The sequence below is a fragment of the Ensifer sp. ENS07 genome (genome assembly GCF_014852185.1).
GTDB lineage: Bacteria > Pseudomonadota > Alphaproteobacteria > Rhizobiales > Rhizobiaceae > Ensifer > Ensifer adhaerens.
Window position 1 is genome coordinate 1 of the sequence record NZ_JACVBE010000002.1, and the last position, 111,406, is coordinate 111,406.

117 protein-coding genes, 1 tRNA gene, 2 pseudogenes and 1 riboswitch are annotated in these 111,406 nt (G+C 60.9%); of the genes and pseudogenes, 47 read left to right on the plus strand and 73 right to left on the minus strand.

Features of this window, described 5'->3' with window-relative positions; genetic code table 11:
* Positions 1–286 precede the first annotated feature (286 nt).
* Entirely contained in the window at positions 287–1,234 is a 948-nt protein-coding gene (locus IB277_RS07040; protein WP_090301558.1) for a phosphoribosylaminoimidazolesuccinocarboxamide synthase, read from the plus strand.
* Between the two features lie 32 nt (positions 1,235–1,266).
* Here the strand turns inward: IB277_RS07040 and IB277_RS07045 are convergent, their stop codons facing one another.
* From IB277_RS07045 to metG, 3 genes are read right to left on the minus strand one after another with little or no spacing between them, the layout of a single operon-like run.
* Complete coding sequence (locus IB277_RS07045) at positions 1,267–2,100, minus strand: MBL fold metallo-hydrolase (protein WP_060517160.1); 834 nt, start codon at positions 2,098–2,100, stop codon at positions 1,267–1,269.
* A gap of 1 nt (position 2,101) precedes the next feature.
* The gene (locus IB277_RS07050; RefSeq protein WP_192370883.1) at positions 2,102–2,881 is read right to left on the minus strand and encodes a TatD family hydrolase; all 780 of its coding nucleotides are present in this window, start codon (positions 2,879–2,881) and stop codon (positions 2,102–2,104) included.
* Positions 2,882–2,893: 12 nt separating this feature from the next.
* Positions 2,894–4,447, minus strand: a complete 1,554-nt coding sequence (gene metG / locus IB277_RS07055) for a methionine--tRNA ligase (protein WP_192370884.1) — start codon at positions 4,445–4,447, stop codon at positions 2,894–2,896.
* A gap of 176 nt (positions 4,448–4,623) precedes the next feature.
* On the opposite strand from metG, the gene IB277_RS07060 reads away from it, so the two are divergent.
* Positions 4,624–4,929 (plus strand): hypothetical protein, encoded by a 306-nt coding sequence (locus IB277_RS07060; protein WP_060610969.1) that lies wholly within the window; start codon positions 4,624–4,626, stop codon positions 4,927–4,929.
* On the opposite strand, the gene IB277_RS07065 is transcribed toward IB277_RS07060, so the two are convergent.
* The 4 genes from IB277_RS07065 to IB277_RS07080 all read right to left on the minus strand — a co-directional run bounded on the left by IB277_RS07065 (position 4,924) and on the right by IB277_RS07080 (position 8,992).
* Positions 4,924–5,952, minus strand: coding sequence for a DNA polymerase III subunit delta' (locus IB277_RS07065; protein WP_192370885.1), 1,029 nt, complete (start codon positions 5,950–5,952; stop codon positions 4,924–4,926). The genes IB277_RS07060 and IB277_RS07065 overlap by 6 nt on opposite strands.
* Positions 5,949–6,632 (minus strand): dTMP kinase, encoded by a 684-nt coding sequence (gene tmk / locus IB277_RS07070; RefSeq protein WP_244497364.1) that lies wholly within the window; start codon positions 6,630–6,632, stop codon positions 5,949–5,951. Before tmk ends, IB277_RS07065 begins: the two co-directional genes overlap by 4 nt.
* Positions 6,633–6,733: 101 nt before the next feature.
* On the minus strand, positions 6,734–7,894 hold the full coding sequence (locus IB277_RS07075) for a D-alanyl-D-alanine carboxypeptidase family protein (protein ID WP_060517170.1): 1,161 nt from the start codon (positions 7,892–7,894) through the stop codon (positions 6,734–6,736).
* A gap of 63 nt (positions 7,895–7,957) precedes the next feature.
* Positions 7,958–8,992 (minus strand): septal ring lytic transglycosylase RlpA family protein, encoded by a 1,035-nt coding sequence (locus tag IB277_RS07080; protein ID WP_060517172.1) that lies wholly within the window; start codon positions 8,990–8,992, stop codon positions 7,958–7,960.
* Between the two features lie 311 nt (positions 8,993–9,303).
* On the opposite strand from IB277_RS07080, the gene IB277_RS07085 reads away from it, so the two are divergent.
* The 3 genes from IB277_RS07085 to IB277_RS07095 all read left to right on the plus strand — a co-directional run bounded on the left by IB277_RS07085 (position 9,304) and on the right by IB277_RS07095 (position 9,952).
* Positions 9,304–9,393: transfer RNA gene (locus tag IB277_RS07085), tRNA-Ser, on the plus strand.
* A gap of 129 nt (positions 9,394–9,522) precedes the next feature.
* Positions 9,523–9,714, plus strand: a complete 192-nt coding sequence (locus IB277_RS07090) for a hypothetical protein (RefSeq protein ID WP_192370886.1) — start codon at positions 9,523–9,525, stop codon at positions 9,712–9,714.
* A 49-nt stretch (positions 9,715–9,763) separates the two neighbouring features.
* Positions 9,764–9,952 (plus strand): hypothetical protein, encoded by a 189-nt coding sequence (locus tag IB277_RS07095; RefSeq protein WP_192370887.1) that lies wholly within the window; start codon positions 9,764–9,766, stop codon positions 9,950–9,952.
* An 18-nt stretch (positions 9,953–9,970) separates the two neighbouring features.
* Here the strand turns inward: IB277_RS07095 and IB277_RS07100 are convergent, their stop codons facing one another.
* Positions 9,971–10,306 carry a hypothetical protein gene (locus IB277_RS07100; RefSeq protein ID WP_192370888.1) on the minus strand — a complete coding sequence of 112 codons (336 nt, stop codon included), beginning with the start codon at positions 10,304–10,306 and terminating at the stop codon, positions 9,971–9,973.
* A gap of 193 nt (positions 10,307–10,499) precedes the next feature.
* Entirely contained in the window at positions 10,500–10,829 is a 330-nt protein-coding gene (locus tag IB277_RS07105) for a hypothetical protein (protein WP_192370889.1), read from the minus strand.
* 116 nt (positions 10,830–10,945) lie between these two features.
* On the opposite strand from IB277_RS07105, the gene IB277_RS07110 reads away from it, so the two are divergent.
* The 4 genes from IB277_RS07110 to IB277_RS07125 all read left to right on the plus strand — a co-directional run bounded on the left by IB277_RS07110 (position 10,946) and on the right by IB277_RS07125 (position 13,386).
* Complete coding sequence (locus IB277_RS07110; protein ID WP_192370890.1) at positions 10,946–11,182, plus strand: helix-turn-helix domain-containing protein; 237 nt, start codon at positions 10,946–10,948, stop codon at positions 11,180–11,182.
* 12 nt (positions 11,183–11,194) lie between these two features.
* Positions 11,195–11,965, plus strand: a complete 771-nt coding sequence (locus tag IB277_RS07115) for a hypothetical protein (RefSeq protein WP_192370891.1) — start codon at positions 11,195–11,197, stop codon at positions 11,963–11,965.
* A 129-nt stretch (positions 11,966–12,094) separates the two neighbouring features.
* Positions 12,095–13,162, plus strand: coding sequence for a tyrosine-type recombinase/integrase (locus tag IB277_RS07120; protein ID WP_371813569.1), 1,068 nt, complete (start codon positions 12,095–12,097; stop codon positions 13,160–13,162).
* Positions 13,159–13,386 (plus strand): helix-turn-helix transcriptional regulator, encoded by a 228-nt coding sequence (locus tag IB277_RS07125; protein WP_371813570.1) that lies wholly within the window; start codon positions 13,159–13,161, stop codon positions 13,384–13,386. Before IB277_RS07120 ends, IB277_RS07125 begins: the two co-directional genes overlap by 4 nt.
* Before the next feature lie 370 nt (positions 13,387–13,756).
* On the opposite strand, the gene IB277_RS07130 is transcribed toward IB277_RS07125, so the two are convergent.
* Positions 13,757–14,413: a hypothetical protein gene (locus IB277_RS07130; protein WP_192370893.1), complete on the minus strand. Its 657-nt coding sequence runs from the start codon at positions 14,411–14,413 to the stop codon at positions 13,757–13,759.
* 248 nt (positions 14,414–14,661) lie between these two features.
* Here IB277_RS07130 and IB277_RS07135 point away from each other — a divergent pair, with 248 nt between their 5' ends.
* Together IB277_RS07135 and IB277_RS07140 are read left to right on the plus strand one after the other, a co-directional pair.
* Complete coding sequence (locus tag IB277_RS07135) at positions 14,662–14,994, plus strand: hypothetical protein (RefSeq protein ID WP_192370894.1); 333 nt, start codon at positions 14,662–14,664, stop codon at positions 14,992–14,994.
* 22 nt (positions 14,995–15,016) lie between these two features.
* On the plus strand, positions 15,017–15,364 hold the full coding sequence (locus tag IB277_RS07140; protein WP_192370895.1) for a hypothetical protein: 348 nt from the start codon (positions 15,017–15,019) through the stop codon (positions 15,362–15,364).
* An 8-nt stretch (positions 15,365–15,372) separates the two neighbouring features.
* On the opposite strand, the gene ligD is transcribed toward IB277_RS07140, so the two are convergent.
* A complete protein-coding gene (ligD, locus tag IB277_RS07145) occupies positions 15,373–16,356 on the minus strand; it encodes a non-homologous end-joining DNA ligase (protein WP_246812715.1) in 984 nt (327 codons plus the stop codon).
* A gap of 56 nt (positions 16,357–16,412) precedes the next feature.
* Here ligD and IB277_RS07150 point away from each other — a divergent pair, with 56 nt between their 5' ends.
* Positions 16,413–16,676 carry a hypothetical protein gene (locus tag IB277_RS07150; RefSeq protein WP_192370896.1) on the plus strand — a complete coding sequence of 88 codons (264 nt, stop codon included), beginning with the start codon at positions 16,413–16,415 and terminating at the stop codon, positions 16,674–16,676.
* Position 16,677: 1 nt separating this feature from the next.
* Here IB277_RS07150 and IB277_RS07155 read toward each other — a convergent pair whose 3' ends face one another.
* Both IB277_RS07155 and IB277_RS07160 read right to left on the minus strand, forming a co-directional pair.
* Positions 16,678–16,971: a hypothetical protein gene (locus tag IB277_RS07155; RefSeq protein WP_192370897.1), complete on the minus strand. Its 294-nt coding sequence runs from the start codon at positions 16,969–16,971 to the stop codon at positions 16,678–16,680.
* Positions 16,972–16,981: 10 nt separating this feature from the next.
* A complete protein-coding gene (locus tag IB277_RS07160) occupies positions 16,982–17,173 on the minus strand; it encodes a helix-hairpin-helix domain-containing protein (protein WP_192370898.1) in 192 nt (63 codons plus the stop codon).
* A 548-nt stretch (positions 17,174–17,721) separates the two neighbouring features.
* Between IB277_RS07160 and IB277_RS07165 the strand changes: the two genes are divergently transcribed.
* The gene (locus IB277_RS07165; protein ID WP_192370899.1) at positions 17,722–19,479 is read left to right on the plus strand and encodes a hypothetical protein; all 1,758 of its coding nucleotides are present in this window, start codon (positions 17,722–17,724) and stop codon (positions 19,477–19,479) included.
* A gap of 648 nt (positions 19,480–20,127) precedes the next feature.
* Here the strand turns inward: IB277_RS07165 and IB277_RS07170 are convergent.
* From IB277_RS07170 to IB277_RS07295, 26 genes and pseudogenes are all read right to left on the minus strand, one after another.
* The gene (locus tag IB277_RS07170) at positions 20,128–20,436 is read right to left on the minus strand and encodes a hypothetical protein (protein WP_210339588.1); all 309 of its coding nucleotides are present in this window, start codon (positions 20,434–20,436) and stop codon (positions 20,128–20,130) included.
* A gap of 135 nt (positions 20,437–20,571) precedes the next feature.
* Complete coding sequence (locus tag IB277_RS07175) at positions 20,572–20,826, minus strand: hypothetical protein (protein ID WP_192370901.1); 255 nt, start codon at positions 20,824–20,826, stop codon at positions 20,572–20,574.
* Complete coding sequence (locus tag IB277_RS07180; RefSeq protein WP_192370902.1) at positions 20,823–21,023, minus strand: hypothetical protein; 201 nt, start codon at positions 21,021–21,023, stop codon at positions 20,823–20,825. The genes IB277_RS07175 and IB277_RS07180 overlap by 4 nt, the downstream gene beginning before the upstream one ends.
* Complete coding sequence (locus IB277_RS07185) at positions 21,020–21,742, minus strand: hypothetical protein (RefSeq protein ID WP_192370903.1); 723 nt, start codon at positions 21,740–21,742, stop codon at positions 21,020–21,022. The genes IB277_RS07180 and IB277_RS07185 overlap by 4 nt, the downstream gene beginning before the upstream one ends.
* Before the next feature lie 227 nt (positions 21,743–21,969).
* A complete protein-coding gene (locus IB277_RS07190) occupies positions 21,970–22,752 on the minus strand; it encodes a hypothetical protein (RefSeq protein WP_192370904.1) in 783 nt (260 codons plus the stop codon).
* Positions 22,753–22,763: 11 nt separating this feature from the next.
* On the minus strand, positions 22,764–24,965 hold the full coding sequence (locus IB277_RS07195; RefSeq protein WP_192370905.1) for a hypothetical protein: 2,202 nt from the start codon (positions 24,963–24,965) through the stop codon (positions 22,764–22,766).
* 21 nt (positions 24,966–24,986) lie between these two features.
* Entirely contained in the window at positions 24,987–27,578 is a 2,592-nt protein-coding gene (locus IB277_RS07200; protein ID WP_192370906.1) for a hypothetical protein, read from the minus strand.
* Positions 27,575–27,982: a hypothetical protein gene (locus IB277_RS07205; RefSeq protein WP_192370907.1), complete on the minus strand. Its 408-nt coding sequence runs from the start codon at positions 27,980–27,982 to the stop codon at positions 27,575–27,577. The genes IB277_RS07200 and IB277_RS07205 overlap by 4 nt, the downstream gene beginning before the upstream one ends.
* Positions 27,983–27,995: 13 nt before the next feature.
* The gene (locus IB277_RS07210; RefSeq protein WP_192370908.1) at positions 27,996–28,595 is read right to left on the minus strand and encodes a hypothetical protein; all 600 of its coding nucleotides are present in this window, start codon (positions 28,593–28,595) and stop codon (positions 27,996–27,998) included.
* A complete protein-coding gene (locus IB277_RS07215; protein ID WP_192370909.1) occupies positions 28,595–29,326 on the minus strand; it encodes a hypothetical protein in 732 nt (243 codons plus the stop codon). The genes IB277_RS07210 and IB277_RS07215 overlap by 1 nt, the downstream gene beginning before the upstream one ends.
* A 2-nt stretch (positions 29,327–29,328) precedes the next feature.
* Complete coding sequence (locus tag IB277_RS07220) at positions 29,329–32,469, minus strand: M15 family metallopeptidase (RefSeq protein WP_192370910.1); 3,141 nt, start codon at positions 32,467–32,469, stop codon at positions 29,329–29,331.
* 423 nt (positions 32,470–32,892) lie between these two features.
* Positions 32,893–33,069: pseudogene (locus IB277_RS38605) on the minus strand (phage tail assembly chaperone); the annotation flags it as partial.
* Positions 33,070–33,095: 26 nt separating this feature from the next.
* A complete protein-coding gene (locus IB277_RS07230; RefSeq protein WP_192370912.1) occupies positions 33,096–33,470 on the minus strand; it encodes a hypothetical protein in 375 nt (124 codons plus the stop codon).
* A gap of 3 nt (positions 33,471–33,473) precedes the next feature.
* Positions 33,474–33,911, minus strand: coding sequence for a phage tail tube protein (locus tag IB277_RS07235; protein ID WP_192370913.1), 438 nt, complete (start codon positions 33,909–33,911; stop codon positions 33,474–33,476).
* A gap of 67 nt (positions 33,912–33,978) precedes the next feature.
* Positions 33,979–34,395, minus strand: a complete 417-nt coding sequence (locus IB277_RS07240; RefSeq protein WP_210339590.1) for a DUF3168 domain-containing protein — start codon at positions 34,393–34,395, stop codon at positions 33,979–33,981.
* 9 nt (positions 34,396–34,404) lie between these two features.
* Positions 34,405–34,896 (minus strand): HK97 gp10 family phage protein, encoded by a 492-nt coding sequence (locus tag IB277_RS07245; RefSeq protein WP_192370915.1) that lies wholly within the window; start codon positions 34,894–34,896, stop codon positions 34,405–34,407.
* A gap of 2 nt (positions 34,897–34,898) precedes the next feature.
* On the minus strand, positions 34,899–35,255 hold the full coding sequence (locus IB277_RS07250; protein WP_192370916.1) for a head-tail adaptor protein: 357 nt from the start codon (positions 35,253–35,255) through the stop codon (positions 34,899–34,901).
* On the minus strand, positions 35,239–35,415 hold the full coding sequence (locus IB277_RS07255; RefSeq protein WP_192370917.1) for a hypothetical protein: 177 nt from the start codon (positions 35,413–35,415) through the stop codon (positions 35,239–35,241). Before IB277_RS07255 ends, IB277_RS07250 begins: the two co-directional genes overlap by 17 nt.
* Before the next feature lie 6 nt (positions 35,416–35,421).
* Positions 35,422–35,967 (minus strand): head-tail connector protein, encoded by a 546-nt coding sequence (locus tag IB277_RS07260; RefSeq protein ID WP_192370918.1) that lies wholly within the window; start codon positions 35,965–35,967, stop codon positions 35,422–35,424.
* A complete protein-coding gene (locus IB277_RS07265) occupies positions 35,927–36,157 on the minus strand; it encodes a hypothetical protein (RefSeq protein ID WP_192370919.1) in 231 nt (76 codons plus the stop codon). Before IB277_RS07265 ends, IB277_RS07260 begins: the two co-directional genes overlap by 41 nt.
* A 44-nt stretch (positions 36,158–36,201) precedes the next feature.
* Positions 36,202–37,482 (minus strand): phage major capsid protein, encoded by a 1,281-nt coding sequence (locus tag IB277_RS07270; protein WP_192370920.1) that lies wholly within the window; start codon positions 37,480–37,482, stop codon positions 36,202–36,204.
* Positions 37,483–37,575: 93 nt separating this feature from the next.
* Positions 37,576–38,175 (minus strand): HK97 family phage prohead protease, encoded by a 600-nt coding sequence (locus tag IB277_RS07275; RefSeq protein WP_192370921.1) that lies wholly within the window; start codon positions 38,173–38,175, stop codon positions 37,576–37,578.
* A complete protein-coding gene (locus IB277_RS07280) occupies positions 38,172–39,350 on the minus strand; it encodes a phage portal protein (RefSeq protein ID WP_246812716.1) in 1,179 nt (392 codons plus the stop codon). Before IB277_RS07280 ends, IB277_RS07275 begins: the two co-directional genes overlap by 4 nt.
* A gap of 102 nt (positions 39,351–39,452) precedes the next feature.
* Complete coding sequence (locus IB277_RS07285) at positions 39,453–40,967, minus strand: terminase large subunit (RefSeq protein WP_371813571.1); 1,515 nt, start codon at positions 40,965–40,967, stop codon at positions 39,453–39,455.
* 75 nt (positions 40,968–41,042) lie between these two features.
* On the minus strand, positions 41,043–41,507 hold the full coding sequence (locus IB277_RS07290; protein ID WP_192370924.1) for a terminase small subunit: 465 nt from the start codon (positions 41,505–41,507) through the stop codon (positions 41,043–41,045).
* A 91-nt stretch (positions 41,508–41,598) separates the two neighbouring features.
* Positions 41,599–41,934 carry an HNH endonuclease gene (locus tag IB277_RS07295; RefSeq protein WP_192370925.1) on the minus strand — a complete coding sequence of 112 codons (336 nt, stop codon included), beginning with the start codon at positions 41,932–41,934 and terminating at the stop codon, positions 41,599–41,601.
* Positions 41,935–41,950: 16 nt separating this feature from the next.
* On the opposite strand from IB277_RS07295, the gene IB277_RS07300 reads away from it, so the two are divergent.
* The gene (locus tag IB277_RS07300; RefSeq protein WP_192370926.1) at positions 41,951–42,133 is read left to right on the plus strand and encodes a DUF3606 domain-containing protein; all 183 of its coding nucleotides are present in this window, start codon (positions 41,951–41,953) and stop codon (positions 42,131–42,133) included.
* A 658-nt stretch (positions 42,134–42,791) separates the two neighbouring features.
* Here IB277_RS07300 and IB277_RS07305 read toward each other — a convergent pair.
* The 7 genes from IB277_RS07305 to IB277_RS07335 form a co-directional block, all read right to left on the minus strand.
* Entirely contained in the window at positions 42,792–43,967 is a 1,176-nt protein-coding gene (locus tag IB277_RS07305) for a hypothetical protein (RefSeq protein WP_192370927.1), read from the minus strand.
* On the minus strand, positions 43,967–44,377 hold the full coding sequence (locus tag IB277_RS07310; RefSeq protein WP_210339591.1) for a hypothetical protein: 411 nt from the start codon (positions 44,375–44,377) through the stop codon (positions 43,967–43,969). Before IB277_RS07310 ends, IB277_RS07305 begins: the two co-directional genes overlap by 1 nt.
* Positions 44,378–44,602: 225 nt before the next feature.
* On the minus strand, positions 44,603–46,951 hold the full coding sequence (locus IB277_RS07315) for a DUF3987 domain-containing protein (RefSeq protein WP_192370929.1): 2,349 nt from the start codon (positions 46,949–46,951) through the stop codon (positions 44,603–44,605).
* A complete protein-coding gene (locus IB277_RS07320; protein ID WP_192370930.1) occupies positions 46,929–47,204 on the minus strand; it encodes a hypothetical protein in 276 nt (91 codons plus the stop codon). The genes IB277_RS07315 and IB277_RS07320 overlap by 23 nt, the downstream gene beginning before the upstream one ends.
* Positions 47,205–47,207: 3 nt before the next feature.
* Entirely contained in the window at positions 47,208–47,777 is a 570-nt protein-coding gene (locus IB277_RS07325; RefSeq protein WP_192370931.1) for a hypothetical protein, read from the minus strand.
* A gap of 219 nt (positions 47,778–47,996) precedes the next feature.
* Positions 47,997–48,200 carry an AlpA family transcriptional regulator gene (locus IB277_RS38610; RefSeq protein ID WP_192370932.1) on the minus strand — a complete coding sequence of 68 codons (204 nt, stop codon included), beginning with the start codon at positions 48,198–48,200 and terminating at the stop codon, positions 47,997–47,999.
* Between the two features lie 319 nt (positions 48,201–48,519).
* Entirely contained in the window at positions 48,520–49,689 is a 1,170-nt protein-coding gene (locus IB277_RS07335) for a site-specific integrase (RefSeq protein ID WP_192370933.1), read from the minus strand.
* A 238-nt stretch (positions 49,690–49,927) separates the two neighbouring features.
* Here IB277_RS07335 and IB277_RS07340 point away from each other — a divergent pair, with 238 nt between their 5' ends.
* The 4 genes from IB277_RS07340 (at position 49,928) to IB277_RS07355 (ending at position 56,398) form a co-directional block, all read left to right on the plus strand.
* Positions 49,928–50,593 carry a CBS domain-containing protein gene (locus IB277_RS07340; RefSeq protein ID WP_060600651.1) on the plus strand — a complete coding sequence of 222 codons (666 nt, stop codon included), beginning with the start codon at positions 49,928–49,930 and terminating at the stop codon, positions 50,591–50,593.
* 205 nt (positions 50,594–50,798) lie between these two features.
* Positions 50,799–53,255, plus strand: a complete 2,457-nt coding sequence (locus IB277_RS07345; protein ID WP_192370934.1) for a phosphoketolase — start codon at positions 50,799–50,801, stop codon at positions 53,253–53,255.
* 124 nt (positions 53,256–53,379) lie between these two features.
* Positions 53,380–54,699 (plus strand): glucoamylase family protein, encoded by a 1,320-nt coding sequence (locus IB277_RS07350; RefSeq protein WP_110819177.1) that lies wholly within the window; start codon positions 53,380–53,382, stop codon positions 54,697–54,699.
* 25 nt (positions 54,700–54,724) lie between these two features.
* Entirely contained in the window at positions 54,725–56,398 is a 1,674-nt protein-coding gene (locus tag IB277_RS07355; protein WP_090293828.1) for an ABC transporter ATP-binding protein/permease, read from the plus strand.
* Between the two features lie 91 nt (positions 56,399–56,489).
* On the opposite strand, the gene IB277_RS38615 is transcribed toward IB277_RS07355, so the two are convergent.
* Together IB277_RS38615 and IB277_RS07360 are read right to left on the minus strand one after the other, a co-directional pair.
* Positions 56,490–56,615, minus strand: coding sequence for a hypothetical protein (locus tag IB277_RS38615; protein WP_255380881.1), 126 nt, complete (start codon positions 56,613–56,615; stop codon positions 56,490–56,492).
* Positions 56,616–56,808: 193 nt separating this feature from the next.
* Positions 56,809–57,051 carry a hypothetical protein gene (locus tag IB277_RS07360; RefSeq protein ID WP_060520773.1) on the minus strand — a complete coding sequence of 81 codons (243 nt, stop codon included), beginning with the start codon at positions 57,049–57,051 and terminating at the stop codon, positions 56,809–56,811.
* A gap of 227 nt (positions 57,052–57,278) precedes the next feature.
* Between IB277_RS07360 and IB277_RS07365 the strand changes: the two genes are divergently transcribed.
* Together IB277_RS07365 and IB277_RS07370 are read left to right on the plus strand one after the other, a co-directional pair.
* The gene (locus tag IB277_RS07365; RefSeq protein ID WP_090293829.1) at positions 57,279–58,193 is read left to right on the plus strand and encodes a DnaJ C-terminal domain-containing protein; all 915 of its coding nucleotides are present in this window, start codon (positions 57,279–57,281) and stop codon (positions 58,191–58,193) included.
* 3 nt (positions 58,194–58,196) lie between these two features.
* Positions 58,197–58,511, plus strand: a complete 315-nt coding sequence (locus IB277_RS07370) for a chaperone modulator CbpM (protein ID WP_060520771.1) — start codon at positions 58,197–58,199, stop codon at positions 58,509–58,511.
* Here IB277_RS07370 and IB277_RS07375 read toward each other — a convergent pair.
* A complete protein-coding gene (locus tag IB277_RS07375) occupies positions 58,508–58,936 on the minus strand; it encodes a nuclear transport factor 2 family protein (RefSeq protein ID WP_060585136.1) in 429 nt (142 codons plus the stop codon). The two genes, IB277_RS07370 and IB277_RS07375, sit on opposite strands and share 4 nt — an antisense overlap.
* A 199-nt stretch (positions 58,937–59,135) precedes the next feature.
* Here IB277_RS07375 and IB277_RS07380 point away from each other — a divergent pair, with 199 nt between their 5' ends.
* On the plus strand, positions 59,136–59,492 hold the full coding sequence (locus IB277_RS07380; RefSeq protein ID WP_034794298.1) for a hypothetical protein: 357 nt from the start codon (positions 59,136–59,138) through the stop codon (positions 59,490–59,492).
* 22 nt (positions 59,493–59,514) lie between these two features.
* Here IB277_RS07380 and IB277_RS07385 read toward each other — a convergent pair whose 3' ends face one another.
* Positions 59,515–60,501: a copper chaperone PCu(A)C gene (locus IB277_RS07385; protein ID WP_034794300.1), complete on the minus strand. Its 987-nt coding sequence runs from the start codon at positions 60,499–60,501 to the stop codon at positions 59,515–59,517.
* A gap of 95 nt (positions 60,502–60,596) precedes the next feature.
* Complete coding sequence (locus tag IB277_RS07390) at positions 60,597–60,986, minus strand: hypothetical protein (RefSeq protein ID WP_090293831.1); 390 nt, start codon at positions 60,984–60,986, stop codon at positions 60,597–60,599.
* A 162-nt stretch (positions 60,987–61,148) separates the two neighbouring features.
* A riboswitch (glycine riboswitch) is annotated at positions 61,149–61,236 on the plus strand.
* 141 nt (positions 61,237–61,377) lie between these two features.
* Between IB277_RS07390 and gcvT the strand changes: the two genes are divergently transcribed.
* From gcvT to gcvP, 3 genes are read left to right on the plus strand one after another with little or no spacing between them, the layout of a single operon-like run.
* Complete coding sequence (gcvT, locus tag IB277_RS07395; RefSeq protein ID WP_060520768.1) at positions 61,378–62,517, plus strand: glycine cleavage system aminomethyltransferase GcvT; 1,140 nt, start codon at positions 61,378–61,380, stop codon at positions 62,515–62,517.
* 16 nt (positions 62,518–62,533) lie between these two features.
* The gene (gene gcvH, locus IB277_RS07400; protein ID WP_034794310.1) at positions 62,534–62,896 is read left to right on the plus strand and encodes a glycine cleavage system protein GcvH; all 363 of its coding nucleotides are present in this window, start codon (positions 62,534–62,536) and stop codon (positions 62,894–62,896) included.
* Positions 62,896–65,760: an aminomethyl-transferring glycine dehydrogenase gene (gcvP, locus tag IB277_RS07405; RefSeq protein WP_090293832.1), complete on the plus strand. Its 2,865-nt coding sequence runs from the start codon at positions 62,896–62,898 to the stop codon at positions 65,758–65,760. Before gcvH ends, gcvP begins: the two co-directional genes overlap by 1 nt.
* A 142-nt stretch (positions 65,761–65,902) precedes the next feature.
* Here gcvP and IB277_RS07410 read toward each other — a convergent pair whose 3' ends face one another.
* The 9 genes from IB277_RS07410 to IB277_RS07450 all read right to left on the minus strand — a co-directional run bounded on the left by IB277_RS07410 (position 65,903) and on the right by IB277_RS07450 (position 75,172).
* A complete protein-coding gene (locus IB277_RS07410; RefSeq protein WP_127889067.1) occupies positions 65,903–66,331 on the minus strand; it encodes a response regulator in 429 nt (142 codons plus the stop codon).
* 11 nt (positions 66,332–66,342) lie between these two features.
* Positions 66,343–67,848, minus strand: coding sequence for an ATP-binding protein (locus IB277_RS07415; RefSeq protein ID WP_090293834.1), 1,506 nt, complete (start codon positions 67,846–67,848; stop codon positions 66,343–66,345).
* A gap of 92 nt (positions 67,849–67,940) precedes the next feature.
* Positions 67,941–68,333 carry a Fe-S cluster assembly scaffold SufA gene (gene sufA / locus IB277_RS07420; RefSeq protein ID WP_034794319.1) on the minus strand — a complete coding sequence of 131 codons (393 nt, stop codon included), beginning with the start codon at positions 68,331–68,333 and terminating at the stop codon, positions 67,941–67,943.
* A 93-nt stretch (positions 68,334–68,426) separates the two neighbouring features.
* Complete coding sequence (locus IB277_RS07425; protein ID WP_034794321.1) at positions 68,427–68,807, minus strand: SUF system Fe-S cluster assembly protein; 381 nt, start codon at positions 68,805–68,807, stop codon at positions 68,427–68,429.
* Positions 68,808–68,876: 69 nt separating this feature from the next.
* Positions 68,877–70,118, minus strand: a complete 1,242-nt coding sequence (locus IB277_RS07430) for a cysteine desulfurase (protein ID WP_090293835.1) — start codon at positions 70,116–70,118, stop codon at positions 68,877–68,879.
* Between the two features lie 129 nt (positions 70,119–70,247).
* Positions 70,248–71,528 (minus strand): Fe-S cluster assembly protein SufD, encoded by a 1,281-nt coding sequence (gene sufD, locus IB277_RS07435; protein WP_034794325.1) that lies wholly within the window; start codon positions 71,526–71,528, stop codon positions 70,248–70,250.
* 22 nt (positions 71,529–71,550) lie between these two features.
* Entirely contained in the window at positions 71,551–72,306 is a 756-nt protein-coding gene (gene sufC / locus IB277_RS07440; protein ID WP_034794631.1) for a Fe-S cluster assembly ATPase SufC, read from the minus strand.
* A gap of 80 nt (positions 72,307–72,386) precedes the next feature.
* Positions 72,387–73,856, minus strand: coding sequence for a Fe-S cluster assembly protein SufB (gene sufB / locus IB277_RS07445; RefSeq protein ID WP_060520765.1), 1,470 nt, complete (start codon positions 73,854–73,856; stop codon positions 72,387–72,389).
* A gap of 149 nt (positions 73,857–74,005) precedes the next feature.
* Entirely contained in the window at positions 74,006–75,172 is a 1,167-nt protein-coding gene (locus tag IB277_RS07450) for a cysteine desulfurase family protein (protein ID WP_060520764.1), read from the minus strand.
* Between the two features lie 224 nt (positions 75,173–75,396).
* Between IB277_RS07450 and IB277_RS07455 the strand changes: the two genes are divergently transcribed.
* Positions 75,397–76,074 carry an alpha/beta hydrolase gene (locus IB277_RS07455; protein ID WP_034794344.1) on the plus strand — a complete coding sequence of 226 codons (678 nt, stop codon included), beginning with the start codon at positions 75,397–75,399 and terminating at the stop codon, positions 76,072–76,074.
* Between the two features lie 205 nt (positions 76,075–76,279).
* Entirely contained in the window at positions 76,280–77,098 is an 819-nt protein-coding gene (locus tag IB277_RS07460) for an alpha/beta fold hydrolase (protein WP_110819180.1), read from the plus strand.
* Between the two features lie 11 nt (positions 77,099–77,109).
* Here IB277_RS07460 and IB277_RS07465 read toward each other — a convergent pair whose 3' ends face one another.
* Positions 77,110–78,309 (minus strand): diguanylate cyclase, encoded by a 1,200-nt coding sequence (locus IB277_RS07465; protein ID WP_060585115.1) that lies wholly within the window; start codon positions 78,307–78,309, stop codon positions 77,110–77,112.
* A 94-nt stretch (positions 78,310–78,403) separates the two neighbouring features.
* Positions 78,404–79,567, minus strand: a complete 1,164-nt coding sequence (locus IB277_RS07470) for an anhydro-N-acetylmuramic acid kinase (RefSeq protein ID WP_090293838.1) — start codon at positions 79,565–79,567, stop codon at positions 78,404–78,406.
* A gap of 100 nt (positions 79,568–79,667) precedes the next feature.
* Between IB277_RS07470 and tyrS the strand changes: the two genes are divergently transcribed.
* Positions 79,668–80,921, plus strand: coding sequence for a tyrosine--tRNA ligase (gene tyrS / locus IB277_RS07475; RefSeq protein WP_034794357.1), 1,254 nt, complete (start codon positions 79,668–79,670; stop codon positions 80,919–80,921).
* A gap of 150 nt (positions 80,922–81,071) precedes the next feature.
* On the opposite strand, the gene IB277_RS07480 is transcribed toward tyrS, so the two are convergent.
* Positions 81,072–84,464: a DUF3971 domain-containing protein gene (locus tag IB277_RS07480; protein WP_090294410.1), complete on the minus strand. Its 3,393-nt coding sequence runs from the start codon at positions 84,462–84,464 to the stop codon at positions 81,072–81,074.
* Between the two features lie 128 nt (positions 84,465–84,592).
* Here IB277_RS07480 and IB277_RS07485 point away from each other — a divergent pair, with 128 nt between their 5' ends.
* The 6 genes from IB277_RS07485 (at position 84,593) to IB277_RS07510 (ending at position 89,753) form a co-directional block, all read left to right on the plus strand.
* The gene (locus tag IB277_RS07485) at positions 84,593–84,820 is read left to right on the plus strand and encodes a hypothetical protein (protein ID WP_143034188.1); all 228 of its coding nucleotides are present in this window, start codon (positions 84,593–84,595) and stop codon (positions 84,818–84,820) included.
* A gap of 55 nt (positions 84,821–84,875) precedes the next feature.
* Complete coding sequence (locus tag IB277_RS07490) at positions 84,876–85,343, plus strand: peroxiredoxin (RefSeq protein WP_090293840.1); 468 nt, start codon at positions 84,876–84,878, stop codon at positions 85,341–85,343.
* Positions 85,344–85,351: 8 nt separating this feature from the next.
* Complete coding sequence (locus tag IB277_RS07495) at positions 85,352–86,179, plus strand: ferritin-like domain-containing protein (RefSeq protein ID WP_034794364.1); 828 nt, start codon at positions 85,352–85,354, stop codon at positions 86,177–86,179.
* Positions 86,180–86,283: 104 nt separating this feature from the next.
* A complete protein-coding gene (locus tag IB277_RS07500; RefSeq protein ID WP_244546684.1) occupies positions 86,284–87,618 on the plus strand; it encodes a M23 family metallopeptidase in 1,335 nt (444 codons plus the stop codon).
* A gap of 185 nt (positions 87,619–87,803) precedes the next feature.
* A complete protein-coding gene (locus IB277_RS07505) occupies positions 87,804–89,312 on the plus strand; it encodes a DEAD/DEAH box helicase (RefSeq protein ID WP_034794369.1) in 1,509 nt (502 codons plus the stop codon).
* Between the two features lie 9 nt (positions 89,313–89,321).
* Positions 89,322–89,753: an NUDIX domain-containing protein gene (locus tag IB277_RS07510; RefSeq protein WP_090293841.1), complete on the plus strand. Its 432-nt coding sequence runs from the start codon at positions 89,322–89,324 to the stop codon at positions 89,751–89,753.
* 187 nt (positions 89,754–89,940) lie between these two features.
* Here the strand turns inward: IB277_RS07510 and IB277_RS07515 are convergent, their stop codons facing one another.
* The 7 genes and pseudogenes from IB277_RS07515 to IB277_RS07545 all read right to left on the minus strand — a co-directional run bounded on the left by IB277_RS07515 (position 89,941) and on the right by IB277_RS07545 (position 95,784).
* Positions 89,941–90,258: a TfoX/Sxy family protein gene (locus IB277_RS07515; RefSeq protein WP_034794374.1), complete on the minus strand. Its 318-nt coding sequence runs from the start codon at positions 90,256–90,258 to the stop codon at positions 89,941–89,943.
* Entirely contained in the window at positions 90,251–91,879 is a 1,629-nt protein-coding gene (locus IB277_RS07520) for an NTP transferase domain-containing protein (protein ID WP_090293842.1), read from the minus strand. Before IB277_RS07520 ends, IB277_RS07515 begins: the two co-directional genes overlap by 8 nt.
* Positions 91,876–92,577: an XdhC family protein gene (locus IB277_RS07525; protein WP_192370935.1), complete on the minus strand. Its 702-nt coding sequence runs from the start codon at positions 92,575–92,577 to the stop codon at positions 91,876–91,878. The genes IB277_RS07520 and IB277_RS07525 overlap by 4 nt, the downstream gene beginning before the upstream one ends.
* A gap of 2 nt (positions 92,578–92,579) precedes the next feature.
* The gene (locus IB277_RS07530; protein ID WP_034794382.1) at positions 92,580–92,912 is read right to left on the minus strand and encodes an XdhC family protein; all 333 of its coding nucleotides are present in this window, start codon (positions 92,910–92,912) and stop codon (positions 92,580–92,582) included.
* Complete coding sequence (locus IB277_RS07535) at positions 92,909–94,204, minus strand: VWA domain-containing protein (RefSeq protein ID WP_090293846.1); 1,296 nt, start codon at positions 94,202–94,204, stop codon at positions 92,909–92,911. Before IB277_RS07535 ends, IB277_RS07530 begins: the two co-directional genes overlap by 4 nt.
* The gene (locus IB277_RS07540; RefSeq protein WP_060520752.1) at positions 94,204–95,133 is read right to left on the minus strand and encodes a MoxR family ATPase; all 930 of its coding nucleotides are present in this window, start codon (positions 95,131–95,133) and stop codon (positions 94,204–94,206) included. Before IB277_RS07540 ends, IB277_RS07535 begins: the two co-directional genes overlap by 1 nt.
* 124 nt (positions 95,134–95,257) lie before the next feature.
* Positions 95,258–95,784 (minus strand): annotated as a pseudogene (locus tag IB277_RS07545) (flavin reductase family protein).
* Between the two features lie 261 nt (positions 95,785–96,045).
* Here IB277_RS07545 and IB277_RS07550 point away from each other — a divergent pair.
* The 7 genes from IB277_RS07550 to IB277_RS07580 all read left to right on the plus strand — a co-directional run bounded on the left by IB277_RS07550 (position 96,046) and on the right by IB277_RS07580 (position 102,017).
* The gene (locus tag IB277_RS07550; RefSeq protein WP_060520750.1) at positions 96,046–97,137 is read left to right on the plus strand and encodes a branched-chain amino acid ABC transporter substrate-binding protein; all 1,092 of its coding nucleotides are present in this window, start codon (positions 96,046–96,048) and stop codon (positions 97,135–97,137) included.
* On the plus strand, positions 97,134–98,141 hold the full coding sequence (locus IB277_RS07555) for a P1 family peptidase (RefSeq protein WP_192370936.1): 1,008 nt from the start codon (positions 97,134–97,136) through the stop codon (positions 98,139–98,141). The genes IB277_RS07550 and IB277_RS07555 overlap by 4 nt, the downstream gene beginning before the upstream one ends.
* 76 nt (positions 98,142–98,217) lie before the next feature.
* On the plus strand, positions 98,218–98,895 hold the full coding sequence (gene rpe, locus IB277_RS07560; RefSeq protein ID WP_034794395.1) for a ribulose-phosphate 3-epimerase: 678 nt from the start codon (positions 98,218–98,220) through the stop codon (positions 98,893–98,895).
* Positions 98,892–99,635: a DUF2259 domain-containing protein gene (locus tag IB277_RS07565; protein WP_090293847.1), complete on the plus strand. Its 744-nt coding sequence runs from the start codon at positions 98,892–98,894 to the stop codon at positions 99,633–99,635. Before rpe ends, IB277_RS07565 begins: the two co-directional genes overlap by 4 nt.
* Positions 99,632–100,192, plus strand: coding sequence for a hypothetical protein (locus tag IB277_RS07570; protein WP_110819181.1), 561 nt, complete (start codon positions 99,632–99,634; stop codon positions 100,190–100,192). The genes IB277_RS07565 and IB277_RS07570 overlap by 4 nt, the downstream gene beginning before the upstream one ends.
* A 63-nt stretch (positions 100,193–100,255) precedes the next feature.
* Entirely contained in the window at positions 100,256–101,557 is a 1,302-nt protein-coding gene (gene purB / locus IB277_RS07575; RefSeq protein ID WP_060585098.1) for an adenylosuccinate lyase, read from the plus strand.
* 154 nt (positions 101,558–101,711) lie between these two features.
* Positions 101,712–102,017 carry a PilZ domain-containing protein gene (locus IB277_RS07580; protein ID WP_034794416.1) on the plus strand — a complete coding sequence of 102 codons (306 nt, stop codon included), beginning with the start codon at positions 101,712–101,714 and terminating at the stop codon, positions 102,015–102,017.
* 98 nt (positions 102,018–102,115) lie between these two features.
* On the opposite strand, the gene IB277_RS07585 is transcribed toward IB277_RS07580, so the two are convergent.
* Positions 102,116–102,931, minus strand: coding sequence for a DUF2189 domain-containing protein (locus IB277_RS07585; protein WP_034794419.1), 816 nt, complete (start codon positions 102,929–102,931; stop codon positions 102,116–102,118).
* Between the two features lie 260 nt (positions 102,932–103,191).
* Between IB277_RS07585 and IB277_RS07590 the strand changes: the two genes are divergently transcribed.
* Positions 103,192–103,746 (plus strand): alpha/beta hydrolase, encoded by a 555-nt coding sequence (locus IB277_RS07590; RefSeq protein WP_034794640.1) that lies wholly within the window; start codon positions 103,192–103,194, stop codon positions 103,744–103,746.
* Between the two features lie 178 nt (positions 103,747–103,924).
* Entirely contained in the window at positions 103,925–106,447 is a 2,523-nt protein-coding gene (locus IB277_RS07595) for an EAL domain-containing protein (RefSeq protein WP_090293851.1), read from the plus strand.
* A gap of 59 nt (positions 106,448–106,506) precedes the next feature.
* On the opposite strand, the gene IB277_RS07600 is transcribed toward IB277_RS07595, so the two are convergent.
* Entirely contained in the window at positions 106,507–106,821 is a 315-nt protein-coding gene (locus tag IB277_RS07600; RefSeq protein WP_034794424.1) for an ATPase inhibitor subunit zeta, read from the minus strand.
* 332 nt (positions 106,822–107,153) lie between these two features.
* Here IB277_RS07600 and purC point away from each other — a divergent pair, with 332 nt between their 5' ends.
* The 4 genes from purC to IB277_RS07620 all read left to right on the plus strand — a co-directional run bounded on the left by purC (position 107,154) and on the right by IB277_RS07620 (position 109,480).
* Entirely contained in the window at positions 107,154–107,918 is a 765-nt protein-coding gene (gene purC / locus IB277_RS07605; protein WP_034794646.1) for a phosphoribosylaminoimidazolesuccinocarboxamide synthase, read from the plus strand.
* A 17-nt stretch (positions 107,919–107,935) separates the two neighbouring features.
* The gene (gene purS / locus IB277_RS07610; protein WP_034794427.1) at positions 107,936–108,178 is read left to right on the plus strand and encodes a phosphoribosylformylglycinamidine synthase subunit PurS; all 243 of its coding nucleotides are present in this window, start codon (positions 107,936–107,938) and stop codon (positions 108,176–108,178) included.
* Positions 108,179–108,346: 168 nt separating this feature from the next.
* Entirely contained in the window at positions 108,347–109,018 is a 672-nt protein-coding gene (purQ, locus tag IB277_RS07615) for a phosphoribosylformylglycinamidine synthase subunit PurQ (protein ID WP_060600734.1), read from the plus strand.
* Between the two features lie 54 nt (positions 109,019–109,072).
* Positions 109,073–109,480, plus strand: a complete 408-nt coding sequence (locus IB277_RS07620) for a hypothetical protein (protein WP_090293853.1) — start codon at positions 109,073–109,075, stop codon at positions 109,478–109,480.
* 94 nt (positions 109,481–109,574) lie between these two features.
* Here the strand turns inward: IB277_RS07620 and IB277_RS07625 are convergent, their stop codons facing one another.
* Positions 109,575–109,781 carry a DUF1127 domain-containing protein gene (locus IB277_RS07625; RefSeq protein WP_034794438.1) on the minus strand — a complete coding sequence of 69 codons (207 nt, stop codon included), beginning with the start codon at positions 109,779–109,781 and terminating at the stop codon, positions 109,575–109,577.
* A gap of 130 nt (positions 109,782–109,911) precedes the next feature.
* Here IB277_RS07625 and IB277_RS07630 point away from each other — a divergent pair, with 130 nt between their 5' ends.
* Positions 109,912–111,330: a PLP-dependent aminotransferase family protein gene (locus tag IB277_RS07630; protein WP_060600737.1), complete on the plus strand. Its 1,419-nt coding sequence runs from the start codon at positions 109,912–109,914 to the stop codon at positions 111,328–111,330.
* Positions 111,331–111,406 lie beyond the last annotated feature (76 nt).

Here is a 111,406-nt window from a genome sequence, read left to right on the forward strand (position 1 = left end):
TCATGGTCTCGACCAGGCTGAAGGTCGTCATCCTTGCTCCCAACGTTGGCTTTGACCAGTGCGTCGAGAGGCGAGACTGTCGCATCTCTAACTGGCCCAACTGTCGCATTACTAAATAGCCACTACATGCAAAGATCACATAAGATAGATTATGGAACTAACGTATATGCCGGAAAGCATGGATTGCGGCTGAACGTTGCCTTGGCGAGCTTGACCGGGCCTTTCCAGCCTGCTTAGCGTTCCCGAACCGAACACCTCATTTTCAAGGCCAGATGTGATGAGCGAATTGCGCGTTCTTTCAGATGCTTTCATTCCGGAACTGCCAAACCGCTACAAAGGCAAAGTTCGCGAAAACTACGACTTGCCCGATGGCAACCGCATCATCATCGCGACGGACCGCCTCAGCGCCTTCGACGTCATCCTGACGTCGATCCCGAACAAGGGTCACGTGCTGACGCAGACGGCGCGCTACTGGTTCGAGGAAACCGCCGACATCTGCCCGAACCATGTGGTCAGCTATCCGGACCCCAATGTCGTCATCGGCAAGCGGCTCGACATCCTGCCGGTCGAGGTCGTCGTGCGCGGTTATCTCGCCGGAACGACCAGTACCTCGATCCTGACGAAATACCGCAACGGCGAGCGCGAGATGTACGGCATCACCCTGCCGGACGGAATGCGCGACAATGAGAAGCTTCCCCAGGCAATTATCACGCCCACCAGCAAGGCTTTCGACGGCGGCCATGACGAGCCGCTTTCGGTCGAAGCGATCATCGAGCAAGGACTGCTGACGAAGGAACAGCTCGATACCGTCTGGCAATATGCGCTTGCGCTGTTTGCCCGCGGTCAAGAGCGCGCCGCCGAGCGCGGCCTGATCCTCGTCGACACCAAATACGAGTTTGGAACCGACGAAAACGGCACGATCATTCTCGCCGACGAGATCCACACACCCGACAGCAGCCGCTACTGGATCGCCGACAGCTACCAGGAAAGCTTCGAGCGCGGCGAACGTCCCAGGAGTTTCGACAAGGATTTCGTCCGTGCCTGGGTCACTGCGCGCTGCGATCCCTACAAGGATCCGATCCCGGAAATTCCACTTGATCTCATCGAGCAGACCTCGGCGGTCTATATCGAAGCCTTCGAAAAGATCACCGGCCAGCGCTTCGTTCCGGACCTGTCGGGTGCGACGGTTCTGGATCGCATTCGCGCCAACCTGACGCCATATTTCTCGAAATAAATCAGTATATTATAGATTTATTCTAATCTGATTTAGGCGCCGGGCGTAGGATCATCGACATCGAATTCGAGCCGCATCAGGTCGTATGCCGGCTCGATATGATCAGGCGTCTCGCCTTGCACCGTGTCGTAATCCAGCGGCACATGCATGTGTGTTAGCACCGCCCGCTTCGGCTTGAGGCGCTCGATCCAGCCGAGCGATTGCACCAGTGACAGATGGCTCGGGTGGAACTTGTACTGCAGCGTATCGATCACCAGCAGATCGAGGTCGCCGAGCTTGGCAATGGTCTCGGCCGGAAAATCGCTGACATCGCTGCAATAGGCAAAGTCGCCGATGCGGAAGCCCAGAGAATGAATATTGCCGTGAAACTGCATCAGCGGCCGGAACGCGATCGGCCCGCCGGCGCCTGATATCACCACCGGCGACAGATCATCGGCAATGATGTGCGGCTCGACGATCGGTGGATAGCCGCTGCCTGGCGGTGATTCCAGGCAATAGCCAAACCCCTCGCGAATACGGCCCATCGTATAGGCATCGGCCCAGATCGGCACCCGCCTGCGGTTTTCGATGACGTAACCGCGCAAGTCGTCGATCCCGTGTAGATGGTCGGCATGGGAATGGGTATAGATCACCGCATCGATGTGGCGCACGTTCGTTGCGACCATCTGCGCACGAAAATCCGGCCCGGTGTCGATGACGACGGTCGTCTTGCCGCCGTCGGGCGCGATTTGCTCGACGAGCAAGGCCGCGCGCATGCGCCGGTTTTTCGGATTGTCAGGATTGCAGGCGCCCCAGTCACCGGTAATACGCGGCACGCCTGGTGACGAGCCGCAGCCGAGAATGGTGAAAGTGCGCCGGAACGCCACGTCAGAGCCTCGGCATCTTGGAGAAGACGCGGAAGGCATTCTCCGTGGTGATCCTTGCAATCTCCTCAGTGGTCACGCCGATCGTCTCGGCAAGCACGGCTGCGGTATGGGCAACGTAAGCCGGCTCGTTGCGCTTGCCGCGGAACGGCTTCGGCGCGAGGTACGGCGCGTCGGTTTCGACGATCATCCGGTCATGCGGCACGGTCTTGGCGATTTCACGCAGCTCTTCGGATTTCGGGAAAGTCAGGATGCCCGAAAAGGACACGTAGCCGCCGAGCTCCACGCCGACACGGGCGAGCTCCGGACCGGAAGAGAAGCAGTGCAGAAGGAAAGAGAAGGCCCCCTTCCCGGTTTCCTCGGTCAGGATCGCCGCCATGTCCTCATCGGCCGAGCGGCTGTGAATGACGAGCGGCAGGCCGGTCTCGCGGGCAGCCGCAATGTGACGACGCAGGCCCTCGACCTGGGCCCCGCGCGGCGCATTGTCATAGAAGTAATCAAGACCCGCCTCGCCGATCGCCACCACCTTCGGATGGGCCGAAAGCCGCACGAGATCCTCGGTGGTGATATCAAGCTCCTCGTCCGCATTGTGCGGATGAGTGCCGACGGAACAGAAGATGTTCGGATAGGCCTCGGCGATCGCAAGGATCGTCTCGAACCGCTTCACGCGGGTCGAGATCGTGATCATCTGCTCGACACCGGCCTCGCGCGCCCGCGCGACGATTGCGTCGCGCTCCGCTTCGAAATCGGGGAAGTCCAGATGGCAATGGGTATCGATCAGCATGCTCAAGATGCCTTACTGCGCTTCGGGTGCCACATAGCGCGGGAAGACCGGCTTCGGCGCCTCGAGCGGCGTGCCCGAGGCGAGACGTCCGGCCTCGCCGAGCGCTGCGAAGTCACGCTTGTCGGCGGGTGCAGCCACCAGGTCGAGCAGCTTCGCCGAGGATTCCGGCATGAACGGCTGAAGCAGGATTGCGATCTGGCGCACGACTTCGGCCGTCACGTAAAGCACTGTGCCCATGCGCGCTGGATCGGTCTTTTTCAGCGCCCAGGGCTCCTGGCCGGCGAAGTAGCGGTCGGTCTCGGAGACGACGGCGATGATCGCCGCCAGCGCCCGGTGGATCATCTGCTTACCCATCTCGTCGCGCGTGATCTCGTGCAGCGCGTCGGCGGCGGCCAGCATCGCTTTGTCTTCGTCGGTCAGGGGGCCGCACACGGGCACCTGGCCGTCGCAGTTCTTGACGATCATCGACAGCGAGCGGCTCGCCAGGTTGCCGATGCCGTTGGCAAGGTCGGAATTGATGCGGGTCGCGATCCCTTCCTCGCTATAGCTGCCGTCCTGGCCGAACGACACCTCGCGCAGGAAGAAATAGCGGATCTGGTCGAGACCGAAATGTTCGACGAGGTTGAACGGGTCGACGACGTTGCCGAGCGACTTCGACATCTTCTCGCCCTTGTTGAGCAGGAAGCCGTGCGCGAAGACGCGCTTGGGCAGCGGCAGGCCGGCCGACATCAAGAACGCCGGCCAATAGACCGCGTGGAAGCGGATAATGTCCTTGCCGATCACATGGATGTTCGCTGGCCAGAACTTGGCGCGCGGGCCCTTGGGATCGTCGAGATAACCGGTCGCGGTGATGTAGTTCGTCAGCGCGTCGACCCAGACATACATGACATGCGCCGGATCGTTCGGCACCTTGATGCCCCAGTCGAAGGTGGTGCGCGAAACCGAGAGGTCCTTGAGGCCGGACTTCACGAAGGAGATCACTTCGTTGCGGCGCTCGGCCGGGCCGATGAAATCCGGATTCTCTTCGTAGTGCTTCAGCAGCTTGTCCTGGTATTCGGACAGCTTGAAGAAGTAGCTCTGCTCCTCGACCCACTCGACCGACGTCCCCTGCGGGCCGTAGCGCACGCCGTCGGCGCGCAGCTCGGTCTCGTTCTCCTGATAATAGGCTTCGTCGCGCACCGAATACCAGCCGGCGTAGGAGTCCTTGTAGAGGTCGCCCGCCTCGCCCATGCGGATCCAGATGTCCTGCGACGCCTGATGGTGGCGCTGCTCGGTCGTGCGGATGAAATCGTCGTTGGACGCGTTCAGGGCCACGGCCATCTTCTGGAATTCGGCCGAATTGCGGTCGGCAAGTTCCTGCGGCGTCACGCCTTCCTTGCGCGCCGTCTGCTGCATCTTCTGCCCGTGCTCGTCCGTGCCGGTCAGGAAGAAAACCTCACGTCCGTCGAGGCGCTGGTAGCGCGCCATGGCATCCGTCGCGATCAGTTCATAGGCATGGCCGATGTGCGGCTTGCCGTTCGGGTAGGAAATCGCTGTCGTGATGTAGAAGGGGGACGTGTCTCTCATAGGCGGATTCGATCTATCTCGGATTAAGCTACGCACGCTCTTAGCGCATACGCTGTTAGGAAGAAACATGCGATCCATGAAAAGCCCGCCCGAAGCGGCCGCCGCCACCGCCCTCCTCCTTGCGCGCCCCGCGTGCAAGATTTAGAACAAACAGGAAACAAATGAAGGGGTGAGTCGTGCTGGATCAACTTGGCAGCCAATTTGAAACCGCGTCGGCCGGCTATGCCGCCGCGCACGGGATCGAGCGCGACCCCGACTGGTTCATCTTGAAGATGCAGGAGGAAATGGGGGAACTGACCCAGGCCTGGAACAAGCTGAGCGGTCGCGGGCGGTCCCAGGGGAAATCGCCGGACGACCTCCGGACACAGATGGCCGACGAGACCGCAGACCTTCTTGGGCACGTCCTGCTCTTCGCGCAGCACCACAAGCTGGACCTCCAGGCGGCGATCGAGCGAAAATGGCGTTTTCAGCCGGCGCTATAGCGCCGCTTTCATATCGTCGAGCAGCGACAGAATGGTCTGCTTTCGGTCGAGATTATAGGCATCGCTGACCGTCAGTCGCTCGGTCACGGAGGCTGACAGCCGGGCGAAGCGTTCGGCGCGCATGATATCGCCCGAAACGGCCGCCTCCCGCGCCTCCCGCATGATGCGATCGCTGGCAAGGGCCCGGAAGAAATCGAAGATCGTTTCGCTGTCCTTGCCGGCGAGGGCATCGGCGAGCTTGTGCATGTCTTTCCGGACAGACGGTCCCTGCCCTGCAAGGATGCCCTCGAAGGTTGCCGCGATTTCCAGTCCGCCATAGTTGATCAGCTTCAGCGCCTCGGCGACGCTGCCGCTGGCGGCAGCGATGATGCGCCCGGCATTCTCGCCCTCGAGATCGAAACCGAGATGCGCCAATGCCTGGCCGAGCGGTGCTGCGTCGAGCGGCTTCAGTCGCAGCGGCAGGCAGCGCGAGCGGATCGTCGGCAGCAGTTTTCCGGGTGCATGCGTCAGCACTAGGAACAGCGAGCGGCGCGGCGGTTCCTCGAGGATCTTCAAGATGGCGTTGGCCGCATTGCGATTGAGATCGTCGGCCGGATCGATGATGACGATGCGCCAATTGCCCGTGCCGGAGGTCTGGCTGAAGAACTTGCCCGCGCGCCGGACCTCGTCGACGGTGATCGCCCCCTTCGCCCTGCCCGTCTTTTCATCGATCGGGCGGGCCAGGTGCAGGAGATTGTGTGAGGCGCCGGAGGCAAGCTGCCTGCCGATCGCAGAGGTCGGGTCCGGGTCGGCAAGCGTTTCAGGCGCATCGGCCGGTTCAGGATTTTTTAGGATGTGATGGGCAAAGCGGAAGGCAAGCGTCGCCTTGCCGATCCCTTCCGGCCCTTCGATCAGGATCGCGTGGTGCCCCTTGCCGGAGCGATAGCTCTGCGCCAGGAAGGCTTCCGCCTGCTCATGGCCGAACAGACGATTGTTCTCCGCGGGCGCAATGGCGCCATCAAGGACCCCGGCTCTTTCGCTCATGACACGGCTTCCTCGGCGGACGTGTCCGTGCCGTCGCCATGCGGCAGAAGCGCTTCGACAAGCGAAAGCACCTCGGCGGCGATGGCCTCAACCGGCTGCGTCGCATCCACCACCCGGCACCGCTCGGAATCGCGTCTGGCAATGTCGAGAAAGGCGTCGCGCCGCTTCTCGTGGGTCTCTAGCTGTTCCTTTTCGAAACGATCGGGATTGTCGTCTCCGGCGCGGCGTTGCGCCCGCTCGAGGCCGACGCTGGCGGGCAGGTCGAAGATCACCGTGCGGTCCGGTACGACACCGTTGATTGCTACGCGCTCCAGGCTTTCGACGAAGCTTTGTTCGAGATTGCCGGTGATGCCTTGGTAGACGCGCGAAGAATCCATGAAGCGATCGCAAAGCACGATGATGCCCTTGTCGAGCGATGGCCGGATGACCTCCTCGACATGGTCGCTGCGGGCTGCGGCAAAGAGAATCGCCTCCATCCGCACTCCGAAGGATTCCGCAGCCCCCGAAAGCAGCACGTGACGCACCGCCTCGGCGCCGGGAGAACCACCCGGCTCGCGCGTCGTCAGCACCTCGTAGCCGCGGGCGCGCAGGGAATCGGCTAGCAGGCGGAGCTGCGTCGACTTGCCGGCACCTTCCCCGCCTTCGAATGTTACGAATAGACCTTTTTTCAGCGACACCATGCTTTCCCGTATCGGCATGCGGTTTGGCCCTGTTTAGCCGATTGGTCCTCCGGGCGAAACCGTCAGGTGACGATTTGAAGAGGCATTCGAGTGAGCGCGGCTCAGAGCCAGAAGAAAAGCAGTTCCTGCAGGGCGTCGACCGCGCGGCTCGTCAGGGTTCCCTGCCCCACCGCGCCGGCCGTCTTGACCGGGACCTCGCGCAACAGTTTTTCGCCGTTCCACAGCTTGACGACGCCGACTTCCGTGCCGGCCGTCACCGGCGCCCGCAAGGGCCACTTGTAGACGATGCGCGCCGTCAGCCGCTCGGGATTGTTGACCGGCAGCAGCACGTCGACCGGACCGCCGGCCACCAACGCGACGTGAGACGCGTCGCCGCCATAGACGGCTGCCTCGCCGATCGCTTCTCCATCGGCGAAGATCCGCTTCTTCTCGAAGGCGGTCATCGCCCAGTCGAGAACCTTGCGGCTTTCTTCGATACGTTCCTTGTCGGTTTCAAGGCCGCCCATCGCGAGATAAACGCGGCGGTCACCGCGTTGCAGCGACGCGGCGAGCGAAAAGCCGAAACCTTCGGCAAAGCCCGTTGCCAGGCCGTCCACGCCGATATTGGCGGAGATCAGCGGGTTCTTGTTGCGTTGGAGGATCTTGTTCCATTCGAATTCCGGCTGCGAATAGAGCCGGTAGAGATCGGGATGCGCTTCGTGCAGGTGGCGGACGAGCGTCACGAGCTCGCTCATCGTGATCTTGTTGCCGGGATCGGGCAGACCGGTGGCGTTGCGGAAGGTCGCAACCGGCATGCCGAGTTCGCGCGCGCGCGCCGTCATGCGCTCAGCGAACGCACCTTCGCTGCCGGTCATGCCCTCGGCGAGAATGATGCAGGCATCGTTGGCCAGCTGAACGGCTACGCCCTGCAGGAGATCGGCGACCCGGATGCGCGACTTCAGAGCGGCAAACATCGTCGAGGTGCCGGCCGGCGCGCCGCCGGTCCGCCACGCATGCTCCGATACGTCGTAGAGGGTTTCGGGCGAGACTTCGCCCTTGCCGAGCGCTTCGGCGACGACCTCCATGGTCATCAGCTTGGCAAGCGAAGCGGGTGGGATCGGGTCGTTTTCGGCTCGCGAGAAAAGCACCGTGCCGGTTTCTGCGTCGACCAGCAGGATCTGCTTTGCCTTGGTGTCGAAGGCGGGTGCCGGCGTTTGCGCGAATGCGGCGCCGGCAAACAACGCAAGGCCAAGGAAAGCGGCCGAAAGCATCTTCATGCGCATGGGAAACTCCGGTTTCCCCTCGGGCATAGCAGCGTGGTCATTTTGGCACAACGCCGAGAACTGTTAACGGGCCGAACCGTTCGTTTTCTGGCGCTTGGCGTAGTCGACGATGACTTGCGGCGTTAGCTGCTTCTTGTCGACCATGATCGCTTCGAAGGGCGATTCGGCGTCGCTGACGCGAACTTCGTAATAGGCAGCCGCATAGGCCATGTTGCCGTCGGGCATCGGAATGTACTCCGGCCGCTCGCGCGGGATCGGGCCGATTTCCGGCAGCATGACGAATTCGTTGAACGACGCCGGCTGCTGGGCAAACTGCGGCACGGGCGCGGCCATCGCGGTGACCGGTTCGCTGACGTCGAGCGACGCCTTGGCCGGCACGGTGATGGTGCCGAGGCTTTGCTTGCGGAACGGTTCGTTCGAGGCAACCATCACGCCGGTTGCGATCTGCCCTTCGGGCATGATGCTCGGGCCGCGCTGGCCCTTCTCGACATAGGACGCCATCAGGTAAGGCATGTCGTTACCTTCGAGCGGTGCGCGGCCAACATATTGCACCTTCACCTGTGCGCTGCCCTTGCGCTTGATGTCGAGCAGGTCTGCCGTTTTCGAGGAAACGTCGATGATGCGGCCGTATTCGTAGGGGCCGCGGTCGTTGACGCGCACGATGACCGAGGTGCCATTTTCCATGTTGGTGACGCGGGCGTAGCTCGGCAGCGGAAACGTCGGATGGGCGGCCGACAGATGCGCCTTGTCGTAGACTTCGCCGTTGGCGGTCAGGCGTCCGTGGAAGGCGGAGCCGTACCAGGATGCCATACCCGTCTTGTTATAGCCGAAGTCTTCCTTGGGCTGGTACCACTTGCCCTTGACCTGATAGGCCTTGCCGACCTGAAAGCGTCCGCCGCCCTTCGGGATGTTGTTGCCGGTGGCAACGCGCGGGCTCGCCTTTACGCCATAGACGGATTCAGGAAAGTACTCCTTGCTCCGCGCAGTTTTCTTGACATTCGACGTGGAGCCGCAGGCGGCAAGCGTTACGCACAGTGCCGGGATCGCCGCAAGGCGCAGTCCCTTGACCAGATATGCCGCATTTTTATTGGAGGTCATCTGTCCCACAACATCGATCGATAAAGCCGTACTCGAAACCTTCCGCTTACCCCCAGCGGAAATCTCGACGTCCCGAAACGGAACAGGTGTGTATTCATGACATCATCAAGGCAAAAATGCGAACTCATCCACAGGTCGGCTCCGCATTTCGTGAGTTATGGTTTACGGCTGGTTAACGTGATCGGGCCCGGCGCCTGCTCTTCAAAGCGGTCGAGAAAATCTTGCAGCGACGCATGTTAATTCTTGCAAAGCGCCAAGGCTTCGCGCAATAACGCCGTGCCCGGCACGCAGTCGCGCGGTGCTTCAGGCAAGGACAGGTGGCCGAGTGGTTTAAGGCTCTGGTCTTGAAAACCAGCGTACGGGAAACCGTACCGTGGGTTCGAATCCCACCCTGTCCGCCATTTCTCTTTGTTTTTATTGTACTTTTCTCTATTTTTGACGACAAATCCGCCGGTTATCATAACCAGGACCAGAAGTGATCTCCCGCACCTCCGGTTGGAACATGCGAGCAATTTCGACGTTGCTCATGGATGGAAACCCAGCGCCACATAACGACACCCTCCCCGCAAGCCCGCGATACCTACAGCCTCGACGAATTCATTGCGGTTTATGATCTCGGCGCCAAGCGCGCCGCGGAGTTATACGATCGCTTCGGGCCATCGCGTTCGAAGCTGGACACGCTGATGGTGGCGATCCGACACTCAACCAACCGGAAATCGTGACTCGCGCTGCCCCTGTGCTAAACTGCCTCCATCCCCAGTGAGACAGCCCATGACAGAGAATCGCTACGATCTTCGCAAAGAACCTGATGACACGTGGACTGTATTCGACATCTTCACCGGAATGCCTGCGCAGGTGAACGACGTCGAGCAGATTGGCCTAGAACTCGAGCAAGCCGACGACCTCGTCGACCTGCTAAACCTATTGTATATCCGCCGGCGATCCGGATCAGCGCACTGATGTGCCGACCTTCTTCCGCTAGAAATCGAAGTAGACTGTAACGCCTGATCGACGATAGTAGCGGCCGTAATCGCGATAGCCATAGTAGCCTCGGTCACGGTAGCCGCCGTAGTAACCGTAGTGTCGGGGGTAACATCCGCCGTAATAGCGGCAGTCGCGTCGGGCGTGTCGCCTATCCCAACGCCTATCCCAGCGACGATCTGCGCGCCAATGTCGATGACTCCGGTGTTTGACCAGTTCGACGCTGTTGGTCTGCACTTGCTCGGGCTGCGGAACAAAAATGGGCGCGGCATTTACCGGCAGCGCGAAGGTTGCGAAGCCAATCGCTGCAAAGGCGGACAAGAGCTTCTTCATAGCAAACTCCTCCTATCTGATAATCACTTTGGGCGATCTGGGCTGAACCTCGGATGAACGACCGCGCACCGCTTGCAAACACAAAAAACCGCCGGCTGGTGAGACCGGCGGATCGCTGTGGTGGCGTAGTGGAAAACAAGGCCCGCGCAGCCAGAGGCGCGCTGGGCACGTCTGCGGAGGTAGCCGCAGGAAACTATTGAGGCTGCAACGCCTCGGCGGCGTGTCGAAGCGCGTGGACTTGGAAGCATAGTTCGTCAAATCCAATCTGCTCGTGAAGCGCGATCTCGTGAAGATCCTCCATCGCTCGAACGTTGGTGAAGACTTCGTTGATCAGGGTGACCGCGACCCTGGCCATCATCTGGACGTTGTAGATGTCTTCAGACCAAGGTTGGCGCGGGCGGCCTTGCTCGGCGCCCTGCGCTTTTTCTAAACCGGCTTCCCCGGTTGCGCGTCTTAATCTTGAACCTTCATCGAGTTCGACTGCGATGGCAGGCACCGGTCTTAATCTGCGAACGTTTGTCATGTTGGTCTCCTCGTGTTGCGATGTTACCGTAAAAGCGGTATGTCATTAAAAAACACCAACATCAGACCAATGTCAACACTAAATAATGACATTGGTGTTTTTTAATGAGGTCGAACATGACGCCCGCTCAATGCCGCGCAGCACGTGCACTTGTAAATTGGACACAGCCGTATCTTGCCGAAGCGGCCGGCGTGTCACCCTCGACGCTTCGTGATTTCGAGTCCGGCAAGCGGGTACCGATCGCCAACAACCTGGCCGCCATCCGCGCTGCGCTTGAGTCGGTTGGCGTCACATTCTTGGAGGATGGCGACGTTGCTGCAGGGCCGGGTGTTGCTATGCATCCTACGAACTAGATGGCGTCCACGATGTACTTCGCAGAGAATGCTCTCAACGAATTGGCGACAGGCTTCAAAGAAATTGAGCCCAAATATCTGGCGTTGCGAGAGGCATTTGTCCGCCACCCCTATAAGACTGAACGCGGTCGTGAGTATGGGACACACGGTTTCGGCAGAAGGATTGGCACCTTAGCGCGATGCATTCAAAGGGTGTTTTCCGATTTACCGCCTGATCAAGCAGGCTTGCCCCAGCGAGAAACGCTGTTGGACGTTTCCATCTCTCTTCAGGCGATGGTCACAAACGTATCCGGTTGCCTAGACAACCTCACTTGGACTTGGGTTCTTGAGAGGAGCGTCGTTCAAGCGGATGGTTCAGCATTAGAACAAAAGATGGTTGGCCTCGGGCGCAGGTACAAGCACGTATGGAAATCCTTTCCGCCACCTTTCCGGGACTACCTTAAGAGCCGAGATCCTTGGTTCGCGCACGTGAAGGGATTCCGCGATTCCCTTGCCCACCGCATACCTCTTTACATCCCGCCTTATTCGGTAGATCCCAAAAATCAGGAACAATACTATGAGTTGGAGCGGCTATCGTGGACCGAGTTATGCGCTGGGAACATTGAGAACCATGAATCTCTAAAGAAAGAACTGGAAAAGCTAAAGTTCTTTCGCCCGATCATCGCGCATTCTCTAGTCGAGGGCTCCCCTCTGGCAGTTTTTCACGCTCAAGTACTGGCCGACTTCAAGACAGTGGAGGAACTCGGTTGGCATTTTCTTGACGAGATGAAAGCCGTCGGTTGACCGCTTCATTCCCAACCAATACCTTCCAATAGCGCCCACCAAGCGCACACCACCACATCGAGGAGACGTAGCTAATGCGACCGGCATCCGTGCCGGCGGCAATGTTTTTGCTCGAACATGGAGGTGGCAGTGGCCTCGATCGTTCACGGATTGAAAGGTCTCGCGAAGGTCAAGAAGACGTTGGCCGACGGCAAGACGATCTACTATTGCTACGCTTGGCGTGGCGGGCCGCTCCTGAAGCACAAGGATGGCTCGCCTATTCAGCCGGGTAACCCGTGCCTTCAGGTCGAATTCGACCACGCTCATGAAGATCGACGAAATCCCAATCCCGGGACTCTTTCAGGGCTGATCACAAAGTTTCTGGCTTCGACAGATTATAGGCTGAAGAGCGCAGACACTCGCCGTGAATACGCTCGATATCTTGACGACATAAGAGCCGCGTTTGGCCACCTAACATTTGAAGAACTTGAGACGACCTCCGCCCGCGGCAAGTTCAAGGAGTGGCGAGACGGCATCTCCTCTCACCCTCGTTCCGCGGACTATGCTTGGGCTACACTAACCCGCGTTCTGTCGTTTGGTGTGGACCGCGGAGAGCTTTCAACGAACGTCGCCAGGCGCGGCGGCCGCCTCTATCGAGTCGATCGGCGCGAGGCAATCTGGACTTCAAGCGACATATCAACGTTCAACGCATTTGCCACGAAAGAGCTCAAGCTAGCCCTGCTCCTGGGCCTATGGACGGGCCAGCGAAAGGGAGACTTACTCTCCCTTCCATGGAGCGCCTATGATGGTCGCGCTTTCCGGTTGAGACAGGGCAAGACGGGCCGGCGTGTCTACATACCGGCCGCAAGGGCTGTGCGCGAGGCGTTGGCAAACTCTGCTCGCCAATCCCCGACAATCCTCACCAATACGCGTGGCAAGCCGTGGACCTCAGCGGGCTTTGATTCGAGCTGGCGAAAGGCATGTGCCGCCGCAGGCGTTAGTGGTCTAACGTTCCACGATCTTCGAGGTACGGCGGTCACTAGGTTGGCTCTCGCAGGATGCTCAATAGCGGAAATTGGAGCCGTAACAGGTCATTCGCCAAAGGATATCGACGCAATTCTCCACGTACATTATCTTGGTGGACAGCGGGAGCTCGCTCAGCAGGCGATTGCAAAATGGGAAATCGGCGGCGCCGAGGGTCCCTGGACGGAAGCGTGAGGCGAACCATGGTCAACGCCATTCTCATTTCCATGAGAGACGTCTGCACGCTGACCAGTCTCTCTCGCACGATGGTCAACCGTTTGCGCGTCGCCGGCCGATTTCCTGGTGCGGTCGAGCTTGGCGAGCGCCGGGTGGCGTTCGTGCGGTCGGAAGTGCTGGCGTGGATCGAGGAGAGGATTGCGGGGCGGGCGGAAAAGGAGATGGACGACTTTGCGTCGTGAAGTTTAACGCCCTGCAGGGGGGATACCGCCTCAAACTAGAACATTTAGCGAACAAAAAGCCCATAAATCGGCTAAAACTGTTGTGGATTATGTGCGAGGCGGGGCGTCTTGGGTGGGTGATCACGCGTATGATACGTCCGTCGCCGAGGAAAACGACTGTGCCTGGAAAACACAACGATGTCGTCCCTCAGCGACTGGAGCTGTACCCGCAAAGGGGAGATTGGTTGCAGCCAGTCTCCCCGGATCCGGTAGCCTAGGGTGCAACAACTTGTTGTCTGTCGCAACGACAAACAGTCGCCAGACACATTTAGTCAACAACTCGTAGAGCAGAGTCTTGGCATTTGGTCGAAATTCCGATGAGCAGGCCGCCCTACTCGTTCACTTGAATGACTGGTGCTGGGAGAAACAGGTCCCCTGCGCCCTGAAGGAATATCTGCAGGGTGATTCCCACAATGACGGCGGAAAAGGCGTTCGCGATCGCTGCATGTCTCGCCTTCGGCGTCAGTTCGAGAAAGCCCTTTTTAAAGACCAACAGCGTGATGATCATGGCGACCAAACTAATAAGGAGGCCCACCAACCTGCCGCCGGTCCAAGGCGAGAAGACCCAGGCGACATGAAAACCACCATGTTCCTTAGGCAATTTTTGTCCGGTCGCCTGCTCGAAACATTGCTCTAGGGATAGCACGAAGCTACTCGATTGCGCGGATGGCCCCTCGAAAAGCAGCACTTTCAGTTGCCGGCCAATGTCGCCGTATTCCTGGATGACACAAGCTGTCAGTTGTTCATCAAGCTCTTTAGAAAGACTCTTAGTATCGATGTAGGCTGCGATCGGCCAAGGCATAGTCGCGACCACGATCGCAACTAGCACCACCAGTAGCCCCAAGAGCGACCACGTGAGTCTTTTTACGAGCGCAGCCCTCACCGTATGTTTATCGTCATCGGTGAGCGTATAGAAAGCGATGAGCAGCCCCCCAAATCCGAGCGCTAGATTTGACGCCGCCTGCAGCACAACCCCGATCCAGAACATCGCAAGCCCCCATCCCGCCGTCTTCTAGCGAAGATCCCGCTAGAGATGCCGCCTTTAAATATTAGCAATCACTACATTCGGACGTCAATCTGTGGTGGTGCGCTCGCCCTAGGGCCGATAACTTCCACCCCTAAAATAACCGGGGATTGTGCAGCCAAAATCTCAACCCTGCATAGAGCGCCCTTCCCTCAGCCGGCGCGGCGTGCTTACCTGCACTCGGGCTGATTTAGTTAAGACTGAGGGAAATAATGAAAGTTCGTTACGCCGTGCTGGCCGTTGCGCTGGCTGCTTCTTCGTGCGCCAAGCGTCCGGACGCGATCGTGCCTGTCGACATTCCGATGGCCGCCTATTCAAATCAGAGCTGCCAGGGCCTCGCGCAAGAGCTCGTTAAAGAGCAAGCGACGCTCTCGAGCCTTTCGAAGCAGCAGCACGACGCCGCAACCGGCGACGCAATGGGCGTTTTCCTGATCGGCGTACCGATGTCGAGCACGTTCGGCGGCGATAAAGAAGGCCAGGTTGCCGTGTCGAAGGGTAAGGTGACGGCTATCGAATCTTCGCTGAAGGCGAAGGGGTGTAAGTAGGCGAATCGCCGGCGGGATAGATATGAAGAAGGACTTCCTTTTGCGGCTTGGCAACACGGTTGACGCCATCTGCGCGTCGCCGCGCGTCACTGGATACCTGATAGGCTACTCGTCTAAGGGTTCATCGCGTTTTGCCGCATACCGTCCTCACGGCTTTCAGCATTTCGTAATTCTAGCGGACGGATTGGACCAGAAAGATGCCCTCGATCTGGAAGAGCATTTGCACATGCGGATTGAGAGCGACCAATCTGCGTTCTCATACCAAAAATATCGCGAGAAAAGCCGCGGTAAACACCATCGAAGCTCGGGCGGGGTGACTTCCGAGGAGGGCAACAACCACTCCGTCTACATGGCATGGTGGGAGGAGTGATTTAGGGGCTAACCATCCGGCGGAATCTCATACACCTTCGATGGCCCCTCCATCTCACGCACGCCCTTGAACGACGGATGCCGCAGCTTTCCATCTTGCGTCCAGGCTCGATACTCCACCTCGGCGACGAGTATTGGCTCGGCGAAGACGGCGCCCTTCCGCTTCAGCGCCACCGGCGGCCGACTGGCCGGGATCGCGTCGAGTAGTTCGCGCAGCTGCGTCGATTCCTTGTTGCTCCATCCAGTACCGCACCCTCCGACATAGACGAGGCTATCGCCCTTCCTTGCTTCCAACAGCAACCTGCCGATTGCGCCAGGCGCGGTCGACGGCTCGTAGCCCACGATTACAAAGGTGTCTCGCCGAACGCATTTTATCTTCAGCCATTCGGGCCGGCGTCCCGATCGATACGGCGCGTCCCGCCGCTTGGCGATGATCCCTTCGAGCCCCATGTCGCAAGCGATCTTGAAGAACTCGGCGCCGTCGGCGTGCACCTCCTCGGAGAAGCGGATCGCGCCAGTCCTGCCGGCGACGATAGGCTCGAGCAGTTGCCGGCGTTCGGCAAGCAGCATCATCCGGAGGTCTTGCCCGTCAAGATAGAGAAGATCGAAGGCGAAGAAGATGATCTCGGCGGCATCGTGCGAGATCGGACGCCTGCCGACCGCGCGCTGCAGGAGACCGAAATCGGAGCGGCCCTGCTCGTCGAGAACAACCGCCTCGCCATCAATGATCATTGTCGCATGGCCGAGCTCGCGCGCCTCGGCGACGATCGAGCCAAACTTCTTGGACCAGTCGTAGCCGCCGCGGGTAATCGCCCTCACCTCGACTGGCTCGACATGCACCGCCAGTCGGTAACCGTCCCACTTCACTTCGAAGGCCCACTGCGGGCCTTTCGGAGGCTTGTCGCCGAGCGTTGCAACGCAGGGATCGACGCGGCGGGGCATCGGTTCGGGAAGCGCCGCGGGAACTCTTTTCTTCCTGAGTGTTTTAGCCATTACGTATTAACGCCTGAAAAGCGAAAACGTCTCAGCTGCAGCACCGGAGGAAGAAAATGCCGAAGTCATCGATTTTTGCGTCGCCGAAGCGTCAGGGCTCATACCCAGATCGGGATTTGGATTGCCAGTTAGCGCTTGAGGAAATCTTCCGCGCGGTGGTCGAGGAAGCTGAGGACGCCGGCTGGTCTGAGAGAGAAGTCTGCGACGCCCTAATCGAACTAGCGCATAACCACTGGCTCGCGCTCGACGCCAAAGATACGATGTTCGAAGATGCCGTCGGCGTGATCCTTCGAAAGCCCAAGGCACCCCTGCTGAATTGACCTATTCGCCCCTCATCCGCGCGAGGCACCAATCCCAATAGGTCTCGACCATCTCCGTCGCCTCTCGCGCAGTGTCGCAATAGCCCTGGTTCGGCATCGGCGGAGACCCTTTGAAGGTCCGGGGGACGGACCCCGCCCATTGCCAGCGGCCAGCCGTTGGACCGCCGGTCTCTTTCCGGATGCGACCTATGTAGCCGATGCCGTCGAAGCCGAGCCAATCAAACTCCGTCGGCGGGTCGTGGGCGTCCAGTTCGGTGCGGCGCCACTGGTGGCGGGGCTGATAGCGCTCGTTCATGGCTTTCGACTCACGTCCGCGCTGGGTCTCTGCCCAAGGCATCACAGATTTTCTGCCACGATTTGGAGCCCATTCCCTTCATCCGCAACGCGTCTGTCGTGGGAACCTGCTTCATGTCGTCGACGGTCTCGAACCCTCGTCGTTTGAGCTCGCCGAGGAGCTTTGGGTTTCTCAACCTCAAGTCTGAAAGCTTCGTGGTCATGCCCGCATCAGATCAGGCTTTCACGTCTCGCAATTTGTAGAATTCTACGTATGAGAACCTGTCACCACGATAGCGGTTCACAATACGAGCCCGAGTGTTCCCCTTCCCCCAGCTAGGGTTCATTGGAACACACCTCTCTCTTGGGCCCCTCGTGACGGGGCCATTTATTTTTCCTGGACGGAAAGATTGATTAAGGTCATTGTCGAATCGAGAGGCGCCTGCCATTGCTAGTTGAGCGTCAACCATCGGCGCTTGTGACCCCGGAGCGCGCCCCAGCCCCAAGCGACGTTGCGCTCCGGGGTCCGCTCAATGGTGATTACTAAACAGGTCGACTCAAAGAAACCTGCGGTGATCGCGCACGCCATCGCGGCCGCTTTGATAACTCATGCACAAGTTTGATAGACATAACGAAGTCGCTGATCTTTGGCACGGCGCATCAAAGGATAGTGGTGCCGGTCTGTTCAGTACATCATTGATATGATATATGTCGATTTTCTAAAATTATATGCCTCTGGACTTGCTCCATAGCGTGTCAACGGGAGGGCCACATGACGTTTAGATTCAATTACACGCAATCGAAAGTCGGCATCACTCACACGCCACAATTCGCAGCATCGCTTCAGACCGACTACGTCAGCCCTGCTGATCGTGTAGGCAACCCCCACACGCACATAAGTACTTCTTTTGTCGACGTTAACGGTGACGTTCAGACAATCTCCTATGATTGGGAGGGCGAGTTCTACGGGCAGAACGTCGGAGCCTATCAACCCGGGAGTGGTTACTTCTATAGCGCCAACCCAGGGAGCGGCTTCGCTTTTAAGATGTTCGGAAGCGCACCGCTTTTTCCTGACGCTAGAGACTATGTAAAACCGTCCTATTCAACCCAAACGGCCGCTCTGAATGCAATAGACGCGTACGACAAGGCAGCATTGGACTGGTATGATCAGGTCGATGCTACAACGATCTCCAAAGTGGTTTTCACTGGCCCTGACGGCCAATATGGGCACTTCAGCTCAACCTCGCCGGTCTCAGCAAGCATGTTCTCTAGTTACATGCAAGCATTTGAAGGGAATGACACAGTCATAGGAAGCAATTTCGACGACCAAATATTTGGAGGCAAGGGTAATGATACATTAAACTGTGGACTTGGTAATGACACACTTTTTTTTGACGTGCCTAGACCAATATTTGGACTCAATGACCCGCAGAATAAAGACAAGGATTCAACTGTAGTATTAAAAACCAATGAAGGAAGGGATTTAATAACTGATAGTGAATTGGGAAAATTCTCCGACGGCGAACATTCTTTGCAGAAACTTTATTTTGACATTGAGAGAAAGGCTAATGGAACCGGAACGCTCGACGTGTTCGAAAACGGCTCGCTTCTCTATTCAGATGTGAAAATCAAGTGGGACAACGCCACCCCGATCCCGACAGGAGAATATTACGCATATTACAGATATTCGACAACGGGATCTTTGGGACAACTAATAGAGCTTGGTTCAACACCCAGTACCAACACCCTAAACGACGACGGAATCGAGAGAACGGCCATCGATATTCATATCGGAACGGCGATCGGAAATTCAGAAGGTTGTTTCATTGCCGGCAGCCGCGCCACCTTTCTTTCGAAGTTCTTTACGCACCTTTCCGACCAAGCAAGCGGCTTCGACCTACCCTCCGGCGAAACCTACTTTCCCGTAATACCCGCGACTGTGAACGTCCGGAACTACAATCAATCGACAATTAAGGATCCAGTACTACGCGGAGTCGACTTAGACGGCGCCAAGATCGTTTCCGACGCGGTGGCAAAGACAGTTAATGCCACTTTCGACCTCTTGAATGACGGCGGCGGTCTACCTGACAAGAAGTTCAGCCTATTCTTTGAGACAGGAGGTAGTGCAAAGCTCGGCACCGATTGGGACTTCGTCAATAAGCCCACGATACTCACCGATCCCGCAACGGGGAACATTTTTTACAAAGTGAATATTAACGCGGATCAAAATCATGTGGCGGGTTCAAAAGTATCTATACCAATCAAAATTCTAGCGGATTCTGGAGCCGAAAGCTTAGAGCGCATTGCTCTGAAGCTGGTGGATATCGACATTTTCAGGTTTGCAGTAACCACGACCTCAAGTAGTTGGAAAAAGTACAGCGTCTCGCTCGACTCAGATACCGATGGTGTTGCCAATTTAGTTGAGAACCAGTTTCTCAAAGGATCGATCGACGACATCTCGATAAATATCAACATAGCCGCTGACCCGTCTGCGGCTGCCGCGGCTATGTCGAATGATTTCTGGCTTTAAAATGCCATCTCGTACGGACCAACGCATTGTTTGTTTGTAGATCAAAAAAGCCCCGCTCACCGGTTAAGGCAAGCGGGGCTTTGCAGTTGTGGAAACGTCGAATAATGGGTGGCTGTCCACAGAATGCGCGAGAGTTAGCTAAACTGTCGGCTTTAGAGAATGACGAAGCAACCTTTGGTGTGGCATATCTGTTCATGCAACAAACGGCCTGTCGGGAAGGAGTGCCGATGGCAAAGCACGGGGAATGCCAAAGGAGCCGATAGCTGTGTGCTTCCGCTAGTCACGGAAAATCATGCACACGTTGCTGAAAGGAGGTCGAATGACCGTAGAAGCACTACTGATCGTGATGGCAATACCGGGAACGGCTGTAGCTATCATCGCCCTGTCTGACCGCTTCCTCAAGAAGCGCTAAGCTGAGCCAGCTGAGCCTCACCCGTCGTGAGGCTCACGCCTGCACAAAATAAAGAGCCCGTGGATTAGTCAGGCCCACGAGCTCTTCATATTCTGCCGTGTTTTCGGAGGTCTCGGCTAACCATAGAAGCAGTTCTTATATGTTGCGTTTCTCACAACAAGTCAACGTCTAAACGTCGCTTCGTATATCACTTGTATGTCACTGCGTACGTACCAGCGTATATAGGGCGTCTCATGCTAACTTGCACGTCTACCCGCCGTTCTCTGCTCGAAGGCGCGGTCAAGCCGCTCGTGCACGCCGTCGATGCGGTTGCCGATGCCCTCAATGGCTCGAAGCAGTTGCGCGGTCTGTTCCTGAAGGCCGGCTTTGGTGGCGAATGTTTCTGCGGAGTGGATGCGGAAAGAAGCCAAATCAGCCGCGACCTTATCAGACCGCTCCTGCACCCTTTCCGCCTTATCCTCTGCCACCTTCACCTTCGCCTCGACGCGCGCCCACACGCGCCAGCCAGCACCGGCCAGCATCAACATGAAGCCGACCACCGCCATGATCTCGGCGCCACTCACGGCTTCACCCCGCAAAGCTTCGCCAGCTTTTCATTCTCGGCCAGGATCTGCCGCTTGGTGCCTTCCGTCATCTTGTCTTCGACTGACGGCCTAACGGGGCGCGCAACATCGCAGTAGCTACCGGCCGTCACGCAGCCACTTAGAAAGAGCATCGTCAACCCGACTAGCCCCCATGTTCTGAATCCCATCTTCGATGCCCCTCGCCTGTTTTATGGCTTTCGCGTTTGCCTTAGCCTGCTCCGCCTTGGCATCGGCCTTGCCGCTGGAGCGTCCATAGAAAAAGGCACCCGCGACGATCGCGAGCGCTACGCCGGCCGGAGCCAGCCAACTTGAGATGTGGGACCAGATTGCCGCCGCCAGCGCGCCAATCATGTGGGATGCCCCGCCTTGCGCGCCCACTGCCACCAGCTTAGAGGGACAGCAGCAATGAGCGCGGCAATGCCGGCCTCGAGCGAGGCAGCGACGGCGGGGTCGTCTGTGATCATCGACCTGACTTCCTCGCCGATGTAGCCGGAGCCGTATAGCCAGCCAGCAATCATGTAGAGGGCGATGCGAATCCAGACCGTCATTTCTTGCCTCCCTTGAGGATCGCCAACAGGAAGCGGCCGACAGCGGCCCAGAAGCCACCGGTGGCGGGCTTGCCGCCGCCAGAGGCGTCATAGCCAGCGGTGCGCAGCGCTGCCTCGAAGGCGCGGCCATATTTTTCAATGCGCGCGCCGTTCGTCCTCACGTCACCATTGATGATCGCTCGAGATGCCGCGTAGCGGTAACCGTCGGCGGCGTCGTAATCCTTCAACTTGCGGCCTGTGAAGATGCCGTCGGTCATGCCGCCGAAGAGGATTTTTACGGCCACGCCCATCTCCGCAGCCTTATCCGGCGTGCCAGCGAGCCCGAACTTGGCATAGTTCGCCTTGCCGGTGATCTGGGCCAGGCCCCGACCGCGGTAGAGCCAGCCATCGTCAGAGCCGGTATTGCCGAGACGGCCGCCATAGACTTTGTTCGCCAAGCGGCGAGGGTTGCCAGCATATGGCGTCGCCGCGGCGAGCGTCGGGAATCGGCTGGGCCAGACTTCCGTCAGCCGTTTTGCCGAGTAGTTGAGATTCTCCGCGACTGGCTGGAACTGGCCGCCGGTCTCGTGGTGCGCCTCGGCTAGGATTGCGGCCAGGTGCGGCAACGGCGTGCCTTGCCGCTCGGCTTCGTCGAGAATGGCGTCGATGCCCTGCACTTGTGCTTTCTTGTTGATGGACAAGGGCGAGCGCACCGCCGCGAAGAATTTCGCGCGGTCCATGATGGTCTCCTGTGGTGGTGAGTGGTTAGTTCGGCAGCATCAGGCGGATGCTCCACGCATAGCGAAGCACCGCCCGCCAGTTGGCGATCGGGGTCATTGAGGGGTGTCCTGTAAAGAAAAACCCGCTCGATGGGCGGGTTCAGTGCGCTGTTAGCCGGAGCCAATAAGCAGGAGACGACCCAAAGGGTACTTAAAGGGTATGATCCCTATACGAGGCCTTCCTGCAGTCAGCTCAATGCATAATGTTGCTTGAGCAGGCTAACTGCGCTCTGGAAGGACGGCAACATTGTCGGCAGATGCATAGCCCTGTCAAAAATCAGCGCCATCCCCAGTTTGCCAATCCAGCCGAACGAGCTGGCGCTACCGCCATACGTCCAGCGCAAATCGGCGGTGATATCCGGCGATAGAGTGTGCGTGACCAGGTTAAGGACTTCCGCATTCTGCCACAGCACGGCCGATTGTTTCGTCTCTGCATCAAACGAAAAGCCGTAAACCGCCGCAACGTCAGCCGGAGGAGAGTTCGCGGCGCTGATTCCGTTCGAGACAGAATCTCCGTTCTTACCGTAGAAAAACAGCGACCCCGCGGATGCCGACCGGAAAGACTGCTGAAACACCCCCGCCCCGTCGAAAGCCGCGAGCAGGTTCTTGGATGTCGTCGTCGCTCTGGCGGCTGCGGCAATCGAGGCGACACAAATAAAACTGCAGCTTGCCGTTACAGTACCCGGGGCAAGATGCAGACCGCCGGTATTTTCCGTTAGTTGAATGACGGGAAGGTTGTTGAACCCGGCATCCGTATCGATCTTCGTGGCAGCCGCCCCATTCTTCGACGTAATGGTCGCACCCGAGAACCGGTCGCGCCCATTGCCGTCGGCATCGAGTTTTGCAGGGTCGATCACGTGGCGCAGACCAGCGATGCTGGCAATCTGCCGCTCCCAATCGCTCATCGTGATCTTCGGTGCACCAGGAATACTGATCGCCGCCGTGCCTGGAATGATGCTCATACGTCCCATGTGAAAGTCTCCTAGATGGTTACAAGCTGATGGCAGGCCCAGTTGTGCATGGGGGCCCCATAAGCGGTCGTGTCGGCCGAATTGTCGCGAACGTTACCGCGCACGCCTGTGATCGGTCCGCCGTTGGTGCCTGACATTCCCGTGCGGGCGTAGCCGATCTGCTGGGAGCTTGGGCTGCCCGGATCGCCGGAGAGCGCAACCGTGATCTGGCGGGTGCCTGTCTTGGTGACACTCGAAATCGTTCGCGGCACACCTCCCGTCTGGAACCACTCGAAGCCATTGTTGCCGGGATTGCTCACGAGCGTCGTGTCGATCGAAATGTCAGTTGCTCCATCGCCACCGGCATAGGTCAGGACGATGTTGGCTCCCGTCCTCACGGCGCTTGCTATGTGCAGCGGCACCCATGGTGCGCCGGCGAGCGTCTGCCGGATCGCTCGGCCGTGATAGGCGCCGAGCCGCGCCGATGATGCGGCGGTCAGATGCACGCCATCCGCCACCGTCTCGAGGAAGTATTTGGGGCCGACGCACAGGATGATGCCAGGATTGTCGAGTGCTGCCTGCAGCTGCGCCAGCGGCACATCGCTGGTGGCTGGCATCGCGCCGTATGCCGTCCAGTTGCTAATCTGGTCGACAAACAGGAGCACTACACCGGCGGCGCCGGTGTAGACGGAAATGTCGACGGTCAGGTCCGTCTGCAGCTCTTCCAGGTAGCCCTTGTAGGTAGCAACGCTGTCAGAGAGATTGTTTTCGCCATGGATGAACGACACCGTCGAGGCGGCAAAGTCGAGCCCATTCAGCCCCGCCATGATCCGCGCGCGGCGGATCGAAGTGATGATGTTGGCGTAAGGCTGCGTCCCCTTCCTCAGCCCGGAATATGGGGTACCGCCGCGGCCATGTGCGACCACGAGCGCGGCCTCATCGACCGCAATCCCCCCGACCTTGGTCAGCTCGTATCCGAGCTGCGAGGCAGGTGTCTCACGGCTGCTCTCCTTCAGATCGACAAGCGAGAGCCGGTTTTCTGCTGGCGTGGGCTGATCGGCATTCAGTGTGCCGCGCACGGCCGGGCCGACATTGAACATCACAGCGCGCCCCGGACGCACCGCCGTCGTCGATACTGGTGGCGTCGACGACGAGCCGTCGCTGAGCGACTGACCGTAGAGCACGTGATAGATCAATCCCGACACGCTGGAGAGCAGCGACGTTCTGGCCGTTACGTCCTCAATCTTTGCTGTCAAGACGCCCGCGACGTCTTCAACGTAGCGGGCCTCGGTTCCGACGACGCCGACCGCCGACGCGTTATTTTCGCCGAAGGTGATCGGCGTGACGTCAGTGCCATTCGAAAGCGCGTACACCCGAGAAATGGTAGCAACGAGCCGATCGAAGATCTGAACGTCGACAGCCCCAAAGGAGTCAACCCAGCCCAGTTCGAAGTGATAGCCAAATACGAGGTCGCCGTTCTCCGTAACGACAGACCAGAGATAGTCATCGAGAAGCGCCGGCACGCCGGTGGTTTCCAGCATTGCAGCGACGCGCAGAACACCATCTCGGTCGATGCCTGCCGTAACACTTCCGTCCGCAGCTCCGAGCAAGACGGTTTGCCAGTAATCGTCCATCATCCCTTCGCTTGTAGCGGCAGGCAGGAGGTTCTCCCTGCTCTGACGAAGAAGGTCGGCAAACGGAACCTCATCGGCCTTTTCCGCCAATGTGGCGTTCAGGTCTGACTGATCGGAAATCTCCTGAAACGTCAGCGACGTAGTGCCTGTCACGATAGGCGCCGGCGTCGTGCAGATGAACTGCTTTCCGCCGTTTGCAATTCCCGCGCGCACGAAACACGCCATGCCTACGATTTCAGTCTCTTCGTTCGCGTCTGCTGCCCGTAAGGCAGATCCAGAAGCCGGAACAACATAGATTCCGTTCTGGCTGGCCACGGCCTGGTTTTTCAGCAATACACGGTCGCCGGTTGCCAGCGTCACGCCGTCGAGGGCGTCTCCATTTTCCATGCCGGTGGCAATGGCGACGTCTGCCGTCGACGCAGCAAGGACTGGAGCCTTCCACTGCGTCGAAACCGCAGCCAGCGACAGCGCACGATCGAACTGGTCTTGGATGGTGCCGCCAACGATGTTTCGAATATCGGGCTTAGGCGGCATGTATGGCGAGGTCGACGACCCATCCGCGAACACGGCGTCGAAGGCGGTTTTTATTTCATTTGCCATTCGGCACTCCAAAACAGATGGTTAGATGATGGTGATTGTCAGCGGCCCGGAAACGGGCCCTTCGACGTCCGAACCGTTGAAGGGGACGGCGTAGTAGTCCCAGACGCCCTGGGGTGCGCAGGAACCGGTCTCCACAAACATGATGAGGTCGTCGTATGAGCCGGCGAACGTGGTGTCGGCGATTACGACGAAGGTGTTGTTCCCGGTCGCCGCCGTTAGCTTTTCAAGGAAGCTGCCGTCGCCGGTTCTCAATACACCATTGACGGTCGTACCACCGGTAAAGCGGACACGTGCCGAACCGCCTCCGTAGCCGGAAAGGCTCGACGCCACGCGATATATCGTTCCTGCGGCCAAGGTCTGCGCCTGTCCGAGGCTAGAGGTTGCGCCTGCTGCCTTGTTGGCCTTGCCCCCGCTGATCGTCCAGCCGGTGCCTTTTGCCCAGTCTGTGTCACCGGCGAATCCGCCATTGACGATCGTATTCGTTCGCGTGGTGTCACCGTCGGTATGGGTGTAGGTCGAGGACGAACCTACCGACAAGGTTGCGAACGGTGCATCCACGGCAGTATTCAGACCGGAACCTGCCGCCTTTCGATACAGTTTCACGGTCTTAACGTGGCTGTCATTCGGCGTCGTAACGCTGAAGACTGCATTCCCGAGACGGGGAGCCGCCGACGTCTGGGTAAACGCTGTCAGCGCCGCGGGGGCTACCGGATCGGACGTCGAAAACACATCAGCCGTAATTGACCAATCCGAGTACTTCCCGTTGGAGGACTTAAAGGCAACCTCAACCTCAAGCAGCTGGTCGACGGGTACCGTATTCGTGTTGAGGTTGATATATCCTCCGGATGGTTCAGCATCTGGGAAGGGTTGCTCCACCCACGCACCAGGAACACCAGCGCCTATGTCAGCGACACGATAGCGAACGACTGGAATGAGGCTCCCGTTTTCCGGGTCAATAATGACGACACGAATGTAAACCGAGCCGTTGTTGGACTTCGCCTGCACCAGGTTGATGACAGGTGTATCGAGATTCGCCGCATTCAATGCCGGCGGGACCGGAGGCTGCTGACCTTCGTCGGTTGCTGGGTTCCAGTCATCAATTCCCGCAGGATTCTCAACGATGTCCATCGTGAAGCCGCCCTTGGTAAGGGCTAGGACCGACCTTCTGTTTTCAACGGTCTTGCCGGTGAGCCTCGGTAGCCGGGTAGGCGTTTCCAAGCGCACCCACCGCGAATATACGGAGTTGATGCCGCTCAAGCGGACATCGATGCTGCCCTTGACCTTCTGCCGCACCCGCTGCCAATCGCGTTTGCCAAGCCTTCGTGCCTGCCGCCATTGCGTCACCCAACGGTAGTCAGCCTCATCCGCAAGAACTCGGCCGGCCTTCAGTTGCGCAGCCGCATCCTCGAAAAAGTCCGTATCTGTCGTGGTGTACTCGGTCTCCGGATAGGTAAACTTGGGAACGAGGCGATTGCACTCCTCATCGAACAGCACGTCATACTGTATCTGGTGACCGACAATGTCGGCGTCTGTCAGAACGGCGGTGCGGCTCTCTCTAAACTTCCCGACCGTGAGTATACGAGCGCCATCGCCGCGCGCGACCAAGTGGCCGTCGCATGTGGAGAGCATCGCGTTAAGCCCTGACTTTGGGCCGTTCTCCGTCGTATCCCAGCCACTGCATTGGTAGCGTCTTTCAACGCCACCGCCTGCAAGCGGCACGTCCTCGTCGCAGATATCAGCCTCCTCTTCCCAGAGGTCGATGACCGGGAGAAGGGCTTTCGTGTAATCGAGACCAAAGCCAAATTCGTTGAAGCAGAGGTGCCAGGCAATGATGATCGCTGCGTTGCGTGTCCACTGCCATGTGGACGGATCCTCTGGATCCTGCGCAGGATCGCGAAAATCCCAGCAAAGAGCGCCGTCCAGTTCGACCGAAGGCGACGGCGCCCCGTAAGGGAAGGCCTCTTGCTGGTCTTGGGCGTCCGCGTTGTGTGCGAGCATCGCCAGGGATGCCTGCCCGTCTCCTCGATGATCTGCTGTCCAGACGCCAGTAGAGGAGAGGTCAGTAACAAACTGCTCATAGGCAGTTTCGGTCGGCAATCCTAGCCTGGTGTACAGCCTGACATATGCTGAGCCTGCGCCATACCTGCCGCCCGTCGTGAGCGGCGTTACGACATTGCCGACTACCGTTACCTCGTCGTCATTCAAGAAGTAACGATTGATCGACTTGATTTTGTGCCCTGCGAGAGCCTGGACTGAATATAGCTTCGACCCCCTGGCCTCCCATAGCATTCGAGCGCCGGAGAGCCGCGTGCGCCCTACGGCATAAATCCGATAGGGTATCGACTGATTAAGTGGCGACCTGCCGTCCTCAGGCTTTGGCGGCTTGGGCGTCTGCGCCATAATGGCCTGCAGGCCAATCGATAGAGCTGTGGTCGCGATCGCTGTGGCGATCGAAGCGTAGGAAATGGTCGCGGCGCCGATTGCAATGCCACCCGTACCGAGCACTGCGGTAAATATCGGCGTGAAGATCGGGTCGAAAAGAACTTGGCTGTAAAGCGACGTCGTATGACCAAGGCCATACCGCTGCAGCATCATGCGATGGTGTAGACTCACCCCGTAAACCTCCATGCCGCAACGTGATTTAGCTTCTTGGCTACAACGCCAGACGGCCCAAGAACGAGCCAAAGCGGCCCAAATTTGATGGCGCAAACCTCGACGAGACCGCCGCCGATGCCGGTCGGTGCCTGAACGACGCCAACGTCACCGTCTTGCGGATGCTGGATGCGCTTGAAGCCGAGCGGCTCAAGGGTCTTGGCGGCGAAAGCGATCAGGCCTCCGGCGCGAGTCAGGATGTCATGGGCGCCGGCCTCAGAGGCGTACGTGCCGCGGTAAGAGGCGGCCGGGTCTAAGCCGATGCTCTCCTGTATCCACGTGGCGCAGAACGTCGTGCAGTCGTCACCGCCCATCCCGCCCCACCGAAAGCGGTGCGGCAGAGCCACAAACTCTTGCAATGTCATGAGGTGTCCCGGCTTAGAAGTTTGGCCAGACCGGATTGGCCCCGCGAGCAAGGCGCGCGGTGCCATCACAGAACTTGTCCGTCGGCGAAAATGCTTTCTGATGCGGGGATGACCACAGCGAACGAGCACCGCGGGATCGGGTAGAATCCCCAGCGACTACCGCCAGCGATAGCGTCAACGTCACGGACTGGCCGCTGGGCACTGCCGGCGATTGCTCGCCAACATGGGAGGCCGTGCCCACCCATACCGGGATGACGTCGCTCATCGGCTGGAAATACTGGTCCAGCGTTGTGATGCCCATATGCACGGACGCACCGCGCACGGCCGGCAGGCTGTCAATCGTCCGCGCGGCGGTGGCGGGATCGATACCTGAGAGCGTGAACTCGACGCTGTCTGCCGTGCCGTTGACCAACACCTCGAGCGTGGGGACGCCGACTAGCCTGCCGCCACCCAGATAGACGGTTCCGTCCGGATCTATGCTGTCAAAGTTTGCCGGAATGTCATTGATTCCGAACCACATATGCAGCGCCGGGTCTGTGTCGATGCGCAGGAAGATACCGAGTTGGTGGCTCCCCCGAAGCTCTTCGATGACGTTTGCGGGAATCCAGTCCATCAGAATGCCTCAACGAACTGGATTGCCTGCTGTGTCACAAAGAACGCCTCGACCACTGACGGCAGCGTGAAATCCGATTTGAACTTCGCGACGAACCTCGGCCGAGCGAACTCAACCCGCGCGCCGACGGTCACCGCCTCGCGAAGCGGCGGGGCGATCGCCAATGTGTAATCGGAGTAGCCGCTGCCATCGGTGCGCGCGAGCACGTCCCAATAGCGGTATGCCCGCCAGCCCTTCGTCGGATGGTAGATCGAGAACCAATCGGACCAACGTAGCGGCCTGGAGAGGCCGTGGACGCGCATCTTGATGATGCCGGCATTCAGTGCTGCAGCCTCGGTTATCTCGCCGTAGACGGTAGCTTGGCTGTAGCCAGAGCCATCGTCGAAGTAAGATCCATCGGAGTGCGGAATACCGGAAATGATCGGAGTAGGTAGCCTGCCTATCTTCGGGAACGGCCCAAACCAATCGGTTATTATAGGTACGTTGATAAACCGGAAACCGCCATTCAATCTGGCCCCGAGCCAGTTGACGTATTCGTAGTGCTCCGGATCCTTAATCATGCAGTCTTCGTAGACGGCGGTGACGATACCGCCACCGCTCATCTCGATTGACTGCCCCTCACCTAGACCGTTTCGGCCGCCATCTATCGACGATCCGGTGACGTCAAAAGTGGTCCGAACCGGCGCCAGAAAGTTGGCTTCCAGCGTCGGCTGGTTAGTATAGACAGCCATTGTCACCCCTTCTGGGAGTTGTACCGCATCTGTAGGGTGCCGAAGCCGCCGCGCTCTTGGCTCTTGTTGTATTGGCTAAGCCCCTCGCCGACGCCCTGCTTTACAAGCGTGCGGATATGGTCGTCGCCGCTAGCGCCGCTGACGTTGACGAGCAACATGCCAGGCTGGTTGTTGTTTGCAGCCGCAGAAGAGCGACTGTTCAGCCGTGGAGCGCGCGGTGCGCCGACGTAGCCGCCATTGGCGTAACCTCGGAGGCGCTCGAGCGTCGGAACGCCGATGCGCCTCGTCGCTGCGGCATCAAACACATACTCCCCTTTGTGAACGATGCCGGCAGGCGTCAACTTCCCGCCAGGGCCGGTGAACCCGCCCTTGTCGAATAGACCGATGCCTCCGCTAGCCGCAAGCTGCTTGGAACCCGAAAAGATCGTGCCCGACAGGAACGAGAGCCAACCTCCACCGCCGCCGCCAGACCCAGCAGATGACAGGCTGGTTGCAAGGTTGCTTAGACCCTTGGTGGATTCAGTCGATGCGCCCGCCAACTTCTCAAGTGCCGCGCCGGCCGACTTGGCCTGCGATATCTCGAAGTGCATGGCGTCCTTCTTGGACTTCCAGTCACCGCCCCAATCAAAGCCGTTGCGAGCAGCGATCGCGCTAATGCCTGTCGGCATGTCAGTGACAAGGTTGCGCCCCATCGGGTTGGCTTGCGAATTGATGTCAATCGCGTTGCCAAAGGCATGGTTCGAAAGCTTGCTCGTGCCGGCGATGTTGCGATAGTTGTAGCCGCCGATGGACTTGATCTGGTAGCCGGTGGCCTCCAGGTCGTCGACAAGCGACTGAAACTGCGATGCGAACTTAGCGTTCACGTCCGCAGTAAGCCCGCTTGCCGTGGTGATGGTCGACAGACCGATGCCGGTTCTGGTCGCCCCTGCGGCTGGCAAAGCACCGCGCGTCACGGCGCCAACGGGCGCAGCGAAGGCCGACGCCAGCGAAGATGGCGCAGCCGGGAAAGCCGATAGGGTCGAGCTCGCCGCCCCGCCTCCGCTCGAACCAAACACCGCCGACGCGAAAGCGTTGCCAATCTGCGTAAACAGACTGTCCAGCGACTTCTGCATCGCGTTGGCAGCGGCATTCTTGATCGCGTCGGCAAACGCTTCGCCAATGCTCTTGCCGCCCGACACAACGCCGGTAGTGAATTCAGAGAGGAACGAATGCGTTAGATCCGACAGTTCTTCGCGGTTGAATTGGTCGCGGATCATCGCGGCATTCTTGCCGCCGAGATCCTCCGGCAACCCGTAGGAGCGAAGACGCTGTTTTACCGCCTGTTCCTGCTTCGGCAGGCTCGCGAAAACCGCGTCGTCGAGCAAATCCTGCTGCAACTTCGCCTGAGAAAGCGCCTGCGAGTACTTTTCGTAGAGCGCGACCTTCTGCTCGATCTCAGCGCGCTGAGCCTCGGAAAGGGATCGCCCCTTGTCCTCTGCCTGCTGAAGCAGTTCCAAACGGAAGCGTGCGGCGTCCGTCTGGATCCCGTACTGGCCGGTAAGTTCTGTCTCCAATCGAAGCTGTGCAATGCGGTCGTCAGCGCTTTTGACGAGATCGCGGTAGGCGTTTGCGGCTCGGCTGGCGGCCGTCTCAGCCTTCTTGTCCGGCTCCTCGCCCAATTGAATGGGCTTAGCGCCAGGCGTAGGCACTGCGACCGTGCGGCCGTCGCCATTGACTACAGTTGGATTCGCGTTGCCTATACGCAGAACAGCATTTCGATACGCTGTGTCGGCGTCGTCACGCTCTTCCCGATTGGCGGCATTGCGCCGAGCGTCTTGCCATAGCCTCTCCGCTTCCTGAAGATCAGTGAGAGGAGCAACCCCAATCTTGTTGAGATCACGAAGAGCGCCAGCGAGCTTATTGATCGCCTGGGTCTGCCGGTCCGCGCTTCCTTCGATAAGGTCAAGCGACTTGACCATCTCCGGAATGCTCTTGGCGACCTTCAGGGTGTCTTCGTCGAACTGACGATACTCCTGCGCCAGCTTCCTTATCGAATCCGGAACACTTTCGTCATTTGCGATCCGAGAAAGAGCCTCGCGGAAGCGCAGTATGTCTGGTTCGCCTCTCTGGATGGAAAGGTTTAGGTCCGCGAACGCCGTTCGCAAGTCGCGAACAACGTCAGGGTTCATGTCCTTCAGAATCGATGCGTTTTCGGTCAGCAGTGCCGGACCGAAAGACGCCGTGATCTTGGCTTGCTCAGCCACAAGCTCACGCGCTGCCTTTAGGCGGTCTTCGAGATCGGCTTTGGCAACCTGTGCGCTCTCTAGCGCGTACTCCCTCAATCCCTTAGCGGCCTCGCCATATCTCTCTTTGAGTAGAGCGATGGTCTCAGCGTGGCCTTTTAGAACGTCATCTGCGCTTTTGACGTCTTTTGAACTCGATATGTATTGGATCAGCGCGGCGCCAGCCGCGATAACACCGATGGTCACCAGCGAAATCGGGTTTACTAACTGCAGGAACGCGCCTGCCACGGCAGGGCCGATTTTCTGCCCGCTTGCCCTGATGTCGTTGAAGACCTGCGCGACCTGCGGACCCTGCTGCAGGGCAACCGTCTGCCATGGCATGAATGCCGCGGTTGTCGCGATGTCAAAGCCCTGAGCGGCCAGGTTCGAGGTGTTGAAGGCACCTGCGCCGCCCCTGCTGGCTGCCGGGGTATCTTTTAGTGCCGCGTTGCGCCCTTTAATCGCCGCCGTCGACGCCAAGGCCGCCTGGCGCTCGCGCTGAATGGCAGCGGTCATCTCGTTGGCCGAGATCGCGCCAACCGCGTGCGCGCGGCGAATGTCGGCAACGGCCGACTTGTAATTGTTTATGGTCGCGAATAGCGGGCTGTACTTAGCCCGCAGGCGTTCAAGCTCCTTGCCCTGATCAGCGAGTGCGCCGGTCCACTCCTTGGCGCCCTTCGAGCCGATCCCGACCATCTTGTCGACGCGGGCCTGCAGCGCAGTCGTCATCGAGTTGTCGATGCCCTTGCCCAAGCCGTCGAACTGCTTCTGAACCTTGCCGGTGGTCGCCGAAATGTCTTGCTCGAGCCGCTTCAGGCTCCTTTTCACCGTAGCAAGCTCGGTGCTGATGGAAATTACTAGATCGTCGGTCTTTTCAACCATCAGGCGAATATCCTAAGAAGTATAGGGCTCGCGCGGTGGCGGGCGGGCTGAGGGGTGGCAAATGGGTGGATGGCTGAAGACGCTGGTCGTGACAGCGTGCATCGGAGTAGCGGGCTGCAACACGATTGAGAATCAATACGTCGATACAAATGGTAGGCGAGGAAGCGGTCAGACGACTTTTGGCGTGACCATGGAAAATGGCCAGTTCTCTGTCACCGACGCTGGGGTCGCATGCTCAGGCACGTTCCCGCACTGGCGTAATGCCACCATCGTGTTTCCAATCACCTGCACAGATGGAACGTCTGGCACGGTAACCATGACGCGCCCGACAGCGAACGCGTCAATGGTAGCTGGCGAAGGTACAATGAGCCTCAAGAATGGAGAAACTCGGCGATTTGTGTTCGGTCGCAAGGACATGTTGGGCTAACCATACTTGGCCAGCAAGGCATCCATCTCGCCGCTCGTCGGCGCGCTCGTGTCAGCATCGACGCCATTGGCCTCGTTGCGACCATGTATCGCTTCGAAGAACTCGGTCATAGTGGCGGCCCAGAAATCAGCAGGCCGCCACCCAAGACCACCGAGCGCCACTCGCATCCAGTCCCGCCACGGGAACTGGCTTTCTTGCTCTAGGCTGCCGCCTCGGCGACGGCTTCGTCGTTTCCCTCTTCACCATCGAAGTGATGCGACAACGCTTCGCTGATCGCGGCCGCGCAGGCCGAGAAGTGCTTCAGCTTGAGCTTGCTGATCGCAGAAAGACGATCGCCGCGAACCGTGAGCAGTTCAAGACCGGCCAGCGTCGCGGCCGCCTCGACGCCGGAAAGGCGCACGAACAGTTCCTGGAACGACTTACACTCAAGCCGTGTCGATACAGCAGCGAGGCCGCTCATGGTGGCGGCGATGACCAGAGGAACATCGCCGACCCACAAGGCAACTTCACCGCGGGCGCCGTTCACCTCAAGCGGGAACGGCTTGACCGTGGGCTTCTTTTCCTCTTCAGCCATGGATTACACCTCGGCCGTGAATTCAAGTTCAGCGGCAGCTTCGAACGTGGCGTCGAACTGCAGGTCATTTTCCATGTCGCCGCTTGCCGTGAAGCTCGTGACAAAGAACGGGCCTTCAAAGGTGCCCAGGCCCGGAACGACAACCTGCGCGTTGAAGATCTGGGTGTTGATCACCTTGCCCATGAAAGTTTTCATGATCGTGCTGGATACGAAGGTGCCGGAGCCCTGGAACGTCCGATTGGTGACGCCCGGACGGCCAGTCTTTTGAACCGGGCCGCCAGGGTTGGTGCAGCTTGGCTTGGTCGTATCGACCGAATTTGCCGAAAGATCGAAGCTTCGATCCTTCAGACCGCAGAGGTTGTTGAAAACCTCTGGGCCAGGGGTAGCTCCGTCCCCTACTTTGATAAGCAGCAGTCTACCGAGCTGTTCGCCGTCGGCCATAGTGGTCTCCTTCGCCGGCGTCGCCGGTCGTCATAATGGTTGGAATGGGGGTTGGGTGAAGCCGCAGCTACGCCAACGGCTTGTGCACAGAAGCCACGAACTCGATGACTGAGTGCGAGGACAGCCCGTCAGGATCGCGGAAAGTCCGCGTTTGCCGGTGCATGATCGAAACAAGGCGCCAAGAGGTCAGTGCCAACGGCGCAAGGTGCAAGGATTGGGCAACCGCGTCGGCGATCTTTTTGCATTCTGGGAAGCCAACCTTGCGGGACCAGGCGTGCAGCGTCAGGTAAACGACACCGCCAGTGATACATGTCGCGTCATCGCGGATGAACTGCGATTCACCGATCGTGACGTAGCCTTCTTTCGGCGTCGCCCACGCCGTTTCGGGCGGCTGGTCGTAGACGCCGTTGATGAGAGAGGTCAGCGGGGCGTCAACCTTCAAGCGCGCGACAATAGCGCCCTGCAGTTCAAGTTCTGCGCTCATCACATGGTCCTACTTTAGCATGGCCTCGCGAACCCCTTTGTTCACGGCGGCTTGAATGCGCTTCTTTGCCTTCGCACGCATCTCGCGCCACGAAGGAAAAATGTGGGGCTGCGCGGCCGTGCCTGGATGCTGCGTGCCGCCGCCTTCAGTGTGCGTCGCCTGCCCCAAGGCAGTCCCGCCACCAGCCGCCGTGTTGTGAGGCGCAGTGCCGAATTCGAGCCACCTCCAAAGAAACGACGCAAACACGCCGGCGGCCGATGGATCCTTCGAAGGATTGGTGCCGACGGGCTTTTTGTCCGGATGATCGGCGAGCCGCGCGCCTTCGAAACTATGCATGTATTCAAGCGTGGCACCGGTCGGAGCCCTCGTCGAAATGCGTTCGGCCACCTCTTCGGCGATCTTCAGCTTTTCAGCAGCGGCATACTTCTCTACGTTCGGCGCGATCTCATTAAGCCGCTTCGATAGCGCCTCGCGGCCGATGATCTTCGTTTTCAGCGCCATAGTTACGTTGCCACCCCGTCGTCGACCAGCAACTCGAGCCATGCGCTCTTTTGGTCAGGATTGGTGACCGTGCGGATGTTCAGTACCCGCTTGTCATTGCGAGCGTCCACCGCCCTCCATGCTGGCGTGATTTCGCGACTGGCTGCGTAGGAGCGAATGCGAGCCGTGTACGGCTGTACGCCCGTCAGTCTAGCGGCCTGAACAGGCTCACTGCCTCGGAGCGGCACCAGCTCGGCAACGTCCGTAAAAACGGTGGTGAAGTCGCCGCCGACCTCATTGCCCATGCCGTCGTCGATCATTTCACGACGCTGGAAGTGCAGCTTCTCGCGCATCCGACCGGCGCTAGGTCTTTTTGCCATCCGCCCTCTCCCGCTTCGGTGCAGTCGCCTTCACGGCTTTGCCCGCGGCCTGCGCCTCGTCAGCGCACGCTCGCGTCACATTTACGTGGTGGCCCGCTTTGTAGGCCACGGTGAAGCCAGGCTGCACCCAGTTGAAGTTTTCGGTGAAGACTACGTGCATGGGTTCCTATGCTCCCCTCCTGAAATTACAGAGAAGTGCGTCAAAGGCAGTCCAGTCATCGAGCTCCGCGTTCTCGCGGTTCTCATAGGCGTCGCCAAGGAACAGCAGAATTGCCTGCTTCACGGCAGGAGGAGCGTCGGCATAGCCAACGACCGCAATTACAGTAATGCGGGATCCAGACTGGATCGCCGGCCACTGCTGGCCGTACGTCGTGACGATCGAAACCTCGAAGCCATCGTTGCGAAGCTCATATACGGTGTCTGGCAGCGTCTGCGGCGCGCCGGTTGTATCGATGTAGGCGATCGACGTCACCGAGCTCATCGGCGCCTCTGGCAGCCTGACGAAATCGCAGAAGCCATCACACTTCATCTCAACGGTCTGGCTAGCGAAACGCACGTTGCTGTACTTCTCTGCATGGTCGCGAGCTGACTTGATCATCAGATCGATGTCAGCGTCGTCGTCATCAAACGTAATGTGCAGCCTGCGCTTGGCTTCTTCGGCTGTTACAGGCTCAGTCGTCGCCGCCGTGGTCACTTTCGTCGGATACCACATAAGCCTTGCCTTTCTTGCCACGGCGTTCAGACGACACAGGCTGCGGGTGCGGGACCGCTCCATCTGCGACCAGTTTGGCAAAGCCAGCATCGATCAGCCTGACTGCTTCCGCCTGAGGGAATTCTCGCTCGTCGCCTGGCGCCAGTGAATATTCGTTGCCGGCGAGACCGACTAACATCTGAATTTTCATGATCTCTCCAAGGAAGGAGGCGGGCCGAAGCCCGCCAACCCCGATTAGGAAGCAGCAGTGATCAGGTGCTTCACGGCTGCTACGTCGCCGAGCTCTCCGTCGAAGCGGATGAGACCAGCAATCCCCAAATCCGGCCAAAAGCGCTCGCGCAGCACGCCGATGACCGGCGAGCCGACCTTGCGAACGAAGTACTTCGAGAAGTCGCCGAACAGCACGACCTTCTTGGCCGCGGCAAGCGCGTCCATGTCATCGTTGATGCTGTAACGGTAGCCGAGTAGCGTTCCGGGCTGGGCGGTCGTGACATCCCCCATTTGCCACAGAAAATTCCCCTGCCCGTCCTTCAATTTTCTGATGGCAGCCAGGGTAGTGTCCGCGAACATGAACCTGGTCTTCGGCGAACGGCGATATGCGGCATTTACAGAGTGCAGGAGATCGATGATTTCATCGGCGGTGATTGCAGCAGCCGCTGCGGCAGTCTTACCGAGCGAAGAAGCCGTGACGACGCCGTTCGGGTCATCGGTACCGTCGCCGATGGTCAGTTCGCGGTTGGCAATACGGCCGAGTCGTTCGCCAAGCAGCGAGCCGAGCAACGATTCCATATTGAAAATGGAATCCTTCGCCAGTTCCATCGAGAACTTTACGAACTCGGTGTCATAGACGTAGGCGTCGAGCCGCTTCTGCCCGAAGACTGCGTCCTGGGAGCCGTCGTCGGCAATAGCAGCGCCTTCGGTGTGCTTCGCGCCGGTCTTCGAGGTGTCATCGACAGTGGGCAGGTTGATTTGGTTGCCGCCCGCGGTAGAGATGACCGTCGCGATGTCCTCGTCGTACATCGGACCCCAATCTTTCATGGAGCGGACAAGAATGTTGGCAAGCTCGACGGGAACGGTGTAGCCGCCTGGACCGCCGGAGGTAGTAACCTGCGTACGGAATTCCTTGGCAGACTGAACGCCAGCCTTAAGGACCGAGCGCTCTTCCGAGGACAGTTCGCTGATGTCGGCGCCGCCAGCCAGGAACTTGTAGAAAACCTCACGATATTCGGACGCCTCGCCAGCGTCCTGGCCGCGGGCTTCGGAATCGCCGCCGTTCGGGCGCTGACGCGCCCGCTCTTCAGCCTGCCGATCGGCAAAACGCTTCTCGACCGCAGCCATGCGCTCTTCGCGCTCGATATTCTTCTCGATCTTGTCGAAGTCGGCCATGATCGCGTCGTGACGAGCTTCGAGCTCGGCGGAGCGGGCTTCATCGGTGTTGTCGTTGATTTCGTTCAGCGCCTCGCGGGCCTGCGTCATCAGGCGGCCGCGCTTTTCCTGCAGTTCAGTAAGGGACATGCTCTTCTCCAATAAAAAAGCCCGCATGAAGCGAGCTCGTGTTGTGGTGCGAAATGGCAGGACGTTCCTGCCCTCCGGCTCGCGCCGGGTGGACTACGGTGCGTCCTGCCGGATGCCCCGAAACTTGTTTTCCATGGCGGCCTTCTTGCCGGCTACACGGCGTGCGGCGGCTCGAGCGTTGTGCCGGCCGACAGATCGGAACTCTTCAAGCGAACGCTTGCCGAGCGTTGTATCGTCGTAGGCTGGGAACGCGACTGCGCTAACCTCGAATAGGTCGACAGCCTGAATGGTGCGTACCGGCATGTCGCCAGTCTCGTCCCATTCCTGCTTCGTCACCCGGAAGCCGAATGACATGCCGCTGATGTCGCCGCGCTCAACCAGCGTCCAGAGATCGTTACCGTCAGTGGTGTTCGGAACGTCGATCTCAACCCGCAGGCCGTGAGCGTCCTCCTTGAGCCGCAGCGTGCCGCTCTTGGTTCGTCCGATGACGCGCCCCATGTTGTGATCCACCAGCGCGCGGATGTCCCCGCCGATCGTCCCAGCAAAAGCGCCAGGCGCGATGCGCTCGATCCACCAATCGCCGATGCTGGTATCGCTGTTAAAGACAGCAGCGTAGCCGGCAAGCGTGCGTTTCTCATCTTCAGCGCGGGCCTCAACGCCGTGAAGCCCGCCACGTTTCTCGAATTCACTCATGCGGCTTCCGCCTCGTTCTCATTATTGTCGTTGGCAGGTGCTTGGCCTTCCGCTGGCTGCTCCCCAGATGCGGAGAGCGGCACAGTCGCCCCTTGGATGAACAACTTGTCTCCGTCGTCGAGCGGCGGAAGGTTCTCAAGCGCACGAACCTCGTTTGGTGTGCGGATGGCGTTCTGGATAGACGTTCCGTAACCGTCCATGCGCGTCTTGAAATCGCCCCTGAGCAATCCATCAAGGTTGTGCTCGACGTAGCGGCCGCGGTTCTCACGGCCGAATATCTTCAGGTTCATCTCGCCTTCGAGCGCCTCGGCCCACTGGCCAATGAGGTGCTTCACCAGATGCAAATCCTGCTGCTCGGCGTTCGTGAACGTCGCCCTTGTCAGATCCTGCAAAAACACCGGCGGAATCTGGTAGGTGCGCGCGATCTCCTCGACCTGGAACCGGCGAGCGTCGATCATCTGTCCCTTGGCGGGATCGATGCCGACGGGCTTCAACTCGTAGCCAGGCGGAATCGGAAAGACCTGCTCGTTGGCGTTTTTCGCCGCGTCGACAGACCGCTTGATGTCTGCCTGTGCACGCTTCATCGCATCGGCGCCCGCCGGCAGAGGGCCGGTCAGTGCCAACGGTGGCACGCCGCCGCCTGCAAAGAAATTGCTGCCGTAATCGTTCATCGCCAGCGCAAGCTGGATGGCCTTGGCAGCCATCACGATCGGACCGTAGTGATGCAGGCCGTTCGATCTCAGCATGAACGGCACGTCGATAACGTCGGCGGCAGGATATTCCTTCGTACCGCTCTCATCGCTGTACTGATAGGTGACCTTGAGCCCAGTGCGTTTGATAACCGTTTTCGCCGGATCCATCGGCCAGAGCGCCTCAATCCCCTGCGGGGTGCGCTCAATCCACGCCAGACCGCGGCCGCCGGTGAATACCTGCTGCCAGAAGTACTGACGGAACTTGAAGCTATCCATGCCGTCGTTCGGCGCGTCATGCACCACGACTTCGATCTTGCCGCTCAGCTTCTTCGGCCCCTCCTTCGTCGACCGATAGGCGTGCAGCGGCAACGACGCGAGCGTGCGCGACAGAAATGCCACCGCAGCCCAGACGGCAGGCACGGTCAACGCACTGTCGATCGACACCGATTGCAGATTTGCCGACTGCACGCCGAAGAATGCCAAGAAGTTCTCCGAACTCACCGGCACTGTAGGATTTTCGATGGTTGCACGCGCTTCCGCGGCGATTTGAGCCGTTCGGCGGACAAACCAGTCTTTTATAGCCATTTATGCCGCCTTATTGAGTGAGAATTCTGGATCGTCCCATGGGCTGTGCGTCGATGCGGCCCCCTCGTATGTGCCGGCCATTGCAGCCGCCATGGTGAGGGCTACGGCGCCGTCGATGCGCCCGCGAGATTTCTGCTTGTCGAGTTTGCGATTGCCGCTCGGGTCTGGCCTAACCGTCGCATTCATGATGCACATGTTGAGCACCGGGTGCTCGCCGTGGGCCAGACGCTTGTTCAGCACGAGGCTTTCAAGGTCACGGAGCGCCGGCGACATCGAGGCATAGCCCTGGCCGAACGGTTCAAATACCGCATCGTCGCCGTCAAGCTGCTCTTCTGTGAAGCCAGACTTCTGCAGCCAAGGCTTCAGGTGCCGCCAGTTCCATCGGTCGAACGCAATCTTGCGGATGTCGAGAGTATCGAACAGTCCGCGCAGGTAATGCGCAACGAACTCATAGTCGACGGTCGGGCCAGGCGTTGCTTCTAGCAGCCCCTGCGTATGCCAAACGTCGTATGGCACGCGGTCGGCTTTGGCTTTGTCTCGCAGACTGTCACCGGGAAGCCAGAACGTAGGCTTCACGTACCAGATCGTGCCTGTGTCGGTCTCCTTCGGCGCCATAAGCACCAATGAGGTCAAGTCGGACACTTCCGACAAGTCGAGCCCGCCAAAAACAGGCAGGCCGTCGAAGGCCGAAACCTCACTGCCACATGCCCGCCAGACGCTAGGCGAGAACAGCGGCGCCGATGCATCAATGCGCTGATTCAGGAACAACCAGCGAAAACTGGCTTCCTTCGTCGGCATGCGCATCGCGAGTTGCGAGAAGTCCTCGATGTCCTTGGTCGAGCGGAAGATGCCAAGCGCCGGATTCGCCGCCGCCCATGCAGACCGGTCGTTAAGTTCGCACTCTTTCGGCGCGCTGTGGATGTGGCTAACGATGCGCGGATCCTTCGACGTCTCAGCGTCATCGATCCAGCGGGAGAAAAGATCGTTGTCCGTTGCCGCCTGCGTCGAGATCGCAAACAGCATCGCGCGCCCTTCATAGGCGCCCTGCGACGTTTCGATCGCCTCGACGAAATCGTCGGTCGGTCCCTTGATCTGACCTACCTCGTCGAGGATTGCCAGGATAGGCGAGCCACCGTGTGCGCTCTTCGCTTCTGCGGAGCTCGCCTGATACTCAACGTTCTTCGCCAGGCCAACGATCATCTTGGCAGACGGCACGATACGCGCGAGCTTCGTGAGCTCCGGCGACATCATGATCATCTTGGCGGCGTAGTTGAAAACCTCAGCGGCCTGCTTTCGCGACCTGGCGCCGGAGACAATGCGGCCGTTCTGATATGCTTCCGGGCCGACGATGTGCGCCAGCAGTAGACATGCAATCAGACCGGTCTTGCCGTTCTTTCGCGCAATCGAGAGATACGCGCGCGAAGTGCCGGCCGGGTTGTCGTATACGGCGAGAATGAAGCGCTTCTGGAAATCCAGAAGCTTGACTGGCTTGCCGAGCAGCGTGCCTTCCGGCACGAGGCAATATTTCTCAATGAAGGCTATGACGCGTTCACCGCGCGTACGCTGCTTTGGCTTCTTGGCCATTCACCTTCAGCCCGGTCGCGCCAGCAAATCGTCCTCTAGTGGGTTGTCGCCCTCAATGTCCTTCGCGGCGGATCTACGCTTTGCCGCGTCTCTTGCCTCGCCCGCTTGCGCGCGCGCGTGAAGCGACAGAGATCGACGGAAGGAAAGAATGCTGCTGGCGTGCATCTGCACAATTGACTTTCGAGGGTTAGCCACCGGCGTCCCCTTGTCGGAATATGCAACGCCACCCTCCTCGCGGAGCAACTTCTGCTCACGCACAAGATCGGCCATCGTTCTGGCCAGCATCGCTGCAAGCTCAAGCTGATGAGCCGACCATTCCGAACGAGCAAATTCCGCAATGACGTTTTGAAAGAATGGTTGGTCGCCTTCATCGAGCGGCACATTATCTGGCGGCTCAATTTCCGCCGTGGCCTTGGCCATGACGCGCACCGCTTCGGCTGCGCTATCGATGCGCGCCTTTCGCTTTGCCATGGCTGAACCTCATAGAAAAATCTGTATTAGCGCTAACACTTGCTTAGGCCACCGGTAGGGCTACGGATCGGCCCAGACCTCGACCCGCCCCCTACCCCACCTCGATGGGGTAGCCGTCGACGCCTGTAATCGCGACCTTGGTGCCTCGGTCGATGCGTTGCTTCAGGCTGTCATGACATGGCTTGCAAAGTGACTGCAGATTGGCTGGGTCACTGAAGAGCTCAATGCTGCCCTTGTGAGCTTGAACATGGTCAACGACCGTGGCTTCGGTCACATCCTCGACGAGGAGGCAGAAGCGGCACAGCGGCTCTTGCGCCAACTGATGCAGGCGCAAACGCTTCCAAAGCGCGGTGTCGTAGAGGTGATGCCACGCATCGCGCGCGCTACTCGGAACTCTGGATTCCCGTTTGCGTTGTTCTTCTGTCAATGAAAGGAGGCCTCTGATGGCAGATGACAAAAAGAAAACCGCGGCAGACCGCCGCCTGGTCGCGGGCACCCAGAAGTATGAGCTCGACTACTTCGCAAGGAAGCACGGAATTCAACCCACGGATGCACGCCGCATTATTAAACAGCATGGAAACGACCGCGACGCGGCCGACAAAGCGGCCAGTCGACTGAAGGGATAACGAGTGCCGATGCGGAAACAAGAGCGGCTGCTCAACCAGTTAAGGGAGCAGCCGCATGATCACCCGTCGCCAGAGGAGGATAGCGCCAGGAGATGGGGAATGCCCACGGAATGCCGCGTCCAAGCCGCTGGCATCTAGCCGTAGATGGGCAAAGAGCAACCAGACGGGGTGCGCTATGTGGAAGCGTGTCTGGTCTTGTTGGTGCCTGCGCCAGCTTGACAGCCAGCAGCAGGTCTTTGACGAAGACAGGAGTTACAATTTCCTGCCCCGCAGATAGTTACCCGGCACGAAGCCGGGGAGACGCATGGCCTCAAGGAAATGTCATGATCATAAAAACAGCTCCCCCGTTATAGGGGAGCTGAATGCGCACAGTGTATACGCTATCCGAATTTTCGTCGTTCTATCAAGTAGTTGGCAGCCACCTCAGCACCGAAACTGGTCAACGAGGCGATGTCGCGGGCCAAGCCTTAGAACTGCCGATAAAAGGGCAAGGAACGGCCAGCGCACGAGGGACCGCCAACCTTTTCAGAGGTTACCAAGCTCTGCCTTGCCAATAGTTACCCAAGGCTCGCACGCGGCCTCGGGTCCGTCGCAACAGTCTGTGCGCCCGGAAAGGTGTGGGACAAGGCCACTGCCCTGTCCCTTCACCTTCATAGGGTCATGACTTGCGAGAACCTTCCCTCTTCTCAGGTTCGGCTCCGTACTCGGCCAATTCCATCGCTTTCACGAAGTTGTCGTTCGCAGCTCGGAGTAGTCGTCGCCCAGCATCGATTGCGTGGCGACCACGATACCCCCGCTTCTCTCCGAGCTCAGCAAGGCTCTTAGCCGTCATAGCTTCAGTCAGCACCCGAACGTGTTCGTCCTGCATAGCGTCTAGTCCTCGCTGGAACTTCTCTCGGTTTTCCTTCTCGGTATAGATGTCCTCCCACGCCTGTGAGCCACTTTCGCCGTTCTTTCCTTTCCGCCCAGCAATAAACAACTGCCGCAGGTTTGCAGGGCTGGCCGGAAAACCGTCTGGGCACTTGAGGACTGTCGGCAGAACCGCCGTGTTGGCGTAGGCATCCGCCAGCATCTGCCGATCCTGTGATTTTGTCGTCACCTCGCGTTCTTGCTTTCGAGGGCGAAGCTTTGGAGGCTTGGCCGCGCGAGCGGCGCCTACCATCCAGCGGTAATGCGAGTTGCTGCCCGACGCATCCTCAATGCCGCCTTTGTCCCGTTTACTTTTTTCCCTCGTGCCGAGCATGGCGCCTACGGGCATATCGATCTGTGCGTCGACGACCTTGTCCATGACAAGCTTCTGGCCCTTCTCAGTTTGGGACCCGTCGCTGAAGCGAAGATTGCCAATGCGAACGATCACCTTGTGTTCACCGCCATCTTCGTCGACGTGGGTGCCGTACTCGAAATCGCCGGCTACCGGGATGGCGTGAATTTCCCGATCTGCCCGTTGGGACTCGTGGCGACCGCCCGCCAACATCATGGGCTCACGCCGATACCTGACGACGACTTTGGCGTATGAATTTTCGAGCTCCTGCTCCGATGGGACGTATTCGACCGCGCGTTCTGCGCCGTATCCGTCCTCCGGTGGGTTGTTGTCATTCGCCGGCATGAGCCGCCAGTTCGATTTGACAGGAGCTGCCGGCTCAGCAACCACCACACCCTCAAGAACGCCATCCGGACGATTGCGCATGGCCAGCAAGGCGGAAAGCTCAGAGAAGCCCCGATGGCGTGGCTTCTCTGTCTTTAATCTCCTCCCGAAGATCTCATGATCGTGTTTGGGGGCGGTAGCGCGCCAGGCTTCAACAGCGGCGCGGTGTTCGGTGGTCGTGCGTTCCATTACAACTGAATCCTTCTTTTGCTGTAGTCCGGGATGACCTTAATGCTGGGTCCGACGTCCATTTCCCTGATCGCCTCACTCTCGGGTGTCGGCTCTTCGTCTGGCCCTTCGACCATCCTGGCGCAAACTTCTTTGACGAACTCGCGTTGCCGGCACGCCGCCAGCCAGGCTTCATCCTTGTGAATGAAATCAGGACCTCCAACGTAGTCGCGGAAATGATCAAGGACTCTGCTTTCAAGGCCTAAGAACAGTTCCTCGATGGAAAGCCGAACGACATCAAATCTGTCCTTGCGGCGCGATTTCTCTAGCCAGCCCATCAAGTCAGATATCTCGCGCCGCACCCGATCGCGGTCCTTGAAGGTGTATCTTGATATGCGGGTTGGAATGTCACCGTCATCTTCGATGTTCATCATCCCTCCTTCTTTGCGCCGTTGCCGTATTGCCACGTTGCCAACATGGATTCAGAGACGGGTTAGAAGGACCCGGAATCTGGTTTGAGAAGCTTCTTGGCAATATGGCAATAGAGATATTTTTTATATATATCTGTTTGATATATATACGTTTTTTCGTTGCTAAATCGTGGCAATAGATGGCAACCGTTGCCACGGTATTGAGGGCCAACTGGCGCCCCGTTGCTACGCTGCCAATTCCGTTGCCAAATGGAGCAGTTGGAACTTGCTTCCGGCGCCTGGCTTGGGGCGACCAAGGATCCTGACCTCGCCGCTCTCCATCAGGTACTGCAGCGCGCCATCTACTTCACGAAGATCGCTCCCGCGGACCCCCTTCCGGCGTAGTAACGACGAGTAGGCGATTGTCTGGTCTGGAGCCTCTCGCAGTACCTCCACGATGCACTTGCGCAGCGCCTCTGCGGGGCTCGATGACATGTGGCGGGACACGCCTGTCGCAATCAACTCGATCGATCGGTAAACGATGGCCCAAGCCCACTCGACGTCGTCGAGCGTTATCGATGGTTTCCGAGCGTCCCTGCTGATGGCTCTGATGGTAGCAAGCCGGACTGTATTTTCTGCGGCACGAGCATCGATGTCCTTGTACGTCTCGTCGCGTCCGTCGCGATGCTGCCACAAGAAAACCTCGCCCCACCGCCGGTACGCCTCCCCCTGCTCGCCGCCCTCGAACGGGATCTTGTACTTGGATCCAGCCTTCGTCGATTTCGGAAAACCTTGGATGGCGTTCTGAAGCGACGCCACGAGAGGACTTGGCGGTTTCAAGTCGACATCAAGCCTGGGAACCTTGATGGCGCCATCGATGCGCGCGCCAGTTACGAAGACGAAGCGGTTAATGAAGCCGTCAGATATCGATGCGGTGCTTAGGCCGGCGTACAGGGTGCTTGGAGTCGTCATCGCCAGGACGGTAAGCGCCGGACCTACTAGCGGCCCGTCATCTTTCTTGGTCTCCGCGTTCGCATAGATCCGTCCGTCGAATACCGAGTTCGACTGATCGAATATGGCCAGCAGCATTTTCCTGATCGACGCGGAAGCGGAATTCTGGTGCTTCCCGTTTATGTCTTGGAGCAGGATGCCGAATTCGTCCAGAACCGCGACAGTCGATATACTCTTGCGAAGCATGCGTTCGATTGCGGCATAGCTGGTCGGGTCCCCGTTGCTGACGCATCCCTGCGCCCCGCATTGGTCAGACAGTGTCCGGATCGCCTTCGGCGGGTGCCCTTTGCCTCCGGCGGTATCCAGCAGCGTCGCGAAGTAGATGTTCACACCAGCATTCGTCGGGCCGATCGCCAACTTGCCGAAGCAGCCGCCGAGCAACGCGATAGCAGCCGCCAGGGAAAGCTCACGAACGGGCACGATGGCTGTGTCGTTCACCCACGTCGCGACGCTCTCCAGGAGGCCGCCAGCGGCTTCCGGTGTAAACGGATTGGGGTGCATCGCCGGCGTTCCCGTGGCGGGTAAATTGTCGTTGGCGGGCACCGGTGTAGTGCCAGAGGATTTGAATTTCGCAACAATGCCAGCCGATGCTTGGGCTCCACGCTCACGCTCCTCGGCGTGCGGAGTTCCGTATTTGCCCCAGAGACGCGTGAAATCCTTTCCAGCGTCCTTTGTTGCGTAGCGTGCAAACCAGTTACCGGTCGCAGCTAAGAAGACCGCGCAGGCCTGTTCAGCGGTCAGCCCGTCGAAGGCCAGTTGCTCGACGACGCGCGCGGCATGCTCACTTCTATCGCCGACGTCATCAGCTGCAAGCATAGAGGCCGCTGTTTCGGAGAGCTCAATGCCATCCGCCGACGGCAAAACGCCCAGCGACACGGCCGAAGCTGCCGTCGGTGCGGACCACCATGGCTCTAGAGCGGCGCGAAGTTCCTCTACCGACGTGAGCGAGCCATCCCAGTCAAGATCGACTTCGACAGCAACTGGGTCCGCTGGCCGCCCTCGTTCAAGCTTTTTCCGGTTTGGCCAATTCAGACACCCAGGAACGCGCCAAACGTGGCTGACGTCCATGGTGCAGTGATCGGAGCCTGCGGCCCGCTTCAATGCGGCAGCAAGCGGCTTGGCTTCAGCAGGCGCAAGTGGTTTGTCCAACAACAAAAAGCATTGGAAGTTGCCAGGCGAACTTTCCACGACGTAGTTAGGATCGATGGGCATATGGCCAGACCGCCCGGTGTCGTCATCCATGTCGGCGACGAGCGCAAGGACCGCTGCAACGTCCGCCTCGGCTCCCTTCTTACCTCGCTCGAGCGACGGCCGCATCAGGTTCGGGCAAATGTAGACGTTGGCATTCGGCGTCTCTGCATGAGCCATGACGGCGTCGAACATGCCGTCCGCATCACCGACGGGGTGGTGGCTGATGATGCCGCCCGCCTTATCCTCGCCTGTCGGATTAGCGAAGAACGTCGAGACAACGAACTTGCCGACAAGACCTGCGGCCAGCTGATGCAGCATCTCGACGTGCGCGCGGATCGCAGCCTCGTCAAACGCGGCCGCAGGCGCGGTGTCAATTTTTGGAAGTGGTGCCATTGGCTGTCGCTTGCCTCTCGAGTTCGTTGATCGCTGCGGTGGTGATTTGGGCGGCCAGTGCCGGTGAGAAGGTGGCGAGGAGCCGACCTCCATTACCGTTGGGTGCGTAAGTGAGGTATCGGCCGTCAGGTCCCCGCATCAGTCGGAGACCGTAAACGCGAACATCTTCCGACAGCGCGAGATCGAACGTAGCAATGGCTTTGACCGTCCCGCCGCCAGAGTTGGCAGCGGGTTTAATGCTCAGGACCTTCATCTGCTAAGCCGCTTTCGGCGCACGAAAATCGACGGATCCGTCCGGGAGCTCCTTAAAAGTGGCTCGGAGCCCGTGCAAAAGTTCGCAATCATTTACCTCAGTGAGCCCCACGGCCTTGCACAGGCGGGTGAATTCCCACTGCCCTTGCCGCTCTCGCGTGGGGTTGCCGCTCTGCAGAACCAAATCGAAAGTAAGCGTTTGGCTGTCTCGCGCCCTCGTGGCTGCAAGTTTCAACACTGTCTCGCCACCGACTTCGCAAATGTCCGCACCGAAGATCCGGAAGGTGTTTGCTGCGGCCTCTTCTGTTTCTCGAGCAAGCTTCTCCGCGACTGCCTCACGCACGAACGCTGCGGTATGGTGGTCCGCGCAGAACACATCTCCAATTACGCGCCGACATCTGGATGTGTCCAAACGAGCGCCTGGGTTCTCAATGAACTGGAGGCGACGGGACAGATTGTCGTTGGCAACAACCGTCTCCGGCGCCAAGACGGGCGAGCCGTCCAGAAAGTACGCACTGTCTCGGTGATGGTCGATTGCTAATGCGTATCCACGAATGCGTTTCGCAGGCGTCAAGAGTCCTCCTCGCCGGCGATGGCGCCGGTCGGCTGGTGGTTGAAAATGGAACTTAGATGCGATCTGATCCGTTCATTCTCCGAACAAAACGGAGGAGCGATCGTGAACCAGATTATTTACATTGTCGGACTTGTTGTGATCGTCATGGCAGTCTTGGCGTTCTTCGGTCTCCGGTGACGCGCCAAGTATTAACCGTTGACGCTGAAGTATCGTCAATGACTAGGCGGCGCGAGCAGCAAGTTTCTGTGCGATCCAGTCATGAACTTCTTGGCGAGAAAACGCTATGCGTTTCTCTCCAAGCTCAGCCGCGGCTGGAAACCTGCCTTCTGACCTGAGACGGTGAATCATCGTCTTCGACATGCTCGTGAGAGCGCAGGTGTCTTTCAGTGAAATCAATGCGTAGCTGTCATTGCTTGGGGACATGGTGCTCCTCTCCGGCGCGCGGACAGAATCCTTGCGTCGTTTCAAATAGGGTTGTGTCGAGAAGGTTTGGTGACCGGCGCGCCATGGCCGGGATGATGTTGCTTGACGCCTCAGGCGCCGATCCACACGGAGGACCCATTGCCGGCAGCCATGTGCTGCAACTTATTCCGGCGAAGCCGGGATCGCGGGCACCACCCCGCTACAAGTCGCATCCACCACAAATGCGCCTGTATGGACTACATAGGACCGATTTACATTTTTCCCAACGGAATTATTTGCTTGGCGGAGAAATAAACTGCTTGACGCATTTGTAAAACAACTAGGATTTCGTGAGATATAGTTCCCAATCGCTCAATAGCGCCCGTCGCTTCTCGATTGCATCAGATCTACGGTAGGCCTGTTCTGTTGCATCCCCCTCGATGTGTGCGAGTGCACCTTCGATGACCTCTCGCGCGTGGTCGGTGCAGTCCCCGGCCCAGTCACGGAACGTCGATCGCATCCCATGAAGTGTGACAGCCTTATCTTTGGAAGCGGCTCGTAGGGCCTTCGTCATCATAGAATCGCTGATCGGTGACCCGCTTTTGGCGCCCTCGAACACCAGATCACCGGTAGCCTTCTGCTTCATTTCTTCGAGGATACCGAGAGAGCGTTGGCAAAGCGGTACTCGATGAATACGCTTCTTCTTCATTCGGGCGGCCGGGATGACCCAGAGCTTCTCCTCAAAATCGAACTCTGGCCAAAGCGCGCCGCGCACCTCGGCGGTGCGATTGGCATTCAAGATCAAGAACTCAACCGCCCGAGCCGCCTTGCCCTTGGACTTGCGAAGCTTCGCGACAGACTCGGGCGCTTCTTTGACTGCCATTGCCGCATGATGCCCGCGGGTCAGCTTTTGCCGCTTGGGCATGACTTTTTCCAGCAACCCCTTCCATCGTGCCGGATTTCCAGCAGTGCGCCATTCATGCGCGATGCCGTAATCGATGACGGCTTGAATCCGGGCGCGCAACCGTTCCGCAGTTTCTGGCCGCTCAGTCCAATGCGGCATGAGGCAATCTTTGATGTCGCCTATCACAATGTCGGCGATTGGTAGATCGTGAAGAGGCTTTGCATAGTCGCGCAAAGTCATTACCCACTGATCGGCGTGCTTTTCATTTGTCCATTCAGATTCCTTCGCCTGCAGTAGATCATCCATGCAGTCCTTAAACGTCTTCGGCTTGGGGGAAATCCGATCAGCGCGCGGATCTTCCCCTCGAGCAAGTTGCCCGCGAATAACGTCCGCCTTTTCCCGAGCCAGGACTAACGAGACTGGTGCAGTACCCTGCCCATACCCACCGAGTCCAAGCTCGTTGCGTTTGTCTCCGCGGCGCCACACGAAGACCCAGTTCTTCGAACCTGACTTTTGTACTCGAATGTATAGCCCGTCGCCGTCGCCATAAATGCCGGGCTGCGTGAGTGCCTTAATTTTTGTTTCAGACAACTTGTTGCGCGCCATAAAAGCCTCCGTCGTGTCTATATTTCTATGACGGTTATCATAACGGACAGATGGAACATACGGAATTTATGATAAACCTCAGTAGGATACGGGCCAAATATCCCAAGAAAACGGCGGAGCAGCGGACACCCTGTCCGCCATTTCCCTTTTCTCCACCCATTAGTTGTCGAACCGACGAGATGGGACTACCTTACGAAGCGTAATGACGGTGCCAAGTCCTTTGGGGAGCGGGATCGACATGCGCGTTAAAGATGTGATGACGACGTCGGTCGTCAAGTTGTCCCCTGACAACAGCGTCAGGCAGGCGGCCCGGATTATGCTCGACAATCATGTCAGTGGCCTTCCCGTGGTCGACGGTGATGGAGCCCTGGTGGGCGTCATCAGCGAAGGCGACCTCATTCGCCGGAGCGAGCTTGGCGGCGGCATTCCGGTCGCCGACCCGACCGGGGCCGCGGACGAGCGGGCGAGCGCCTATGTGCGCCGATCCTCCTGGAGGGTCGGTGATGCCATGACGGCCAATCCCGTGACCATCGATGAGGATGCCTCAGTCGCGCGCGTTGCGTCTCTGATGCGGGAGCGCGGCATCAAGCGTGTACCGGTGCTTAGAAACGGCCTTGTTGTCGGTATCGTCAGTCGCGCCGATCTGCTGCAGGCGATCTTGTCTGCAAAGCAAGACGAGACGGCGGCCGGCGACGAAGCCATCCGGCGCAGTATCCTGGTGCGCATCGGCGAAAATACCGGTCTTGAAGGCCTGGACATAAAGGTCGCCGTGACCGACGGCATCGTGCACCTCTGGGGCAACGTAGATACCGCCGATTGCCGTAAGGCGGCCCGCATCCTCGCTGAGAACGTGCGCGGCGTTCGCGGCGTGGTCGAGCACTACGCCGAGCCCTATCCGCAATAAGATATGTGTCGAGACCGCCGCGGCCTGTGTCCGCGGCGCTGCAAGCGTATTCCTGCTGCTGTCGTTCGTACTTCAAGCGTTCCACCATCCTGCCCGCCGCAGAAAAAACAGCAACGACCGTAGCGAATTCGAGAGACTGCGATGGCTTGCGCGACGGCAAGCTGGAGGGAATTTCAGCATAGGTCCTTTTGACCGGGAGGCTCAGATGGTTTCGCCTGAAACAGCATCGATGAAAGAGACGGCATCCGGAAAATCAGCAGCACCGTTATCGGCCGACGAACTCCGCCTGATGGACGCCTATTGGCGCGCTTCGAACTATCTGTCGGTCGGGCAGATCTATCTGCTCGACAATCCGCTTCTGCGCGAGCCGCTGAAGCGCGAGCACATCAAGCCGCGCCTGCTCGGCCATTGGGGCACGTCGCCGGGCCTCAACATGCTCTACGTGCACCTCAATCGCGTCATCAAACGCGACGACCTCGACATGATCTATATCATCGGTCCCGGCCATGGCGGGCCGTCTCTGGTGGCGCATGCCTATCTGGAAGGGACCTACACGGAGTTTTATCCGAACATCGCCGAAGACGCCGAAGGCATGCAGCGGCTGTTCAAGCAGTTCAGCTTTCCCGGCGGCATCCCGAGCCATGTGGCGCCGGAAACGCCCGGCAGCATCCATGAGGGCGGCGAGCTTGGTTATGCGCTCAGCCACGCCTATGGCGCCGCCTTCGACAATCCCAATCTGGTCGTTGCCTGCATTGTCGGCGATGGCGAGGCCGAGACCGGGCCGCTTGCGACGGGCTGGCAGAGCAACAAGTTTCTCAACCCTGCCCGCGACGGCTGTGTTCTGCCGATCCTGCACCTGAACGGCTACAAGATCGCCAATCCGTGCTTCCTCGCCCGCATTCCGCACGACGAGCTGAAGAAGTTCTTCGAGGGCATGGGCTACAAACCCTATTTCGTCGAAGGGCATGATCCGGCAAAGGTCCACCAGCAACTGGCAGACGTGCTCGATACGGCGACGGCCGAAATCCGGCAGATTTGGGACGATGCCCGCATCAAGGGCAATCTGAAGCGCCCGGCCTGGCCGATGATCATCTTCCGCACGCCAAAGGGCTGGACCTGCCCGCCGGAAATCGACGGCAAGAAATGCGAGGACTACTGGCGCGCGCACCAGGTGCCGATGGGCGAGATGGACAAGCCCGAGCACATCCGCATCCTCGAACAATGGATGAAGAGCTATCGCCCGGAAGAACTCTTCAGTGACGAGGGCCGGCTGAAGCCCGAGATCGCGGCGCTCGCCCCATCCGGACATCGCCGCATGAGCGACAATCCGCATGCAAACGGCGGCCTGCTGTTGCGCGACCTGAAAATGCCGGGCTTCCGGGACTACGCCGTCGACGTTCCGAGCCCCGGCGCCACGACCGTGGAAGCGGCGCGCGTGATGGGCAAGTTCCTGCGTGACGTGATGAAGAACAACATGGATGCGAAGAACTTCCGGCTGTTCAGCCCGGACGAAAACAACTCCAACCGATGGCAGGATGTGCTCGAGGTCACCGACCGCTGCTACATGGCCGAGATCTATCCGGAGGACGATCACCTCTCACCGGATGGCCGCATCATGGAAGTCTTGAGCGAGCATCAATGCCAGGGTTGGCTTGAAGGCTATCTCTTGACCGGGCGCCACGGCTTCTTCTCCTGCTACGAAGCCTTCATCCACATCATCGATTCCATGTTCAACCAGCACGCCAAGTGGCTGAAGGTCTGCAATGAGATCCCCTGGCGCCGGCCGGTCGCGTCGCTCAATTATTTCCTGAGCTCCCATGTCTGGCGGCAGGATCACAACGGTTTCAGCCATCAGGATCCGGGCTTCATTGATCATGTCGTCAACAAGAAGGCTGAGGTCGTCCGCGTCTACCTGCCGCCGGATGCCAATACGCTGCTGTCGGTCACCGACCATTGCCTGCGCAGCCGCAACTACGTCAACGTCGTCGTCGCCGGCAAGCAGCCGGGCCCACAATGGCTGACGATGGAACAGGCCGTGCGCCATTGCAGCATGGGTGTGAGCATCTGGGACTGGGCCAGCAACGACGCCAACAGTGAGCCGGACGTCGTCATGGCCTGCTGCGGCGACACTCCGACGCTGGAAACCCTCGCCGCCGTCCAGCTGCTGCGCGAGCATCTGCCTGAAGTGAAGGTCCGGGTCGTCAACGTCGTCAACCTGATGAAGCTGCAGCCGGCGGAAGAACATCCGCATGGCCTTTCGGACAGCGACTTTGATGGCATCTTCACAAGGGACAAGCCGATCATCTTTGCCTTCCACGGCTACCCGTGGCTGATCCATCGCCTCACCTATCGCCGCACCAATCACGGCAACCTGCATGTTCGCGGCTACAAGGAAGAAGGGACGACCACGACACCGTTCGACATGGTGGTGCTGAACGAACTCGACCGCTTCCACCTGGCCGGCGATGCCATCGATCGCCTGCCGCAGCTCGGCGCGCGGGCGGCCTACTTCAAGCAGGCGATCCAGGCCAAGCTGATCGAGCACCGGGAGTATATCGAGAAGCATGGCGACGACATGCCCTCGATCAGCGGCTGGAAATGGGGCGTTAACGGGGTGCAGCCTGCCAAGGCTGGGACATCGACCGAAGGGGACAATGTCTAAGGCCCGCGCACGGCTGGATTGACGATCACCCTGCCCGGCTTGCCTGGGCTTGCGAGCCGCTCCGCAAGGAGCGTCTCGCGCACACGACACGAACGAACCCTCATCCTCATTGCGGCTGGCTGCCATGTCGGAATTGCTGTCGACAGATCCCGAACTGAACCGCATGCCGACCGAGCAGGATCTTGCCCGGTTGCAGTTCACGACGCTGCTCTACTATCTCCACTGCACCAACCCGGACAACGGCCTGGTCCGTGACAAGACGCAGGAAGACGCGCCCGCAAGCATCGCCGCGGTCGGCATGGCGCTCGCGACGATCCCGGTGTTGGTCGAGCGCGGCATCGTCATCCGCAAATTTGCCGCAAAGATCGCGCGTCGGCGCTTGCAGTTTCTCCTGGAGTGCCCGCAGGGACCGGAACCCGACGCCTCCGGCTACAAGGGCTTCTTCTACCACTTCCTCGATATCGAAACCGGCAGGCGCGTTTGGGAGTGCGAGCTTTCGACGATCGACTCCGCCTTTCTTTTCGCGGGTGCTCTGACAGTGGCCGCCTATTTCGACGGCGATGGCGCCGAAGAAGTTGAAATCCGCAGGGTGGCAAACGCGCTCTATGAACGAGCCGACTGGAACTGGGCCTGCGATCACGGCCTGACGCTCACCCACGGCTGGCGGCCGGAAAACGGCTTCATCCCCTATCGCTGGCGCGGCTACGACGAGGGCCTGCTCCTCTACATCCTCGGCCTCGGCTCACCGACCCACCCGCTCCCGCCGGAAGCCTATGCGGCTTATACCGCAAGCTACGACTGGCGGAACCTTTACGGGCGCGAATTGCTCTATTCGGGACCGCTCTTCACCCACCAGCTCTCGCATATGTGGGTCGATTTCCGCGGCATCCGCGACGAATTCATGCGCGAGCACAACAGCGACTATTTCCAGAACAGTCGCCACGCGACCTTCGTCCAGCAGGAATATGCCATCCGCAACCCGCTGAATTTCGTCGGCTACGGCGAGCATTGCTGGGGCTTCACCGCAAGCGATGGTCCCGGCTGGACCAAGCGCACGGTGAACGGTGTCGAGCGGGATTTCTTCGACTACATCGCCCGCGGCGCCCCCTTCGGTCCTGACGATGGGACCGTGTCGCCCTGGGCAGTCGTCGCCTCCCTGCCCTTCGCGCCGGAAATCGTCATACCGACGGTCTGGAATTGTGCCCGTATGGATCTCGGCATGACCAGGCTTTACGGCTTCAGGCCCTCCTTCAACCGCAGCTTTCCGGCGGAAGGAACCGAATCCGGCTGGTGGGTCAGCCCCTATCATTTCGGCATCGACCAAGGCCCCGTGGTGCTGATGATCGAGAACTACAGGACCGGCCTGCTGTGGAACATCATGCGCCGCTGCGAGCCGATGGTGGTGGGATTGCGACGGGCAGGCTTCTCCGGCGGCTGGCTCTGACGGCCAAAGCAACAAAGGTACTCTGATGGACAGCCAGCCAGTGCCGATCAGAACAACCGCACTTCGCTTCGCACGGGCTGTCCGGATGCTGCTGACCTCCGAGGTCGGAGGCCGTGCCAAGTTGATGTTTGCCGGGCTTATTGCGCTGCTTTTCGGTCTGAACGGCCTCAACGTCGTCAACAACTACGTCGGCCGAAACTTCATGACGGCGATCGCCGAGCGCCAGATGAGCGAGTTCATTCGGCAAGCGGTTTTCTACGTCTGCGTCTTTGCCGTTCTCACCGTGACCGGTGTTATCGCACGTTTTGTCGAAGAACGGCTGGCGCTGCTGTGGCGTGAATTCATGACGAGACGCGCCGTCGATCTCTATTTGGAGGAGGAGACCTATTATCGCGTGGAAGTCTCGGGGACGCTAAGCAATCCGGACCAGCGGATATCGGAGGACATCCAGGCGTTCACTGTCACCACGCTTTCCTACATCATCATGCTGTTCAGCAGCACGCTGACGGTGGTGACGTTCTCAGGCGTGCTCTGGTCGATCAGCCCGCTGCTGTTTGTCGTCGCTGTTTTCTATGCCGCCTGCGGCTCGTATATGACGATCGTGCTCGGTCGGCCGCTGATCGGCCTGAACTATGAGCGGCTCGACAGGGAGGCGAACTTGAGGTCGAGCCTCATGCACCTGCGCGAAAACGCAGAAGCGGTGATGGTGACCAGCGTCGAGGGGCAGCAGAAGACGCGATTGCTAGATCGCCTCGATGCCTTGGTCGTCAACATCCTGACGATTACCGCCGTCAATCGCAACCTGGCCTTTTTTACCAGCGGCTACAACTGGATGATCCAGATCATCCCGGATTTGATCATCGCTCCGGCTTTCATGCGCGGCGAAATCGAGTTTGGGGTGATTACCCAATCAGGTGCAGCCTTCGCCATGCTTGTCGGCGCATTCTCGCTGATCGTCAGGCAGTTCAATTCGATCTCGAATTTCGCCGTCGTCGTTTCTCGACTGAGCGCCTTGCTGGAGGCAATCGAGGAAAGCCGAAAAAGCAGCGTCTCGTGCATCGAACTGGTGAAGCAAGACGGCGATCTGGCCTTTGACCAGGTAACGCTGGGATCGGCAGTCACCCACCCATTGCTTCGCGATCTGTCGCTGTCGATCCCAATGGGAACGCCTGTGCTGATCTCAGGGCCGCATGCGGCCGCGGGGGCTGCCCTCTTCCGGGCCACCGCGGGAATTCCGACCGCCGGCACCGGGCGGATCGAGCGCCCGGAAAGTCTGATGTTTCTGCCGCAACGACCCTATCTGCCGCCGGGTCCTCTTCGGCAATATCTTCTGCCGCCTGGAAGTTCCGAAGGCATCTCCGATAGCCAGGTGCTCAATGTCTTGCGCAGCCTCGGTCTCGGTGGGCTCGCCGATGGCGCCGAGGGGCTGGAGAAGGAACAGGATCGGGATATGTCCTTGGGCGACCAGCAACTCCTGGCCCTCGCCAAGGTGCTTCTCGCCAGACCACGGTATGTGTTTCTCGACCGGATCGAGGCAACGCTTGGTCGTGAGGCCTTGCGCAACACCCTGAGCCTTCTCCGCCAGAGTTCGATCACCTGCATCAACAACGGCGAGGAAGGCGATACACGCGACCTTTACGGCGCCTTCCTGGATTGCCGGGAGGATGGCAGCTGGACGTGGAAAGACGATCGGACTTGATCAGCCCCATCCCGGCACGCACTCAAGGCCGAGACCTGACCGGCATGCCCCGCCTGAGCGATCGCCCAATGACCGATTCTGACGCCGGCACCTACCGCGGCGCGACGATGCCCTGGTAGTAGTCGCCATCACCGCCGACGACCCGCGGCGGACCATTGTAGGTTTGTGAACAGGCGGCCAGCGTGGTGAGCGCAAGCAACAATACGATCGTTCTCATGAAGTCCCCTTCTGGCCTGCATGCCGGCTATGTCCTTGAGACTTGGGAGAATCTGAGGCGGAGCCGGTTAGAAAACAAGTACTAAAATGGTGGTATAACAAAATCTATGATCGTTGAAGATGCAATCTTCAACGATTGCCGCCCGCTATGGGGCGGCAATCCGGACACGGTCAACAATGGATGAATAGGTCGCCTAGATCGGGCGCTGCCGGTTGGTCTGTTCGCGCTCTCTCCAGTACTGCAGCCGAAGTCGCGGCGCCATGATCCAGGCGATGAACGGCGTGACGAGGAAACAGCTGACGACCACGATCGGGATCGCATATTTGGCGTTGGCCGTGAGGGCCGGTACCGACAGAACGATCAGGATCCCGATGGCGAACAGGATGGCGTTGATCATCAGGCCGACCATGATCGCGAGTTGCAGGCGGACGGACATTTCGACCTCCCGAAGCTTCGGGGCGCTACGCCCCTTAAGCGTGCATTTGCGCGGCGGATTGTAGCAGACCGCTCTCATTCGCGAAATGGTGGAGTTCGCGCGGCGTCTCGCCCCTGTCGCGGGCGCAAATCTGCTCTATGCTTTTAGGCGAGCGATTGAAGACGCACGCGCCGGCCCGGCAAGGCTCGGGGAACGTGGTCGATCCGCGCTCGCCCAAAGGAGATCGCATGACGAGCCCATACGAAACGCTCGGTGTCAGCCGCGACGCGACGCAAAAGGACATCCAGAGCGCCTATCGCAAGCTTGCCAAGATGCTGCACCCGGATCTCAATCCGGGAGACAAGGGCGCGGAGGACCGCTTCAAGGCGGTTTCAGCGGCCTATTCCTTGCTTGGAGACGAAGACAAACGCGGAAAATACGATCGCGGAGAGATAGACGAGACCGGAGCGGAAACGCCGCCCCGGCACTACTACCGCGACTATGCCCAATCAGGCGATGCGGGGGCACGTTACGAAAGCGCGCATGGCTTTTCTGATTTCGCCGAAGCGGACGATATCTTTTCGAGCTTCTTTTCACGGCGCGCGGGCGGGCAGCAGCAGCGCCAGCGCGGTCGCGATACCCATTTCTCGATGGAGATCGCATTTCTCGACGCGGCCAATGGCACCAAGACCCAGATCACCCTGCCCGGCGGCGGACCTGCGCTCGACCTGACCATTCCGCCCGGCACGCGCGATGGCCAGACGCTGAGGCTGCGCGGCAAGGGAGAACCGGGTCGCGACGGCGCACCGGCTGGCGACGCGCTGATCGACATTCGCGTCCGCCCGCATCCGCTCTTTGCCACGGATGGTGACGACGTGCGCTACGAGGTGCCGATATCGCTGAGCGAGGCCGTGCTCGGCGGCAAGATCCGCGTTCCGACGATCGATGGTGCCGTGAACGTTTCGATCGCTCCGCACACCAACACGGGCAAGACGCTTCGGCTGAAGGGCAAGGGACTGCACAAGCCGGGCGGTGGCCATGGCGATGCCTATGTCAGCCTGAAGATCGTGCTGCCGCAGGCCCCGGACCCGGCGCTTTCCGCCTTCGTCGAAGGCTGGGCCGCCGGCAAGACGGAAGATCCGCGCAAGGGCATGGGAGGATGACCTATGAACGACCGTGAATTTTGCGAACATCTCGATATCGAGGTCAAGGTTCTGCGCATCTGGGTCGAGCAGCGCTGGCTGATGCCCCAGGAGGCTGACGCCGGCTGGCTGTTCGAGGATGCCGACCTTGCGCGCGCGCGGCTGATCCAGGATCTGACGGGCCCCATGGGGGTCAATGACAACGGCGTCGACGTGGCCATGCAACTGCTCGACCAGGTCCACAGCCTACGGGGTCGCCTAGCGGTGTTGATGAACGCCATTCGCTCCCAGGAGCCGGCGGTTCAAAAGCTCATCTTGTCGAGCGCCGAGGAGGATTAGGCAACGGCCGGCTCGTTCAGCAGCCCGATCGTTTCGGCGACAAACAGGGTATCGACGAACTCCGTAAGGTCGACGATCCGATCGTCCCGGAACGTGAACTTGTCGATGATTTCGGTTCGCTCGCGGGTCTGCGACGGGATGAAGCGAACAAAGCCGGCGCGGTGGACGATGACGGTATCGCCATCGGCATAGCAGCCGACCATCTCCATCTCGCTCAGGTCCCAGTTCTTGACGAGCGTCGAGAAACTGTCGCGCACTGTTTCCGGCGTGTTGACGGCCAGTGCCAACGTGCCGAGCCTGCCGCTTCCCACGATGCGGAAGCTGAAGTTCGGATCGAGTTGCGCCATCATGGTGTCGAGGTCGTTGACATCGCGGGCGAGATAAAGGGCCCGCACCCTGAATTCCAGCATGCTTCGCTCAGTCATGACAGCCTCCCCGTTTCTATTAGAACGAGTGTGTTTTAACTTTAGCGATCGCGCAAGTATTAGTGGTGTTCCGCCCCGCTTCGCACCGCTCGCAGTGACCATCGTTAGAGTTTTCCTAAAATGCAACCACCAGTTTTTACCCGCCTTCAGGTGAAACTGAGCGACAAGAATGGATTGCTAACGGGAAGGCAGAGAAAACGTGACACAGGTCGTCACAGTATCCGCAACGACGGCGGCTTATGCGGCGGAAGCGCTGAAGCCGTCTGCACGTGTGCGTGGCGACGGTCCGACCGATGAAGCGATCACGTTGCTCTCGGCGCGGCGCACCGAAGAGCCCAAGTTGACGCCGGTCTCGATCCCGAAGACCAAAGGCGCCCTGCCCCTCTCCTTCATGCTGGCCACGGCCGACGGCCGTCTGCCGGAGCGCTCGGAAGCCGAAGCCCTGCGCCGCTATCTCGAATTCATGCGCGATGACGACGGCGGTTCCGAGAAGCAGGAAAACGAAGGCCGGCAGGATGAACCCGCCGGCCAGGAGGATGAAAGCGACGCCGCCTGAGGCGGTATCGCGATTTCTCGGGTCAATGATGCTTTTGGCCGCCGGCTGCCTCACCGCCCTTGGCCGAGCCGACCGGGAACGTCGCATCGACCTTGCCGGCCTTTTCGAAGACGAGCGTGACGGGAACCGTATCGCCTTCCTTGAAGGGCGTCTTCACGTCCATGAACATCAGATGCAGGCCGCCGGCCTTGAGCTCCACCGTTTCGCCGGCCGGCAATGCCACGCCGTCGTCGAGCTTGCGCATCCGCATCACGTCGTTTTCCATCTTCATCTCGTGGATCTCGACACGCGCGGCCGCAGGGCTCTCGACAGCAACGAGCCGGTCTTCACCTGCCCCACCGTTCTTGATCGTCAGGAAGCCGCCGCCGACCTTGGCGCCCGGCAGCATGGCCTTCACCGAGCCACCGGAGATATCGAGATCGCCGACCTTCGCCGAGCCGCCGGCCGCAGCCATATGTCCGCCATGGCCGGCGTGCGGATCGGCGGCATCGGCCATCGTCACCGTTACGGTCGGTGCCGGGCTTTTCAGGTCATGTGCGTTCTGGCCCTCGGCAGCCACCTGGTCCCAGACGACCTTGCCTTCGGTGCCGCAAAGCTGTGTGGTCGGGAAGGCCAGCACTGTCTCCTTGTCGAAGCCCGAGACTTTGCCGCGCACGACAAAGGTGTCGTAGTATTCGTTGGGAAGATTGCCGCCCTTCCACCGGATCTCCAGTGGGCCGGACGAGACCTTCTTGCCGTGATTGTCATAGGTCTTCTGGTAATCGCCCTTGATGATCTCGATTTCCCAGCCGGGCTTCGGCTGCGGTTGGGCGAAAACGAAGCCTTCCGGCAGCTTGATCTGTACTTCCGTCGTCGGCTTGCCGTCGCAGCCATGCGGAACCTGCAGCACCGCCTTGAAGGTGGTCTCCACCGGCGCCGTGTCTTTCTCGAAGGTGGCATGGGCGTGGGCGATGCCGCTTGCGGCAAGGGTAAGGCCGAGCGAAAGCGAAACGATCCTGGTCTTTGTCATGTCGGAATCTCCTGACCACGCGCCGGGCTTTGCCCGGTGTCCGGTGGTCCAAGCCGCTTGAACGCGGCAAATTGTATTGGGATGCGAGAGGAGAGTTACGAACGCGCCGGAGGCCCGCGCGAAGGCGGCAGCAACCGCAGATGCGGATGGGGCGTCGCGTATTCAGCGACAACTGTCGAAACCTGCCAGGCGCCCGTTTCGGCGCGAACGCTCTCGGTTGGCGGAGCCGGCAGCAGGATAGAGCCCGAAAGACGGCAGGCCTCGCAGACCGGGGCCATCGCTTGGCCCTTGCCGCTTTCATGGTCGACGCCATCCATGCCGAAGCAGATTTCGGCGATCGTTCCGTCAGGCAGCTGATAGGCGGAAATTTCGGCCGGGCTGAGCGTCTTGGCGCTGAGCGGCTTGTGGGCAAAGGTCAGGAAAACGAGCGCAAAGACGGCGATCAGCCGCACTGCTATCCCGAATTTTCCGTCGCGCCCTGTCATGGTTATCCCCGGTATCTGTCTTGGGTTATCCTCAACCGGAGAAGAATGCAAAGGCAGAATTGCCGCACCCTGCCCGGCTGCGTCTTTTGGTCATGCGACAAAAATGTGTTTCAGCGCGACACCGCCCCCTTGCCAAGCTCTGGCCTTCGCCGTTATCTGGAGACGATCTTGTTGGGAGAAGCCGGTTCGCTCCGGTGCCGAAGGAGCAACCGCCCCGGAAACTCTCAGGCCAAAGGACCAGCAAGGTGCCGGTAGGACTCTGGAGAGAAGCGTTTTTACGCTCGCCGAAGGGATAACAATCTCAGGCAAAGGGACAGAGGGGGCTCGAATCGACGGCGATTGACGCCGGAAGTGTGAGCCGGCGCGGGAGCGCCAGACCTGGAGGCCGGATTTGGAAAACAATCCTCATTTGAAACAGACGCCGCTGCATGCGCTGCACCTTTCGCTGGGCGCGCGCATGGTACCCTTTGCCGGTTACGACATGCCGGTGCAGTACCCCGATGGCGTGATGAAGGAACACCAGCACACCCGTGTTGCTGCCGGTCTCTTCGATGTATCGCATATGGGCCAGGTCATCGTTCGGCCGAAGTCCGGCAAGATCGAGGACGCGGCCCTGGCGCTCGAAAAGCTGGTGCCGGTCGATGTGCTCGGCCTTGCCGAGGGCCGCCAGCGTTATGGCCTCTTCACCAATGCCGAAGGCGGCATCCTCGACGACCTGATGATCACCAACCGCGGCGACCATCTCTTCCTCGTCGTCAACGCTGCCTGCAAGGACGCCGACTTCGAGCTCCTGAAGGCCGGTCTCTCCGATACCTGCGACGTGACGATGCTCGACGATCGCGCGCTGATCGCGCTTCAGGGCCCGCACGCCGAAGCCGTGCTCGGAGAACTCTGGGCTGATGTCTCCGCCATGCGCTTCATGGACGTCGCCGAAGCCGACCTGCATGACGTCACCTGCATCATTTCCCGCTCGGGCTATACCGGCGAAGACGGTTTCGAGATCTCCATTCCCGTTGCCTCCGCCGTCGATGTTACCCAGCGCCTGCTCGAACATCCCGATGTGAAGCCGATCGGCCTTGGCGCCCGCGATTCGCTGCGCCTTGAAGCCGGTCTTTGTCTCTATGGCAACGACATCGACACCACCACGACCCCGGTCGAAGGGGCGCTCGAATGGGCACTGCAGAAGGCGCGCCGCGCCGGTGGCGCCCGCGAAGGTGGTTTCCCCGGTGCCGATCGTATCCTCGGCCAGTTCGCCGCTGGCGCCTCGCGCCGCCGCGTCGGCCTGAAGCCCGAGGGACGCGCGCCGGTTCGCGGCGGCGCTAACCTCTTTGCCGATGCCGAGGGCAAGACCCCGGTCGGCCAGGTGACCTCGGGTGGCTTCGGCCCCTCGGTCGATGGCCCGGTCGCCATGGGCTATGTCGATGCCGGCCATATCGAGAACGGCACCACCCTTTTTGCGGAAGTGCGCGGCAAGTACCTGCCGGTGGCGGTCGCCGCCCTTCCCTTCGTCAAACAAACCTACAAACGCTGATCAGGAGAGAGCGCACATGTTGAAGTTCACTGAGGAACACGAGTGGCTGAAGATCGAAGCTGGTGTCGCAACCGTCGGCATCACCGAGCATGCCGCCGGCCAGCTCGGCGATCTCGTCTTCGTTGAACTGCCGGAAACCGGCTCGAACTTTGCCAAGGGCGATAGCGCCGCCACCGTCGAATCCGTCAAGGCAGCTTCTGACGTCTATTGTCCGCTTGACGGCGAAATCGTCGAAGTGAACCAGGCGATCGTCGACGACCCGTCGCTCGTCAACAGCGACCCGCAGGGTGCTGCCTGGTTCTTCAAGCTGAAGCTTGCCAACCCCAGCGATGCCGATGCCCTCCTCGAGGAAGCGGCCTACAAGGAGCTCGTCGCCTGATGAGCATGCCCAAGGATTTCACCTTTACGGACTACAAGCCGTATGACTTCGCCAATCGGCGTCATATCGGCCCGTCGCCGGCCGAAATGGACGAGATGCTGAAGGTCGTCGGTTACCCGACGCTCGATGCGCTGATCGACGACACCGTGCCGCCTTCGATCCGCCAGAAAACGCCGCTTGCCTGGGGCGCGCCGATGACCGAGCGCGAGGCGCTCGACAAGATGCGCGAAACGGCCAACCGCAACCAGAAGCTCGTGTCGCTGATCGGCCAAGGCTACTACGGCACGATCACGCCGCCGGTCATCCAGCGCAACATCCTGGAAAACCCGGCCTGGTACACGGCCTATACGCCCTACCAGCCGGAAATCAGCCAGGGCCGCCTCGAAGCGCTGCTCAACTACCAGACCATGGTCTGCGACCTGACTGGCCTCGACGTTGCCAACGCGTCGCTTCTCGATGAAGCGACCGCAGCCGCTGAAGCGATGGCGATGGCCGAGCGCGTTTCGAAGTCGAAGGCCAAGTCCTTCTTCGTCGACGAAAATTGCCATCCGCAGACGATCGCGCTTCTGAAGACCCGCGCCGAGCCGCTCGGCTGGCAGATCGTCATCGGCAATCCCTTCACCGATCTCGATCCGGTCGACGTCTTCGGCGCGATCTTCCAGTATCCGGGCACCTACGGCCATGTGAACGACTTCACGGGCCTGATTGCCCGCCTGCACCAGACTGGCGCGATCGCGACCGTTGCCGCCGATCCGCTGGCGCTGGCGCTTCTGAAGTCGCCTGGCGAAATGGGCGCCGATATCGCCATCGGCTGCACCCAGCGCTTCGGCGTTCCGGTCGGCTATGGGGGGCCGCATGCGGCCTATATGGCCGTCAAGGATGCACACAAGCGCTCGATGCCCGGCCGTCTCGTCGGCGTCTCGGTCGACGCGCGCGGCAACCGCGCCTATCGCCTGTCGCTGCAGACCCGCGAACAGCACATCCGCCGCGAAAAGGCGACGTCGAACATCTGCACCGCGCAGGTTCTGCTCGCCGTCATGGCCTCGATGTACGCCGTCTTCCATGGACCGAAGGGCATCAAGGCGATCGCCCAGAGCGTTCACCAGAAGACCGTTCGTCTCGCCATGGGCCTCGAAAAGCTCGGCTACACGGTCGAGCCCGATGTGTTTTTCGACACGATCACCGTCGAAGTCGGCAAGCTGCAGGGCATCATCCTCAAGACCGCGGTCGCCGAGGAAGTGAACCTGCGCAAGATCGGCGAGACCAAGATCGGCATCAGCCTCGACGAGCGCTCGCGCCCCGTCACGCTCGAAGCCGTCTGGCGCGCCTTCGGTGGCGACTTCAAGGTGGAAGAGTTCGAGCCGGGTTACCGCCTGCCGCAGCCGCTGCTGCGCACCAGCGAATACCTGATGCACCCGATCTTCCACATGAACCGCGCCGAAAGCGAGATGACGCGCTACATCCGCCGTCTGTCGGACCGCGACCTGGCGCTCGATCGGGCGATGATCCCGCTCGGCTCGTGCACGATGAAGCTGAACGCGACCGCCGAGATGCTGCCGATCACCTGGCCGGAATTCTCGGAGATCCATCCCTTCGTGCCGAAGGATCAGGCGGCTGGCTACCAGCACATGATCGAAGACCTGTCGGAGAAGCTCTGCGCCGTCACCGGCTATGACGCGATCTCCATGCAGCCGAACTCCGGTGCACAGGGCGAATATGCCGGTCTCCTGACAATCCGTGCATACCACCTTGCGCAGGGCAACGCCCATCGCGACGTCTGCCTGATCCCGACCTCGGCGCACGGCACCAACCCTGCGTCGGCCCAGATGGCCGGCATGAAGGTGGTCGTCATCAAGGTCAGCGAAAACGGCGACATCGACATGGAAGATTTCCGTGCGAAAGCCGAGCAGTATGCCGAAAATCTCTCGTGCTGCATGATCACCTATCCTTCGACGCACGGTGTGTTCGAGGAGAATGTGCGCGAGGTCTGCGAAATCGTGCACAAGCACGGCGGCCAGGTCTACATGGACGGCGCCAACATGAACGCCATGGTCGGCCTTGCCCGCCCCGGCGACATCGGTTCCGACGTCAGCCATCTCAACCTGCACAAGACCTTCTGCATTCCGCATGGCGGCGGCGGTCCCGGCATGGGCCCGATCGGCGTCAAGGCGCATTTGGCGCCATACCTGCCCGGCCACCCGGAAACGGACGGCCAGGACGGCGCGGTTTCGGCTGCTCCCTTCGGTTCGGCCTCGATCCTGCCGATCTCCTGGAGCTACTGCCTGATGATGGGCGGCGAAGGCCTGACCCAGGCGACGAAGGTGGCGATCCTCAACGCCAACTACATCGCAGCAAGGCTCAAGGGCGCCTACGAGGTGCTCTACAAGTCGTCGAAGGGGCGTGTCGCGCATGAATGCATCATCGACACCCGTCCGCTGGTCGAAAGCGCCGGCGTGACTGTTGACGACGTCGCCAAGCGCCTGATCGACTGCGGTTTTCACGCCCCGACCATGAGCTGGCCGGTTGCCGGAACTTTAATGATCGAGCCGACCGAATCGGAAACCAAGGCCGAGATCGACCGATTCTGCGAGGCAATGCTTGCCATCCGCGAGGAAGCCCGTGCGATCGAGGAAGGTCGCATGGACAAGACCAATAACCCGCTGAAGAACGCTCCGCACACGGTCGAAGACCTGGTCGGCGAATGGGATCGCCCCTATTCGCGCGAGCAGGCCTGCTACCCGCCGGGCGCCTTCCGGGTCGACAAGTACTGGTCGCCGGTCAATCGTGTCGACAACGTCTTCGGTGACCGCAACCTCGTCTGCACCTGCCCGCCGCTCGAAAGCTACGCGGAAGCCGCAGAGTAACGACATCGACCGGCGGAGCAGCAATGCTCCGCCGGTTGTTTTCTCCGGCGCGGCTGCGCCCGGACGGATGCGCGCCTGTGCGCTCGACCCCATTCCCCAAAAAAACGTGGCGTGTACTATCGATCGCGTGAAGACAGCTGGCCTATCGGCGCGCGCTCATGCCCGGTGGCAGGATTGTGCTTTCGACCCAGAAGCGAATGAACGCTTCGGCGAAGCGACGATATTCGATGACCGAAGACGGCTTTGCCGCATAGGCATTGGCGCCGGCACCGTAGCAGTGAAGCACGTCGGCCGGATTGATCGAGGACGTCAGCACGATGATCGGGATGAGCGCAGTGGCACGGCTCTTGCGCACGCGCCTTAGGAGCTCGATCCCATCGCTGCCGGGCAGCTTGATATCCATCAGCATGTAGTCGAAGTGCCCGCTGGAGAGCTGTTCCACGGCCTCGTCCGCGTCGGTCACCAGGACGAGTTCGATCGATTTGTCGATCTGGGCAAAGGCGCGCATCACGAAACGCGCATCGTGCGCGTCGTCTTCCACCAAGAGCAATCGCTTTGGCGTCGAGGTCACCTTGTTCCGCCCTACTTCGCCTTCCTCAGCCACCTCGGAAGCAACACGATGAAACGTGCGCCTTCTCGGAAGCTCGTGTCAAGGCAGATCGAACCGCCATGGCTTTCGGCGATGCGTTTGGCGAGCGACAAGCCGATTCCCGTGCCGCCATAGACCGTCTCATCCTTGTGCAGCCGCTGGAACACTTCGAAGATGCGCGTCGCAAACCGCGGATCGATGCCGATTCCGTTGTCCTCTACGACCAGTTCCACCGTTTGGTGCAAAACGCTGCCGTGGATGCGGATGACCGGAGGGCGGTCGGCGTGCCGGTACTTGATCGCATTGCCGACGAGGTTCTGGACCAGGCGGCGCAGCAGCTCGGGATCCCCTTCCAGTTCCGGCAGTGGGCCTACCTCGAAGGTTGCGTTTGCGTCGTTTGCGTCACCGGCGAGAATCGTCAACGTCTCCGAGACGACGTCGCTCAGCCGCACCTGGGTCCAGTCGGTGATGCGATGCGCGATCTGCGCATAGTCGAGCAGGCTGTCGACCACGCGGTTCATCCGCCGGACGCTGTCGCGCAGGTGCCGGGCATTTTCCGCAAGTTCGGTCTGATTGCCTGCCTTGAGGTCGTCTTCGATCATCTCGGAGAACATCGAGATGTGCCGAAGCGGCGCCTTGAGATCGTGGGAAACGGTGGCGGTGAACTGAGCGAGTGCCTCGTTCTTGTGTTCCAGTTCCTGCCGTTGCCGCTCGAGCGCGAGCTCGGCGCGCTTCAGATCCGTGACATCGACACGCGCGACGACCGTGTTGCCATCCTTGGCCTTGATGTTCTCCACTCTCAGCCAGCGGTCGTCGGCATAGCGGTGGATCTTCGGCTTTCCGTCCGGATAGCGGAAATCGCGCAGACGCGAGGCGATCCATTCGTTGCCTTCGCGCGTGCCCGGCAAGGCGTCCGGGTAGTGACCGCCCTGGCGCGCCAAGAGCAGGATTTCCTCGGCGGTGATGCCGGGCTTGAGTGCCGGACCGGCAGGCCCGCAGATCGCCTGATAGGCCCTGTTATAGACGACCAGCCGTTCCTCCCTGTCGAAGATGGCAAAGCCTTCAGGCATTGCTTCGAGGGCTGCATTCAGCATCTCGGAAGCCTTCTGCCGTTCGCTCACCGCTTCGGTCAGGTCCGAAACGTCTCTGATGATACCGATAAGCGCCAGTTCCTCGCCTTGGTCGTTGATCAGGGGCGTGGTGCGCAGATGCCCGGAAAATGTCGATCCGTCACGCCTGATATAAAGATAGTTCGAAGTCCGGGGGGCGGTTTCGTCCACGCGCGCCGCCCGGTTCTGCAGGCGCTTGGCATATTCCGCATCGGTCGCGTAGATCAGGCGCACGGATCTGTCGATGAACTCCGCGGACGGATAACCGAACTGGCGAAGTGCTGCATTGTTCGCGGAACGGATGATACGCTCGGCGTCGATGATGATCACGGGATCGGGAAACGTTTCGTAGAGCGCCTTGAAGACGAGATCTTCGTTCAACGCCGCCATGTCCCTCTCCCTATTCCATAGATGTGTATCTCAGCAGAAAAAAGGCCCGGCGAAAACCGGGCCGACCTATTCAATTGAAGGAATGGTAAAACTCAGTTGGCGCGCACTACGGCGTCACCCTGTGCCGCAAGTGCGGCCAGATCGGCCGGCTTCAGCTCGACCGATTCGCCACATCCGCAGGCGGATGTCTGGTTGGGATTGTGGAAGGTGAATCCGGAGCGCAGCGTCGTCACTTCGAAATCCATCTGCGTGCCGAGCAGATAGAGCACGGCTTCCGGCGCAATCCAGACCTTGGCGCCCTGATGCTCGATCAGGTCGTCCTTGGGGTTCGGCTCGGTCACGAGATCGACGGCATATTCCATGCCGGCGCAGCCACCCTTCTTGATGCCGACGCGAATGCCCTTGGCATCGGCGCCGGAATTCTCGACGATCGCACGCACTCGGCCGGCAGCGGCATCGGTCAGGCTCATCACGGCAAAGCCCATGGGCTCATTCTCCTTGTCGTCACCGGGGTAAAGGCCCGGCGCCTTACAGAATCAAATGTAGTATCCGTGCCTTAACGGATCAATACGCGAGGCTCAGTACCACCCGACGGCGACCTGTGCTTCCTCTGACATGCGGTCCGGCGTCCACGGCGGATCGAAGGTCATTTTGACCTCCACACCTGAGACGCCCTCGACGGCGCCGACGGCGTTCTCGACCCAGCCCGGCATCTCGCCCGCCACCGGGCAGCCGGGTGCTGTCAGCGTCATGTCGATCTTGACCATGCGGTCGTCTTCGATGTCGATCTTGTAGATGAGACCGAGTTCGAAGATGTCGGCCGGGATTTCCGGGTCGTAGACGGTCTTCAGCGCCGCGATGATGTCGTCGCTGAGGCGCGCAATCTCTTCGGTTGGGATCGCCGAATGCACGATGCCCTCGCGGACGTCGACCTTTTCTTCCGTTGCATCAAGGCTCATGTCGGCCTCCTGGACTTTCTCTAGTGGTTCAGCAGATTGGGATAAATCCCTGAACCTTTTACAAACTTCTTAGGCGAAGAACTTTCGTGCATGCTCCAGCGCGTCGACCAGCGCATCGACCTCGGCCCGTGTGTTGTAGAGCCCGAAGGATGCACGGCATGTGGAGGTCACGCCGAAACGTTTCAAGAGCGGCTGGGCGCAATGGGTACCGGCGCGAACAGCGACACCGGCACGGTCGATCACCATCGACACATCGTGCGAATGAATGCCGGCAAGCTCGAAGGCGAAAATGCTGCCCTTGTCGGGCGTGTTGCCGAAGACCCGCAGCGAATTGACCGACGAGAGGCGCTCGCGCGCATAGGCCGTCAGATCGGCTTCATGCGCCTGGATCGCTGCACGACCAAGCTTGTCCATGTAATCGAGCGCATAGCCAAGGCCGATTGCCTGCACGATCGGGGGCGTGCCGGCCTCGAACCGGTGCGGCGGATCGTTGTAGGTAACATAATCCTCGGTCACCACCTCGATCATCTCACCGCCGCCGAGGAACGGTCGCATCTCCTTCAGCCGGTCCGTCTTGCCGTAGAGCACACCGACACCGGAGGGGCCGTAGAGCTTGTGGCCGGTCATCACATACCAGTCGCAGTCGATGTCCTGGACATCGACCGGCATGTGCACGGCGCCCTGGCTGCCATCGACCAGAACCGGAATCCCGCGCTCGCGGGCGATGCGGCAGATTTCCTTGACCGGAACGACGGTTCCGAGCGCATTCGACATATGGGTGATGGCGATGAGCTTGGTCTTGTCCGTCAGGCACTTGACGAAATCTTCGACGTGCAACGCGCCGTCGTCATCGACCGGGATCCAGACGAGCTTGGCGCCCTGGCGTTCGCGGATGAAATGCCAGGGAACGATGTTGGAGTGGTGCTCCATGATCGACAGTACGATCTCGTCACCCTCGCCAAGCTTCGGCATGCCGTAGCCATAGGCGACCGTGTTGATCGCCTCGGTCGAGGACTTGGTGAAGATGACGTTGTCGACCGATGGGGCATTGAGGAAGCGGCGCACCTTTTCGCGTGCCGCCTCATAGGCTTCCGTCGCGGCATTCGACAGGTAATGCAGGCCGCGATGGACGTTGGCGTATTCGTTGGAATAGGCATGAGAGATCGCATCGATCACGACCTGTGGCTTCTGTGCCGATGCGCCGTTGTCGAGATAGACGAGCGGCTTGCCGTAGACGGTTTTCGACAGGATCGGAAAATCCTTGCGGATCGTTTCGACGTCGTAGGCGGGCACCGGTACAGAGTGTTCCATGTCTTCAATCCAATTTCGCCACGTCGCCGCGCGTCCCTGAGAACGCGCTAAGCGCACTGCAACATGTTGAAGTCCTGCGCAATTTTACCCCAAATCGACGCCGATTTAAGGAATTACGCAGACAGCCCGTCAGGCGTGCTTGTCGAGCCAGGTCGAGATGACCTCTTCCAGCGCCTCGACCAGCGCCTCGTCATCTTCCAGCTCTTCGACGATCTCGGCAACAAAGGCATTGACGAGCATGGCCCGAGCCTTGTTTTCCGGAACACCGCGCGCCATCAGGTAGAAGAGCTGCGTGTGGTCGATATCGGCAACCGTCGCACCGTGCCCGCACTGCACGTCGTCGGCGAAGATCTCCAGCTCAGGCTTCGCCGAGAGATCGGCGTCGTCGGACAGAAGCAGCGTGTTGCATGCCATCTTCGCGTCGGTCTTCTGCGCGTCCTTGGCAACCAGGATCTTGCCCTGGAACACGCCCTTGGCACGATCGAACACGACGTTGCGGATGATCTCCGTCGACGTGGTGTGCGGTACGTTGTGGCCGAGCGTGAAGGTCACGTCCGTGTGGCTCTCGCCGCCGAGCAGGTTGATGCCGCGCAGTTTGAAATCCGCACCCTCGCCGCTCGTCTTGCCATGAATCTCCTGGCGCACCAGCTTGCCGCCGGCGTTGATCACGAAGAGATGCAGCTTGGCATTCTTGCCGAGGTCGAAGCGGATCTGGCCGAGATGGGTATCGGCAGCGCCCTGCTGCTGCAGGATGATCCAGATGACATCGGCACCGTCGGCGAGCGTAATGTCGCTAACGGAGGAGACGAAGCTCTCGCCGTCTTTGGTCGACAGATGCCGCTCGATCACGGTTGCCTTGGCGTTGGCGCCGAACGTCACCGGGAAGCGCGTATGCGCCTGGCCGACACTCTGTACCAGCTGAATTTCCAGTGGATTTTCGACCGTTGCATCATCGCCGACGGCGATTTCGAGACCGCCGCGCACGAGACCGCCGTTGATGCGGCCGATCGCGTCGTCAAAGCCGAGCACAGCGAGGCCAGCCGTGGCCGAACCGTCGAGCAGGCTGTCGACATAGGAGCGGACCGTCACGCCCTCGGGAAGGTTGCCCTTGACCTCGGCCTGGCCGTTTCGGACCGAAAACACCGTCGAGCCCGGAACCAGCGCGTCGACGCGATCGGCAAAAGCCGTCGGATCGGTAGCCGGCACCGCGCGCAGCAGCGTGCGCAGGTCGGTGTAGTGCCAGGATTCGACACGGCGGGTCGGCAGACCCGCAGTCCTCAGTTCGTGCACCAGCGTGTCGCGAACCGAAAGCACCGAACCGTCACCCGGCAGATCGCCGATCTGCGCGGTATAGGCGTCGACGAGCGCCGTCTCGGCCGCCGTCATCTTGATTGCCTGTTGCATATTCATTCGAACACTCCTTCAACAGGCTCTAAGCTGCGGCCTCGATGATATCCGCGTAGCCGTTGGCTTCGAGTTCGTGCGCCAGCGTCTTGTCGCCCGACTTGATCACCTGGCCCTTGTAGAGGACGTGTACGGTGTCCGGCACGATGTAGTCGAGCAGGCGCTGGTAGTGGGTGATGACGACGACGGCGCGATCCGGCGAACGCAGGGCGTTGACGCCGTCGGCGACGATCTTCAGCGCATCGATGTCGAGGCCGGAGTCGGTTTCGTCGAGCACGCAAAGCTTCGGCTGGAGCAGCGACATCTGCAGGATTTCGGCGCGCTTCTTCTCACCGCCGGAGAAGCCGACGTTGAGCGGGCGACGCAGCATTTCCGGTGCGATCTTCAGCTCGGCAGCGGCTTCCTTGACGCGGCGCATGAATTCCGGCGTCGTCAGCTCGTCTTCACCGCGATACTTGCGCTGTTCGTTCATCGCCACCTTCAGGAACTGCATGGTGGCAACGCCCGGGATTTCGACCGGGTACTGGAAGGCAAGGAAGATGCCCTTGGCCGCACGCTCGGACGCGTCGAGTTCCAGGATGCTTTCGCCGTTGTAGAGGATGTCGCCTTCGGTGACTTCGTAATCTTCGCGGCCCGAGAGGATGTAGGAGAGCGTCGACTTGCCGGAGCCGTTCGGGCCCATGATGGCGGCAACTTCGCCGGCCTTCACGGTCAGGTTCAGGCCACGGATGATCTCGGTGCCGTCTTCGGCGATGCGGGCGTGCAGGTTCTTGATTTCAAGCATTTCTATCGTCCTCTTGGGAAACGAACGTTCGTTCGCGCGCAAACTCTCGGTGCGCGCCATTCAATTTTCAGTCCAGGGCCTTAGCCCACCGAGCCTTCAAGCGAGATGCCGATCAGCTTCTGCGCTTCGACGGCGAATTCCATCGGCAGTTCCTGGATGACTTCCTTGACGAAGCCGTTGACGATCAGCGCGATCGCCGCTTCGGTCGGGATGCCGCGCTGCAGGCAGTAGAACAGCTGGTCCTCGGAAATCTTCGACGTCGTGGCTTCGTGCTCGAACTGTGCCGTCGAGTTCTTCGCCTCGATGTAAGGAACGGTATGCGCGCCGCACTTGTCGCCGATCAGCAGCGAATCGCACTGGGTGAAGTTGCGGGCATTCTCGGCCTTGCGGTGGGCCGAAACCTGGCCGCGATAGGTGTTTTCCGAGACGCCGGCAGCAATACCCTTGGAGACGATGCGGCTCGACGTGTTCTTGCCGAGGTGGATCATCTTGGTGCCACTGTCGATCTGCTGGTGACCGTTGGACACCGCGATCGAGTAGAACTCGCCGCGCGAACCGTCGCCGCGCAGGATGCAGGACGGATACTTCCAGGTGATCGCCGAACCGGTTTCGACCTGCGTCCAGGAGATCTTGGAGTTCTTGCCACGGCAATCGCCACGCTTGGTGACGAAGTTGTAGATGCCGCCCTTGCCTTCCTTGTCGCCCGGATACCAGTTCTGGACCGTCGAGTACTTGATCTCTGCGTCATCGAGCGCAACGAGTTCGACGACGGCGGCATGAAGCTGGTTCTCGTCGCGCTGCGGTGCGGTGCAGCCTTCGAGATAGGACACGTAGGCGCCCTCTTCGCAGATGATCAGCGTGCGCTCGAACTGGCCGGTGTTCTTCTCGTTGATACGGAAGTAGGTGGACAGTTCCATCGGGCAACGAACGCCCTTCGGCACGTAGACGAAGGAGCCGTCGGTGAAGACTGCGGAGTTCAGCGTCGCATAGTAGTTGTCGGTCGTCGGAACGACGGAACCGAGATACTTCTTGACGAGATCTGGGTGCTCGCGGATCGCCTCGGAGATCGACATGAAGATCACGCCGGCCTTCTTCAGCTCTTCCTTGAAGGTGGTAACGACCGAGACGCTGTCGAAGACGGCGTCGACGGCGATCTTCGACTTCTGCACGCCGGCCAGGATTTCCTGTTCCTTCAGCGGAATGCCGAGCTTTTCGTAGACCTTGAGGATCTCGGGGTCGACCTCTTCAAGCGACGTCGGACCCGTGATGCCCTTCGGCGCCGCGTAGTAGTAGATGTCGTTGAAGTCGATCTTGGGATAGCTGACACGAGCCCAGGTGGGCTCATCGAGCGTCAGCCAGCGGCGATAGGCCTCAAGACGCCATTCCAGCATCCATTCCGGCTCGTTTTTCTTCTCGGAGATGAAGCGAATGATGTCTTCCGAGAGACCCTTCGGGGCCTTCTCGACTTCGATGGTCGTCTCAAAACCGTATTTGTACTGGTCAACGTCGATCTGACGGACCTGATCAATGGTCTCCTGCACGGCAGGCATGTCGTTCTCCAATCTTGCCGGATCCAAGGTCCGGCAGCTTGTCAACACGATGCGTTTGGCACACCGCTTATGTAATGGCTAAAAGGCGCTTTTCACCCTGTTTGCCAAGCGGAAAATTGCTTTTCCGCAATTTCGTCCGGTCGTTCCGCTCAGGCTGCTTGTCCGGGCGCTCGTCTTCTTGCTGCTACCTTTGCAAAGACCGCGGCGCAACGGTCGATATCAGCCTGTGTCGTGCCCTCGCCGATCGAGATTCGAAGTGCGCCCTGGCGCGGATCGTAACCCATCGCCGTCAGCACGTGGCTCTGCCCGACCTTGCCCGAGGAGCAGGCGGAACCCGCCGACAACGCCACACCTTCGAGATCGAAGGCAATCTGCCCGGTCTCGGCCTTGAGGCCAGGAAGCGTGAAGAAGATCGTGTTGCCAACGCGCGAAACGTCGCGGCCGTGAATAACCACGTCGGTTGCCGCGGCCAGCATCTCGCCTTCGAGCATGTCGCGCAACGCGCTGACCACGCCCATTCGTTGGCCGACATCTTCGCCGACCTTCCGGGCGGCCGCTGCAAAGCCGGCAATCGCCACCGGATTTTCAGTCCCGGAACGGTGCCCCTTTTCCTGTCCGCCGCCGCGGATCAGCGGTGCGGGCATCATAACCTCGCCGCGCGCCACCAGCGCGCCGGCGCCCTTCGGGCCGCCGATCTTGTGCGAGGAGACGATCAGGAAATCGGCGGCGAGGTCTTCAATCGAAAGCGGCACGCGGCCGGCGGCCTGCACCGCGTCGACGACGAGAATGCCGCCATGGGCGCGAACGATCTCGGCGATCGCGGCGATCGGCTGGATGATGCCCGTCTCGTTGTTGACCAGCATGACGGCAACCATCGGCAAGCCGAGCTGGCGATCATGCGCGGATAACAGCTCCCTCAGCACCGGGAGATCGACGACGCCGTCTGAAATCACCGGGATTTCGCTGAGGGCTTCGCGCGGAAAGCGTCCGCCTTCGCGCACGGCCGGGTGCTCGATCGCCGAGGCATAGAGCCGGCCGATCTTCAGCGGCGTGCGGCCCATGCGGAAATCGGGCGTAAGCACCAGGTTGGCCGCTTCCGTGGCGCCGCTGGTAAAGATGACGCTGCCAGGCTTGGCGCCGCAGAGCGCTGCCACGTCGCGACGGGCGTTTTCGATCAACGTGCGCAACGCGCGGCCCTCTCCGTGAACGGAAGAAGGGTTGCCAAGGAGGTCGAGCGCCGACAGGCAAGCCTCGCGCGCTTCGGGCAGAAGCGGCGCCGTGGCGTTCCAGTCCATATAGATGCGCGAACTCGACATGATTTCCTTCGCTAGATCAACAGGTCACAGGCCCGCAACCTCTGGCGATGCATTTTCCTTGAATTTTCCGCGCCGCTTGCCTTATGAGACGAAGCACAAGGCGGAATGCCCGCACAGAAGTTTTGAACGGTTCTAAACTAGGTTTTAGAAAAGCTGACTGCTTTCGTCAAGACTCATCGCGATCTGAACCCAAGATTCGAACCAGGAACACTCCCGGAGAGCCAATGCCCGAAATCATCTTCAACGGACCCGCCGGCCGCCTCGAAGGCCGTTATCAGCCTTCGAAGCAGAAGAGCGCGCCGATCGCCATCATCCTGCACCCGCACCCGCAGTTCGGCGGCACGATGAACAACCAGATCGTCTACCAGCTCTTCTATATGTTCCAGAAGCGCGGCTTCACCACGCTCCGGTTCAACTTCCGCGGCATCGGCCGCAGCCAGGGCGAATTCGACCACGGCGCCGGCGAGCTTTCGGATGCGGCATCCGCGCTCGACTGGGTGCAGAGCCTGCATCCGGATTCGAAGAGCTGCTGGGTTGCCGGCTATTCCTTCGGTGCCTGGATCGGTATGCAGCTCCTGATGCGCCGCCCGGAAATCGAAGGATTCATGGCCGTCGCGCCACAGCCGAACATCTACGACTTCTCGTTCCTCGCGCCCTGCCCGTCCTCGGGTCTGATCATCAACGGCGATTCCGACAAGGTTGCGCCGGAAAAGGACGTCAACGGCCTCGTCGAGAAGCTGAAGGCGCAGAAGGGCATTCTCATCACCCACAAGACGGTGCCCGGCGCCAACCACTTCTTCAACGGCCAGGTCGAAGGCCTGATGACGGAATGCGAGGACTACCTCGACCGTCGCCTCAACGGCGAACTGACACCGGAGCCGGCCGCCAAGCGTATTCGCTGAAAACCCGGGCCACGTACAGGAGCGCCGCGTACCCCTTCGGGTGCGCGGCGTTTTTTATGGACAAATGCGCCCCATGGTCGTGCGCCCGAAGGCTGCAAAAACTCTCACCCGATAGGATGAGTTTCAGCGCCGTGTGATCGGCGTATAGTGCAAGTCTAGGCTGTCTGGGTGGGGCAGAGCCGAGCAGCATTCACGGGAGGGAGCCATGTCGCAGGTGTCGAATGTGTCGGCGTGCGAGCCGAGGTGGCTAACCCTGCCCGCCACTCCGCAGCTTCCGGCTGGCGGACGTGAGGGTGTTGTCGAGCTCGCGGACGCCAGGATCTGGCACGCGGTGTATGGTTCGGGTGCTCCCGTCATTTTGCTACATGGCGGGCTAGGCAATTCCGACTATTGGGGGCTTCAGGTCACGGAGCTCGCCAAAACCTGTCAGGTCATCGTGATGGACAGCCGGGGTCACGGACGCAGCTCCCGAGGTAGTGGGAGCATGAGCTATGATCTCATGGCAGGCGATGTCATGGCACTGATGGCTCACCTGAGGTTGCCAAAGGCGGTCATCATCGGTTGGAGCGACGGCGCGATTATCGGGCTCCTGCTGGCGATGGGGCATCCCGATCTCATAGCCGGTGTCTTTTCCTTCGGGGCAAACAGCAATCCATCCGGAACACACGATTTTACCAAGAGCGTCGTCTTCAACGCCTATATCGCGCGAACGGGCGAAGAGTACGCCCTGCTGTCGTCGACGCCAGGGGGATTTAAGCGCTTCTTCGACGAGATGATGGCGATGTGGACTTCGCAGCCGAACATCACGGCCGACGACCTTCAGAAAATCCGGGTCCCTGTCTGGGTGGTGGATGGCGACCATGAGGAAGCCATCAAACGGGACGACACGCTGTTCATCGCCGACAACATTCCGGGGGCCGGCCTGTTGATCCAGCCTGAGGTCAGCCATTTTTCGATACTGCAGAACCCGCACCAGTTCACCGAAGACATCCTCCGGTTTCTCCGAGAGAAATGCATCGCCTAGACGCCGGTCGTCTATGACCGCCCGATCCAGTGTGGAACGCTTGGGTTGACGACCGTGGTCGGTGCTTCGGCACATTCGACACGGTTGCGACCGTTGGCCTTGGCTGTATAGAGCGCCTCGTCGGCGCGCTGTATCACCGGATCGAGCGCCTCGCCGATGCCGACGGCCGTGACGCCGAAGCTCGCCGTCACCCTTGCTGCTTCCGGAAGTCCGCCGATCTGCTGGGACATGATCGCCGCACGCATGCCGTGGGCGACGACGCGCGCTTCGGATAGATCCGTGCAGGGCAGAAACACCGCGAACTCTTCGCCGCCGAGACGGCCGGCGACGGCGCGGTTGGGCATCACGTCCATCAGCACCCGGGCGAATCGGCGAATGACTTCGTCGCCCGTGAGGTGGCCATAGGTGTCGTTGACCAACTTGAAGCGATCGAGGTCGGCGAGAATGACTGTTCCCGGCGTCTGGGTGGTGCGGGCGTGCAGGAGCGGCATGACCCGTTCGATGAAGCCACGGCGATTGTAGAGGCCGGAGAGCAGGTCGATTTCCGAGCGCGCCTGCGCGTCGTCGACAATCTCCTTGACCATCACGCCGAGCATGGCAAGGCCGGCGCCGACGATGAGGATCGCACCGAGCGCCTGCGAGATGAGCGCAAACGGGCTGGAAACATAGTCCTGGGCCGTTACGCCCGAGCCTGCGACGACCGCGGCATAGATCTTTACGAGGTAGTAGGCGGCCGAGAGCGCCAGCAGGCCGAACAACAGCCAGTCAAAGAAGGTGCGACGGCCGGAGCGAAGGACGACCGATGCCGTCCACGCCTGGATCACGACAAAGGGCGCCTGGTACGGGATCGCATGCTCCCAGGTGCCTCTCGGCAGGTCGTAGATCGCCAGGTCCAGGGAAACGCCGGCGACGAAGAAGGCGCCGAGCAACGGCACGCGCACCGGCACTTGATAGAAAAGGCCGAGGCCAAAACGCAGAAGACAGAAGCCGCCGAGCACGCAGGCAAAGGCGCTGACGGCAAAGAGCCGCGGGGTCGAGGAAAAGGGAACGATCGTTTCGCAGACGGCTGCAAGCGAGGCGACGGCAAATCCGGCAGCGCACCAGAGCGCCGCACGCCGCTGCCGGCTCTTTGCGGCAATGATGAGAAATGCGGCCGTGAAGATCTGCGCGATGATGAAATTCACGGCCAGCAGAGAAATCGCACCACCCATCGACGAACCCGAAACCCTCGTGCGGCACCAAGCCGCTCCTCGCCACCTCCAGTGGCAGCGGCTGAGATCCTAATTCGCTGTTGCGAAAATTTGATTAATCCGTTGGGATGACGGACTTATGGCGAAACGCGAGATCAACTTCAAGTTCCGCGCGCCGGCCGCCGCTGACCGGTTGCCGCACGCCCGTCGTACCCGGATAGGTAAGCGGCAGGCCTCGCAAGGCACGCACGGCGAGGTAGGCCCAGGCCTCGGCCTCCATCGAATCGCCGTTGAAGCCCACCGCCTCCGCCGCAAGCACTGTCGCGCCCTCTACTTCGGCAAGCGAAGCGAGGTCACGCATGATCACCGGATTGAGCCGGCCGCCGCCGCAGACGACATAGGTGACTGGCCGCTGTGGCAAGTGCCCCGCCGATTTGATGATCGCTGCCGCCGTGACATGGGCAAGCGTACGTGCGCCGTCGGCAAGGCTCGCATCGCTTCCGGCCGGCGGTGCAAAATCGCTCCGGTCCAGAGAGCGGCGCGTGGCCGCGGAGAAGAAGGCATTGGTGAGATAGCGTTCGGCAAGCGCCGGCAGCACCGTTCCCTCGCTGGCGATCATGCCGCCCTGGTCGAAGGGAATGCCGGCATGCGCTTCGACCCACTGGTCGATCAGCGTGTTGCCGGGACCGCTGTCATAGGCAATGAGCGTCTCGCCTTCGCCGATGAAGGTCAGGTTGGAAATGCCGCCGATGTTGACGAAGACAACCGGTGCTGGAAGGCCGGCCGCGCCTCGCGCCAGTGCCGCGTGGTAGGCGGGGATCAGCGGCGCGCCCTGCCCTCCATGTTCCATGTCGTTGGCGCGCATGTCGTAGACGACATCGATGCCCGTTTCTCCGGCAAGGAGCGCGCCGTCGCCGATCTGCACCGTCAGGGCCTCGTCCGGGCGGTGCAGCACGGTCTGTCCGTGAAAGCCGAGCACGTCGATATCAGCCGCCGACAGGTTGTTCTGTTTGAGGAAGGTCTTGACCGCTTCTGCGTGTCGCAGCGTCAGGTCGCGCTCAAGCGCATCAAGGGCGCCCGGCCTTTGGTCACGTTGCGTGATCGCCTTCGCTTCAACCAGTCCCTGCTTCAAACGATCCCGAAATTGCGCGTCGTAGGGAAAGCTGGCAGATGGTCCGCGCTCGACGACGGTCTCCCCGTCGGTTCGCAACAGGGCCACGTCGATGCCGTCCATGCTCGTGCCACTCATCAGGCCGATTGCGGTTCTTGTCTGTGTCATGCGGGTCAATATTTCCAGAATCACTTTTGAAGTGATTATGCGCAAAAACAGTGCTAAACGCCCGTTCGTTCAAAAACTCCCCCCGCAAGAGAGACAGATCATGTCCGGTTTCAAGTCCGATTTCCTTCACACCCTCAGCGAGCGTGGCTTCATCCACCAGATCTCCGACGAGACTGGCCTGGACGAACTGTTCCGGAAGGAAACCGTGACGGCCTATATCGGCTTCGACCCGACGGCGCCGAGCCTGCATGCCGGCGGCCTGATCCAGATCATGATGCTGCACTGGATGCAGGCGACCGGCCACCGGCCGATCTCGCTGATGGGCGGCGGCACCGGCATGGTCGGCGACCCGTCCTTCAAGGACGAGGCTCGCCAGCTGATGACGCCGGCGACGATCGACGCCAACATCGCCAGCATCAAGACGGTGTTCTCCAACTACCTCAGCTATGGCGAAGGCCCCAAGGACGCGTTGATGATCAACAACGCCGACTGGCTGCTCGGCATCAACTACCTCGAATTCCTGCGCGACGTCGGCCGTCATTTCTCGGTCAACCGCATGCTGTCCTTCGACAGCGTCAAGACGCGGCTTGATCGCGAGCAGTCGCTGTCCTTCCTCGAATTCAACTACATGATCCTGCAGGCCTACGACTTCGTCGAGCTGCACAAGCGCACCGGCTGCCGCCTGCAGATGGGCGGCTCGGACCAGTGGGGCAACATCATCAACGGCATCGACCTCGGCCACCGCATGGGCACCGAGCAGCTCTATGCCCTGACCTCGCCGCTTCTGACCACCTCGTCGGGCGCAAAGATGGGCAAGTCGGTCAACGGCGCCATCTGGCTGAACCCGGACATGCTGTCGGCCTATGACTTCTGGCAGTACTGGCGCAACACCGAGGATGCGGACGTCACCCGCTTCCTGAAGCTCTACACGACCCTGCCTATGGCCGAGATCGATCGGCTCTCCGAGCTTGGCGGCTCTGAGATCAACGAGGTCAAGAAGATCCTGGCAACCGAGATCACCGCCATGCTGCACGGCCGACCGGCCGCCGAGCAGGCGGCGGAGACCGCTCGGAAGACTTTCGAGGAAGGCGCGCTTGCCGCCGACCTGCCTTCGGTCGAGATCCCGACGGCTGAGCTTGAAGCCGGCCTCGGCCTGCTGACGCTGATCGTACGCGCCGGTCTTGCCGCTTCCAACGGCGAGGCGCGTCGCCATGTCCAGGGCGGTGCCGTCAGGATCAACGACGAGGCCGTCAGCGACGAGCGTCGGATCATCGGCACCGGCGACGTGACCGCCGACAATGTCGTCAAGCTGTCGCTCGGCAAGAAGAAGCACATTCTGGTGCGCCCGGCCTGAACCGGAGCGCCACTCAAGAATTTGAAGGGCCGGCCCGACAGCGCCGCGCGTCTGTTAAGACGCGCAAAGGTCGCTGTAGAACTTTGAAGTGCTGCATGTTTTGTCCTTAAATCGGCGACGATTTAAGGACATGCAGTGCGTCGGCCTTCTTCATTGGAACTCGAAGATGCTGCGGAAGACGCCCGGCGCGATGATCGACAAAGGATTGATCGTCAGCTTCGGCTGGTTGAACGGGCCGTTGAGCTTGAAGGTGATGCCGAGCAGGCCGCGGTCGCGGCCGTTGCCGAGCAGCACGCCGATCAGCGGCAGTTCGCCGAAGATGCGGTTCAGCCCATAGGCCGGCATGAAAGTGCCAGTCATGTCCATGATGCCATTGTTGTCGCGCACCGTTCCCTGGAAGGTCGCGCCGACATCGGTGCCGCGCAGCACGCCGCCCTCGACGCGGATCGCGCCACGGTCGAGCGCCAGTTGCGCGAAGCCGCGTTCGAAGCGGGCCGAGCTGACGTCGATGTCACGGCGCACGGCCTGGTTCAGGCTTCGGCCGTCGGCACCGGTGGGCGTCGACACCATCGATTGCAGGCGCTGCTCGCCGACGAGCTGGAACTTTCGGATATCGACGCTGCCCCGCCAGGAGCGCCCGCCACGGTCACGCAGTTTGAGATTGAGCAGGCCGCCGCGCATGTTCTGGTAGATGTCGGCAAACCGCGCCAGCGCGCCGGCATCTCCCGTAGTCAGCTCTAGCGTGTTGTCGGCACCGGCCTTGGCGAGCCGGGCAACCAGCGCCTGACCGCTGCTCGTCACGGCCGAGAGGTTGACGTCCTCGATCTGACGTCCGCGCTCGCCGTAGACCAGATTGACGTTCGAGAGCGATTCGCCATTGAAACCGGTGACGCGATCGAGCTGGGCCTTGATGGCAATGTCGTCGCCACCACCCTGGTTCTGGTCGCTTCCGGTCTTCAATTGGGCCAGGATCGGCCTGATATCGGCTGCAGCGCCGCTGAGCGACGCCGTGTAGCCGCCCCTGGTGCGGTCGATGGAGACCTTGAAGTCGTCGCCCTGCGCCAGGCGGACATTGTCGAGATCCGCCGAGAGCAGACCGCCATCGTCGATCTGCAGCTTGCCGCGCGCACCAAAGCCGTCGCCGGCAACCGCGAAATTGCTGATTGTTGCGATCTTGCCGTCCATCGAGGACGTGAACTGCGCCTCGGCCGGAATCCCGACGCCCTTGCTCCAGCCGATCCAGGGAAGCGAGAGCTGGGCTTTCGTGAGGTCGATCTCTGCCGTCTGCCGGCTCGCCTCGTCGATTGCAACGTCGATCGTGATCGGTCCGGAAACGATCCGAGAAAGCCCAGGTATCAGTTTCTGCCAAACACCCTGCTCCAGCGAGCCCGAAATCTCGCGCGAACGCTTGACGGTCGAACCGGAATCGACCGGTTCCGTCAGCGCGACCTTGACCTTCGCGCCTTCGATACGGGCATCCGCATCGAGGACCGCCTGCTGATTATCGACCCGAAATGTACCGACGAGATCCTCTACGGCGCGCCCGAACATGGCCTTCTGGACGGTGACCTTATCGAGCTGCATCTGTACCTGATAGAGCGGCTTCGGCGGCTTCTGATCCGAGATCAGGCCGAAACGGGCGCCCACGACGGCGGTCAGAGGACCGCTGAAATCTTCCGGCAGCAGCGGGGTCTTTTGTAGCGCCTGAATCGGCTTGTAGCTCACGAGCTCGGCGATCGCATCGGCATCGCCGCCAACCTCGATCTTCATCTCCGCCATCAGTGGTTTCGTGTAGACGTCGGGAAGGATGAAGTCGCCGCCGTTGAGCGCGACCGCGCGTCCAGACGGGAAGAAGGCGGTCCCCTTCTCGATCTCGGCTGTCATGCGCTGGCCGCTCAGCTTGAACTTGCCGGAGGTGTCGCGCAGCGGGGGTATCTCGCCGGTGATGTTGATGCGCGTGTCGTCGATATCGAAGTTGATATTGAGCTCCTGCTCGTTGAGCTTGAGCTCGCCTTCGTTGGTGGCGATCCGCCCCTCGGCGACCGATACTTCGATGCGGGCATTGGTGACCGTGCCGCCGAAGAGGTTGGCGATCGCCCAGCGCCGCGCGCCCTTGGCCAACCACCACGGCCACAATTGCTTGACGGCGGTCGCCTCCATGCGATCGCTGACCGAGGCGAAGCTGATCTGCGGTGATGTCTTGCCGAAGGCGACGGAAAGCGATCCGAACATCGAACCGAGCGGGGTCGACACGGCGAGCTGGTCGAAGATCAGTTGGCGCTTGTCCGACACAAACCGGCCATTTGCCTTGGCATCGAAGATCAGTGGCGCGTCGGCGACGTCTTCCGGGGCGGAGCTTGCGTTCTTGAGCAGGAGGTCGATGGCAAACCCCTTCTCCGTTGCGCCGGCAATCTTGTCGAGGTCGATAATCGCTCCGGTAAACGGAAAGGTCGAACGGCCGATCTTGACGGCCGACGGCAGAATTTCGACGGACGAGCGCTCGAAGTCATAGGCGACGTCCATTTGCGAGGCATTGAGCGTCGAGACGAGGTTGCCTGCGTGGAACTCGCCCTTGGACGTGCGCACGGTCACGCGCAGATCCGGTTTCGCATTGCCCGCGGCCCGTGTCGCCTTCAGCGACAGCCCGGCCGATGCGACGACGCCGAAGGGCGGCTCCGAGCCGACTTTACCGTGGTAGAAGAACGGTGCGAGCGGCAGATTGGTGATCGACGCTTCGAAGCCGGTCATGTGCCCCTTGTCGCCAAGGGCGTCGGCGCTGAGATCGACGTCCACCCCGTCGACGGTGACGCTGCCCTTGACGCTCATCGAGCCGCCGGCGTCACGGTTGAACTCGAGCGCGTTGGCGACGACGGGCACGACGCGATCGCGGGAGCCGATGACGGAGAAGCTGAAATCCGACAGCGTGACCTTCTGGCTGCCGCGGCCGGCCGCCATCTGCGATATGCGGTCGACGTGGGAGAAGATTGCCTCCAGCGTATCGCCAACGTCGGCAATGCGGATCTTGGTGAGATCGAGCGGTTCGCCGCGCGGCAGCAACCCGGAATCGAAATCGCCGCCTTCCGCTTCGAGGTTGGAGACGGCGATGCGTCCGGTCATCAACGCCAGCGGGTCGAGCGCGATCGAGATCGCGCGGAGCTTGGCGACCGGCTGGCCTGAGGACGCTTCGCTGAGCGCCACTTCGCGGGCTCTGAGCGCAATCGCGCCGCTCGCGGTCATGCGCACCACAGTGCTGCCGACCTCTACGCGGTAGGCATCGCCGAGCGCTGCATTGAGTGCGGTGCGGGCGCGCGCGTTAAGCGTGCTGTCCATCACCCCGCTTTCGATGACGACAATGAGGATCGCCGCGATGGAAAGCGCGAGCAGCGATGTCAGCAGTGCGATCTTGGCACAGAAGCGCGCGGCTTTGTTCTTGCGCGGCGCGTGCACGATCATGGGTTCGTGCGCCTGCGCCGAAGGCAACGCATGCAACGCGACGATGTCTTTCTTGCGAAAGCCGACTTTTTCGCCGCGGATCTCACTCATCAGCGCGGGCGTCCTCCATACGATACGAGCTTCGTCGTCGCCCTCCGTCTCTGTCATTTCGGGGCGACCACTTCTCGCTTCTTGTAGACCACATGTCATCGTGCCGAGTCACCAAGGGACGCGGGACCATGCTGTGGAAAGCGACCACCTGCGATGGAATTCGCGCGCGCAGGCGACTGCAACGTTTCGTAGCGGCCCATGCCGTCCGAAACCTGTCGAATCTAGCACAAATGCGCTGGACGGCAGTCGACGATTTTCGCTATGCCCAAGAGCGCCGCGCGCCTTGTGGCGCGCAAATGTCGCTCGACTACCTTGAGCACTGCACGTTTTGCCCTCTGGTCGGCAAAGACCAATGAAAACATGCAGTAGCGCGCGATTGTCTGCAAAACTTGGCGGAAGGAAGGTTTAATCATGGCAAGACCCGGTCCCGGAGATGTCGCTCCCGACTTCACCCTGCCGCGTGACGGCGGCGGTACGATTTCGCTCTCGGCCCTGCGCGGCCGCCCGGTTGTTCTGTTCTTCTATCCGAAGGACGATACGCAGGCCTGCACGCTTGAGGCGATCTCGTTTTCGGAACTTGCCGACGAATTCGCCGCAGCCGGCATAGCCCTGATCGGGCTTTCGCCCGATTCGGTGAAGAAGCACGACCGCTTCGCCAAGAAGCACAACCTGACGGTGCCGCTCGCTGCCGACGAGGAGAAATCGGTCGTCGAAGCCTATGGCGTCTGGGTCGAGAAGATGATGTACGGGCGCAAGTACATGGGGGTCGAGCGCAGCACCTTCCTGATCGGCGCCGACGGCGTCGTCGTCAGGGTTTGGGAAAAGGTGAAGGTGGACGGCCACGCCCGCGAGGTCCTTGACGCCGCAAAGGCGATCTGAGGGCGCCGATGACCGAGTTGCCCGTGTTCCACAGCCTCCGGGGCGGTGCAGTCGAAGCGATCCGCGCCGCCGACCTCGAGGTCAAGACGGCGCTCGCGCAGGAAGCCGCCCGGCGCTGGCAGCGCCGCACGCTGTCGCTGCGCTCGCCGCTCGACCGGCCGGTGCCGGTGCGCCCGGGCCGACCGGACAAGCCGGTGCTGACGCCACCGACGCAGGTCAAGCGCCGGTCTCTCGGTTCGCTGAAGGGCCGAATCGCACTTCTGCACTCCATCGCCCATATCGAATTGAACGCCGTCGATCTCGCCCTTGATATCGTCGCCCGCTTTGCAACCGAGCCGGTGCCCAATTCCTTCTTCGACGGCTGGATGCGTGTCGCCTTCGAAGAGGCGAAGCACTTCCGCATGGTCCGCCAGCGCCTGAACGACCTCGGCGCCGACTATGGCGACCTGCCTGCCCATGACGGCCTCTGGCAGGCGGCGCACGATACGCGCAACGACCTGACGGCGCGGCTCGCCGTCGTGCCGCTCATTCTCGAAGCGCGCGGTCTCGACGTGACGCCAGCGCTTCAGGCCAAGATGCGCGAAACCGGCGACTTCGAGAGTGCGGCCGTGCTCGACGTCATCTACGAGGACGAGAAGGGCCACGTCGCCGTTGGCGCCAAATGGTTCCGCTTTCTCTGCGCCCGCGAGAAGAAGGACCCGGCAGCGACCTTCCAGCAGCTGGTGCGCGCCAATTTCCGCGGTCCCCTGAAGGCGCCGTTCAACGATATCGCCCGCGCCGAGGCCGGCCTGACGCCGTCGTTCTACCGCTCGATGACCGCTTCGACCAATCGATAGCGGGCATCACCTTCCCGCAATCTTGCTTACCGATTGTTAACCCTAACAAAGTGTAATGATCCCCAGGTGATGCGAGGCAACGCGCACATGGCGGGAGAGAACGGGTGTCTGGACATCAGGCAAATCGTACCTTTGGAAAACGCAAGCAGAATCACGTCCTGATCCTGGCCAGCGGCGACAAGGTCCGGCACATGACCGTGCGCCCGTGGATGGCGGCGATCGCTGTCTCCTTTGCAGGCGTCTGCAGCATCGGCTATCTCGCGGCCACTTCCTATCTGGTTTTGCGCGACGACCTGATCGGCGGCACGATTGCCCGCCAGGCCCGCATGCAGCATGAATACGAAGATCGGATCACCGCGCTGCGGGCGCAGGTCGATCGGGTCACCAGCCGGCAACTGCTCGACCAGCAAGTGGTCGAGGAAAAGGTCGAGAAGCTGCTGCGCCAGCAGATGGCGCTGACCTCGCGCAACGGAAAGCTCGGCGCCCTGGTCGAAAGGGCCGAAAATTCCGGCGTCACGACCGCAACCGATGCGCCTGCGGCCGTCGAGCCGCTTGCCTATGAAAAACGCGCCGATGCGAGCAGCAGCGGCAGTGTCAAGGCGATTGAGAAGCTGATGGGACTGACCGTTGCGCCGGTCAGTGCTGCGGCTGTCCCCGCCCTCGCCTATGCAGCACCCGATGCCGGCGAATCAAGTTCCGACCGCGCCGACCGGATTTTCTCAAAAGTGACGCTCTCGCTGAAGGATGTCGAGCGCGAGCAGATGACACGGGTCCAGCGACTGACGGACGGTGCGGCGAAGACGTCGGATGCGATTCGCTCGATCGTCGGGCGCACCGGTGTCGACCTGCCCGTTGACGATGTCGCCGAGTTGATTCCGGCCAACGACATATCCGGCTCCGCCGAGACGGCGATCGGCGGTCCCTTCGTCGAGCCTGTGAACGATGACGATTTTGGCCGTTCGCTTGCCGCGCTCGATACCGCACTCCTGGAGCTCGACCGCACGCGCGCCGAGGTCCGCAAGCTGCCCTTCGGCAACCCCTCGCCGGCCAGCGACATCACCAGCGATTTCGGCAACCGGCTTGATCCGTTTCTCGGGCGTCTGGCGCTGCATGCCGGCATCGACTTTCGCGCAACGGTCGGCACGCGCATCCGCTCGGCAGCGCCTGGAACGGTGACCAATGCAGGGTTGACGGGCGGCTATGGAAACATGGTCGAGATCGACCATGGCAATGGTGTCGCGACGCGCTACGCCCACCTTTCCACCGTGCTGGTGAAAGCCGGCGACCGGGTGAAGGCTGGCGAAGTCATTGCCAAGTCCGGCAACACCGGGCGCTCCACCGGACCGCACCTGCACTATGAAATCCGGCTGAACGGCAATGCCGTGGATCCCATGCGGTTTCTGGATGCGAGCACCAACCTTGCAAGCTATATGAACTGACGCTACCGCGCGGTTCCGCTTGACAAGAAATGCGACAGATTCGCCACTATTTACCTTTTACTGCTTCAACGTGCTGGATTTCTTGACTTTCGGCGGCGTTCAGCTTAAGAGCGCGGCCACGTGCTCGTGCGTTTTCCATCGATCGATCAGTGTTCTATTGAACCGGAACGGAAACAGATTTCCCTTTGACCAATTTTGCTGACCTTGGCCTGAGCCAAAAAGTTCTCTCCGCTGTCACCGATGCGGGCTACACAATCCCGACCCCGATCCAGACAGGCGCTATCCCGCCGGCGCTGCAGCGTCGTGATATTCTGGGCATCGCCCAGACGGGCACGGGCAAGACCGCTTCGTTCGTGCTGCCGATGCTGACGCTGCTCGAAAAGGGCCGCGCCCGCGCGCGCATGCCGCGTACGCTCATTCTGGAGCCGACGCGCGAACTCGCCGCACAGGTCGCAGAGAACTTCGACAAGTACGGCAAGAACCACAAACTCAACATCGCGCTTCTGATCGGCGGCGTGTCCTTCGACGAGCAGGACCGCAAGCTTGAGCGTGGCGCTGATGTGCTGATCTGCACGCCCGGCCGCCTGCTCGACCACTTCGAGCGCGGCAAGCTGCTGATGAGCGGCGTGGAAATCCTGGTCATCGACGAGGCCGACCGTATGCTCGACATGGGCTTCATTCCCGATATCGAGCGCATCGCCAAGCTGATCCCGTTCACGCGCCAGACGTTGTTCTTCTCGGCGACGATGCCGCCGGAAATCCAGAAGCTTGCCGACCGCTTCCTGCAGAACCCGGAGCGCGTCGAAGTCGCCCGCCCGGCTTCCACGGCTCAGACGGTGACGCAGCGCTTCGTTGCAGCGCATGCCAAGGATTACGAGAAGCGCGCGGTACTGCGTGATCTGATTCGCGCCCAGGACGAACTGAAGAACGCGATCATCTTCTGCAATCGCAAGAAGGATGTCGCCGACCTCTTCCGTTCGCTCGACCGCCACGGCTTCTCCGTCGGTGCGCTCCATGGCGACATGGACCAGCGGTCGCGCATGACGATGCTGGCCAACTTCAAGGACGGCAACATCAAGCTGCTCGTCGCCTCCGACGTTGCGGCCCGCGGCCTCGATATCCCTGATGTCAGCCACGTCTTCAACTTCGACGTTCCGATCCATGCGGAAGACTACGTCCACCGCATCGGCCGTACCGGCCGTGCCGGCCGCTCGGGCGCGTCCTTCACGCTGGTGACCAAGCGCGACACGAAATTCTCCGACGCCATCGAAAAGCTGATCGGCCAGAAGGTCGAATGGCTGAACGGCGACCTTTCCAATCTGCCTGAGCCGATGGAAAGCCACGATACCGGCCGCCGTGAACGCGGTCGTGATGGCCGCAAGGACCGGAAAAAAGATGGGGATCGCGGCTCCAAGGCCCGTTCCGATCATAAATCCGATACCGTGCGCGCCGATAGTGAGGCCGAAATTGAAACAGTCGTGGAAAGGGCGGAATCGGTGAAACCGGCACGCAGCGCAGAGAACAAGCAGGCACAGAACAACCGTGGCGATCGTCCGGTGCGTGCATCGAACCCTGCCAACGACGACAATCGCGACCGCCGCAACCGTCACCGCCGCGACTATGACGACGGCCCGACGCCCGTCGGCTTCGGCGACGAAATCCCTGCCTTCATGCTGATTGCCGGCAAGGCCTGATCCGAAAGGATGGGCCAGCCGGGCATCGATTTTCCGGGCTTCGGCTGCGGACTTGTCATCGTGCGCGATGGCAAGATTCTGCTCTACAGGCGCGTCAATGCGCCTGAGGCCGGGCATTGGAACATCGTCGGCGGCAAGGTCGATCACATGGAGCGTTCGCAGGCTGCGGCCTGCCGCGAGGCCGAAGAAGAATCCGGCCTCAAGATTGGCTCGACCGAATTCCTCTGCCTCAGCGAACAGGTGATCGACGCTGACCGCCAGCACTGGATCTCTATGATCTATGTGACCCGGGATTGCTCAGGTGAACCTCAACTCACCGAACCGGACAAGCTTTCCGAATTCGGCTGGTTTAGCCTCGACGCCCTGCCCCAACCGCTATCCCGCTTTACCGCCGATGCCGCCGATGCCTTGCGCAGGCATGAACAGGGCGTCGCCGCATAGCAGCCGCCCACCGGGGCCGGTGTTCTTCGTACGTCCCTCGTTCTGTGCATTGCTGGTGCCGCTGTCGGCGGCGTTCCGCGGGCACCAACGGATCCGGCCGATGTCACTTGGGCGCGCCGATGGGAAACGTGGTGATCGTGTCAATATTTTCATCTGAGGCGCAGCTGCCGCGCATAGGCTGGACGGCCTACTTCCTGGAGCGTAGCGCCGCCTCATAGGCAAGCCGCACCCACCGCGCCATCTCGTCCGGATCATCGAATGCGTCGTCCGGAATGCTCCAATAGGGCATCTTCACCGGCTTGCCCTTGCCGTCATAGGCCCATTGCCGCGAACCGGCCGCCTCCAGCGCCGGCGCTGTTTGCTCGTCGCCCTTCAGCAGAATTTCGCCATCGACCTCAAGGGCGAAGATCACACCCTGGCAATAAATGCCCTTGCCGCCGAACATCCGCTTGATGGTCACCGGCCCGAGGACCGCGAACATGTCTTCGATTGCGGCATTATCCACGCGTCTGTTCCTCCAAGATACCGCCGGCGGCGACGATCTGTTCCGGCGTGTCGAGATCGAGGCGCGCCGCCGCGCCGAGTTCGACATCGATGACCGGCAGCCCGCTCTTTTCGATAATGTGCCTTGCACCAACGTCTCCGACCAGTTGCTTGATCGCCGAAAATGTCTGTCGCGGCAGGATCACCGGATTGCCGCGCTGTCCGCCTGCGGTCGCGCGGATGATGGAGCGGCCACCTTCGGCGACGAAACGTTCGATGAGCCGGCACAGATCGTCGCCGGTTATCCCGGGCATGTCTGCAAGCATCACCAGCATGCCCGGCGCCCGCGCCCCGACTGCCGAAAGCCCGGCCGTCAGCGAAGAGGCCATGCCCGAAATGTAGTCGGGGTTGGAAACGAACGTCACCGGCAGCCCTTGCAGCGCGTGGCGGATATCGGCCTCGCGGTGGCCGGTCACGACGCTGACCTTGCCCGGAGCGGCCTTAAACGCGGCTTCGACGCTGCGGCGCACGAGCGGCACGCCATCGAAAGTTGCGAGAAGTTTGTGCCCGCCGTCAGCGCCCATACGGCTGGCCCGGCCAGCGGCCAGAACGACGACTGAAACCGAGCCGGATGACAACTCCGTTGCATGTTCGCGTGGCTGCGGCCGGGTCGGGATCTCACTCAACAAGCCGCCGACGCCAAGGCCGGTAATATCGTCGAAGCTCGGCCACTCGCCGGCGAGGATCCGGTCGAGGATCCAGTCGAAACCATTCTCGCGCGGGCTGCGGGCGCAGCCGGGTGCACCGATGACCGGCGTTTCGCCGACGCGGCCGAGAACGAGAAGATTACCGGGGTCAACAGGCATTCCCACATGATCGACCACGCCGCCGGCCCGCCGGATCGCCGCCGGAATGACGTCTTCGGGATCGGCGACCGCCGAAGCGCCGAAGACGATCAGCAGGTCGTGCGTTGATCGCATTTCGGCGATCGCCGCCCCCACGGCGTCTTCGCTATGCGCGACGCGCCGTTCGGTGAAGAGTTCGCTTCCGGCCTGTCGCAGCCGCGCCGCGAGGATGGCATGGGTCTTGTCCATGACCTGGGATTTGAGGTTCGGCAACTCCGTTGCTATCAAGGCCGCGCGACGCGGCGCAAACGGCTTGACCTCGAAGGCGCGATGGTCGCGCAGAAGCCTCTCCGCCTGCTCGACGAAGGCGCCGGCGACCGCAAGCGGGATGATCTTGATCGTTGCGACCATATCGCCGGGCTGCACCGGCATATGGTCGTCGAGACAGGCGAAGGTGATGGAGGGATCTAGGCGGTTCAAGCGATCGACAATTTCGCGGCTCGCAACGAAGAGGCCTGCGACCTCGGAATAGACGTTGACGCGGCCGGTCGCTGCCCGCGAAAACCGGAGATGATCGGGGGCTATGGAAGCGGCAATGCGCGTGGCTGCCTCGTCTTCCGGGAGGTCGCCGGCATCAAGGCGGGCGGCCACCACCTCCACGACGCCTGAAGCGGTCAAAGCGACGATGTCGGCGGCTGTGACCCGGTGCCCCTTCGGCAGCCTGGCATCACCGACCTTCACCGCATGCGCGAGCATCGCGCCCTCTGCTTCTGCGACCTTGATCGGGCCGAACCTCATACTCCACTCCCTGCGGAAGCAACGTCCCGCCGTCGCAGCGCCTCGATGATTTCGGCGAGGATCGCAACCGCGATTTCGGCAGGACTTGCCGCGCCGATATCGAAACCGATCGGCGCACGGATGCGGGCCATGTCAGCATCGGCGACACCCGCATGCCGCAGTCTTTCGATCCGTGTGGCATGTGTCTTGCGGCTGCCGAGCGCACCGACATAGAAACAACCGGCCGACAGTGCCGCCCGGATCGGTTCGTCGTCGATCTTCGGGTCATGCGTCACGGCTGCAAGTGCCGTGAAGCGGTCGAGCGGTCTGAGTTTCAGGGCGTCCTCCGGCCAATCGGCGATGAGGTCGACGCCGGCAAAACGTTCCGGCGTGGCAAAGGCCGTACGCGGATCGATGATGGTCATGTCGAAGCCGGCAACGGGCGCAAGCTGCGCCAGGGCCTGTGAAATATGCACCGCGCCGATGACGAGGATGCGCGGCGGCGGCAGGTAGACATTGAGGAAGAAGGAGCCCTGCCCGGTTTCGACGATCCCGGCTCGGCCGGACCGCAAGGCACGGGCAACGGCTTCGCGCCAGGGTTCTGGACAGTCGTCGCCTTCGAGGTAGACGCGGACACTACCGGTAAGATCGCTGGCGGTGACGGCGGCGCGGCGGGCCGCGCGCGCAAGATTGAGTGTTTCCAGGATCGCCCGTTCCATTGTCAGCCGTTAACCCGTTCCACGAGGACCCGGATCCGGCCGCCGCAGGAAAGCCCGACGCGCCAGGCGGTCTCGTCCGCGACGCCGAAGTCGAGAACGCGCGAGGTGCCAGAGGCGATCACGTCGGCCGCTTCGGTGATGACCGCGCCCTCGACGCATCCTCCCGAAACAGAGCCCTGAAAATTGCCCTCACTATCGATCACCAGATGGCTGCCGACCGGCCGTGGCGCCGAGCCCCAGGTCTCGATCACCGTTGCGATCGCCACCCGGCGCCCTTCCTTCAGCCAGGCTTCGGCGATGTCGAGCGGATCGAGAACATTGACTGCCTGCCTCATGCCTGCCACCTCCCATGCGCGCCGGTCACCGTGGCCCGGCCAGGATCAAGGAACCGCCGCGGGTCCGCCTGGCGGGAGCGCTGCCCGGACAGCGCCTTCACCAGTTCGCCAATTGATTCAAGATTGTGCACGGCCCGGAATTCGTCAACATGCGGCAGCATCGCCCGCACACCGCGCGCCCGCGCCTCGAAGCCGTCGAAGCGCAGCAGCGGGTTCAGCCAGATCAGCCGCCGACAGGATCGGTGCAGGCGGTCGATTTCGATTTCGAGATCGGCGACGTCATCGCGCTCCAGACCGTCGGTGATCAGAAGCACGATCGCGCCCTGCCCGAGCACGCGCCGCGACCAGCGCCGGTTGAACTCATGCAAGGTCTCGCCGATGCGCGTGCCGCCGGACCAGTCCTTGACCGCAGCGACGCAGTCGTCGATCGCCGCATCGGGATCACGATTGCGCAATTGGCGCGAGACATTGGTCAGCCGCGTTCCGAAGAGGAAGGTATGAACGCGCCGCCGTTCCTCGGTCAGCGCATGCAGAAAGTGTAGAAAGATGCGGGTGTACCGGCTCATCGAGCCGGAGATGTCGGCGAGCACGACAAGCGGCGGATGAACGACGCGCCGCTCCCGAAACCTCGGAAGGATCAGTTCGCCGCCAAAGCGCATGGCGTCGCGCATGGTGGCGCGCGGGTCGATGCGGATCTGACGCTTCGAGGGGCGGAAGCGGCGCGTGACGACGCGGTCCATCGGTAGCGTCAATGCCGAAAGCGCGCGCTTGGCCTCGGCAAGCTCGGCAGCGCTCATCTGCGCGAAGTCGGCCCGGCGCAAAAGCTCGCGACCGGAGACCGTGAAACGTGCATCGACTTCGATCTGCGGCTCGTCGCGCGGCGGTCGATCGGCCTCGTGGCCAGAAAGCAGCGCGTCGCTGACGCGGGTCTCGCCTGCCCGGCGCTGCTCCCGTTCGCTCTCGCGTTCCGGCGCCAGCGGCGACATCATCGCGATCATTTTTTCGACGAGACCGCGCGACCGCCAGAACAAGCGAAACGCCTCGTCGAAGACCGGCTGGTCCTCGTGACGTTTGACGAAGACGCATTGCAGCGCGGCGTAGAACGCGTCCCGTCCACCGATCCCGATCAGCGCCACCGCATCGATGGCGTCGGCGATGGCGCCTGGCCCGATCTTGATGCCGGCGCGCCGGAGCGCGCGCGCGAAGAAGACAATATTGTCGGCAAGCCGTCCGTCGCCTGGCGCGGATGGCGGGGGAACATCGTCCCTGTGCTGTTCCCGCGCCTCCGTCATCAGCTTGCCGCCAGCAATTCCGCCTTGACCTCGGAGAGCAGCTTTCGCCCCTCTGCCCCCTCTATCCTGGCGATGTCGTCCTGGTATTTGAGTAGGGTGCCAAGCGTGTCGGCGATCGTCTCTGGATCGAGCGCCAGCCGGTCGAGTTCCGTCAGCGCCGTTGCCCAGTCGATGGTTTCGGCAACGCCCGGGTTCTTGAAGAGGTCGATCGTGCGCAGCCGCTGCACATAGGCGATGACTTCCCGTGACAAGGTGGCATTGCAGCCGGGAACCTTGCGGCGAATGATCTCCAGTTCCTGCGCCGCCTTGGGATAATCGACCCAATGATAGAGGCAGCGGCGCTTCAGTGCGTCATGGATCTCGCGGGTGCGATTGGTGGTGATGATGACAACAGGCGGTTCGTCCGCCCGGATCGTACCAAGTTCCGGAATTGTCACCTGGAAATCGGACAAAACTTCCAGCAGGAACGCCTCGAAGGCTTCATCTGTCCGGTCGAGCTCGTCGATCAGGAAAACGGGCGCACGTCCCGAATTGGAGGAAATGGCCTGCAGAACCGGGCGGCGGATCAGGAAACGTTCGGAGAAGATGTCGCTTTCGACCCGCTTGCGGTCGACCTTGCCGGATGCTTCCGACAGGCGGATTTCGAGCATCTGCGCCGGATAGTTCCACTCGTAGACCGCCGAGGCGACGTCGAGACCTTCGTAGCATTGCAGCCGGATCAACGGCCGGTCGAGCGCCTTGGCCAGAACCTTGGCGATCTCCGTCTTGCCGACGCCGGCTTCGCCCTCAAGAAAAAGCGGGCGCTTCATCCGGAGTGCAAGAAACAGCACCGTCGCCAGCGCCGTGCCGGCGAGATAATCATGTGCCTCCAGCAGTGCCATCGTCTCTTCGATGGACTGTGGCAGGCCCGTTGCCGCCTGTGTCGCCATGTCTCCTCCACCACGGCCCGAATCGATCGCTGGATGCTGGAAGGGGGCAAAATCCACCGGCCAACTCAACGACTTAGAGCGATCTTCTCATGTTGCGATGAGCAGTCGACCGCTGAGTAAAAACTTATAGCGAGTGGTATCCGCGGTCCACATAAATGAGCGGCGGGCGGGACGGCCCGATCGCGACGTCGACAACCTCGCCAAATAGCACCAGATGCGTGGCGATCGTCTTCACCTCGACAAGACGGCAATCGAAAGCGGCGGTGGCATTGACGAGGATTGGCGCACCGGTTGTAAGCCGCGTCCACTGTCCGAGCGCAAAACGCAGATCCATGTCGAGCTGGTCGCGGCCGGAGAAGCCATGGGCAAGCGCCCGGTGCTCGTCGCCGAGCAGGTTGAGTGCAAAGCTGTCGCTGCGCGTGAAGATATCGTTGCGCGGATTGGCGCCGTTCAGGCAGACGAGAACCGTCGGCGGGCTATCGGAAACCGAGCAGGCCGCAGTCACAGTGACGCCGCGCCGCTCGCTGCCGTCAGCGGCGGTGATGATCTGCACGTGACCGGCCAGGCGGCTCATCGCGTCGCGATAACTGATAGGGTCCAGCCGGGTCTTCTCCAACACATCTTTCTCCGGGCGATGTCAGGCACATACATAGACGCTGGCGGAAAATATGAAACCCGCCGGAGGGAGAATCTCGCACATCTGCGACGTGGCCTTGACGCAGATTGAACCTTCTTCGCCAGGAGCGGCATCTTTTCCTTTGACGCCGGGAGGCACATCCTTAAAACATGCGGCAACGACCGTGCCTCGCGTCTGACGCGAGCGGCAACGGAACAGGAAGCTGTGGTGGCTCGCCGTAGGACTTTGCCCCGGATCGGTTCGGTCGGGAAAGCTTGCGGCGGCGGAGTAAGTGAATGCGTCGATCCATTGTCAGCAGCCTTATCCTTGCCGGACTGGTACAGGCAACGCCGGCTTTGGCGGCCGGCATCAAGGTGGCGGTCGTGGCGCCTGTGGAAGGTCCGTTCGCGCCGCTCGGCAAGCAGATTGTCGACGGCGCCGGCTTCAAGGCCGGTGATCGCGGCAGCGAGATCGTCGTCATTCCCGAGACCTGCGATACCGCCGGCAGCGAGGCACTGACCAAAGCGCTGCTTGCCGCAGGTGCCGAGGCCGCAGTCGGCTTTCTCTGCACCGAAAGCCTGGATGCGGCGCTTCCGGCACTGACCGAGGCGGGCTTGCCGGCGATCACGCTCAGCGTGCGCTCCGATATCCTGATGGAAGACGCGCTCAAGAACAAATGGCCGCTCTTCCGCCTCGCACCGAGCGGCAATGCCGAGGCCACGGCGATCGTCGATGCCATCGTCAACCGCTGGAAGGACAAGCCCATCGCGCTCGTCGACGATGGCACGATCCACAGCCGGGAACTGGTCGAGGCCGTGCGCGCAGCACTCGCCGAAATCGGCATGACGCCGGTCTTCAGCGACACCTACCGGCCGGCGCAGGAGCAGCAGATCAACCTCGTGCGGCGCCTGGTGAAAAGTGGTGCAACCCACGTCTTCACCGGCGGCGACCGGCAGGATACCGCCGTGATCGCCCGCGATGCCCTTGGCGAAGGCGCGAGCCTTACCTTGCTTGGCGGCGATGCCTTGAACGCGGCCGATCTCACTGTCCCGCTTGCCGATGGCGTGCTTGCGGTAACGCTGCCGGATGCGGCGCAGTCGCCGGAGGGCAAGCCCTTTGCCGACGAAATGCGCGCCGCCGGCATCGAGCCGGAAGGCTATGTGATGCCGGCTTTCGCCGTGATGGCTTTGCTGGAGGAAGCCAAGGACCGGGCAGCACAGGACGACAAGTCGCTGATCGAAGCGATCGCCGGCAAGGGGCCCTACCCGACCGTTCTCGGCCTCACCGCCTTCAACGCTGGGCACGAGCGCGCCGACAATCCCTACCGTTTGATGCAGTGGCAAGGCGGCCATTTCGCGCCCGCGGCCGCTGAAGGAGCCGCCCCATGATGCGTCCCGGACCGCTGAACCTGATCACCGATGTCAAAGGTCTGACGGTCGGCAACGCCGAGGACCATCGCCTGAAATCCGGCGTCACCGCGATCGTCTGCGACCCGCCGGCGACGGCTGCGGTCCAGGTCCTGGGCGGTGCGCCGGGAACCCGGGAGACCGACCTGCTCGATCCGCACAATACGGTACAGACGGTCGATGCGCTCGTTCTTTCCGGCGGTTCGGCCTTCGGGCTCGATGCGGCGTCCGGTGCTCAGGCGGCGCTCAGGGAAATGGGTCGCGGCTTCGCCGTCGGCCCACACCGGATACCGATCGTACCGACGGCGATCCTCTTCGACCTCATCAACGGTGGCGACAAGGATTGGGGCCGCTTCCCGCCCTATCGCGAACTCGGCTTCGAGGCCGTCGGGCGGGCCGGCGCGACATTTTCGTCCGGTTCGGCAGGCGCCGGCACAGGCGCGCTGACCGCGAGCCTGAAGGGCGGTCTCGGTTCGGCATCCACGGTTCTGCCGAACGGTTTCACCATCGGCGCCCTCGTCGCCGTCAATGCGCTCGGATCCGCCACCGTCGGCGACACCGGGCATTTCTGGTCTGCGCCCTTCGAACTGGAGAGCGAGTTCGGCGGACTTGGCCTGCCCCACCCGATGCCGGCCGATGCGGCCGACATCCGCATCAAGTTCCGCGACCGCCAGGCCGCCGTGGCCAATACAACGATCGCGGTCATTGCGACGGATGCGGTGCTGACGAAGGCCGAAGCCAAGCGCCTGGCGATTGCCGCCCATGACGGCTTCGCCCGCGGGCTCTGGCCGGCGCACACGCCGCTCGACGGCGATCTGATCTTCGCGCTTGCGACCGGCGCCAGCGGCAAGACGCCGACAACAGAGGATTTCATCGATCTCGGCGCCGTTGCAGCCTCGACCATGGCGCGCGCGATCGCCCGCGGCGTCCACGACGCAACGCCGGCGGAAAACGATCTCATGCCCTGTTGGTCAGAGCGTAGCTGACGCAGCTTTGATCGCAGGCATGTTGTTTGCGGGGCTCGGCGGTGCTATTCCCGCGGAAAACACGCTGGAGTGCGCCATGACCCACCCTATCCGCATTGCCCCGTCGATCCTGGCGGCCGATTTCTCCAAGCTCGGCCAGGAGGTTCGCGATGTCGTCGATGCCGGCGCGGACTGGATCCATCTCGATGTCATGGACGGTCATTTCGTGCCGAACATCACTTTCGGCCCGGATGTCATCAAGTCTCTGCGCCGCTACACCGATGCGACGTTCGACTGCCACCTGATGATTTCGCCGGCCGACCCGTTCCTCGAAGCCTTCGCCAAGGCCGGCTGCGATATCCTGACGGTTCACGCGGAAGCCGGTCCGCACCTGCACCGCTCGCTGCAGACGGTCCGTTCGCTCGGCAAGAAGGCCGGCGTGTCGCTCAATCCGGCAACGCCAGAAAGCGCGATCGAATACGTGCTCGATCAGCTTGACCTGATCCTCGTCATGACCGTCAATCCGGGCTTCGGTGGGCAGAAGTTCATCGACGCCACCGCGGAAAAGATCCGTCGCATCAAGGCGATGATCGGCGATCGACCGATCGAGATCGAAGTCGACGGCGGCATTGCGCCTGAAACGGCAGCCATTGCCACCGGCGCCGGCGCCAATGTTCTCGTTGCCGGCTCGGCGATCTTCAAGGGCGGTTCGGTCGAGGCCTATCGCTCGGCGATCGAAGCGATCCGTGCGCCGGCCGAGAAGGCTTATCGATGACGACACGCGCGGCAATTTCCGGCCTTTGTTGCCTGGCCGCGGCCGCCACTGCGTCGCCGGCGCTTGCTGGCGACTATGCCGCGCTGCAGCCGATCGGCTTTTCCGCCGATGGCAATGTCTTTGCCTTCGAGGAATATGGCGTTCAGGACGGCTCCGGCTTTCCCTATTCGACCATCTATGTGATCGACACGCGCAATGACAGCTTCCTGCCGGGTGCACCGGTGCGCGCTGTCAGTCGCGAAGATGGCAGCCCGCTGTCGAAGGCGCGCCATGAAGCCCGCCGTCGGGCTGCGCCCCTGATCGATGCCTATCGCCTGGCCGATGCGCCCGGGTTGCTCGCAGCCTTCAACCCGATCACGGAAGCCAACGCCAAGCCGCACTCGCTGACCTACGATGCCTTTGCAGCCGATGAAGCGTTCCGCGAGACCTATACGGTAACGCTCGAGGAAAAGACCTTCGAGCCGGACGGCATCTGCAAAGACTTCCTGAAGGAAGCCAAGGGTTTCCGTCTGTCGATGACGATGAAGGCGGGCGCACCGGCAAGCGACGCGCTTCAGGACGACAGCCGCATACCGGAAAGCCGCCGTTGCCCCACCGGCTACCAGGTCGGCGGCGCCATCACCCACCGCAACGACGACGGTTCGGAAACCCATGTGATCATGGTGCTTGTGAAGTCGCTCGGCTTTGAAGGCACGACGGACGGGCGCTGGATCGCGGTCCCGACGCGGATCGCGAAATGAACGAAGCGGCCGCCAGCGTCGAAGCGAAAGCAGGGCCTGCGGCGGTCGGTGCCCGGAAGCGGACCCGCCTTGCCCGGTCCGTGCCGAGCGTTCCGTTGCTGCTCCTTGGCGCACCCTTGTGGAGCGCGTCGATGACGCTATCGGCGTGGTTTGCGCTGTGGCTGCGGGAACGGGACGTGACCTTTCATCTGGCCGAACTTCTTTGGGTCTTCGGGGCCGGCGCTTTGCTCGCCTGGCCGCCGGCGCTGTTTCTCGCCCGCTTCGCGGCGATCGGACGCGGAGTAGAAACGCGTTTCGCGGCCTATCTCTTCTTCCTTTCGCTCGGCACGATCGGGATGACGGCATTGCTCTTTGCCCTCGACTACCGCGAGTTCTATGCGCAGTGGCACGCCCCGATCGGAACCACGACCTGGCTCTTCCAGTTCGCCTTTACGACGCTGATCGCCTTTTACCAGTTTCTCGTCATGGGCCTTCGCCTCTATTTGCCGATCGGCGGTGTTATACTGCTCGCCGTCTGCCTGTGGCTGGCAAGCGATCGCCGTGCGCAACGGCGTTGAGCTTCGCGGCTATCTTTGCTAGAGGCACGACCATCCCTCCACTGACGACGAAAGCTTAAGCCCATGATCCCCCGTTACTCCCGACCGGAAATGGTGGCCATCTGGTCGCCGGAAACGAAATTCCGCATCTGGTTCGAGATCGAGGCCCACGCCTGCGATGCGCTTGCCGAAATCGGCGTGATCCCGAAGGATGCTGCGCGCACGATCTGGGAAAAAGGCGGCGCTGCCACTTTCGACGTCGCCCGCATCGACGAGATCGAGGCCGTCACCAAGCATGACGTCATTGCCTTCCTGACGCATCTCGCCGAATTCGTCGGCCCGGACAGCCGCTTCATCCACCAGGGCATGACCTCGTCCGACGTTCTGGATACCTGCTTCAACGTGCAGTTGGTCCGCGCGACCGACCTGCTGCTGGCCGACCTCGACAAGCTGCTCGAAGCGCTGAAACGCCGCGCTTTTGAACACAAGGATACTGTGACGATCGGCCGTTCGCATGGCATCCATGCCGAGCCGACCACCTTCGGCGTCAAGCTGGCGCTCGCCTATGCCGAGTTCGACCGCTGCAAGCAGCGCCTGCTGGCCGCACGCGAAGAAGTCGCCACCTGCGCGATCTCCGGCGCCGTCGGCACTTTCGCCAACATCGACCCGCGCGTTGAAGAACACGTAGCCGAGGCGCTCGGGCTGAAGCCGGAACCGGTTTCGACCCAGGTCATCCCGCGCGACCGCCATGCCATGTACTTCGCCACCCTCGGCGTCATTGCCTCGTCGATCGAGCGCCTGGCGACGGAAGTCCGTCACCTGCAGCGCACCGAAGTGCTCGAAGCGGAGGAGTATTTCTCGCCGGGCCAGAAGGGCTCGTCGGCGATGCCGCACAAGCGGAACCCGGTTCTGACCGAAAACCTCACGGGTCTCGCCCGTATGGTTCGCGCCTTCTCGATCCCGGCCATGGAAAACGTTGCGCTTTGGCATGAGCGCGACATTTCGCACTCCTCGGTCGAGCGCATGATCGGCCCGGATGCAACGGTGACGCTCGACTTCGCGCTCGCTCGTCTGACCAGCGTTATCGACAAGCTGCTCGTCTACCCCGAGAACATGATCAACAACATGAACAAGTTCCGTGGGCTCGTGCATTCGCAGCGCGTGCTGCTGGCGCTGACGCAGGCCGGCGTGTCGCGTGAGGACGCCTACCGCCTCGTGCAGCGCAACGCCATGAAGGTCTGGGAACAGGGCAAGGACTTCCTCGAAGAACTGCTCGCCGACGCGGAAGTCCGTGCGGCCCTTTCTGAAGAAGATATCCGCGAAAAGTTCGATCTCGGCTATCACACCAAGCACGTCGACACGATCTTCAAGCGCGTCTTCGGCTGAGGTTCTGCGCTGAGCGGACGGCCGTAGGCCTTTGGTTTTTGTTGCCATGCCCGCATTTGGAGCACATCGCTCAAATGCGGGCATTTGCGTTAGCAGGAAATTCACGCATTGCGTGCAAAGCTCAGGGCCTGTCAATCCAGGTTCTGAGGATCACATGGCCTACAAGGACAGTGTCGAGCGGGCGACGCAGCGCACGCAAACGAAAATTACAGGTACGGTGACCGTCAAGTCCGGCTCCAGCAGCGGCATCGTCAAGGACCTTTCTGCCGAGGGCATCTGCTTTCAGCTGCTCTTCGACATTGGCGCCAAGACGGGACAGGAAGTGACGATCAGAAGCGAGGAACTCGGCTTCCTGACCGGCATGGTGCGCTGGTATCGCGGCGACAAGATCGGCATCAAGCTCAACCTGTCGTCCAACACCGCGGCGCAGATCTCATCTTACTACAAGCATTTTCGCTAGGCCGAGATTTTCGGCAACACGCCACAAGCGCCGCAGGTCGATCGACGTGCGGCGCTTTTTTTATGAGCGGTTACATTCGCGCCTTCGGCTGTCGGCGATCAGTGTGAACGCGCGCGCGGACCGGGCTCCACCATTTTGCGATAAAGGTGCCAGGTGGCGTGTCCGAAGATCGGCATGATGACGGCGAGGCCGACGAAGACTGGGATCGAGCCGATGACCAGGCCGGCGGCGATAATGAAGCCCCAGACGGCGACGGGCACCGGGTTGACGAGCGTTGCGCGAATGGAAGTCTCGACCGCCGACACGGCGCCGACGTCCCGATCGATCAGCAACGGAAACGACACGACGGATGTCGCCAGAACGATGACGGCGAAGACGAAGCCGACAGCGTTGCCGACGAGGATCAGGTTCCAGCCCTGGTCAGTGCCGATGATACCGTTCCAGAAGGCTGCAATCGAATCCGGCGGTTCCGCCCCGAAGATCTGCACATAGAGCGCCTGGGCGACGAGCAGCCAGATGATGAAGACAACGAACAGCATGGCGGCGACGGCCATGATCGACGGCAGCGCCGGAGAGCGGTGCAGGCGAAGGGCGTGCGGCCAGGAGTAGTCCATGCCGAGTTCTCGCCGTCGGCTGATTTCATAAAGCCCGATCGCAGCGACTGGGCCGATCAGAGCGAAGCCGGAGACAAGAGGATAAAGCAGCGGCAGCATGTTGGCGCCAGCGCTCCAGGTGATCAGAACGACACCGGCGATCGGGTAGATCAGGCAAAGAAAGACGTAGTGCGATGGTTTCTCGCGAAAATCGTCAAAGCCCAAGCGTAAGGCGTCGAATACATCCGCGACGCCAATCTTTTTTATTCCGGGATGGGCGACACTCGCGTCCGCTCCCGACAGGACATGGAATGTTGTCATGGCTCACACTCCTCAACGAACCAGAGCGGCCACGGAACAAAGATGCGACGAACCAAGCCGCACCATCCGCGACCGTCCCTTCGATTATACAGAAAATGCGACCGCTGTCGCCTGCCGCCTCTCGCAACGTTAAGCGGCCTATTGGAACGCGAACATCGGGCTCGTCGGGCAGGCTCCCATGGGTGGCTTCGAGGCCCTGACGCACGGGTAATGCTGAAGGTCTTGACTTCCGCGCCTTTCAGCGCCACATCGCGGCCACCATGAAAGTATCCGACGCTCATATCCTCATCGTTCCAGGCTACACCAACTCCGGACCGGAGCACTGGCAGACCCGCTGGGAGCGCAAGATGTCGACCGCACGCCGCGTCGAGCAGGCGGAGTGGGCAAAGCCTGTCCGCGAGGATTGGGTGGCGCGCATGATCGAAGAGGTCAATGCGGCGGAAAAGCCTGTGGTCATCGTCGCCCATTCGCTTGGCGTCGCAACCGCCGTGCACGCGCTGCCCCATTTCACCAAGCCGATCGCCGGCGCCTTCCTGGTGGCACCTCCGGATGTTGCCAATCCGGCGATCCGTCCGAAGCATCTGATGACCTTCGGTCCCTACCCGCGCGATCCGCTTCCCTTCCCGTCGCTGATGGTCGCCAGCCGCAACGATCCGTTCGGTTCCTACGAGCATGCGGACGACATCGCCAACGCCTGGGGTTCGCTGCTCGTCGATGCCGGAGAGTCCGGCCACATCAACACCGAGTCCGGCCACGGGCCGTGGCCGGAGGGAACGATGGTGTTCGCCCAGTTCTTGAGCCGGCTTAAACCCTGACGCGCCCGATCAACCTGTCGACGCCTTATTAATCCGACGTTCATTGTCCGCGGTCATCATCGCCGGCACGACGCGACTCGTATCATGATGGTGACGAGCGCTGTCGAACCTTGATCTGCGCCGGCATTGACCGGATCGTTCCGCTTGGTTGCTCGGCCGCAGATACTGGACATGGGAAGTGGCCGTAAACGAACGTCTCACCAAAGGTGCGCAAGGCGCACCGGCGCATCCGGATGCTCTGACGCAGGCCAACCTGGAACGGTTGCCGGCAGGCGCCGTCATTGTCGATGCGCACGGACGGATCCTGGCCGCTAACGTCCTTGCCGGAGAAGTGTTCGGCCGCACGCTTGTACAATTGCGACACGCCTTTCTGAATGACTTCGTGGCGGAAGAGGACCGGTCGCGCGTGCCGCCGCGCGCCACATCGACGGTCGCCGAGACGATCCATTTCCTTGGTCCCGACAGCTCCGTGCCGATGCTCGTTGCCTGTTCGCCGGTACGGTTCGCGGATGAAGCCGCCTCGCTGCTTCTGATGTTGCCGGCCGATGACTTCGTCAACGAGATCGCCGGATTGCGCAACGACGAGACCCGCTGGAAATATGCCCTCGACGGCGCGCTTGAGGGTGTCTGGGATCACGACTTCGAAACCGGAGACCTGTTTTACTCGGCCACCTGGAGGCGGCTTCGTGGGTTGTCCGAAGACGCCCAGGTGGATGGTACCCTTGAAAACTGGATCCAGAACGTTCACCCCGACGATCATGCGCATGTGCGCGCCGCGATCGAGCGGCAGGATTCCGGCGAGGCGATCTTCAACACTTTCGAGTATCGAGAGCGTCACGCCGACGGTCACTGGATCTGGATCGAAAGCCGCGGCGCCTCGGTTGCCTACTGGCCGGATGGCAGGCCGAGCCGCATCATCGGGACGGATACCGACATCACCGCCCGCAAGGAGGCAGAGGCCCGGCTCGAGGAGGTCTCCCGCCGACTGAGGCTGGCGCTCGGCGTCTCGAAGATCGGCGTGTTTGACTTCAATCTCGATGCACTGCGCGACGACTGGGACGAGCGCATGTTCGAGATTTATGGTCTCGACCCCGCCGATGGCGCACCAAGCTCTGAGACCTGGGAAAACTCCCTTCACCCCGACGATCGCGATGCCGTGGTCCTCAGAACCAACGAAGGCATCGCCTCGGGTAAACCCTACAGCAATGCTTTCCGTATCGTGCGCCCGGACGGTTCCGTCCGCCACATCCGCTCCAATGCCGCGACCTATGTCGATCATCTCGGAACGCGCAAGCTCATCGGCGCCAACTGGGACGTTACCGAGGACATCGCGCTGCAGGAAGAACTGCGCCAGGCGAAAGCCTCGGCCGAAGCGCGCAACCGTGAACTCGAGCAGGCGCGGATCAGGATCGAGTACAACGCGCTGCACGATTACCTGACCGACTTGCCCAACCGTCGCTACCTGGATCAGATGCTGACGGAGAATGTCGCCGTCAACGCGATCTTGCATATCGATCTCGACCGCTTCAAGCAGATCAACGATACGCTCGGACACCAGGCCGGAGACGCGATGTTGACGCATGCGGCCGCGATCCTGCGTGCCCACGCCCGCCACGACGATTTTATCGCCCGCATCGGCGGCGACGAGTTCGTCATCCTCTGCCGCCGGGACCGCGACCTGCCGCAGCTGACCGAGCTTGCCGAGCGCATCGTCCATGCCTTCCGCCGCCCCATTCCCTATGACGGTCAGCTCTGCCGCCTGGGCGCAAGCATCGGCATCGCCTTCAAGGGGGGCGAAGACATCGACGCCAAACAGCTGCTGATGAATGCCGACATCGCCCTCTATCGGGCAAAGAGCGTCGGGCGCGATCGCGTCGAAGTGTTCTCCGAGCTCATTCAAACCCAGATCCTCAACGCCAAGCGCATCGGCGACGATATTCGCCAGGCGATCGAGGAAGGGCAGTTCACCGTCTATTACCAGCCGCAGTTCCATGCGCGCTCGCTGGAGATATCCGGCGTCGAGGCGTTGGTGCGGTGGAACCACCCGGAGCGTGGCATCCTCACCCCCTTCCATTTCCTGAAGGTGGCCGAAGAGATCAACGTCCTGCCGGCGATCGACAGGAAGGTGGTCGAGCTCGCCTATCGCGACTTTCAGTCCTGGCAAAACGAAGGGCTCGGCGTTCCCAAGATCTCGGTCAACATGTCGTCGCCGCGGCTGCGCGACCCAGGATTGATCGCCGATCTGCGCGACATGCGGATCCCGCCGGGCATCCTTTCCTTCGAGCTGCTCGAGTCCATCTTCCTCGATGACCCGGAAGACGAAATCGCCGGGACCATTTCAGCTCTCGGCGACCTCGGCATCGAAATCGAGATTGACGATTTCGGCACCGGGCATGCCTCGATCATCGGCCTGCTCAACCTCAATCCGGCCCGGCTCAAGATCGACCGGGCGCTCGTTGGACCGATGACCGAAGGTGCCAAGCAGGCAAAGCTGGTGCGGGCGATCGTCGACATCGGCCACTCGCTCAACATCGCTGTCGTCGGCGAAGGCGTGGAGACCTGGGAGCACGCGGCGATGCTGCGGGACCTCGGCTGCGACGTGCTGCAGGGCTATGCGCTTGCGCGGCCGATGGATCGGCTGGAGCTGGAGCAGCGTTTGCGTCGCGGCTGGAAGCCGGTGTTCGGCGGTCCGGACAAATAAAAACCGCCCGGCCAGATGGACGGGCGGCGCTTCAATGAATGCGGCAACAGCCTTTCGGCTTACTTGCTCTGGAGCTGCTGGACGGCTTCGCCGAGCAGTTCGAGCATCCGCACGCGGATCTGCTCTTCGGTCTGGGCAACGCCTGCCGCGTCGAAATCCGCCTTGATCTTGCGAACGACGTCTTCATGGCCGGCTTCTTCGAAATCGGCAGCCACCACTTCGCTGGCATAGGCGTCGGCGTCGGCCTTGCCGAGCAGGCCGGCGGCCCACAGACCGAGCAGCTTGTTGCGACGCGCTTCAGCCTTGAACCTAAGCTCTTCGTCCATCGCAAACTTTGCTTCGAAGGCCTTTTCGCGATCCTGCATCGACGTCATCAATCAATCTCCCTGAGAATTCCATGTCTGAAATCAGTTTATCGCCATAAATCAAAACGCGGGTCAAACTGCAATGTGAACTTTTCCGGTTTGATGACTTTCATGTTACCCTTTGTGCGGTTCCTCAGATCGCATTTGATCAAGGATCAGGACATCGCCGCTTCGTGAGGCGGCAGCAACTTTGGCGCACTTTGAGAAGGCGCGCGGCGCCCCATGCAAATCAGGGGAACGGGCAGATACGCCGATTGTGAAATCGGTTCTTTTCGGCTATGGACCCCGAGAGATGTTCCACGCGCGTCCCGAGAGCGCCAACAACTACAGAGACAAAATCCATGAATCGTCGCCGCCGTATCTACGAGGGCAAGGCCAAGATCCTCTATGAGGGTCCAGAGCCGGGCACGCTCATCCAGTTCTTCAAGGACGACGCGACCGCCTTCAACAAGAAAAAGCACGACGTCATTGACGGCAAGGGTGTGCTGAACAACCGGATTTCCGAGTACATATTCACGCACCTCAACAAGATCGGCATCCCCACGCACTTCATCCGCCGCCTCAACATGCGCGAGCAGTTGATCAAGGAAGTCGAGATCATCCCGCTTGAGATCGTCGTGCGCAACGTCGCCGCCGGCTCGCTGGCCAAGCGTCTCGGCATCGAGGAAGGCACGGTCCTTCCCCGCTCGATCATCGAGTTCTACTACAAGGCCGATGCGCTCGAAGACCCGATGGTCTCCGAAGAGCACATCACCGCGTTCGGCTGGGCAAGCCCGCAGGAACTCGACGACATCATGGCGCTCGCCATCCGCATCAACGACTTCCTCTCGGGCTTGTTCCTCGGCGTCGGCATCCAGCTCGTCGATTTCAAGATCGAGTGCGGCCGGCTGTTCGAAGGCGACATGATGCGCATCGTGCTTGCCGACGAGATCTCGCCGGACAGCTGCCGTCTCTGGGACATCGAGACGCGCGAGAAGCTCGACAAGGATCGTTTCCGCCGCGACCTCGGCGGCCTCGTCGAGGCCTACCAGGAAGTCGCCCGCCGTCTCGGCATCATGAATGAGAACGAACCCGTGCGCGGCACCGGTCCGGTTCTCGTGAAGTAACTTCGGGGAAAATCAAAGTGATCAAGGCACGTGTAACCGTGACGCTGAAGAACGGCGTTCTCGATCCGCAGGGCAAGGCAATCGAAGGTGCGCTCGGCGCACTCGGCTTCGACGGCATCGGCCAGGTTCGCCAGGGCAAGGTCTTCGACCTGCAGATCGAATCCGCAGACAAGGCCAAGGCCGAGGAAGACCTCAAGGCCATGTGCGAAAAGCTGCTCGCCAACACGGTGATCGAGAACTACAGCATCTCCTTCGCCTGATCCTGCAGGCGACGGAATCGTTCCGCGTCTTCGGGCGCGGAACCAGACGTTACGAAATGCCGGAGCAGCCGCTGGTTCCATCGGGAACGCCGCTGCCATAGTCGCAGCAGATGCCAGCTCTTCGGAGCGCGCCATCAAGATTGATCTCGCCGTATCGGAGACAGAGATATGAAGTCAGCCGTCGTCCAGCTTCCGGGCCTCAACCGCGACCGCGACATGATCGCGGCCCTCACCAAGATCTCCGGCAAGGCGCCTGTCACCGTCTGGCAGACCGAGACCGATATTCCGGATGTCGACCTGATCGTCATTCCCGGCGGTTTCTCCTATGGCGACTACCTTCGCTGCGGCGCGATCGCTGCGCGCATGCCGGTCATGCAGGCGATCAAGGCCAAGGCGGAAAAGGGCGTGAAGGTTCTCGGCGTCTGCAACGGCTTCCAGATCCTCGTCGAGGCCGGCCTCCTGCCCGGCGCGCTGATGCGCAATGCCTCGCTGAAATTCGTCTGCCGCGAGATCAAGCTCGAAGTTGTCAACGCCGACACCGACTTTACCCGCGCCTATTCCAAGGGCCAGGTCATCCGTTCGCCGGTCGCCCATCACGACGGCAACTACTTTGCCGATGCCGAGACGCTGAAGACGATCGAAGGCAATGGCCAGGTGGTCTTCCGTTACGCCGAAGGCACCAATCCGAACGGTTCGATGAATGATATCGCCGGCGTCATGAACGCTGCGGGCAACGTTCTCGGCATGATGCCGCATCCGGAAAACCTGATCGAAGCCGCCCATGGCGGTTCCGACGGCCGCGGCCTCTTCGCGTCTGCGCTCGAAGTAATCGCCGCTTAACCATCCGGCTGTAGAAGGCATCCGACCCATCCCCATTTGCGAACGAGACCGTCGATGCCTTCATTTGCCCCTGCACGCCTGACCGGCCTTGCCTGCACGGCCTTCGGCCTAACGCTTCTGGCCTCGTGCCAATCGCCGAAGCCGCCGGCCCCGAGCCCGAACACGGCGGCGCTGCCGACCATGGAGCGCGTGGCGCTCGGCGCCAACAGCTGCTGGTTCAAGTCGGGCGATGCGGAATTCAAGTCTTATCGCCTGGCGCCCGAGCTCAATTCCTTCTCCGGCCGTCCGCGCATCTTGATCGTGCCGCGCAAGTCGCCGGAGGCACGCCCCCTCGCCGTCGTTCAGGCCGAGGGCAATCCGGCCCGCCTGCAGGCCTTCGGGCCGCTGATGAGCGAGCCGACGGGAACGCGCATGGCCGCAGACATCAAGCGCTGGGCCGCTGGCGGACAGGGCTGCAAATAGCCCCAAGCTGAACTTGTCGAATTGATTAAAGGGCCGGTTGACCTCAAGGTTGCCGGCCCTTTTGCATTTCGGACAGTCGTTCCGATCCGATCCGTTAACGCCAGAACGGGACAGTCGATTCCTGACGCGCGTCCTTTTCCGAAACGCCGATATCCTTGAGCTGCCACTCGCTCATCTCCTCGAGCGCCAACCGGCCGCGTCGCTTCGCCGCCAGCTCGCAATAGCGGGTCCAAAGCCGCTTCAGCAGACCCTCGCGTTCGTCCGAATAGTCGCCGCCCAGTAATGTGCCGGTGCAGCCCACGGACGTCGCTTCCAAGCGGGACAAACAAATTGTATCCATTGTACTCATTGACAACCCCAATGCAGCGATTGCTATCGTTGTCTTGGTGATAATTGACATATTTTCCGCTGTAATCTAAAGAATTGTCACTATGACAAATTGGCTCCCCGACATTCAGCAGGGTCACGGTCCGCTCTACGCACGGATCGCCGATCAAATCGAACTGGCAATTGGCAACGGGGCCTTGCCCGTCGGCGCCAAATTGCCACCGCAACGCAACCTCGCCTACGATATCGGGGTGACAATCGGCACGATCGGGCGCGCCTACAATATTGTCCGCGAGCGCGGGCTTGTGAGCGGCGAAGTCGGGCGCGGCACCTATGTGCTCGACCATCCGGAAAGCCGGCCGCCGGAGCAGTCGGACCCGCTGACGACGTCCCTTGCCGGCACCCGGCCCCTGGTCGCGCCCGTTGGCAAGCTCAGGTTCGACAGCACCGCCGCGCCGGATATCGGCCAGGGAACGGTGTTGAGCGAAGTGTTGAGCGAAATCAGTCACGAGCATCACGCCGATATTGCCAGCTACGCGCGGAACTTCCCGGATCATTGGTTCGAGGCAGGCTGCCAATGGCTGGCGCGCGGAGGGTTTCGTCCTAAGCCCGAAAACATCGTGCCGACGCTCGGCGCGCATGCGGCCGTCGTGGCCGTGATCGCGGCGGTGACCGCCCCAGGCGACCGCATCGCCTTCGAGACGCTCACCTATTCGCAGGTCAGCCGCAGCGCCGGCCTGATTGGTCGCCGCACGACGCTGGTCGAATCCGACGCCTTTGGCATGATCCCCGACGACTTCGAGCGCGTCTGCGCGCAGCAGCATCCGAAGCTCGCCTTCCTGATGCCGAGCGCGCAGAACCCGACAGTGGCCGTCATGCCGCTCGCCCGCCGCCAGGCGATCGCCGATATCGCCCGCAAATACGGCGTCTGGCTGGTGGAGGATGATCTTTACGGCGCCATGACCGGCGATCAAACGCCGCTGCTCGCCGAGCTTGCGCCCGAACGCACCTTCCTCGTCGGCGGTCTTTCGAAGTCGGTTGCCGCAGGCGTTCGCGGTGGCTGGGTCGCCTGCCCTCCGCATTTCGGCCAGCGCATCCGCATCGCCCACAAGATGGTCAGCGGCGGCCTGCCGTTCATCCTGGCGGAACTCTGCGCCCGGCTGGTGCTCTCCGGCTCGGCTGCAGCCTTGCGCAGCCAGGGCATCGAGGAGGTTCGCGCCCGCGAAGCAATGGCGCGCGAGGTCTTTGAGGGTATCGAGTTCGCGTCCCATCCCTGCATTCCGTTCCTCTGGATGAAGTTGCCTGACCCCTGGCTGTCAGGAACCTTCAAGCAGGCGGCTCTTCAGGAAGGCGTGCTCGTCGACGACGAGGACGAGTTCAAGGCCGGCCGTACCGATCGCGTCTTCCATCGGATCCGCATCGGCTTTTCCTCGCCACCGCAGCGCGCCGAGGTGAGAGCCGGATTCCAGACGCTGAAGCGGCTGCTCGACAGCGGCCGAGCCGGCTACGACAGTTTCGAGTGACGATCGAAATCGACGGGGTGACTTTCGCGCAAGCTTCCGCATCATACTGTTTTAGCAGTCTTGCGTAGATGATTCG

What these genes read in the sequence shown, in the direction of transcription:
- IB277_RS07495 (WP_034794364.1), top strand. Translation starts at nt 85,352, where the DNA reads ATGACCGAGTTGCCCGTGTTCCACAGCCTCCGGGGCGGTGCAGTCGAA.
- IB277_RS07170 (WP_210339588.1), bottom strand. Translation starts at nt 20,436, where the DNA reads ATGGCGGTGGTCGGCTTCATGTTGATGCTGGCCGGTGCTGGCTGGCGC.
- IB277_RS07525 (WP_192370935.1), bottom strand. Translation starts at nt 92,577, where the DNA reads ATGGAACGGGCGATCCTGGAAACACTCAATCTTGCGCGCGCGGCCCGC.
- IB277_RS07235 (WP_192370913.1), bottom strand. Translation starts at nt 33,911, where the DNA reads ATGGCCGACGGCGAACAGCTCGGTAGACTGCTGCTTATCAAAGTAGGG.
- IB277_RS07375 (WP_060585136.1), bottom strand. Translation starts at nt 58,936, where the DNA reads ATGACTGAGCGAAGCATGCTGGAATTCAGGGTGCGGGCCCTTTATCTC.
- IB277_RS07520 (WP_090293842.1), bottom strand. Translation starts at nt 91,879, where the DNA reads ATGAGGTTCGGCCCGATCAAGGTCGCAGAAGCAGAGGGCGCGATGCTC.
- IB277_RS07205 (WP_192370907.1), bottom strand. Translation starts at nt 27,982, where the DNA reads ATGACATTGCAAGAGTTTGTGGCTCTGCCGCACCGCTTTCGGTGGGGC.
- sufA (WP_034794319.1), bottom strand. Translation starts at nt 68,333, where the DNA reads ATGGGCTTTGCCGTGATGAGCCTGACCGATGCCGCTGCCGGCCGAGTG.
- IB277_RS07370 (WP_060520771.1), top strand. Translation starts at nt 58,197, where the DNA reads ATGAACGACCGTGAATTTTGCGAACATCTCGATATCGAGGTCAAGGTT.
- IB277_RS07155 (WP_192370897.1), bottom strand. Translation starts at nt 16,971, where the DNA reads ATGAACGAGCGCTATCAGCCCCGCCACCAGTGGCGCCGCACCGAACTG.
- IB277_RS07180 (WP_192370902.1), bottom strand. Translation starts at nt 21,023, where the DNA reads ATGACGGTCTGGATTCGCATCGCCCTCTACATGATTGCTGGCTGGCTA.
- IB277_RS07390 (WP_090293831.1), bottom strand. Translation starts at nt 60,986, where the DNA reads ATGACAGGGCGCGACGGAAAATTCGGGATAGCAGTGCGGCTGATCGCC.
- purC (WP_034794646.1), top strand. Translation starts at nt 107,154, where the DNA reads ATGAATCGTCGCCGCCGTATCTACGAGGGCAAGGCCAAGATCCTCTAT.
- IB277_RS07315 (WP_192370929.1), bottom strand. Translation starts at nt 46,951, where the DNA reads ATGGCACCACTTCCAAAAATTGACACCGCGCCTGCGGCCGCGTTTGAC.
- IB277_RS07105 (WP_192370889.1), bottom strand. Translation starts at nt 10,829, where the DNA reads ATGACAAACGTTCGCAGATTAAGACCGGTGCCTGCCATCGCAGTCGAA.
- IB277_RS07630 (WP_060600737.1), top strand. Translation starts at nt 109,912, where the DNA reads ATGACAAATTGGCTCCCCGACATTCAGCAGGGTCACGGTCCGCTCTAC.
- IB277_RS07305 (WP_192370927.1), bottom strand. Translation starts at nt 43,967, where the DNA reads ATGGAACGCACGACCACCGAACACCGCGCCGCTGTTGAAGCCTGGCGC.
- IB277_RS07275 (WP_192370921.1), bottom strand. Translation starts at nt 38,175, where the DNA reads ATGAGTGAATTCGAGAAACGTGGCGGGCTTCACGGCGTTGAGGCCCGC.
- IB277_RS07365 (WP_090293829.1), top strand. Translation starts at nt 57,279, where the DNA reads ATGACGAGCCCATACGAAACGCTCGGTGTCAGCCGCGACGCGACGCAA.
- IB277_RS07310 (WP_210339591.1), bottom strand. Translation starts at nt 44,377, where the DNA reads ATGAACATCGAAGATGACGGTGACATTCCAACCCGCATATCAAGATAC.
- IB277_RS07465 (WP_060585115.1), bottom strand. Translation starts at nt 78,309, where the DNA reads ATGGGTGGTGCGATTTCTCTGCTGGCCGTGAATTTCATCATCGCGCAG.
- IB277_RS07490 (WP_090293840.1), top strand. Translation starts at nt 84,876, where the DNA reads ATGGCAAGACCCGGTCCCGGAGATGTCGCTCCCGACTTCACCCTGCCG.
- IB277_RS07320 (WP_192370930.1), bottom strand. Translation starts at nt 47,204, where the DNA reads ATGAAGGTCCTGAGCATTAAACCCGCTGCCAACTCTGGCGGCGGGACG.
- sufD (WP_034794325.1), bottom strand. Translation starts at nt 71,528, where the DNA reads ATGAATATGCAACAGGCAATCAAGATGACGGCGGCCGAGACGGCGCTC.
- IB277_RS07110 (WP_192370890.1), top strand. Translation starts at nt 10,946, where the DNA reads ATGACGCCCGCTCAATGCCGCGCAGCACGTGCACTTGTAAATTGGACA.
- IB277_RS07080 (WP_060517172.1), bottom strand. Translation starts at nt 8,992, where the DNA reads ATGACCTCCAATAAAAATGCGGCATATCTGGTCAAGGGACTGCGCCTT.
- IB277_RS07210 (WP_192370908.1), bottom strand. Translation starts at nt 28,595, where the DNA reads ATGGACTGGATTCCCGCAAACGTCATCGAAGAGCTTCGGGGGAGCCAC.
- IB277_RS07430 (WP_090293835.1), bottom strand. Translation starts at nt 70,118, where the DNA reads ATGGAACACTCTGTACCGGTGCCCGCCTACGACGTCGAAACGATCCGC.
- IB277_RS07175 (WP_192370901.1), bottom strand. Translation starts at nt 20,826, where the DNA reads ATGATTGGCGCGCTGGCGGCGGCAATCTGGTCCCACATCTCAAGTTGG.
- tmk (WP_244497364.1), bottom strand. Translation starts at nt 6,632, where the DNA reads ATGGTGTCGCTGAAAAAAGGTCTATTCGTAACATTCGAAGGCGGGGAA.
- IB277_RS07050 (WP_192370883.1), bottom strand. Translation starts at nt 2,881, where the DNA reads ATGCTGATCGATACCCATTGCCATCTGGACTTCCCCGATTTCGAAGCG.
- IB277_RS07510 (WP_090293841.1), top strand. Translation starts at nt 89,322, where the DNA reads ATGGGCCAGCCGGGCATCGATTTTCCGGGCTTCGGCTGCGGACTTGTC.
- IB277_RS07260 (WP_192370918.1), bottom strand. Translation starts at nt 35,967, where the DNA reads ATGTGGTATCCGACGAAAGTGACCACGGCGGCGACGACTGAGCCTGTA.
- IB277_RS07580 (WP_034794416.1), top strand. Translation starts at nt 101,712, where the DNA reads ATGGCCTACAAGGACAGTGTCGAGCGGGCGACGCAGCGCACGCAAACG.
- IB277_RS07190 (WP_192370904.1), bottom strand. Translation starts at nt 22,752, where the DNA reads ATGGGACGTATGAGCATCATTCCAGGCACGGCGGCGATCAGTATTCCT.
- IB277_RS07550 (WP_060520750.1), top strand. Translation starts at nt 96,046, where the DNA reads ATGCGTCGATCCATTGTCAGCAGCCTTATCCTTGCCGGACTGGTACAG.
- IB277_RS07600 (WP_034794424.1), bottom strand. Translation starts at nt 106,821, where the DNA reads ATGACGTCGATGCAGGATCGCGAAAAGGCCTTCGAAGCAAAGTTTGCG.
- IB277_RS07195 (WP_192370905.1), bottom strand. Translation starts at nt 24,965, where the DNA reads ATGGCAAATGAAATAAAAACCGCCTTCGACGCCGTGTTCGCGGATGGG.
- IB277_RS07115 (WP_192370891.1), top strand. Translation starts at nt 11,195, where the DNA reads ATGTACTTCGCAGAGAATGCTCTCAACGAATTGGCGACAGGCTTCAAA.
- IB277_RS07215 (WP_192370909.1), bottom strand. Translation starts at nt 29,326, where the DNA reads ATGGCTGTCTATACTAACCAGCCGACGCTGGAAGCCAACTTTCTGGCG.
- IB277_RS07415 (WP_090293834.1), bottom strand. Translation starts at nt 67,848, where the DNA reads ATGGCGGCGTTGAACGAAGATCTCGTCTTCAAGGCGCTCTACGAAACG.
- IB277_RS07160 (WP_192370898.1), bottom strand. Translation starts at nt 17,173, where the DNA reads ATGACCACGAAGCTTTCAGACTTGAGGTTGAGAAACCCAAAGCTCCTC.
- IB277_RS07570 (WP_110819181.1), top strand. Translation starts at nt 99,632, where the DNA reads ATGAACGAAGCGGCCGCCAGCGTCGAAGCGAAAGCAGGGCCTGCGGCG.
- metG (WP_192370884.1), bottom strand. Translation starts at nt 4,447, where the DNA reads ATGAGAGACACGTCCCCCTTCTACATCACGACAGCGATTTCCTACCCG.
- IB277_RS07300 (WP_192370926.1), top strand. Translation starts at nt 41,951, where the DNA reads ATGGCAGATGACAAAAAGAAAACCGCGGCAGACCGCCGCCTGGTCGCG.
- IB277_RS07090 (WP_192370886.1), top strand. Translation starts at nt 9,523, where the DNA reads ATGGAAACCCAGCGCCACATAACGACACCCTCCCCGCAAGCCCGCGAT.
- IB277_RS07270 (WP_192370920.1), bottom strand. Translation starts at nt 37,482, where the DNA reads ATGTCCCTTACTGAACTGCAGGAAAAGCGCGGCCGCCTGATGACGCAG.
- IB277_RS07480 (WP_090294410.1), bottom strand. Translation starts at nt 84,464, where the DNA reads ATGAGTGAGATCCGCGGCGAAAAAGTCGGCTTTCGCAAGAAAGACATC.
- IB277_RS07355 (WP_090293828.1), top strand. Translation starts at nt 54,725, where the DNA reads ATGGACAGCCAGCCAGTGCCGATCAGAACAACCGCACTTCGCTTCGCA.
- IB277_RS07220 (WP_192370910.1), bottom strand. Translation starts at nt 32,469, where the DNA reads ATGGTTGAAAAGACCGACGATCTAGTAATTTCCATCAGCACCGAGCTT.
- IB277_RS07240 (WP_210339590.1), bottom strand. Translation starts at nt 34,395, where the DNA reads ATGAGCGCAGAACTTGAACTGCAGGGCGCTATTGTCGCGCGCTTGAAG.
- IB277_RS07425 (WP_034794321.1), bottom strand. Translation starts at nt 68,807, where the DNA reads ATGAGCCTTGATGCAACGGAAGAAAAGGTCGACGTCCGCGAGGGCATC.
- purQ (WP_060600734.1), top strand. Translation starts at nt 108,347, where the DNA reads ATGAAGTCAGCCGTCGTCCAGCTTCCGGGCCTCAACCGCGACCGCGAC.
- IB277_RS07335 (WP_192370933.1), bottom strand. Translation starts at nt 49,689, where the DNA reads ATGGCGCGCAACAAGTTGTCTGAAACAAAAATTAAGGCACTCACGCAG.
- IB277_RS07130 (WP_192370893.1), bottom strand. Translation starts at nt 14,413, where the DNA reads ATGTTCTGGATCGGGGTTGTGCTGCAGGCGGCGTCAAATCTAGCGCTC.
- IB277_RS07590 (WP_034794640.1), top strand. Translation starts at nt 103,192, where the DNA reads ATGAAAGTATCCGACGCTCATATCCTCATCGTTCCAGGCTACACCAAC.
- IB277_RS07555 (WP_192370936.1), top strand. Translation starts at nt 97,134, where the DNA reads ATGATGCGTCCCGGACCGCTGAACCTGATCACCGATGTCAAAGGTCTG.
- sufC (WP_034794631.1), bottom strand. Translation starts at nt 72,306, where the DNA reads ATGCTTGAAATCAAGAACCTGCACGCCCGCATCGCCGAAGACGGCACC.
- IB277_RS07460 (WP_110819180.1), top strand. Translation starts at nt 76,280, where the DNA reads ATGTCGCAGGTGTCGAATGTGTCGGCGTGCGAGCCGAGGTGGCTAACC.
- IB277_RS07450 (WP_060520764.1), bottom strand. Translation starts at nt 75,172, where the DNA reads ATGTCGAGTTCGCGCATCTATATGGACTGGAACGCCACGGCGCCGCTT.
- IB277_RS38610 (WP_192370932.1), bottom strand. Translation starts at nt 48,200, where the DNA reads ATGTCCCCAAGCAATGACAGCTACGCATTGATTTCACTGAAAGACACC.
- IB277_RS07265 (WP_192370919.1), bottom strand. Translation starts at nt 36,157, where the DNA reads ATGAAAATTCAGATGTTAGTCGGTCTCGCCGGCAACGAATATTCACTG.
- IB277_RS07135 (WP_192370894.1), top strand. Translation starts at nt 14,662, where the DNA reads ATGAAAGTTCGTTACGCCGTGCTGGCCGTTGCGCTGGCTGCTTCTTCG.
- purB (WP_060585098.1), top strand. Translation starts at nt 100,256, where the DNA reads ATGATCCCCCGTTACTCCCGACCGGAAATGGTGGCCATCTGGTCGCCG.
- IB277_RS07385 (WP_034794300.1), bottom strand. Translation starts at nt 60,501, where the DNA reads ATGACAAAGACCAGGATCGTTTCGCTTTCGCTCGGCCTTACCCTTGCC.
- IB277_RS38615 (WP_255380881.1), bottom strand. Translation starts at nt 56,615, where the DNA reads ATGAGAACGATCGTATTGTTGCTTGCGCTCACCACGCTGGCCGCCTGT.
- IB277_RS07075 (WP_060517170.1), bottom strand. Translation starts at nt 7,894, where the DNA reads ATGCGCATGAAGATGCTTTCGGCCGCTTTCCTTGGCCTTGCGTTGTTT.
- IB277_RS07065 (WP_192370885.1), bottom strand. Translation starts at nt 5,952, where the DNA reads ATGAGCGAAAGAGCCGGGGTCCTTGATGGCGCCATTGCGCCCGCGGAG.
- tyrS (WP_034794357.1), top strand. Translation starts at nt 79,668, where the DNA reads ATGTCCGGTTTCAAGTCCGATTTCCTTCACACCCTCAGCGAGCGTGGC.
- IB277_RS07150 (WP_192370896.1), top strand. Translation starts at nt 16,413, where the DNA reads ATGCCGAAGTCATCGATTTTTGCGTCGCCGAAGCGTCAGGGCTCATAC.
- IB277_RS07185 (WP_192370903.1), bottom strand. Translation starts at nt 21,742, where the DNA reads ATGGACCGCGCGAAATTCTTCGCGGCGGTGCGCTCGCCCTTGTCCATC.
- IB277_RS07470 (WP_090293838.1), bottom strand. Translation starts at nt 79,567, where the DNA reads ATGACACAGACAAGAACCGCAATCGGCCTGATGAGTGGCACGAGCATG.
- gcvP (WP_090293832.1), top strand. Translation starts at nt 62,896, where the DNA reads ATGAGCATGCCCAAGGATTTCACCTTTACGGACTACAAGCCGTATGAC.
- IB277_RS07565 (WP_090293847.1), top strand. Translation starts at nt 98,892, where the DNA reads ATGACGACACGCGCGGCAATTTCCGGCCTTTGTTGCCTGGCCGCGGCC.
- rpe (WP_034794395.1), top strand. Translation starts at nt 98,218, where the DNA reads ATGACCCACCCTATCCGCATTGCCCCGTCGATCCTGGCGGCCGATTTC.
- gcvH (WP_034794310.1), top strand. Translation starts at nt 62,534, where the DNA reads ATGTTGAAGTTCACTGAGGAACACGAGTGGCTGAAGATCGAAGCTGGT.
- IB277_RS07100 (WP_192370888.1), bottom strand. Translation starts at nt 10,306, where the DNA reads ATGAAGAAGCTCTTGTCCGCCTTTGCAGCGATTGGCTTCGCAACCTTC.
- IB277_RS07230 (WP_192370912.1), bottom strand. Translation starts at nt 33,470, where the DNA reads ATGGCTGAAGAGGAAAAGAAGCCCACGGTCAAGCCGTTCCCGCTTGAG.
- IB277_RS07345 (WP_192370934.1), top strand. Translation starts at nt 50,799, where the DNA reads ATGGTTTCGCCTGAAACAGCATCGATGAAAGAGACGGCATCCGGAAAA.
- IB277_RS07140 (WP_192370895.1), top strand. Translation starts at nt 15,017, where the DNA reads ATGAAGAAGGACTTCCTTTTGCGGCTTGGCAACACGGTTGACGCCATC.
- IB277_RS07255 (WP_192370917.1), bottom strand. Translation starts at nt 35,415, where the DNA reads ATGCACGTAGTCTTCACCGAAAACTTCAACTGGGTGCAGCCTGGCTTC.
- IB277_RS07250 (WP_192370916.1), bottom strand. Translation starts at nt 35,255, where the DNA reads ATGGCAAAAAGACCTAGCGCCGGTCGGATGCGCGAGAAGCTGCACTTC.
- IB277_RS07165 (WP_192370899.1), top strand. Translation starts at nt 17,722, where the DNA reads ATGACGTTTAGATTCAATTACACGCAATCGAAAGTCGGCATCACTCAC.
- IB277_RS07535 (WP_090293846.1), bottom strand. Translation starts at nt 94,204, where the DNA reads ATGACGGAGGCGCGGGAACAGCACAGGGACGATGTTCCCCCGCCATCC.
- IB277_RS07485 (WP_143034188.1), top strand. Translation starts at nt 84,593, where the DNA reads ATGCTGTGGAAAGCGACCACCTGCGATGGAATTCGCGCGCGCAGGCGA.
- IB277_RS07540 (WP_060520752.1), bottom strand. Translation starts at nt 95,133, where the DNA reads ATGGCGACACAGGCGGCAACGGGCCTGCCACAGTCCATCGAAGAGACG.
- IB277_RS07620 (WP_090293853.1), top strand. Translation starts at nt 109,073, where the DNA reads ATGCCTTCATTTGCCCCTGCACGCCTGACCGGCCTTGCCTGCACGGCC.
- sufB (WP_060520765.1), bottom strand. Translation starts at nt 73,856, where the DNA reads ATGCCTGCCGTGCAGGAGACCATTGATCAGGTCCGTCAGATCGACGTT.
- IB277_RS07350 (WP_110819177.1), top strand. Translation starts at nt 53,380, where the DNA reads ATGTCGGAATTGCTGTCGACAGATCCCGAACTGAACCGCATGCCGACC.
- IB277_RS07095 (WP_192370887.1), top strand. Translation starts at nt 9,764, where the DNA reads ATGACAGAGAATCGCTACGATCTTCGCAAAGAACCTGATGACACGTGG.
- IB277_RS07455 (WP_034794344.1), top strand. Translation starts at nt 75,397, where the DNA reads ATGCCCGAAATCATCTTCAACGGACCCGCCGGCCGCCTCGAAGGCCGT.
- IB277_RS07585 (WP_034794419.1), bottom strand. Translation starts at nt 102,931, where the DNA reads ATGACAACATTCCATGTCCTGTCGGGAGCGGACGCGAGTGTCGCCCAT.
- IB277_RS07530 (WP_034794382.1), bottom strand. Translation starts at nt 92,912, where the DNA reads ATGAGGCAGGCAGTCAATGTTCTCGATCCGCTCGACATCGCCGAAGCC.
- ligD (WP_246812715.1), bottom strand. Translation starts at nt 16,356, where the DNA reads ATGGCTAAAACACTCAGGAAGAAAAGAGTTCCCGCGGCGCTTCCCGAA.
- IB277_RS07360 (WP_060520773.1), bottom strand. Translation starts at nt 57,051, where the DNA reads ATGTCCGTCCGCCTGCAACTCGCGATCATGGTCGGCCTGATGATCAAC.
- IB277_RS07290 (WP_192370924.1), bottom strand. Translation starts at nt 41,507, where the DNA reads ATGGCAAAGCGAAAGGCGCGCATCGATAGCGCAGCCGAAGCGGTGCGC.
- IB277_RS07340 (WP_060600651.1), top strand. Translation starts at nt 49,928, where the DNA reads ATGCGCGTTAAAGATGTGATGACGACGTCGGTCGTCAAGTTGTCCCCT.
- IB277_RS07245 (WP_192370915.1), bottom strand. Translation starts at nt 34,896, where the DNA reads ATGGCGCTGAAAACGAAGATCATCGGCCGCGAGGCGCTATCGAAGCGG.